We start from the raw sequence: 83877 nt of genomic DNA, 5'->3' as shown, positions 1-83877 counted from the left end.
GTGTTAAGCACGCCGCTAGCGTTCGTCCTGAGCCAGGATCAAACTCTCCGTTGAAGACTCTCAATCGCACCCGAAGGTGTAATTGGAAGAATTAACCAGAGTCCGAAAACCTTGGCAAAATCAAACGCCAGCAAAAGTATTTGCTGACTAAATGTCCGACCCTCACACGGGGGGTGAGGAATCGGAACCAAATAAAATATTTGGCACTGACATTCATCGACACACTATTGAGTTCTCAAAGAACACACGCACAAGCCATCGATCCAAGCGTTGAGCTCGTCCGACTGGCTAGGCAACTTTTCCAGCCTAGTCACAGAACCCCACAGGAGTCAAGGACTGATTTTCATCTAGCTGGAGTGTTCGTGTCCGGCGCTCTCGTCCAACCTCGTTTCCGATCCCGATTTCCAGCCTCTGAGCTGGGCGTTTCGGTCCCGGTCGGTGTCCGTGTCGCTCTGACTTGGACTAAGTTACGCGGCGGATAACGCTGGGTCAAATCCGCTGGTCACCGGGGCGTTTGCGCTGGTTAACGACTTGCGGACCGGCCCGATCGGCGACCTGAGCCACCTGTCTGTGACTCAGGTCATTGCGATCTTGTTTGCCTATCGGGGACCGGACTCAGTTGCCGGCGCGGCGCACGCCGGCGAAGTTCTTCTTGCCGCGACGCAGGACCAGCCAGCGTCCGTGCAGGTAGTCGGCGTCGGACGGGGTCCAGTCCGGGTCGGCGACCTTCTCGTTGTTGACCGCCGCGCCGCCCTCGTTGACCGCGCGACGGGCCGCGCTGCGGCCTTCACACAAACCGGATTCGACCAGCAGATCCACGATGGTCGAGGTAGGCGTGACCTCGGCGACCTTGCCGTCCACCGCGGATTCGGACAGCGCCGCGGCCAGAGTGGACTCGTCGAGTTCGCGCAGATCGCCGCGACCGAACAGCGCCTGGCTGGCCAGCTGCACCGCGCGGGTGTTCTCCTCGCCGTGCACCAGCGTGGTCATCTCCGCGGCCAGGCGCTTCTGCGCTTCGCGGGCGAAGGGCTTCTCGGCGGTGGCCTTCTCCAGCTCGTCGAGCTCCTCGCGGGAGAGGAAGGTGAACCAGCGCAGGTAGCGGACCACGTCGGCGTCGGCGGTGTTCACGAAGTACTGGTACCAGGCGTAGGGGCTGGTCATCTCCGGATCGAGCCAGAGGCTGCCGCCGCCGGTGGACTTGCCGAACTTCTTGCCGTCGGCCGAGGTGACCAGGGGGACGGTGAGCGCGTGCACATGCTCGCCGTCGACGCGGCGGTTGAGCTCGACGCCGGCGATGATGTTGCCCCACTGGTCGGAGCCGCCGACCTGCAGCGTGCAGCCGTACTCGCGGCGCAGCTGCAGGAAGTCGTTGGCCTGCAGCAGCATGTAGCTGAACTCGGTGTAGGACATGCCATCGGACTCGAGGCGTCGCTTGACGGTGTCGCGGGCCAGCATGACGTTGACCGAGAAGTGCTTGCCGATGTCGCGCAGGAACGACACCGTGCTGAGCGGTCCGGTCCAGTCCATGTTGTTGGCGATGACGGCCGCGTTGTCGCCGCCGTCCAGATCCACGAAGCGTTCCAGCTGGGCGCGGATGCGGCCGGCCCATTCGGCGACGGTGTCGGTGGAGTTCATGGTGCGCTCGCCGACGTCGCGGGGATCGCCGATGAGTCCGGTCGCGCCGCCGGCCAGCACGATCGGGCGGTGACCCGCGCGCTGGAAGCGCTTGAGCGCCAGCAGCGGAACCAGGTGTCCGGCGTGCAGGCTGGCCGCGGTCGGGTCGAACCCGGCATAGAGGGTGATCGGGCCCTTGGCCGCGGCCGCGCGCAGGGCGTCCAGATCGGTGGACTGCGCGATCAGTCCGCGCCAGGTCAGTTCGTCAATGATGTCGCCGCTCACCTACTCCATCTTTCCGCACGTGAATATGGCGGTTGCAGAGGGTTGAGCCTCTCGGCGGATCGGTACAAGCCCGGACCGATCCGCTGATCAGCGTGAAGAACCGCCGCGGACGCCCGTAAGCCCGTCGCCGAGGCGACGGGCTGGAGGTCGAGCGTTGATTCGGGTCACTTCACCAGATCGGTGAAGGTGGCGAAGGAGGCGCGGCGCTCGTAGGCGATCCAGGCGAACACGCCGACCAGGACCAGCGGGAAGACGGCCAGGCCGGGGGCCCCGAGGAGGAAGGCCTGGGTAGCGGCGGCGCACACCATGGTGATGGACAGGCCCGCGGCGGCCGGGCCGGAAAGGCGGGCGACCATCAGACCGATACCGCCGGAGACCTCGACCAGGCCGGTGAAGTAGCGGAACCAGTCGCCCCAGCCGATCTCGTTGTAGATGCGGACCGCGTCGGCCTGGCCGACGAACTTCGGCAGGCCGGAGGCGATGACGAAGAAGAGGCCGAGCACGATCTGCAGGGTCCACAGCACGCGGTTGCGGAGCTTGCTCGGGGCGGCGACGGTGAGGGTCTGGGGGGCGGTGATGGTGGCCATGTCGAATGTCCTTCCGGGGCTTGTCGGTTCGGTGCCGAACCGCTTGCTGGATAGGACGGGGGCCGTCGCGGAAACTCATCGCTGCCCCGAAAGTTTTTTCCGACTAGGTGTCGAAGGCGGCTTTGAGGGCGCTGAGGTGGACGCGGCTGGCGGTGGCGGCGGCCTCCGCGTCGCGGGCGCGGATGGCGTCGTAGAGGTGTTCGTGCGCGTCGTGGTCGCTCGACGGGGAGCGCATGGGCCGGATGCGCAGCATGTCGATCATGGCGTGGCGCGAGCGCGGGACGAAGGCATTGAACAGTTCAAGCAGGATGTCGTTGTGGGCGGCGGTCACCACGGTGCGATGGAAGGCGGTGTCGGCGTCGACCAAACCCTCGATCGAATCGCCGCTTTCGGCGCGGGCGGCCAGGGCGCGGAGCATGGCGCGCAGGTCGGCGGGGGTGCGGCGGCGGGCGGCCAGGGCGGCGGCTTCGGCCTCGATGGCGATGCGGGCCTCGATGACGGTGACGATGTCGCTGCGGCGCAGCACCGTGTCCCAGTCCTCGGCGACGTCGAGGGCGGTGACGAAAACGCCCGCGCCCTGGCGGCTTTCGAGGACGCCGCGGCCGGCCAGTTCGCGGATGGCCTCGCGCAGGGTGGAGCGGCCGACGCCGAGTTGGGCGGCGAGGGTGGTCTCGCCGGGCAGTTTGTGGCCCAGCTGCCACTCCCCCGCGCGGATCCGGGTGAGTAACACCTCGGCGGCCTGGGCGGCGAGCGGATGCCTCTGGACCTGCGCCACGTGTCGCCGTCCTCTCTACTTGTCTGAGGAGTTATTCCCCTCTAGTCTAGTCCACATGCTGACAGGTGCCCTGCTTCTCCTTCGCCGCCGCGACGGGGTCTGATCGACCGGCACCCCGTCAGCGGGCTCGCGGTGCTGCGCCGGTCACCTCCTCCGACGCGAAAGCGATTGTCCCGTGCGCACTCATTCCGACCCTGCCCCGAGCTGGAATCGTCAGCAGCCCTCCGTCATGCCGTCGCATCGATATCGCGATGTGTACCAGCGTGTTTCGGTCCCCGTGACCGAACGGCACTGGCCTGCCAATCGGATCACCGCCGCCCCGCTGTGGGTGCCGGTGGATCTGCGCGACGGCAATCAGGCCCTGGCCGAGCCGATGGACCCCGAACGCAAGCGGCGGTTCTTCGAACTGCTGGTGGCCATGGGCTACAAGGAGATCGAGGTCGGCTATCCCAGCGCCTCGCAGACCGACTTCGATTTCGTGCGGCTGATCGGGGCGCAGCGGCTGGCGCCCGCGGACGTCAGCATCGTCGTCTTCACCCCCGCGCGACGGGATCTGATCGAGCGGACCGTGGAATCGGTGCGCGGCATCCCCAACGACGTGGTCATCCACATGTACACGGCCACCGCCCCGACCTGGCGAAACGTGGTGCTGGGCAAGAGCCGTGACGAGCTGGCCGAGCTGATCGCGGCGGGCGGGCGCGATGTGCTGGAGCTGGCCGGGGACATGCCGAATGTCCGGTTCCAGTTCTCGCCCGAGGTGTTCATGCTGACCGAGCCCGATTTCGTGCTGGACGTCTGCGACCGCATGACCACGCTGTGGGACGCCACCCCCGAGCGGCCGGTGACGCTGAACCTGCCCGCGACGGTCGAGGTGGCCACGCCCAACGTGTACGCCGATCAGATCGAGTACATGCACCGGAATCTGGCGCGGCGGGAGAGCGTGATCCTGTCGGTGCATCCGCACAACGACCGCGGCACCGGGATCGCCTGCGCGGAGTTGGCGGTGCTGGCCGGGGCGCAGCGGGTGGAGGGGTGCGTGTTCGGCAATGGCGAGCGCACCGGCAATGTGGATCTGGCGACGCTGGCGTTGAATCTGCACGCGCAGGGCGTGAATCCGATGATCGACTTCTCCGATATCGACGAGGTGCGCCGGACCGTGGAGTACTGCACGCGGCTGCCGGTCCACGAACGGCATCCGTACGCCGGGGATCTGGTGTACACGGCGTATTCGGGCACCCATCAGGACGCCATCAAGAAGGGGTTCGCCGAGCATCGGGAGCGGGCGGCGCGGCTGGAGCAGCCGGAGCGTGAAATCCCTTGGGAGGTACCGTATCTGCCGATCGATCCGGCCGATGTGGGCCGCTCCTACGATGCGGTGATCCGGGTCAATTCGCAGTCGGGCAAGGGCGGGATCGCCTATCTGCTGCAGTCGGAGTACGGCCTGGAGCTGCCGCGGCGGCTGCAGATCGACTTCGCGCGCCACGTCCAGCGCCACACCGATAGGACCGGCACCGAGGTGTCGGCACGGACGCTGTGGGAGCTGTTCTGCGAGGTATACACGGCCGGCGCGAACCTGACCGGCCCGGAGATTCCCGATGACGCGACGGTCGAGGAGGCGATCGATGCGCTGGCGGCGGACGGATTCCCGGTCGAGGTGCTGTCGGTGACCCAGCAGACCGTGGACCGCGCGGGTTCCGCGCTGTCGGCGACCTACCTGGAGTACCGCACCGGCGACGGCGTGGCCTGGGCCTTCGGCACGGGCGAAACCGCTTCTCGCGCAACGATTGCCGCCGTGCGGGCGGTGGCGCGGACCCGCGCCGCGGTGCTGATCTGAACGCGGTCCCGATCTAACCGATGATGTCGCCGTGGACGGGCCCGCCGGGCCCGTCCAGGCGGCGCTCGAGTTCGGCGACCCGCCGCTCCAGTTCGGTGATCCGCTGGCGGAGTTCGGTTTCGGTGGCCCCCGGGCCGGGGGTGGCGGATGCGGCCTGCATGCGGGCACGGACTCGGCTGCGGATCTCGCCGGGCTCGGCGCCCTGGCTGATCAGGACCTGCGAGGCCACTCCGGACCCCTCCGAGACCAGCGCGAGCAGCAGGTGTTCGGGACCGATGTAGCTGTGCTGCAGGCGCATCGCCTCGCGCAGCGAGTTCTCGAGCACCTTCTTGGAGCGGGCCGTGAAGGGGATGTGCCCGGCCGGGGCGTGCGAGTCCTGCACGCCCACCGCCTGATCCACGCGTTCCCGCAGACCCGACAGATCCAGGCCCAGCTCCCCCAGCGTTCGTCCGGCGATCGGGTCCTCGCCGTGCAGGAGACCGAGCAGCAGGTGTTCGGTTCCGATCCAGTCGTGCCCGAGCAGGCGGGCCTCTTCCTGCGCCAGCACGATGGTGCGGCGCGCGGTGTCGGTGAACCGTTCGAACATGAGCTGGCCGCCTAGGGGTGGACTGTCGATTGGTCCACCGTAGTCCTCCGTCCCGCCCGCGGATACGGCCCGTGCCCCGAGATCGCGCGCTACGCGGATCGATCCAGCTTGGGGGCCCGCGGGCTGCGCCGGTAGGCGGACACGGCCGGGGAATCGGTCAGCCACAGTCGCCACGGCCGGTCGGCGGCGAGGCTCACGCCGACCCGGGGTCCGCTGGAAACGGCGGCGGGGTCGGTGATTTCGGGTCCGAGTTCGAGCCGGATGGGCGCGGCGGGATCGAACAGGTGAGTTCCGTAGTCGTCCAGGCCGATTCCGAGGGCACTGCCGACATTGCCGGGGCCGCGAGCGAGGCCGGAATCGGATTTGGCGGCCGGGCGGCGGCTCCGGGCGATGTCGAGGCCCTCGATGACCTCCCCGGCCCGGATGAGCACCGCGCCGGCGATGCCGTCGGGCCCGGTGGTGACGTTCACGCAGGTGTGCATGCCGTAGCTGAAATACACGTAGAGCACGCCGGGCGGTCCGAACATGACCGCGTTGCGCGGCGTGCGGCCGCGCCCCGAGTGCGAGGCCAGGTCGTGCCACGGCCCTTCCGGGTCACCGCCGTACGCCTCGACCTCGACGATGCGCAGTCCCACCGCACCCGACCGCAGCACACCGCCGAGTAGTCGCCGCGCCGCGCGCAACGGTTCGACGGCAAGCTCTTCGGCACTCACGTCGGCCCATTCTTCCGCACGGCCGTCCCGCACGCGGTTCCGGGACGGCCGCCCGGTCAGGACCCGGTAGTCGGGTCAGCGCCCGTGGCTAGAGCCATTCGGCGACGCCGCGATGGCCCGAGCAGGTGCCGCGGCGGTGCTGGCTGAAGCTGTAGGTGCCGTCTTTGCAGCGGGCGGTTGCCCCGTCGGGCGCGGTGGCGCTCTGTTCGGGACGGTGCACGCACGCGCCGTCGCTGTTCTCGTATTCGCTTGCGGCGCAGCCGGCGTGGAGCACCGGCAGGGCGGCGGCGGGTCCGGCGAGCGCGGTGCTCGCACCGATGAAGGCCGCGGCGGCCCAGGGCAGAATGTGTCGCGCCACGCGGCGGGTTGTCAAACCGGTCACTTACGAAATCCCTTGCAAAAGAGCGTTTTCGACTCGGGGGCGGTTGCCCCCGACGAGCGCCGAATAGTACGGGACCGACTCTCGCGCAAACCCGGTTCGCTACTCACCGACCGATTCGGCGGCCGATCCGGCCGCGGCCTGCTGCTGCAAACCGACCATCTTGTCGGGATTGACCTGGAAGCGGATGTTCTCGATGTGGCCGTCGCGGATGTCGTAGGTGAGGGCGCCGACCGGGAAGTCGCCGATCTTGGCGAGCATGCCGAGTTCGCCGTTGATGTAGGCGGATTCGAGGTAGATGCCGGCGCTGATCGGTTTGGCCATGACGCCGAGCAGCCAGCGGGCCACGTGGTCGGGGCCGGACAGTGGGCGGCGGGCGGCGGTGATCTTGCCGCCGCCGTCGTTCCACAGCGTCACTTCGGGGGCGAGCAGTTCCATGAGCGCGTTGACGTCTCCGCCCTGGGCGGCGGCCATGAACTTCTCGGTGATCTCCGAGCGGGTCGCGGGGTCGGCGTCGAAGCGGGGGCGGCGGGCGTGCACGTGGGAGCGGGCGCGGTGGGAGATCTGGCGGATGGTGGCCTCGGGGCGGTCCAGGAAGCCCGCGATCTCGGCGTGCGAGTAGCCGAACACCTCGCGCAGGACGAACACCGCGCGTTCGACCGGGCCGAGGGTTTCCAGGACGACCAGCATCGCGGTCGACACGGTGTCGGCCATCTCGGTCTCCTCGGCGGCGTCGGTGGTGGTGAGCAGGGGTTCGGGCAGCCACGGCCCGACATAGGTCTCGCGGGTGGCGCGGGCCGAGGTGAGGCGGTTGAGCGCCAGGTTGGTGACGGTGCGGACCAGATAGGCCTTGGGGTGGGTGACCGTATCCCGGTCCACCTCATGCCATTTGATCCACGCGTCCTGCAGGACGTCCTCGGCGTCGGTGACCGTGCCGAGCATCTGGTACGCGGTGCCGAACAGCAGCCGGCGGTGGGCGACGAAGGGGTCGATCGGATCGTCCTGCATGGACACATACCTACCTCATGCCAGCGCACGGGTCGCGCGACCGCCGTTGCTGAGCTGCGCCTGCATGGTGACGTGCTTGCTCAGCTTGTAGGTCGGCACCGGGCTGGCGCTGACCATCTCCTTGTAGGCGACCGCGGCGCGGCCCTTCAGGTACCAGCGGCGCGGGGTGTCGTCGGCGTTGGTGAACTGGATGACGGCGTCTTCGCGGCCCAGGCTGACGGGCTGGTGGACGTAGCCGAAACGGAAGGCCCGCACGGTCTTTCCGCGCAGTCGCCGGGCCAGGGCGTCGGCGGCGTAGGCGGCGGTGGGCATGCCGCTCTGGCAGGTGCCGTGCAGGACGCCGAAGGGCATGCGGATCGCGGCGGCGTCGCCGATGGGCAGGATCTCCGGGTGCGAGACCGAACGCAGGGTGGTGTCGGTGATGATCCGGCCCCGCTCGTCCACGGCGATTCCGGCCTGTCCGGCCAGCGGCGACACGGTGACGCCCGCGGTCCACAGCGTCAGGTCCGAGGCGATCAGTTCCCCGGTGGTCAGGCGCACGGCGTCGGGCAGCACCTTGGCGACCTGCGCGCCGGTCCGGCGGACGATGCGCAGGCGGTCCAGGGCGCGCTCGAGGTGGGCGCGGGCCTTGTCGCCCATCATGTTTCCCGGTTCCGCCGCGCCGATCAGGGTGACGGTGAGGCCCGGGTGTGCTTCGGCGATCTCGGTGGCGGCCTCGATGCCGGTCAGACCGCCGCCGACGACGGTGACCGTACCCGCGACCGCGGCGATCTCGGTGAGCCGCTGCGAGAATCGGCGGGCCCGGCGCGGATCGTCGAGGGTCCAGGCGTGGTCGTCGGCGCCGGGGACGATCGTGGTGTCGGCGTGGCTGCCCAGGGCGTAGATCAGGGTGTCGTAGTGCAGTGCGCCGCCGTCGTCGAGGGTGACGACGCGGGCGGCGGCGTCGAGCGCGACCGCGGCGGCCCGGTGGAAGACCACGCCCGATCCGGCCAGCAGGTCGGGGATGCGGTGGTCGGCCAGTTCCTGTCCGGCGGCGACCTGGTGCATGCGCAGCCGTTCGGTGAACCGCTCCGACGGGTTCACCAGGGTGATGCGGACGTTCAGCTTGCGGGTGCGGCGGGCCAGGCGGACCGCGGCCATCATGCCGGTGTAGCCGGCGCCGAGGACGGCGATCTCGTGGGTGTTGGTGGTGGCGTTCATGTCCGGCTCCTCGGGTGTCGTTCCGATGTGGTCGGCTATGGGACAGGACAGCCCGCCCGAACGTGACAGCCCGGGGCTGTGACCTGGATCACGCCGGAACATTCGGGCCCGGTCACCGGTTGGTAGTTGGGTTGGCCGGGCCCCCGGCCTGCGGAAACAGCGTCGGAGTGAGGTGTGATGGCCGTACAGGTCGAGATCTGGACCGATATCAACTGCCCGTTCTGCTACCTGGGCAAGCGTCGTTTCGAGGAGGCCCTGGACGCCTTCCCGCACAAGGACGCCGTCACTGTGGTGCACCGGTCCTTCGAACTGGACCCGACGCTGCCCAAGGACCACAGCGACGCGGTGGTCCCGCACATCGCCGAGAAGTACGGCATCAGCGAGGCGCAGGCCGCCGCCAACGAGCGCGGGCTCGGGGCGCAGGCCGAGGCGGCCGGGCTGACCTATGTCACCTCGGGCCGCGATTTCGGCAACAGCTTCGATATGCACCGGCTGCTGCACTTCGCGCTGGAACAGGGCCGGCAGGAGCAGATGCTGGACGCCTTGTACGCGGCCAATTTCGCCGAGGAGCGGGCGCTGTTCGGTGACACCGAGCGGCTGGTCGAGGTCGCGGTGTCGGCCGGATTCGACGCGGCGGCCGTACGGGCCGTGCTCGCCGATCCCGACGCCTACGCCGACGCGGTGCGCGCCGACGAGGCCGAGGCCGCGCGACTCGGGGCGCGCGGGGTGCCGTTCTTCGTGCTCGACCGCAAGTACGGGGTGTCGGGCGCGCAGCCGGCGGAGGTGTTCACGCAGGCGTTGGAGCAGGCGTGGAGCGATCACGCGCCGCAGCTGGCGATGGTCGCCGATGGCGACGCCTGCGGGCCCGACGGTTGCGCTGTGCCGCAACGGGATTGAGTGCCCGCCCCGCGACGGCGGGTGCGCGTCAGCTGTCGCCGTCGCGGAAGACCCGATGCCCCATCACCATCGGCGACAGGATGTAGGCGCTGCGTTCGCCGGCGCGCACGCGCAGCAGGTCGTCGGCGATGACGAAGCCGTAGGCGACGAGCATCATCAGCAGCAGCTGCCCCCAGGCCACCCAGGCGACGCCCATCGGCGCGGTGGCCAGCACGGCGACCGCGCCGACCAGCCGCAGCCAGGCCCGGGGAATGCCGAGCACCAGCCGGAACAGGGCCTGCCCGACGAAGAACACGGCCACGCCGCCCGAGAGCGCCAGGGCCGCAGCGGTACTCGCGGGCTCGTTGCCGTGCGCGATGGTCATGGAGATGCCCGCGGCGGTCAGGATGATGCCGAGCACCAGGACGAACAGCGCGTAGCCGTAGGCGAAGACGGCCGGGCGGATCCGGGCCGGGCCCGGCAGCGCGGCCAGCGCCTGTTCGCCGCGCTCGTCGTCGAAGCCGAAAAAGGCCCACCACAGCACATATCCGAGGGTGAGGCCGAGCCCGGCGGTCGCGACCAGGCCGACGGTGAGGTCCATGCCGGTCAGGTTCGCGCCGATGGCCACCACGGATTCGCCGAGCGCGATGATCACGACCAGGCCGTGGCGTTCGCAGAAGTGGCTGGGGCGCACCGCGAATCCCTCGGCGCGGATCAGATAGGGCGAGACCACCTGCACCACCACGGCGACGGTCCACAGCACGGCCCGCCACCCGCCGTGGGTGAGGCCGCCCGCGAGCACCAGCAGCGCGGAGGTGGTGTTGAGCGGGGCGAGCCGCCACATCGCCTTGCTGGCCCCCGCACCGCCCGAGGTCGCGAACATGACGCTGTGCACGATGTTCACCACGAGGTATCCGAGTCCGAAGGCCAGTCCGGAGCCGCCGAACGCGCTCGGTATCGCGATGGCGATGACGAAGAAGCCGAACATGCCGAACAGCAGGAAGGTGCGGCGCGCCGAGTTGTTCGGCGCGACCTCGTTGGTGAGGAACACGTACCCGCTGTACATCCACCAGATCAGCGCGAACATCAGCGCCACGTGCCCCAGTTCACCCCAGCCGGGGTGATGGGTGAAGGCGTGGGTGAGCTGGGTGATGGTGAAGACGAACACGAGGTCGAAGAACAGTTCCAGGGTGGAGGCCCGGACCTGGCCGCCTTCGGCCTCGAGTTCGGGTGCTGAACCGGACATTTCGCTGGTCACGTGCAGATCGTAGATCCGGGCGGCGCTCCCCGCCGCATTTGCCGCGGCGCGGGTGACGAAACCATGACATGCGCGCCGAAACTCCCTCGACCAGGTGGTTCCGCGTGGGCCGCGTCCTAGGGTGGAGTCGGGGTGGCAGGTCGATCGGGAGTTGAGGGCGATGCGGATACTGGTGGCGGACGACGATCCCGTGGTGCGCGAGGTGGTGCGGCGGTATCTGGAGCGGGACGGGCTCGAGGTCGTCGAGACCGCGGACGGGGCACAGACCGCGGCGGTGCTGGCGCGCAACGAGATCGACCTGGCCGTGCTGGACGTGATGATGCCGGGGCCGGACGGGATCGAGTTGACGCGGGCGGTGCGGGCGGGACCGCATCCGGACATGCCGATCATCCTGCTGACCGCACTCGGTGAGGAGGACGACCGGGTGATCGGGTTGCAGGCGGGGGCCGACGACTATGTGACCAAACCGTTCAGTCCGCGGGAGTTGGCGTTGCGGGTGGCCTCGGTGCTGCGGCGCACGCATCCCCAGCCGGTGGCCGAGGAAGTGCTGCGCGGGGACGGGGTCGAACTGCATCGGGCCGCGCGAACGGTGGTGGCGGACGGGGCGCCGGTGGAGTTGACGGCCCGCGAGTTCGATCTGCTGGCGTTCCTGCTCGCGCATCAGCGGCGGGTCTTCAGCCGGCAGGAACTGCTCGCGGAGGTGTGGGGCTGGAACTTCGGCGATCTGTCCACGGTGACCGTGCACGTAAAGCGGTTGCGCGCCAAACTGGGCGGCGCGCATCGCATCGAGACGGTGTGGGGTCGCGGATACGCTTGGGGCCGTGCCGATCTCGGCGCCGAGCCGTCGAAGGAAGGCGCCGATGCCGACTGATACCCCCGGCCTGATCGGGTACGCGCTGGCGGGCACGCTGCCGGTGGTGGTGATCGGCGCGCTGCTGCTGCGCTACACCCGCGGTCGCGCCATGACCACCAGCATGGCTGTGCTGGTACTGATTCCGACGCTGGCCACACTGTGCGGCGTGGTCGCGGTGAGCGGGCTTATGTTCGGGGCCGAGTTCGAGCGCACCGCGGTGGTATTGGCGGTGGTCACCGCCGTGACGGTGCCCGCGGCGATTCTGCTGGGGCGCGAGCAGGCCCGCGCCACCGTGTGGGAACGCGAGATGCTGGAACAGGAGCGGGCCGCGGAGCAATCGCGGCGGGAGCTGGTGGCCTGGGTCAGCCATGATCTGCGGACGCCGCTGGCCGGGATCCGCGCCATGGGTGAGGCGCTCACCGACGGCGTGGTGTCGCAGCCCGAGGACGTGCAGCGGTACGCGGATCAGATCGTGCGCGAGACGAATCGGCTCTCCTCGATGGTGGACGACCTGTTCGAGATGTCGAAGATCAATGCGGGGGCGCTGCGACTGCACCTGGAACCGGTGGATCTGCGCGAGGTGATCGACGAGGTGCTGGCGACCAATCGGCCGACCGCCGAGCGCGCCCGGATCACGTTGTCCGCCACCCAGCCCGAGGACAAGATCGTGGTGGCCGGCAGTGAGCGGGCATTGGGCCGGGTGCTGACCAATCTGGTGGCCAATGCCATCGCCCACACCCCGCCCGGCGGACGCATCGACATCTCGGCCGGCACCGACGGCGGGCAGGCGTGGACGCGCGTCGACGACACCGGCCCCGGCATCTCCGACACCGACCTGCCACGCATCTTCGAGGTCGCGTATCGCGGCAGCTCGGCCCGCTCCCCCGGCGCGGCCGAACTCGGCAGCAGCAGCGGCATGGGATTGGCCATCGCCGCGGGGCTGGTGGCCGCGCACCACGGCGACATCACGGCGCGGAACCGTGCGCAGGGGGCTCGATTCGAGATCCGGCTGCCGCTGCTGGAGTCCGCCGGGCGGCGGTGAGCAAGCACGCGGCGGCCACGGCCCACACCGCGGCCAGCGAGATCAGCAGGCCGACGGTGTAATTCCGGTCGAGGATGGTGTGGTTGCCCGGCACCGCGCCCTCGCGGCCGAGCACCGGGACGGCGATCAGGATCAGGGCGAGGCTGACGAACGCGCCCGCGGTGTAGACGGGCCACCAGCGGGCGGGGAGAACGTAATGCCCGAGCACACCGGCGAGGGCGGCGATCGGCCCGAAGATCAGGTTCTCGGCGACGATCGCGCCGATGAACCACAGCGCGACCGATCTCAGGTCCGTTGTGCTCATCTTCAGCAGCAGGTCGACGCCGTAGGCGGCGATGGCGATTCCCGACGCGCCCAGCAGGATTCGCAGGCCCGTCATGACAGTTCCTCGATGGATTTCAGCCATTTGGTCTGCAGCACTCCCGGACGGTTCGGGGCGATGAGGCGGCACGGATAACCGTGGTCGAGGGCCAGGTCCTCGCCGTGCAGGCGCAGCGCGATCAGGGTCGAGGCGTCCACGACGTGGGTGTGCGGCAGCACCGACGAATCGTAGATGCCGGTCGTTTCCAGGGACGTGAAACGCACATCGCCACCGCGGTATTCGCCGACCGCGGCCAGGAGATCACGCAGGCGCACCCCGGACCAGTGGCCTTGGGCGCTCCACCCTTCGACGCACGCGATCGGGAGGGCGCTGTCGTGCTGGGGCATGGCCTCGAGGTCCGCGCGCGAGAAGGCCCGTTCCCGGCCATCGACTTTCACCGTCAACGCGTACAGCGGGGAGCGCGCGGTGTCGGTGACCGCGGCGGCCGCGGCCGTCCGGTTGATCGGAACGCCCTGCGGCCCGTGTCCGCTGCGCGGCGCGAGCAGTGACGCCCAGCGCAGGAACGGAATCGACTGGCCGGCCACCGCGACCCCCGCCACCACCGCTCCCAAACCGGCCGCGACGAGCACCGTCCGCCGCGAGATACCCTGGTGCGGAACAGATTCCGTCGAGGGTCCCGCGGTCGGTGTCGGATCATCGACGGGCCGCGACAAGGCTTGCCGCACCACGGGAAGCTTGACCGCCACATGCACCACCACCGCACCGAAAGCCACGTACGCCATGGCGTGGTGCGTGGTGGTGAAGAAGAACTTCCACGGATAGAACTGCGCGGTGTTGAACAGCCCGGTGACGATCTGGAACAGCACCGCGCCGATCAGCACCGCCACCGACAGCCGCTCGAGCAGCTCCGCGAGCCCGTGCCGCAGCGACGGTTTGATGAAGAACCGCGGGTACACCGACCACAGCTTCACCAGCAGCAACGGGATCATCATGACCCCGACGGTGACGTGCGTGCCCTGGGTGACGCGGTACAGCCACACCGGATGCGCGGGCCACCGGAACCAGTCCGGCGGATGCTGGATCAGGTGGCTGATCAGCCCGGTCGCGAACAGGATGGTGATCCCCACACCCAGCGCCACACCGGTGCGTGCGGCCACGGCGGTCGATCGTGCGGGGCTCAGCCTGCGGGACAGCGATTCCGGCAGTAAAAGTGCGGGTCGTTCGGTTGCGGGGCCGGGCCGCCCGGCGGGACCGGGCGGCTCGATCGGGTGGGGACCGGGGTCCGCGGCTTCGGTGGGCTGACTCGGCTGCACCGCGGGCTCCTTTCAGCTGGTGGATCTCAGAGTGGGACAGGGGTTTTCGTGGTCACCAGGTCGGTGACGGCGCGCGCGAAACGTCCCCGGGACACCGACGCCACCGCGATGGCGTCCGAATACGTGTCCACGTCGGTGAGCGTCGGCAGTGCGTGGACGCGGAAACCGCTGTGCCGCAGGGCGGTCTCGGTGAGCTCACCGGTGCGGGCGGTCGACATGGGGATGTCGGCGAGCAGGTGGGCCGGACGCGGATCGGACAGGCCCAGCGCCCACCAGCCGCCGTCGGCGGCGGGTCCGAGGACGGTGTCGCCGGTGGCCACCAGGCGGGTCGCGGACCGGGCCAGCAGGCCGGGGTCGGCCTGCGGGGTGTCCATCCCGATCTGCAGCACGGGGACGCCCAATTCGGCGGCGTCGACGTGGGCGTTGGCGAGGCGTTCGCCGAAGCTGTCGCCGCGTTGCGGGACGACGGTCACCTCGCGCAGGGCGGCGGCCAGTTCGACCGAGCGTTCCGCACGGTCCAGGTCACCGGTCCAGGCGACGACGCAGTGGCGGATGCCGCTCTCGCGGGCCGCGTCCAGGGTGTCGAGCAGGGCGCAGGCGGCCAGGTAGGCGGCGTCGACGGGTGAGAATTGCGGGGTCAGGCGGGTTTTGGCGAATCCCGCGATGGGTGATTTGGCCACCACGAGCAGAGTGGCGGCGACGGTGTCGTCGTGGTCGAGGGGGCTGTGGTCGATCCCGATGGTCATCGCACGCTCCAGAAGTCTCGGGCGGCACGCACGGTGCCGAGCCAGGAACCGGAGACCTTGGACTCGCCGTGAGTCCGCGGCCGATAGGTGATGTCGCGTTCCAGCACCAGCCAGCCGGCGCGGGCCGCGCCGGTGAGCAGCGCCAGTGGATAGCCGGACCGGGCGTGCAGGTGGCCGAGCGCCTGCAGCCGGTCGCGGCGGGTGACGCGCATGGCGGCGATGTCGTGCACCTTCAGGCCGTAGCGGCGGCGCAGCCGGAAGGCGAAGGCCCAGTTGCCGATTCGCGCGTGCAGGGGTAGCGCGCCGGGAACGGCGCGGCGGCGGCCGACCACCATGTCGACGCCGGGGGCGAATTCGGCCACCAGACGCGGTAGTTCACGGGGGTCGAGGGAGCCGTCGCCGTCGAGGACGGCGACCAGTTCGGTACGGGCGGCATCGACGCCGGCGTGCACGGCGCTGCCGTAACCGGGGGTCGATTCGGTCACCACCGTCGCGCCGGCGGCGCGGGCCACGGCCGCGGTGTCGTCGGTGGAGCCGTTGTCCACCACGATCACCCGGTAGTCCACGGGAATTGCCGACAGTACGCCGGGCAAGGCGTCCGCCTCGTCCCGACAGGGGATCACCACCGTGACCCCGGGTTCGGAGTCCATCTCGGTCATGGCGTCGACCGTAAGCCCAAACGGGGTCTTCCGGCCCCGAGACACGCATGACGAAAGTATGACGGGAGCAGCAAGAATGCCGATCCGAACAGTTCCGGCGGGTTTCGGGGCCTATGGTTTCCGGCATGGCGAACGCATCCGCGACGAGGGTCGCGCGCTACGTCTCCACTCGCGTCGACGCCTACGGCGCACTCGCGGCCTTTCTGCTCGTCCTCGCCGCCTTCCTGCTACCGCGAATCGCGGGCAAACCCTGGCGGGACAAGCTCTATGCCGGGGCCGCACCGATCTTCGGCGGCTGGCTCCCGCATCTGGGCTGGGGCACGGTGCCCGCGGTGGTGATCGCCGCGGCGGTGGTGCGCTTCGGGCCGGAGCTGGCGCGGCGGCTGTCGTGGCCGAGGCTGCTGCTCACCGCGTGGGCGACGGCGGCGGCGTGGGCGTTCGCGTTGGCCATGGTGGACGGCTGGCAGCGCGGCTTCGCGGGGCGCCTCACCTCCGGCGACGAATACCTGCACGAGGTCGGCGGAGTACACGACATCGGGGCGATGGTGCGCGGATTCTCCGGGCGCATCCTGGATTTCCAGCCGGATTCCTGGACCACCCACGTATCCGGGCATCCGCCGGGCGCGCTGCTGGTGTTCGTGGGGCTGGACCGGATCGGGCTCGGCGGCGGGGCGTGGGCGGGACTGCTGTGCCTGCTGGCCGGGACCAGCGCCGCGGCGGCCGTACCGTGCGCGCTGCGGGCGCTGGGGTCCGAGCATCGGGCCCGCGCCGCAGCGCCTTTCCTGGCGCTGATGCCCGCGGCGATCTGGATCGCGGTGTCGGCCGACGGGCTGTTCGCGGGGGTGGCGGCGTGGGCGGTGGCGCTGCTGGCGGTCGCGACGCGGCTGGAGCGGGGCTGGCTGCTCGCCGCGGTCGGGTCGGGCCTGCTGTTCGGATTCACCGTCTTCCTGAGTTACGGCCTTGTGCTGATGGCGGTTCCGGCCGCGGCCGTGCTGCTGGCCCGGTCCTTCCGGCCCGCGCTGCCGGCGCTGGCGGGGGCGCTGGCCGTGGTGGCGGCGTTCGCGGCGGCCGGATTCTGGTGGTTCACCGGCTATCACCTGGTGGTGCAGCGGTACTACCAGGGCATCGCCCATGAGCGGCCGTACCTGTACTGGGTGTGGGGCAATCTCGCGGCGACGGTGTGCGCGGTGGGTCTGGCGACCGCCGCCGCGGGCTGCCGGGTGCTGGTCGAGCTGGAGGTGCTGCCGGTGCGCCCGGCGCGGGACTGGTTGTCCCGCTGGCGATCCCGGGTCGATCCCGCGGCGCTGATGGCGGCGGCCGGGCTGATCGCCATCCTGATCGCCGACATCAGCGGATTGAGCAAGGCCGAGACCGAACGCATCTGGCTGCCGTTCGATGTGTGGGCGCTGGCGGCCACCGCGCTGCTCCCCCGCCACAGCGCCCGGTTCTGGCTGGTGGTGCAGGCGGCGGGGGCGCTCGTTCTCAATCATTTGATCCTGACGAACTGGTGACCGCCGCGGGCGGAATCACCGCCAGGTGGGCGCTCCGGTGCCGGCCGCGGGACGCAGGGGTGCGATGGCGAATTCGGCCAGGCCCGCGGTCGGGGTGACGGCGGCGGCGAAACCCAGTGCGCGACGGGCGCGTTCGGGGCTGGCCACGATGTGGCGGACGTCTCCGGAGCGGTATTCGCCGGTCACCACGGGCTGTTTGCCGCCGCAGGCCGTCGCCAGGATCGCAGCGACATCGCCGATCGCGATCGGCGTGCCGGAGGCGATGTTGAGCGGAGTGAACGCGTCCAGGGGTTGTTCGAGGGCGGCGACATTGGCTGCGGCGATATCGCGGACGTGTACGAAATCGCGGGCCTGCGTGCCGTCTTCGAAGACCCGCGGGGCCTCCCCCGCCTCGAGCGCGGACCGGAAGATGGCCGCGACACCGGAATACGGTGTATCCCTGGGCATTTCCGGGCCGTAGACATTGTGGTAGCGCAGCGCGGTGACGGTGCCGCCGGTGGCGGCGGCCCAGGCGATGGCGTAGTGCTCCTGCGCCACCTTGGAGGCGGCGTAGAGGCTGCGCGGGCGCAGCGGCGCGTCCTCGTCGATGGGCGCCCAGGTGAGCGGTCGGCCGTCGGGACCGCGGTGGTCGAAGCGGCCCTCGCCGAGGTCGGCGCGGGTGCGCGGGGCCGGGTCGACCGGGTCGCCCGCGGAGTCGACGTAGCGGCCCTCGCCGTAGACCACCATGGACGAGGCCAGCACCAGGTGGCGGCAGCGGGCCCGGTCCATGGCCGCCAGCAGCACGGCGGTGCCTAGGTCGTTGTGGCTGGCGTAGGCGGGCGCGTCCTGCGCGCTGACGCCCGCGCCGACCACGGCCGCCTGATGGCAGACCGCGTCGACGCCCCGCAGCAGGCCGGCCAGTGCGTCCGGGTCGCGCACGTCGACCCGGACGATGCCCGGCGGCGGGACGGCGCCGGCGCCGTGGGCGGCGGCGAGCATGAGGTCGGCGGCCACGACCTGGTGTCCGGCGGCCAGGGCCGCGCGGTGGATGTGCGAGCCGATGAATCCGGCTGCGCCGGTCAGGAGTACACGCATGCGGCGATTGTGGTCGCCGGACCGCCGGAATGCGCCCGGACCGGCCGACCTCGCGTGGTTCGTCACCATTTGGTCAGATCGGCGGCGGGCGACACGCACCGGGGTCTTGCCTCCGGGCGGCCGCCGGGCGCACAATTCATCACGTAGTGAATTCAACACTCGATGAATTGAGGGTAACCGTGACGGCACCAGCGACAACCACCGACGCCATCGCCATCGAGCACCTCGAAGTGCGGCGCGGCGGACATCAGGTTCTGCAGGACATCTCCCTGACCGTCCCCCGGGGCAGCATCACCGGACTGCTGGGACCGTCGGGGTGCGGGAAGACGACGCTCATGCGCAGCATCGTCGGCACGCAGATCATCGAATCCGGGACCGTGCGCGTGCTCGGCGACGACGCCGGATCGCGCGCGCTGCGGCGACGGGTCGGGTACGTGACCCAGGCGCCGAGCATCTACGACGACCTCACCGTCGCCGACAATGTCGCCTACTTCGGCGCGCTGTACGGGGCCACCTCCGCCGGGACCGAAACCGCCCTGGCCGCGGTCGGTTTGAGCAGCCACGCCGGGTATCGCGGCAGTGAGCTGTCGGGCGGGCAGCGGACCCGGGTGTCGCTGGCCTGCGCGCTGGTGGCCGATCCGGAGCTGCTGGTGCTGGACGAGCCGACGGTCGGCCTCGACCCCGTTCTGCGCGCGGACCTCTGGGAGCAGTTCGACGCACTCGCGAAACAAGGCCGCACCCTGCTGGTTTCGAGCCACGTCATGGACGAGGCCGAGCACTGCGACCGGCTGCTGCTCATGCGCGAGGGTCGCCTGCTGGCCCAGCTCACCCCGGCCGAATTACGTTCCGACACCGGCGAATCCAGTCTGGAGAACGCCTTCCTGAAGCTGATCCGGATGGGAGAAGAGCTGTGACCGCGACCTTTTCGGTAAAGGATGGAGCGCGCCCGGCGGGCCCGCGCCCGCTGGGCTGCTACACCGCCACCACCGTGCGCATCCTGCGGCAGTTGCGCGCCGACCACCGCACCGTCGCCATGATCGTGGCGGTGCCCGCGCTGCTCATGACGCTGCTGTATTTCGTGTACAAGAACTATCCGATGCTGCCCGGCGCACCCCGGTTGTTCGACCGCATCGGCATCACCATGCTCGGCATCCTGCCGTTCGTGGTGATGTTCCTGATCACCGCCATCGCCATGCAGCGCGAACGGGTTTCGGGCACGCTCGAGCGGCTGATGACCACCCCGCTGTCCAAGCTGGACCTGCTGGCCGGGTACGGCACCGCCTTCTCCATCGCGGCGGCCGCGCAGGCGGGCGTCGCGTGCCTGGTCGCGTTCTGGCTGCTGGGTCTGAACGCGGCGGGCAGTCCGGCGCTGGTGGTGCTGATCGCGGTGATCGACGCCGTACTGGGGGTGGCACTGGGCCTGTTGGCCAGCGCGTTCGCCCGCACCGAGTTCCAGGCCGTGCAGTTCATGCCGGTGATCGTGTTGCCGCAGTTCTTCCTGTGCGGGCTGCTGGTGCCGCGCGGGCAGCTGCCGAGCTGGCTGGAGGCGATCAGCAATGTGCTGCCGCTCAGTTATGCCGTCGACGCGCTCGAGCAGGTGTCGTCGAATACCGGTGCGACCGGCCAGATGTGGCGCGACATCCTGATCGTGGCCGGCTTCGCAGCGGTCGCGCTCAGTCTGGCCGCGGCCACGCTACGCCGGCGCACCCCGTGACCCGAGCCAACGGCGCCCGCAGCGGCCGGCGGCCCGGCAATTCCGGCACCCGGGAGGCGATCCTCGACGCCGCCCGGTTCCGGTTCTCCGAGGTCGGCTTCGACAAGGCGTCCATCCGCTCGATCGCCACCGCGGCGAGTGTGGATCCGGCCCTGGTGCACCACTATTTCGGCACCAAGCACCAATTGTTCGCCGCCGCACTGCAATTGCCCATCGACCCGCAGGAGATCCTGGCCGGTTTCGCCGTCGTGCCGGTGGAGGGCTTGGGCGAGCACATCATTCGCACGGTGGTCGGCATCTGGGACTCCCCGGTCGGCATGCCCGCGGTGGCGGCCTTCCGCAGCATGCTCGCCAGCGACGATCCGACGCTGGCGCGCACCTTCCTGCTGGAGGTCGTGCTGAAAGAGATTCGCCCCCGGGTGGATTCGCCGCCCGGCACCGGCGCGCAACGCGCGGTCCTGGCGGCCTCCCAGCTCGCGGGGCTGCTGGTGACCCGCAAGATCCTGCGCCTGGAACCGATCGCCTCCATGCCGATCGACCAGCTGGCCGCCACCATCGGCCCCACGCTGCAACGCTATTTCACCGGCGATCTGCCGCTGGAGAGTTAGTCCTGGGTGAGGAACAGGGTGTGCTCGTCGTCGGCGACGTCGCGGGCCTCGTCGACGAGCAGCACCGGGATGCCGTTCTCGACCGGGTAGGCGCGGCGCAGGCGGGGGTTGTAGAGCACGGTGTCACCGGTGGCGGTGTGGACCAGCTGCAGCGGGCCCTTGTCCTGCGGGCAGGCGAGCAGGCTCAGCAGGGTGGGGTCCAGGATTTCCTCCGACATGAACGACAACCTACCGGTCGGGGTGCACGGCGGCGGAATCGGCGGGGCGGCGGAAGCTGATGTGGCGGTGGCCGAAGAAGCTGGCCACCGCGACCAGGCCCATGACCACGACGGCGGCCGGTTTGGCGGGCGCGTGCAGCAGAGAGACCGCCAGCTGCAACAGCACCATGTTGAGGACCATGCCGACCGCGTTCACCCCGACGAAGGCGACGAAGTCGCGCAGCACGTGGCCCCGGACCCGGAAAACCAGGGTGCGGTGCAGGGCGAAGGCGATCACCATGCCGACGGCGTAGGCCAGCGCCACCGACAGGGCGGCGGCCACATCCTCGGACACCGAATCGCCCAGGACGGTCAGCCAGAAGATGGTGAGCACCATGCCCATCAGCGTGTTGAAGCCGCCGACCAGCGCGAAGGCGACCTCCTGGCGGCGCACCAGCCGAAGCAGCGGCCCGGCCGGCGCGGTCTCCACGGGCGCGGGACCAGCATGCTGCGACGCGGCGTCGGCGGGCACGTGGCCGGTAACCACGGGTGCGGTGCCGGTCGGCTTGCGCTGCGCGTCGGTCACTTCGCCGTGCCCACCAGTTCGCGGTCCTGATCGTCGTCGAGCTGCTCGGCGGCGGGCGCGTCCACGCCGCGGCGGCGCGAGCGCACGTAGAGCCACTGCAGCAGTCCGACTCCTGTGAGTCCGGCCGCGGCGCCGGCCATTCCGATCTTCCAGCCCGGCGGCCGCCAGCTCAGCTCCAGTTCGGCATTGTCGGTGCCGGCCGGAATATCCACGGCGACGAAGACTTTCGCGACGGTGTGGAACGGGATGGTCTTGCCGTTGAGGGTCACCCGGTAGCCGGGCCAGCCCAGGCGGGCGAAGGTGACGCGGCCGCCGGTCTCCGACGAGACGCGCACGCGGCTGGTGCTGTCGGTCTCCTCGAGCGAGGTGGCGGTGACGTCGTGGGCGTCGCCGACGCGGCCGTTGACCGTGGAGATCGGGCCGTTGTCGCGCTCGAGCACCCAGATGTACTTGTCGTGGCCGGGGACGTCGACGAAGTGCCAGCCCTCGGGGGCGGGCTGGTCACCCACCTCGGGGAGCATGGCCTTCTGCACCACGACCCGGTCGATGAGCATCAGGTCGGCGAGGACGCGGCCGGTGGTCGGCTCGGGGCTGAACAGGCGGTGGTAGGAGTCGGGGCAGACGCTGGAATCCCACCGCATACACAGCATTTCACCGAAGTAGAAGTGCCCGTTGGGCGTATAGCCGTTGACGTAGTCCTTCTCCAGGTCCTTGGCGTAGTTGCCCCACACCAGGGAGCCGTAGGCGCCGTCGAGGCTCTTGTCGGCGGGCTGCAGCAGGCCGCGTTCGGCGAGCTGCAAGGTGGTGCCGGTGTCGAACTTCGGGAACGCGGCCATGGCCTCGTTGCGGTTCGCGGGCAGGTTCCACGACATGGGGGTCGGCTGCACCCACCACACCTGGAACCACGCGATCGGCACCATCGCGGCGATCACCAGGGCGGTCGCACCGGACGCGCCGCGGGTGCGGCCCAGCCACACCGCGCCCACGCCCAGCGCGATCACCACGGCCGCCGAACCCAGGTGCCACAGCACCCGGTGCGGGTCGGCGGAGAAGGTGCGCACCCACAGCGCCAGCACCAGCACCAGCCCGGCGATGATCCGGTTGTTGCGGTCCTTCAGCGTCGCGAAGCGGCCCAGCAGCACGCACACCAGCACCAGCAGTCCGAGCGCCAGCATCGGCAGCACGCGGGCGGGCCAGCGCAGCGGGCCGACGGTGCCGGGCCCGGCGGTCCACATGAGCGCCATCAGCGCGAACAGGGCGATGGCGACGAACTGCTTCCAGTGTTTCTGCGCCGCCTTCCAATCCACGAAGGCCAGCGCCGGAATCAGGAACCAGGCGATGTAGGTCATGGGCAGCGGCTGCACATAACCCCACCACGAGGTGAACGCGGGCATGGTGGTGGGCAGACTCGGGTTCAGCGACTCCGACCACGGCACCGTCAGGAACTGGTCGTTATTGATCTGCGAGTTGCCGCGCCAGCTCACCTGCGCCGACAGCATCGACGGAAGGAAGGTCAGCAGGCCCGCCGCGCCCGCGCAGCCCGCGGCGGCGGCCAGGCGCAGCAGCGGGCCGAACGCGTCGCGCCACTGCGGCCAGGTGCGCGGTCCGCGGCACACCAGGTAGCCCACGGCCACCGCGAGGAGCATGAGCACGGCCTCGACCGAGGGGAACACGTACTGCACCGAGATCGCCAGGTACAGGTACCCGAAAACCGGGATGGGCCCGCCCTGTCCGCGCAGGTAGCGCTCCGAGGACGCCCAGGCGTGGATCATCCAGGCGGTGCCGGCCATCGCGGTGAACCAGCTGGCCGAGTCGAAGAACAGGAAGAATCCGGTGAACGGCATGGCGACGCCGGCGACCGCGGCCCACTGCGGGCGCGAACCGTAGGCCAGGCAGACCCGGTACACGCCGAGGCCGGTGATGATTGCGAAGATCGCCTTCACGATGGTGGCGTAGAGGGCCAGGTTCGGCACCGAGGGCGCGATCAGGTCGATCAGCAGCTGCGGCGGGTTGAACAGTCCCGCTTCCTCATTGGTGTAGTTGCCGGTCATCCACTGCTGCGGCTGCAGCAGCGGGAAGTGGCCGTCACGGAACGCGCGCCCGAAGAACACCCACAGTCCGGTGTACTGGGATTCGGTGTCGTCGGTGAAGAAGTGGCGGGGGTTGGCCAGCACCACGGCGAGATAGCCGAGGATCACACCGAGCACGGTCACGCCGCCCCAGCGATACACCTCGCGCCGGGTCGTGCCCCGCGCCGCGCCTTCGTCCTGCCCGGATTCGGCGGCCCCGACCGCCTGGGAAACTGAGCTGTCCACCACGAGTTCCAGACCCTACAGGGCGGTGCTGTCGATGGCACTGACGCCGTGCTCGTCGCCGGTTCTCACGCCCCGCTCACGGACGGCATTCGACCGGGCGCGGCGATGGCGCACACGCTCGGCGCGGCACCGGTATCGACGCCTGGACCGTCCATGGCGCTTACGCCGGTCCGGTGCGTCCGCCGGTGATGGGCAATGATGGTCCGATGTCGACACTTCGCACCGAATGCCGCGCCGAGCAGCGTGTTAGAGTTCACGGCGGCTCGGGCTCCGGTTTCCGGTGTGGAGTTCCGGCGCACTCCGTCATCGAAAGTACATTCAGCTGATGCCGATTCCGTCCGCCCGCATCTACGCGAGCGACCCCAGCGTGACCTCCGGCGGCGAGCGCCCGGAGCGGGTGCACGCGGTCTCCGTCGTGGTGCCCGTGTACCGCGGTGAGGACACCATCGCCGCTTTGGTGAGCGAGCTGGACAAGCTCGGCGAACCGGTGACCACGCCGCAGGGCGCGAGCTTCCGGGTCGAGGAGATCGTGCTGGTGCACGACCACGGCCCCGACCGCTCCGATGTGGCGCTGCGCGAGCTCGCCGCGACCTACCCGCAGGTGCGGGTGGTGTGGCTGAGCCGTAACTACGGTCAGGACGCCGCCACCATCGCGGGCATGGCCGCCGCGCAGGGCGACTGGACGGTCACCATGGACGAGGACGGCCAGCACGATCCGGCGTTCATCGCCGACTTCCTCGACGCCGCCCTGTCCCAGCGCGCCGACCTGGTCTACTCCAAGCCGGTCAACACCCGCCCGCACGGCTTCCTGCGCAATATCACCTCGCGTGGCGCGAAGCTGGTGCTGGCGACCCTGTTCGCCTTCCCCGACTCGACCCGGTTCGAGAGCTACCGGATGATCCGCGGCGATATCGCGCGGCAGCTGGCGCGGGTGGCGTCCAACGGCGTGTACCTGGATGTGGCGCTCACCTGGGTGGTGGGCGACGTGGCGCAGGTGCCGGTGCAGTTGCGCGCCGAGGGCCGTGAGGAATCCGGCTACAACTATCGGCGGCTGTTCTCGCTGTTCTGGAAGATGGTGCTGTGCAGCGGAACTCGCGGCCTGCGCCTGGTGAGCATGCTGGGTGTGACGCTGGCGCTGGGCGGGCTGGGCATGGCGGGCTGGGTGGTGTACCACGCGCTCACCGACAGCGGCTCGGACCCGGCGGGCTGGGCCTCGCTGATGACGGTGCTGCTGCTGTGCTCGGGCGCGGTGCTGTTCTCGCTGGGCCTGATCGCCGAATACCTGGGTGTGGCACTGCATGTGCTGGTGGGCAAGCCGCTGTATCTGACGGTGGATTCGCCGACGCCGCGGCCCGAGCAGCTGGCGGGCGCCGGAATCGGCTACGACGACAACGCACTTCGTATCGAGGGGGATCCCCGCGCGTGAGCAGTGACCGCATCATCTTCAGCCGCCCGTTCCGCGCCGCGCGCGAGCTGCCGAATGTGGAAGCCGTGCTGACGTCCGATCACAGCCACGGCGACGGTCCCTTCACCGCGGCGGCCACCTCGAAGCTGCGCGACATCACCGGCGCGCCGCACGCGCTACTCACCACCTCGTGCACGCACGCGCTCGAAATGGCCGGGCTGCTGCTGGAACTCGGGCCCGAGGACGAGGTGATCGTCCCGAGCTTCGCGTTCACCTCGACCGCCACCTCGATGGCGTTGCGCGGCTCCACCGTGGTGTTCGCCGACATCGATCTCGCGACCGGCAGCCTGGATCCGGAGTCGGTGGCCGCGGCAGTCACCCCGCGCACCAAGGCCGTCGTGGTGATCCACTACGGCGGTGTGGCCGCCGATATGGAAGGCCTGCAACGGCTGGCCGACACGCACGGGTTCGCGATCATCGAGGACAACGCGCACGGGCTGGGCGGCTCGTATCGCGGGCGTCCGCTGGGCAGCATCGGCACCGTGGGCGCGCTGTCGTTCCACGACACCAAGAACGTGCACTGCGGCGAGGGCGGCGCGGTGCTGCTCACCGACGAGATCCTGATGGCGCGTGCGGAGATCATCCGGGAGAAGGGCACCGACCGGGCCCGCTTCCTGCGCGGCGCGGTGGACAAGTACTCGTGGCAGGACATCGGATCCTCGTATCTGCCCAGCGAATTGAACGCGGCGGTGCTCGATGCCCAGCTGGCGGAGTTCGAGACCATCCAGTCGAACCGGCACCGGGTGTGGGACACCTACGCGGCGGCGCTGCCGGAGTGGGCGGGCCGCAACGACATTCAGCTGATGACGGTGCCCTCGGACCGTGAGCACACCGCGCACCTGTACTACCTGCGTGTCCCCACGGAGGATCGCCGGGACGCCCTCATCTCGCACCTGTCGGGCCTGGGCATCGTGGCGCCGTTCCACTACGTCCCGCTGGACTCCTCCCCCGCCGGTTTGAAGCTGGGCCGCACGCCGAATCCGTGTGTCCGCAGCGCCGAGTTCTCCGCGACGCTGGTCCGGTTGCCGCTGTGGCCGGGTCTGACCGAGGCGCAGTTGACGCGGGTCGTCGAGGGTGTCACCAGCTTCGCCGTCTAGCCCCGAATCTGGTCACATGACCAAACAAATCTGGTCATTTGCCCAGCTCAGGGGCTGAAAAGTTTCTGAGAGAATTTTTGTCGAAATCGCTCACGGGAAGTGTGGAGCGGATACCTTTCACATCCAGTCGGCGCGTGTGGCCGACAGGATCGAGAGGTAGACATATGGGCAACATGCAGCGTGCTGGTTACGGAGCGGGCGCCTTCGGCGCCCTGGCCGCGGTCGCGGTCCTGGCGGCGCCGTCCGCGAGCGCGGTGATCAACAACGTGGTGGTCGCGAGCCAGAACCCGGTGGTCGGGTGCTCGTACCTGGTCACCGCGAACACCTCCCTGCTGGGCAGCGTGTTCACCGTCAAGTTCAGCGACAACGGCCAGGAATTCGGCCAGTCCAGCGTGGTGCTCGCCGCCAACCAGGCCACCATCACCTGGATCCCGAAGACCCCGGGCAAGCACACCATCACCGCCACCCAGGAACTGATCAGCAGCCAGTCGGTCGACGTCAACGTATCGGCCCAGAGCCCGCTGTCGGCCCTGCTCGGCACCGGCAGCGCCTCCTGCACCTCACAGAGCAGCCTGAGCGCCGGCGCGTAATCCCTACCCGCCGTACCGACGCCCCCGGAGACACGTCCCTCCGGGGGCGTCCGCGCGCAACAGATCAGGGTTGACCTTCGACGTCATGTGCGCAGCCGGGCGCGGATATCGGCGGCCAGGGTGGCGGCGGTGTCGCGGAGGGCTTCGAGGAACGGGTGGTCGGGTGGGATGGTTCCGGAGCGGTAGGCCAGGTGGGTGGGGCGGTGGGCCTGCGGGTCGTCGATGCGGATGATGGAGAGTCGGGCGGGCAGGGCGGATACCGCCAGGCCGGGGACGATGGTGACACCCAGACCGGCGGACACCAGGCCCAGTTTGGCGATCCAGTCGCGGGCGGTGTGCGCGATGCGCGGGTGCCAGGACGGACCGGACCAGGCGCCGAGCAGGGTGCTGCCGATGTCGTTGCTGCCGGTGATCCACGGTTCGGCCCGGAGTTCGACGACCGCGACGCTGGCGCGGGTGGCGAGGCGGTGGGCGGGGTGCACAGCCAGGAACAGCGAATCGTCCAGGAGCGGTTCGAAAGTCGTGTCGCCGGGACGGTCCGGATCGCCGGACAGCACGGCCACATCGATGCGGTTCTTGGTGAGGGCGGACAGGAGCGCGGGGGTGGTGCCTTCGCGTAAGTGCACGCGGACGGCGGGATTTCGGGTGGTGACAGCGGCGATGGCGGTGGGAACCAGTGCGGCCGTGGCGGAGGAGAACGCCCCGACGCGAAGGCGGCCGGAGGGCAGCGGGTTTCGCAGTTCGTCCCCCGCTGCCGCGAGTGCGTCCAGCACGGTTTCGGCGTGCCGCAGCACGATCCGGCCGGCGTCGGTGGGCTGGACGCCGCGCGCCCGCCGCTCGAACAGGACCGCGCCCGCGGCCTGCTCCATGAGCGTGACCTGCCGCGACACCGCCGGCTGCGTGTAGCCCAGCCGCTCGGCCGCGCGCGTGAACGACCCCGATCGCGCCGCTTCCCGCACCACACGCAATCCGGTCACCGTGAACTCACCCATGCGAACCAGTCATACCTGGCATGCCGAACTCTCGCTGGTCGCATGGCCGATTCGATCGTAGGTTCGCGGGTATGAGCACTGCGGAGAACACGACCGTCGACAACAAGAACACGATCCGCGCCGTCTTCGACGAGCTGGCGCAGGGCAACGGCCGCGCCCTGACCGACGCCATGTCCGACGACTGCCGCTGGACCTTCCCCGGCGTCTGGTCCTGGGCGGGCACGTGGGAGCCGAAAACCGTTGTGGTGCACGACCTGCTGCGGCCGCTGATGGCGCAATTCCGGGGCGACTACCGAATGGTGGCCGACAGCGTGCTGGCCGACGGCGATCATGTGGTGGTCCAGGCGCGCGGCGTCGGCACCACTCTCGACGGCGAGCCCTACCCCCAAACCTACTGCCTGATCCTGCGCATGGCCGACGGCCGGATCACCGAGGTCGTGGAACACTGCGACACCGCGCTCGTCGAGCGCGCGCTCCGGCCGCTGGCGCGGTAGTCACCGAAAGACGTAGGTGCCCAGCCCGAATCGGGCTGGGCACCTGCGGTTTTCGGGGTCAGGCGAACAGGCGGGCGGCCAGGTCCGGGGTCAGCACCTCGTAGGCGTCGGTGGTCCGGTTGTACCACCAGGTGCGGTCGTCGGGTTCGGCTCGGCCCGCCGCCTGCACCGCGCGGGTGGAGGGGCGGAAGGTGGAGCTGCGTGGGATGTCGTCGACGACGTAGACGATGTCGGGGCGCTGGTCGGGGGCCAGGGCCCGGACCGCTTCGGTGACGTCCTTGGGGGCCAAGGAGAATCCCTCGCGAATGCTGACCGCGGCCACCGCCAGGACGCGGTCGCGCGCGGGGAGCGCGAAGGCGACCTCCATGTCGACGGCGGTGATGTCGTTGAGGACGTCCACGATCGGCTGGGTGTAGACCGGTCCGCGCGGCGTCGGGATCACCGTGTCGGTGCGGTCCATCAGCCAGTAGTCGCCGTCGCTGTCGCGGCGGAACAGGTTCTCGGTCGGCATCCAGGCGTCGCCGGGCGCGAACACGCCGCGCAGACCACCCGCGGACAGATCGACGCTGTCGGACACCGTGCCGATGAGCAGGCCCACCTCGTTGTCGGCGCAGCGGCGGGCGAAACCGCTGTCCTCGGCCAGGATCTCGTCGGTCAGCGGGTCGTAGGCGATGAGTTCGACGCGCGCGGTGCCGGGGACGGGACGCCCCTTGGACCCGATCTTCGCGCCGGACACGTTGGCCAGCACCACGTCTCCCTCGATGGAGGCGTAGAACTCCAGCACCTTGGCCGGGGCGAAGCGCTCCTGGGCGCGCCGCCACAGGCCGGCGGGCATGCCCGAGCCGATGAACAGGCGGATCGGGTGCGGATGCCCGGCGGGGAAGGTGTCGGCGTCGAGGACGTCGCGCAGCATGGTCCAGGTGTAGGTGACCACGGTGACGCCGTAGCGGTGCACCTCCTCGGCGAAGCGCGGCGGCTCCAGCGAGCGAGCCAGGGCGATGCGGCTGCCGCCGGCGACCGCGCCGCCCAGGCTCACCAGCAGTCCGGACGAATGGTGCAACGGCGCCAGGCAGTACACGGTGTCGTGGCGGTCCAGATCCGCGGCCGAGGCGGTGCCGAACGCCGACAGCGCCCACCGATGGTTGGTGACGTACTTGACGTCGAACTTGTCGCCGGTACCGGTGACCAGGATGAAGGCCAGCTCCCGGGCCAGGCCCGGATCCGGCCGGTACCAGGCGGGCAGCTCCACCTTCGCGGGGTCGATCTGCTCCATGTCGACGACATCGGCGCCGAGCGGGATGTCGATGTCGCGGGCGTCGCCACCGCCGAGCACCAGCACCCGATGCCCGGTGGCCGCCGCGCTGGCGAGGTTCTCGGGATCGGCCATGATCAGCTTGGTGCCGGTCAGCTCGGCGACCTTGGACAGCTCACTGCCCGGGGCGAGCAGCACGGCCACCGCGCCGAGCCGCGAGAGCGCGGCGATCGCGGCCAGCGCACTGGGCCGGGTCTCCATCACCACGCCGACCCGGGTGGCCGGGCGCACGCCGACCGAGATCAGCCCGCGCACCACGTTGTCGATGCGCTCGTTCACCGCCTCCTGGGTGTGGACGCGATCCTCGAACAGGAACAGGTCCCGCTGCGGAGCCCGGCGCGCCTGCTCGGACAGCAAGCGGCCCAGCGAGATCCGGGTGTGCGGCTGGATCATGCCCAGGCGGGTCAGCCGGGGCAGCGCGCGGGCGGCCTCGCTGGTGAGTTCGACGGTGCCGCGCAGAGTCTGCCCGGCCACGCCCTCGATGGTCTTGCCGACGCTGGTCCCGGCCTCGGCCAGGGTGCCCAGGGCGTGCACGACCCGGGTGAGCCCGGTGCGCGGTCCGCCGCGCACCACCTCGGTGCTCATTCGGTCCACCTGCACGGGCAGGTCGCCGCGGCCGCTGAGGTGGTTGACCCAGTCGCGGACCACGGGCCAGGTCTGCTTGGTGGCGGTGGACCCCGAGACGAGTCCGAAATGCCCGGCCACGATGCTGGTCTCGTACACCTCGGCGTTGGGGGCGGCGCGCACGATGCCGCGCACGGCGGCGGGCTGGCCGATGTCGTCGACCTCGCCGACGAAGGCCAGGATCGGGCACTTGATCTCGGCCAGCGAGATGAGCTGGTCGCGGATCACGAAGCCGCCCAGCATCATTCGATTGTGCTTGACGAACTGCTGGAGCAGGTCGGTGAGCGCGGGCCCGGGGTAGCCGAGCCAGCCGTCGACCTCCAGGAAGCGACGCTGCCGTTCCTTGGGCAGCAGGGCCTCGCGGTTGTGCAGCTGGCGCAGGAAGTCCAGGCGGGACCGGACCGTTTTGACCGGATCCAGGGCTTGAAAGCCCAGGCGCACCATGGAATCGGTGATCGGCAGCCGGTTCAGCACATGGTCGGTGAGGAAGTCGGCGGCGTCGGCGGCCAGCCCGTGCGGCAGGCCGAAGGGCATGCCGGCGACGGCGTCGACCGGGCTGCCGAAGGTGACGATGGACTCGATGCCCTTGCCGTAGCGGTAGGCCGCGGTCTGGTAGGCGAACATGCCGCCCTGGGAGTACCCCATGAGATGCACGGCGCGCCCGGTGATCTCGGTGACCGTGTCGATGGCGCTGGAGACCGCGAGCACGTGGTCGGCGAGGTCACGGTCCCAGCCGCCCTCCTCGGTGGCGGGCGAGCCGAAATCGACCACCCAGCAATCGATTCCGCCCTGGTGCAGAATGCCGACCGCCCCATCGGCGGCATTCACGTCCCAGATCTCGGCGGTCACCATGATGGGCGGCACCAGCACCACCACGGGGCGCTCGGCGCCGGTGTCGTCGGGGAAGTAGTGCCGCAGGCGGTACATCCGCTTGCGCTCGACCACTTCGTACGGCGACGACTCGATGTCGTGAACCAGCCCCCCGAACCGGATCACCTCGAGCCCGTTCTGCGCGGTCGCGACGAGTCGCTCGATCGGACCCACGACGGACCTCGTATTGAATTTCACGGCTTCTCTCCCAGACATTTCCTGGCCTTGACCAGCGTCACCCGCCCCGACGCGTCCCGATGAGCTTGCCATACCCCCAGCCTACTGCGCCGGAGCTGTGACCAGCACCATGCGAGCTACTCGTGGCTAACCAAACCGGGCGTTCGGGGTTTACGGGATACAGCAACATTCCAGGCATCATGTTTTGCCTTTTCGGTCCGCCGCGACTCCCGGACACCTACCATCGGTATCGCTGGAACGCAGTGTCGCGCTTGTCAATTCACTCACACGACTAACTCCCGCAGGCCCCGTTCGGGTCTGCCGATTCGCCGTGGCTTCCACCGCTGACAACCGCGGTGGCCCTTCGAGGTGAGGACCGCAGCATGACCATCGAATTGCCCGTCGAGCTCCAGAACGGCCAACGCAAATCCCTCAGCACCGCCGCCGCCAGCCAGCTGGCCCACACCACCAAGTCCGAACCGCAAATGCAGGGCATCAGCTCCCGCTGGCTGACCCGTTCCCTGCCGTGGACCCAGGTCAAGGGCGGTGTCTACCGGGTCAACCGCCGCCTCACCCACACCGTCGGCAACGGCGAGGTGGAGTACATCATCAACGGCCCGCACGCCCGGGTCATCCCGCTCGAGCTGACCGAACTGCCGCAGCTGCGCGGCTTCGGCGACGAAGAGGTGCTGGCCACCGTGGCCGGGCGCTTCGAACAGCGGGACCTGCCCGCCGGCACCGTGGTCGCCGAATTCGGCAACCCGATGGACCAGGTGCTGCTCATCGTGCACGGCAAACTCTCCAAGATCGGCACCGGCGAATACGGCGAGACCACCAAGCTCGGCATGCTCGGTGGCGGCGACTACTTCGGCGACGCGACGCTCACCGACGCGGGCGCCATCTGGCCGGTCACCATCAAGACGGTCACCCCCACCACCATGCTGGTGCTGTCTCGTTCCACCGTGGAACAGCTGACCGCGAACATTCCGGCTCTGGCCGAACACCTTTCGGCCGTGGCGCAGGCGCCGGCGCTGCCTCAGAACAAATACGGCGAGGCCGAGATCGTCATCTCCTCCGGCCATTCCGGGGAGCCGCTGCTCGAGGGCACCTACGTCGACTACGACGGCCAGCCCCGCGAATACGAGCTCAGCCTGGGCCAGTCGGTGCTGCGCGTGCACACCCGCGTCGCCGACCTGTTCAACGATCCGATGGATCAGATCGAGCAGCAGTTGCGCCTGACCATCGAGGCCCTCTACGAGCGCCGCGAATACGACCTGGTCAACAACCCGGACTTCGGTCTGCTCAACAACTGTGACCTCAAACAGCGCATCTACAGCGAGTCCGGCGCACCCACCCCGGACGACATGGACGAACTGCTGTCCATGCGGCGCAGCACCAAGCTGTTCCTGGCCCACCCCAAGGCGATCGCCGCGTTCGGCCGCGAATGCACCAAGCGCGGACTGTATCCCGACCCGGTCGAGGTGGACGGCCATCGGGTGCCGGCCTGGCGTGGGGTGCCGATCTTCCCGTGCGGCAAGATCCCGGTCAGCGCGAATCAGACCACCTCGATTCTCGCCATGCGCACCGGCGAGAAGGAGCAGGGCGTGATCGGCTTGCACCAGACCGGAATTCCGGACGAGTACGAGCCCAGCCTGAACGTCCGGTTCAAGGGCATCGACGATCAGTCGATCATCTCCTACCTGGTCAGCTGCTACTACTCGGCCGCCGTCCTGGTCCCCGACGCGCTCGGCATTCTCGACAATGTGCTGGTCGCCCGTCAGTCCGACTGAGCGGGGTGGCCACCCATGTCGGTGCTCTCCCGCGCCGCGGCCCCGCCTGCCACCCACGAGGTGGCGGCGGCCGTCGCCGCTCTGCTGACCAACCTCGACACCACCGCACCCAGGACCCTGCTCGCGGCGGCCGAAGCCGCTGCGGCCCTGGGTGATCGATCTCCCGGCGTCGCCGATCCCGGCGCACCCGAGGCGCTCTCCCCCCGACGGCTGCTCGGCCCCTCCGGCCTCGGGGCCCCGAGTCTCCGCGTGAACCTACCCACCCCCCAGGTGATCACGGAGCTCGCGGGACAGGCATCGCGTCCGCCGTCGCCTGCCGGCGGCGCGGTGCCGACGCCGCGCCCACCCACCTCCCCGGCCCACGCGCGAGGTCCGATCCCCCGCGCCCTGGGATCCGGGCGGGTTCCCGCTCCGCCTGCGGAAACCCGTGCCACGGAACGGATTCCACCGCTTCCACCCGTACCTTCCGGCCCGGCGGCCACCGGTCCGACCGGAGTCCCTCCGGGCAGCGGCGGGCCGATCGCGAGCGGCCCCACCGGCATCGGCACCGCCTCGACCCGGCGGACCCGCGCCGCACAGCGGCTGGTGATCCCGGCCCTCTACTGTCCCCCACCGGTGCGGGACAACCCCGCGCTCGCGGAAGCGGTGAACACCGGGATCATCGCGTGGGCCGAGGAGATCGGGCTCTACGAGGGCCGGCTCGACGATCTCCGCAAGGCCGACTTCGGGCGTTTGATCATGCTCGCCCATCCGGACTGCGATGACTCCGACCGATTGCTGGCCGCCGCGAAATGCGCGGTGTCGGAGTGGTCGGTGGACGACTACTACTGCGAGGAGGACGCCAGCGATATCGCGCCGGACGGCACCGAGTCCAGCGCAGAGGCCGAGTTGGGGCCGCGCCTCGAATTGGCCGCCGCCGCCATGGATCCGGTGCATCTGCCGCCGCGGTATCAGCTCGAAGTGGAGGAGGCGATGCGGAACGATCCGATTCTGCGGGCCTTCCGGACCTCGTTCGAGCATCTGTCGAAGTTCGCCACCCCGGCCCAGGTGGCCCGGTTGCGCACCGAGATCGCGGGCTGGTTCATCGCGCTCGGCGCCGAGGCGGGCTGGCGGACCGCCGGGCGGATGCCGCCGGTCTGGGAGTACCTGCTGAACCGGCAACCGCACAGCTTCCTGCCCTGCATGGCCCCGGTGGACGCGGTCGGCGGGTACGAGCTGCCGGCCGCGGAGTACGCCGATCCGCGGGTGCGACGGGTGGTCACCACCGCCGCGCTGGCCAGCCAGATGGTCAACGACCTCTACTCGATGGCCCGCGAGGACCTGTCGGGCGGACGGGAGTTCAACCTCCCGACCGTGCTGGCCGCCGAGGAGAACTGCTCACGCCGGGAGGCCGTGCAGCGCACCGCCGAGGTCCACGACGAACTGGTGCACCGCTTCGAGGCCGAGGCGGGCGCGCTCGCCGCCACCGGTTCCCCGGAACTGCGCCGCTTCCTGACCGGTCTGTGGGCCTGGATGGGCGGCAACCGGGCCTGGCACGCGGACAGCCGCCGCTACAACGAAACCCCCTGAACCACCATCTCTTCCAGGTAAGAGCTCCATTTCGCGTGCGCAGTACTTCCAGCGTCATATCACCCATTCGAGAGGATGACCTGCCATGACCGCGCTCCACCCCCAGACCGACGCCGTGCTGAAGACCGAATATCAGAAATCGGTCGCGTCGTATTGGAACAACAACCCCAACGACGACCGGGTGAACACCAAACTCGGCGAGGTGGACGGGCTCTACCACCATCACTACGGCATCGGCGAGCCCGATCTGTCCGTGCTCGAGGGTCCGGAGGAGACCCGGCAGGAACGCCTGGTCAAGGAACTGCACCGGCTCGAGACCGCCCAGGCCGACTTACTGCTCGACCAGCTCGGCGACGTCCGCCCCGGCGACGCGCTGATGGACGGCGGCTCCGGGCGCGGCGGCACCAGTTTCATGGCCAATCAGCGCTTCGGCTGCCGAATGGACGGCGTCACCATCTCCGAGTACCAGGTGGGCTTCGCCAACGACCAGGCCCGCGAACGCGGCGTGGCCGACAAGGTGCAGTTCCATTTCAAGAACATGCTCGACACCGGCTTCGAGACCGGGTCCAAGCGCGGCATCTGGACCAACGAGACCACCATGTACGTGGACCTGTTCGAGCTGTTCGCGGAATTCTCCCGGCTGCTCGAACCGGGCGGCCGCTACGTCTGCATCACCGGCTGCTCCAATGACGTCTTCGGCGCCCGCTCGGCCTCGGTGAGCTGGATCGACGCCCACTACGGCTGCAACATCCACCCGCGCAGCGAGTACTTCAAGGCCCTGGCCGCCAACAATCTGGTCCCGGTGGCGGTCACCGACCTCACCCCGGACACCATCCCGTACTGGGAGCTGCGCACCCACTCCGAGCTCGCGACCGGTGTCGAGAAACCGTTCCTGACCTCGTACAAGGAGGGGAGCTTCCAGTACCTGATGATCACCGCCGATAAGGTGGGAAGGTGACCGGCACCCTCGACGCATCCGACGCCACCCCGGTGGCCGACCGTGAAACCCTGCTCGTCGAGCTCGTGGACGAGCAGGGGCGCGCGCACGGATCGTTGTCGGTGGCGGCGGCGCACACCGCGCCCGGACAGCTGCACCGAGCCTTCTCGGTGCTGCTGTTCGACGCCGCCGGCCGGGTGCTGCTGCAGCGGCGGGCCGCGGTGAAGACCCGCTTTCCGATGCTGTGGACCAACACCTGCTGCGGGCATCCCGAGCCCGGGCAGGCCGTCGTCGAGGCCGCGGCCAAGCGGCTGCAGGAGGAACTCGGCGTCGCCGCGGAGCTGTCCGAGGTGGGGGCCTTCACCTACCAGGCCACCGACCCGGGCACCGGCCGCGTCGAGTTCGAATACGACCACGTCGTGATCGGCCGGCTGGACGACGAGGTCCTGCACCCGAATCCGGACGAGGTGGCCGACATCGCCTGGGTGCGGCCGGACACCCTCGCACAGGATGTGGCGAGTGAGCCCGGTCGCTACACCCCGTGGCTGAGCGGCGTGCTCGCGGTCATCGCGGCCCGCGGGTAAACCGCGCGTCAGGCGAGGGCGGGCTGCGGATCCTCGTCCAGCAGCCAGTCATTCGGCGCGAAAAGCTCGAAATGGACTCGGTCCGAAGGGATTCCGGCGGACATGAGCTGGGCGCGGACGTACTGCAGGAAGCCGGTGCCACCACACAGGTAGTAGTCCGCGTTCTCCGGGAGCTCGATCCGGCTCAGATCCAGCAAGCCGTGACCGTCGGCCTGATACCAGGCCCGCGAGTAGACATCGGCCAGGCGGAAGGCGAGGTCGGCGACGGTCTCGCGAAGCGGGTGTGCGGTGGTGGAGCGGTCCGCGTGCAGGATGACCGTTCGGCGCGTGGGGGTTTCGGCGGCCAGGTATTCCAAGATGCCGGCCATCGGGGTGATGCCGATGCCCGCGGAGATCAGCACGACCGGCGTGGTGGCGGCCCGATCGAGGGTGAGATCGCCGAAGGGCAACGTGATCTCGAGGGCCTCGCCCGCGCTGATGGTGTCGTGCAGCCAGTTCGAGACCTCACCGGCGGGCGTGCCGTTCTCGGCGAGAACCTTGCGCACGGTGAACGCGAGCCGACCGTCGCCACCGCGGTTGACCAGGCTGTACTGGCGCAGCTGGCGGGCGCCGTCGGGCAGTCGCGCGCCGACCGAGATGTACTGTCCCGGCTCGAATCCCGGCAGCGGGCGGGCCGGATCGGCGGACTCGACCACGAAAGTGGCCACGCCCGAGGGGTCGTCGATGCGGCGCACCACGCGGGTCTCGCGGAACACCTCGCCGGGCTCGACTCCGGCCGCGTCGTAGAGTTCCCGCTCGAAATCGATGAGGGTCGTTGCCATCAGCCAGTACACGCGATCCCAGGCCGCTGCGATCTGCGGGGACACCACATCCGCGCCGAGCACCTCGACGATGGCGGCGAACAGATGCTCGTGCACGATCCGGTATTCGGGCTCCGTGACACCGAGCGAGGCGTGCTTGTGGCCGATGCGGGCCAGCAGTTCGCGCGGATGCGGCAGGCTCGGATCGACGAGGTGGGTGGCGAAGGTGGCGATGGAGGCGGCGAGGGCCTTCTGCTGTGCGCCGTCGTGCTGGTTACCGCGGTTGAAGCGGTCGCGCAGCAGCTCTGGGTGAGCGGCGAACATCTTGGTGTAGAACAGCGAGGTGATCTGATCGATGTGCGCGGCCACCAAGGGCAGCGTCGCGCGAATCACTTCGGCATGCTCGGGTTCCAGGTCGACGGCGTTGTGCAGTGTGGAATCCGGCGCGAGCCTCATGAGGTCTCCTAGGTATCGATGAGTGCGGCTGCCGGGAATACCGGCATATGCAGCAGATCCACGGTGCGCTGATCCACCAGATCGGCGATGACGTACCGATCGAGCTCGGCGTAGAAGGCGTTCTGCGCCTTGGCGAGAACACCCCGCAAACGGCAGACACTCGCGATTGGGCATGGATTATCACCAGCGCAATCGATGACCTCGTTATCACATTCGAGCTGTCGGACAATAGTGCCGATAGTGGTTTTTCTTCCCGCATCGGTCAGGAAGATTCCGCCTGTGCGCCCGCGCTGGGACTCGACATAACCGAGTTCGGCGAGTTTGGAGACGGCCTTGGCAACGTAGTTCTCGGATGCGTTCACCTGTCGCGCAATGAGTTTGACGGTGACACGCTCCTCGGCCCCACTACTGACCGCCAGCCGCATGAGCGACCGCAAGCCGAGATCAGTGAACCGGGAGAGCTGCATGGGATCCACCCTACTTAATTCCGATTGGGAAAAGCAGAATATATTTGTGTGCGCTTTAATACGCGAATCCGTGCCGATTATGTAACCCGGAACACATTGTCGCACTCGTGTTTATCACCGACACAGCAAATCCCTGGCAGCGGCCGGCACCGCTACCAGGGATTACGCTGACGGCGCTGCCGGTCAGGCGGCGGCCATCAGCTTGGTGCGCGTGGCCAGCCCGTAGTAGATGACCAGCGCCAGCCCGCAGCCGATGAACCAGCTGTACTGGGCGGCGGTGTGCATGCCGTACACGTCCTTGGCCAGCACCGGGAACACCGCCGCGAGCGCGCCGATCACGGTGGCGATCACCGCGACCGGGTTGAATCCGTTCCGGTACCAGTACTTCCCGGTCTCGGCCATGGTGAACAGCTCGTCGACCACGATGGTCCGCTTGCGCACCAGGTAGTAGTCGGCGATCAGCACCCCGAACAGCGGGCCGATGAACGCGCCCAGCACCTCGAGCGTGTAGTGGATGACGTCGGGGTTGCTGTAGAGGTTCCACGGCGTGATCAGCACCGACCCGACCGCCGCGATCATTCCGCCCATCCGCCAGCTGATCTTCTGCGGGCTCACATGCGAGAAATCGAACGCCGGGGAGATGAAGTTGGCGACGATATTGATGCCGACCGTGGCGATGGTGAAGGTCAACGCGCCCAGCACGATCGCGAAGGTGGAGTCGATGCGCGAGACGGTCTCGACCGGATCGGTGATGAGCTCGCCGTACACCGGCAGGGTCAGCGACGCGGTGATCACCACGAGCAGCGAGAAGGCCAGGAAGTTGACCGGCAGCCCGAGCAGGTTGCCGCGCTTCACCGCCGCCATCGACTTGCTGTAGCGGGAGAAGTCGCCGAAGTTCAGCATGGGACCGCAGAAGTAGGACACCACCAAGGCGATCGCGCCCAGCACCACCGGCAGCGCGTCCCAGCCGTGGTACTTCACCGCGCCCAATTGCAGATCGATCGAACCCCAGCCCGCCTTGTAGATCAGGTAGCCGCACAGGAAGAACATCACGACATACACGGCGGGACCACAGAAGTCGATGAACTTGCGGATGGACTCCATGCCCTGCCAGAACACGGCGGCCTGCACCACCCACAGCACCAGGTAGGCGGCCCAGCCCAGCAGCGACAGGCCCAGGAAGCCGTAGTCACCGGATTTGGCGTAGGGCGCCAGGCTCGGGAACAGCTTGACCGCCACCACGATCAGCGCCGCCGAGGCCAGGTAGGTCTGGATGCCGTACCAGGCCACCGCGATCAGGCCTCGGATGATGGCGGGGATATTGGCGCCCTTCACGCCGAAGGCGCTGCGGCACATGACCGGGTACGGCACGCCCGCGCGCTGGCTGGGCGCGGCCACCAGATTGCACAGGAAATATACGATCGTGATGCCGATGAGCAGCGCCGCGAGCACCTGCCAGCCGGCCAGGCCGAGCGCGAAAAGACTACCGGCCGTGACGTATCCGCCGACGCTGTGCACATCCGACATCCAGAAGGCGAAGATGTGGTACGAGCCCCAGGTCTGTTTCTTCAGTGGGGCCAGATCGTCATTGGTGAGCCGGGGGTCGTAGTCTGGAGCCGGCGGCGCCGCTGCTGATTCCGCGCCCGCCGCTGCGGGGGTGACGATGTCGGTCATGGGGTTGTATCCGATCCGAAAGCCGATGAGTGTGCTCAAGGTAGGAACGGGCCGTTCCCCGTGGATTGCTTTTCGGTTTCCGGATCATTGCGTGACCCATATATCTTTTCTGACCAGCGCGTTCTCCCGGACCGGCCGCAGACCGCCCAGCATCGTCGACGGGTGCGCCGCGCCGCCCGGCGAGTGAGGTGAATTCCTGGCAACATGACGCCCATGGAGCTCATGGCGCGGATCGAAGCCGCGGCGACCCTGCTCGAACCGGTGATCCGGCGCACGCCCGTGGTCGGCTCGCGGGTGCTTTCGGAGCGGGTCGGGCATCCGGTCTGGCTGAAGTGCGAGAACCTCCAGCGCACCGGCTCGTTCAAGCCGCGCGGGGCCTACAACCGGATCGCGAATCTGGCTCCGGCCGAGCGGGCGCGCGGCGTGGTGGCGGCCAGCGCGGGCAATCACGCGCAGGGGGTGGCGTGGTCGGCGACCTCGCTGGGCATCGACTCCACGGTGTTCATGCCGGTCGGCGCGGCGCTGCCGAAACTGGTGGCCACCAGGGCCTATGGCGCGACCGTGTACCAGGTGGGCGACACCGTCGACCAGTGTCTGTCCGCCGCGAAGGAATTCGCCGAGCGGACCGGGGCGACCTTGGTGCACCCGTTCGATCATCTCGACATCGTGGCCGGGCAGGCGACGGTCGGGCTCGAAATCCTCGACCAGCTCCCCGATGTCGGCACGGTGCTGGTGCCGACGGGCGGCGGTGGCCTGCTGGCCGGGGTGGCGGCGGTGCTGCAGCGGTTGCGGCCGGAGGTCCGGGTGATCGGCGTGCAGGCCGCCGAGGCCGCGGCCTGGCCCGCCTCGCTCGCCGCGGGGAAGCCGATCGCGTTGGAGCAGATGTCCACCATGGCCGACGGTATCGCGGTCGGTCTGCCGGGCGAGGTGCCCTTCGAGCACGTCGTGAAGTGCGCACCCACCATCGTCACCGTCGACGAGGACGCCCTGTCCAGGGCGCTGCTGCTGTGCATGGAGCGGGCCAAGCTGATCGTCGAACCGGCGGGCGCGGCCGGTGTCGCGGCGCTGATGTCCTGTGCCGCAGAGGAACTCGCACTGGACGGCCCGGTGTGCGCCATCCTCTCGGGCGGCAATATCGACCCCCTGCTGCTGACCCGCGTCATCGGCCACGGTCTCAGCGCGGCCGGCCGCTACCTGGCGGCCCGCATCACCATCTCCGATCGCCCCGGCAGCCTGTCGCGGCTGCTGTCGGAGCTGAGCCGCACCGGCGCCAGCGTCCTCGACGTGGCCCACTCCCGCACCTTCCCCTGGCTGGCCATCGACGAGGTGGAGGTCCTGCTCACCCTGGAAACCCGTGGCCCCGCCCACCGCGAGGAAGTCCTCACCGCCCTCGCCGACGCGGGATACCTGGTCCGCGTCCAGGACTGACGCCCCGCCCCGCGAACCTCAGTGCGCCCCACCGAGTTCCAGCGCCAACACCCCCGCGATCACCAACACGATCCCCCCGATCTGCACCGCCGTGATCCGCTCGTCCAGAAACAGCGCCCCGATGGTGGCCACCGCCACCACCCCCACCGCCGACCAGATCCCATACGCCACCCCGATCGCCATCCCCCGCTTCAACGCCTGCGACAGAAAATAGAACGCCGCCCCGTACCCGATCACCACGATGATCGAGGGCACCAGCTTGCTGAACCCCTCGGAAATCTTCAACGACACCGTCGCGGTCACCTCACACGCGATGGCCAACGCCAGCAACAACAAGGTCATAGCCGAAGGATAACTGTCTGAACGACGCTCGGACCGACCGCGAGGAACGCCGCGGCGCACGGCCGGTTTGCTGGTCGGAGGGCCGAATCATATAGTCCTGCGGTCGGATTGCACGACGGGTTTGTACTGAATGGGGGTAGGGGATGACTACCGAGCGATCGGCGGCCGACGCGGCCGAGACGGCGACCACGCCGGAGACCGTGACGGTGGTGGCAGGCCGGCGGCGATGGTGGCCCTGGGCCATCCTGCTGGTGGTGGTCGCGCTGGCGGTAGCCGCCGTCACGACGTGGCTGGTGACCAAGCCGCACACCAAGTCCCCCGAAGCGGCCGCCCGCGACGATCTGAAGTCCGCACAGCTGGCCCTGATCAACGCGCCCGGCGTGCACTACACCGGCAGCCTCATCGGGAAGGACGCCAAGAGTGCGCGTTTGGACCTGCGGATAACGAACGACGGTGTCGTCTCGGGGACTTTCGACTATGGCTTCGGGAAGACGCTGACCTACCTGGTGGTCGACGGGAAAGCCTTCCTGCAGGGCGGTCGCGACGCTTGGATCGCGCACGGCTTCATTCCGGAGAGCGCGGACTGGTACCAGAACGAGCAGGTGCTACGGACAACGGACTTCCTGGACGTGGACGTGCCCGCGCAGCTGAAGCCCGAACGGCTCGGGCGGCGTCTGGGCCCCGGCCCGGACAAGGCGGATCCGGTGACCCTCGGTGCGAGCACCCTCATCGATGGTCGGTCCGCCGACGGCGTCACCAGCGGTGGCGTCACCACCTATCTGGTCTCCGGCCACGCCCGGCGCATCACCGATCCGAATTTCGATGTCCTGGTGAACCCGATGAACGCCGACGAGGTCGCGCAGTTCTACCGTGATCTGCGACCCACGGTGACCGCGCTCGACCGCGCCGACAACACCGAGACCCGGGTCAGCGCCGAGACCTCCTGGAGTACCCCCTGCGGCCCGGCCTGTTCCGCCCTCGCCGTACTGACCAGCACTCCGCAACCGTTCGTGTCCATCACCCTCCCGGGCGTCACACCGCACGTCGACGACATTTTCGTGTCGTATCAGATGTCCCTCACGATCGGCGGCGTCGAGACCCCGCGCCCCGACTGCTCCGGCGTCCTGCAAATGCCCGGCAATGGGACCGCCCCGCTGTCCTGCGGATTCACCGCCGGCCCGGGTCAGACCGTGAGTTCCACTCTGACAGCCCGCCCGATTCTGGGCCGCGCCCGCGCCGACGCCCTGGTCGCCGCGTTCGACACCGCCGCGAAGCGGAGCGGGGAGCGCGCGAAATGCACGATCACCTCCTTGTCGGAGTCGGCGACGCCGCACTGCTGACCCGTCGCCGCACGAGGCGATCGGCGGTGCGTCGAAACCGCCTGCTGACCGCCGGTATCCGCGGCCGGGACGCGGTCGGCGTGGCCGGTACGGGCGGGGTCGGTGTCGCGCTCCGTGGTGGTTTCCGTGGTCGCCACGGATGTGGGTGAGGGGGCTCGGAAGCGAAGCTGGATGCACACCGGGTTCAGCGGAACGCAATCCACACAGGATCGCCGGCTACCCCCTTTCAGCAGGAGAAATCATGACCACGCTGGGCATCAAGACCGTGCTGCACCCCGTCGCCGACCTTGCCGCGGCCAAGACCGTGTATGCCGCGCTGCTGGGCCTCGAGCCCGAGATCGACTCCCCGTACTACGTGGCTTTCGAGTCCGAGGGCCAGCACATCGGCCTGGTGCCCGCGGGCAGCCCGCAGAGCCCGGCCACGCCCGTCTCCTACTGGCACGTCGGCGATATCGAGGCCAAGATCGCCGAGCTCACCGCTGCCGGGGCGACCGTCCAGCAGCCGGCGCACGACGTGGGTGGGGGCCGTCTGGTCGCCACCGTCACCGATGTCGACGGCAACGTGCTGGGCCTCGTTCAGGACCGCTGACCCGCTCCTCGCGCCGAGCCCTCCCCCACTCGCGACACGTCTCCCACTCTCCCGCAAAGGAATCCAGCCATGGCTACCAAGACCTCCCAGCAGAAGACCACCGTCGGTTTCAGCGCCGACGAGCGCGCCGCCATGAAAGCCCATGCCGCGGAACTGAAGACCGCTGCCCGTCGCGGCAATTCCCGCTCCGCCAAGGCCGACAGCGAGCAGGACGTGCTGGCCAAGATCGCCGAGATGGACGACGCCGACCGCGCGATCGCCGAGCGCCTGCACGCCCTGGTCAAGTCCATCGCCCCCGAGCTCGGCGCGAAGACCTGGTACGGCATGCCCTCCTACACCCGCGACGGCAAGATCGTGCTCTTCTTCCAGCCCGCCGCCAAGTTCAAGTACCGCTACGCCATCCTGGGCTTCAACGATGCCGCCAACCTGGACGACGGCGAGATGTGGCCGGTCAACTTTGCGCTGAAGAGCATGACGCCCGCCACCGAGGCCCGCGTCACCGAACTCGTGCGGCAGGCCCTGAGCTAGCGCGCACCGCGTCGAAGTACACCCGGGCGCACTTTCCCCGGCCGGATTCGAATCCTTTTCCGGCCGGGGACGCTCTTATGGTGGTGACACTACGAATCGACACGAAGGACCACGACGTGGCACGCGGCTGGGCCGGTGAGCAGCTGGTGGCGGCGGCCCAGCACGGCGACCGCGAGGCGATCGCCGCGGTCGTGTACGGCGCGCACCCGCATGTGCGCCGCTTCGCGCAGCACCTGTGCGCCTCCGACAGCGACGCCGAGGACGCCACGCAGGAAGCGCTGATCATCCTGTACCGCAAGATCGGAACCCTGCGGGCGACCACGGCGCTCGCCTCCTGGATGTTCCGTATCGTCCGCAACGAGTGCCTGCGCCGGGCCCGGCGGCTGCTGGACACGGCGCCGGGTGTCAAATCGGCCGGCCTCGAAGTCGTCGGCTCCGCGGAGGACGAGGTGCTGCGGCGCCTGGAGGCCGACGAGCTGGCACAGGCGATCTCGGCGTTGCCGGAGGTGCAGCGCCGGGTGCTGATCATGCGCGATGTCCTGGGCTATCCCGGCCGCGCGACCGCCGACGCGCTCGGATTGAGCACGGCGGCAATGAAATCGCAATTGCATCGCGCCCGGACCGCCGTCCGCGAGGGCCTCGGCCACCACCGGTGACGCCCGGCCCCCATCGCTCGCCCCCCGCCTCCAGCCCTCCGAAGGGACGCTCCGCCATGCTCACCATCGAATCCGCCGCGCCGAACCTGGAACTCGTCGACACCACCGGGCAGTCCTGGCGACTGTCGGACGACCGCGACGTCCGCGGCACCCTGCTGTATTTCATGCGCTCGACCGCCTGCCCGGTCTGCAACCTGCACGTCCGTGACCTGGTCGCACGCCGCGCCGAATTCGACGACGCGAACATCCGGGTCGTCATCGTGGTGCCCGAGGACCGCACCGCGGGTCACGCCTGGAAGACCGACCGCGGGATCCCGTTCCCCGTCCTGACCGCCGCGGCCGGCAGCGCGCACGAGTCGGTCGGCCTGACCCGCCGCGTCTTCGGCACCATGCAGCAGTCCGGCACCGTGCTCGTCGACAGCGACGGCATCGTGCGCCACGCCCACGGCTCCACCCTGCCCACCGCCGGCTACGACAAGAAGGGCATCGCCGCCGCCGTCCACGCCCTGCGTGACATCCGAAATTAAATGAGATGCGGCGAGTGCGGGCCTGTGGTTACAGTGCTCGGCATGTGGCTGTGCCTTTTCTCCTGAGCGCGATTCGCGTCTGACGCCCGGCGGTCGATCATCCCGACCGCCCGTGGCCTTCCCGATTCCGACCGGCCCCCGATCCGGTGAGTCGGTCACGCATATTCCTAGGAGGACCTGTGCCCGAGCACTTCTCGCTGCCCGAAATCCCCGCATCACCGGAGTTCACCGTCGACGCTCCCGCCGACCGTCCACTGTCCCGCCGGGAACGGCGCGGCAAAGGTGAACGCAAACAACACAACCGCGACGGCAAGGTGCACGACGCCGGTCGCGCGTCCGTGCCCGCGGCGAAGCACATGAATTATCGTCGCGGATGACCAACGGCCCGTTGGGGTTTCGTCTCGGAACCCCAACGGCCCGGCAAGAAATGCTTGTCCCTCGCCGCGACACCACGCTATGGTGACGCCGTGATCTTCTTCGATGGAAAGGGCGCCGTGCGCCCCTGCCGGTGATCCCCGGCCAGTGGCCGGTCTCCGATGCGGACAACCGGACCACTCTTCTCGCTCACGCTCTCAGCCTGACCGCGCTGCACGGCTCCGTACCCTGGCCCGGCGGCGGCAGCCCCTTACCGGACACGCCCGACGGGCCGCGCGAATTCCTGAATTCGATTGTGCTGGACGGCATTCGCACGCATCACTGCGCCGCGACCTCGGAATCACCACCCGCGACCACGCTGATCAGCGCTGTCACCGAGGCCGTAGCGGCGGACGACCCGGCGGTCACCGCGGCACTGCACGATCGGCTGGCCGAGTGCCGTGCCCTCGATGTGGCCGATGACCTGGTCCGCGAGTTACGCGAGCTCGACCTGCCCGCCGAATCCCTGCGGACGCTGGCGCGCGACCTCACCGAACACGGCACCCGCCGCGACGCGGTGGCGCTCGGCATCGTCATGCTCGGCGTAGCCGGCGACGCCCGCGATCGCGACTTGCTGCTGCTCCTGGGTGGTTTGGAGGACCTGACCCTCTATTGCGCGGTAGCCCTGGCCAATACCCAGCCCGACCGCGATCAGGCACTGCACGAGCTGGCGCAGCGCGTCGACGGCTGGGGCCGCATCCACGTCGTGGAACGGCTGAAGGGAACCCAGGATCCCGCGATCAAGGCGTGGCTGCTGCGCGGCGGCTTCCGCAACGGCGTGCTGAACGAGTACCTCGCGCATCTGGCCGCCACCACCGGTGGGCTCCACGACGCCCTGCTCGCGCCGGACGTCGACGCCGAACTCCTCGACGGCGCCGCCGACATCCTGATCGCGTTGGCCTGCACGGGTGGACCGGCAGCGGATATCACCGACTACCCGGATGCCCTGCCGGTGATCGCTCGATTCGGCGAGCTGCTCGCCGACGCTGCCCCGACCCTCACTCTCATCAGTGCCGCCCGGAGCCTGCAGCGACTGCTGACCGAACCCCCGTCCGAGCCGGACTGGCCCGCAGCCGATATCTCACGACTGCTCCACCGGTATTCGGCGCTACTCGAACGCCCCGACTGGTCCGACCATGTCCGATCCGTATTGAACAGTCCTGCAGGCGAATTCACGTTCAACCATGCCCTGAGCTGCTCCACAGCGGTCGGCATAGACGCCTACCCATTGGCCATGGAACGGATTCGGCAGCTTCCACCGTCCCCGTATGTCTGGTCGTGGGTGGCCGGGCGCGCACCCGATCCCGACATCGCCGACCTCGCGCGCCTGGCGGGCCGACTCCTGCCCGTGGACGAGATGGCTTCCGGCCCTGACCCCGATCATCCGCTACCGGGAAACACCGACGACCACATTCTCGAGATCGTGCTGAACCGCCTGGGTACCGGCCAACTCGAGGCGGCCCGGCCACTGATCCGTATCGCGCTGGGTGGACGCCCCGTGCGCCTGCGCCGAATGGGTATGCGGGCGGTGGGCGCGGTGTTCGGCGAGCATCCGCCCGCCGAGATCCTGGACTGGGTGGCTGCGTCCGCCGCCGTCGAACCCGACGACGAACTGCGCCGGGAACTCACCGAACTACTCGAACGGGCGCGCTCCACCGACGCGTCATGATTCCCGCCGACGCCTGAATCATCGACGCGGACAACGAAAGGCCCGGTGCGGTTCCCTACCGGAACCGTACCGGGCCGTTGTCGTTACCGCGGGTCAGCTCAGCCAGGCGCGCTGGGTGGCGGCCGAGCCGCGCACCTCTTCGAGCTGCTTGGCGACCTGGGTGCCCGCGGTGCCGCCGCGCGCGTTGCGGGAGGCGATCGAGCCCTGCACCGTCAGCACCTCGCGCACGCCGGGGGTCAGGGCCGGGTCGACCGCGGCGAATTCGGCGTCGGTCAGCTCGTCCAGTCCGACGCCGCGGCCCTCGGCCACCCGGACGCAGCCGCCCGCGGCCTCGTGCGCGACGCGGAACGGAACACCCTGGCGGACCAGCCATTCGGCGATATCGGTGGCGAGGGTGAAGCCCGCGGGCGCCAGTTCGGCCATGCGGTCGGTGTGGAAGGTCAGGGTGGAGACCAGGCCCGCGATGGCGGGCAGCAGCAGTTCGAGCTGGGCCACCGAATCGAAGACCGGTTCCTTGTCTTCCTGCAGGTCCCGGTTGTAGGCCAGCGGCTGCGCCTTGAGCGTGGCGAGCAAACCGGTGAGGTTGCCGATGAGGCGTCCGGCCTTGCCGCGGGTCAGCTCCGAGACGTCCGGGTTCTTCTTCTGCGGCATGATCGAGGAGCCGGTGGACCAGGCGTCGGCCAGGGTGATGTAGCCGAATTCCGGTGTGCTCCAGATGATCACCTCTTCGGCCATGCGGCTCAGGTCGACGGCGATCATGGCCAGCACGAAGGCGGCCTCGGCGGCGAAGTCACGCGAAGAGGTGGCGTCGATGGAGTTCGCGGCGGCGGCGTCGAAGTCCAGGTCGGCGGCGATGGCCTCGGGATCGAGGCCGAGCGAGGAGCCCGCGAGCGCGCCGGACCCGTACGGGGACACCGCGGCCCGCTTGTCGAAGTCGCGCAGCCGGTCGATGTCACGCAGCAGCGGGTGCGCGTGCGCGAGCAGGTGATGGGCCAGCAGCACCGGCTGGGCGGCCTGCAGGTGGGTCTTGCCGGGCATGACCGCGTCGGGGTGCGCGGCGGCCTGCGCGACGATGGCGTCCACCACGTCCAGCACGCCGGCGGCGATGTGGCGCACCGCATCCCGCAGCCACATCCGGAACAGGGTGGCGACCTGGTCGTTGCGGGAGCGACCCGCGCGCAGCCGGCCGCCGAGTTCGGTGCCGACCCGGTCGATGAGTCCGCGTTCCAGGGTGCCGTGCACGTCCTCGTCGGAGTCCTGCGGCGCGAACGCACCCGAGGCGACGTCGGCGGCGAGCCGGTCGAGTCCGGCCAGCATGTCGGTGAGGTCGCTCGCCGAGAGCAGCCCGGCCTTGTGCAGCACGCGCGCGTGCGCCTTGGAGGCGCGGATGTCGTACGGTGCGAGCGCCCAGTCGAAGTGGGTCGACTTGCTCAGCGCCGCCATCGCCGCGGCGGGCCCGGACGCGAAGCGTCCACCCCACAGCGCGCCTTCATTGGTGCTGCCGCCCTGGCTCATAGCGTGTGGTCTCCTCGGGGTCGGAGTGCGGTCATCAGAATGTGGTGGCCCATACCGGCCTTGGCCGTCTCGGGGACGGTACGGCCGCGGTCCTCGAGCACGGCGACCGGGTCGCCCTCGGTGACCAGCCACTGGTGCATGGCGAACCAGGTGCGGGGGTCCTTGCGGTCCTCCCACGGGTAGAACAGGTTTTCCAGGTCGATCTTGACGCCCGCGTCGGCCATGACCTTCGCCCGCCGTTCCCGGAACTGATCGGCCATGTCCTTGTCGGTGCCGAGGTTCAACGCGATCCGGCTGCCGGGCGCGCTGAGTTCGGCCACCTGCTCGAGCAGCTTGTCCTGGGCGTGGCCGGGCAGATACCGCAGCAGCCCCTCCGCCAGCCAGGCGGTCGGCTCCCCCGGTTCGAAACCCTTGTCCAGCAAGGCTTTCGGCCAGTCCTGCCGCAGGTCGACGGCGACCTCGCGGCGGTCGGCGCCAGGCTCGTCGTCGGCCAGCGCACGGGCCTTGAAGGCCAGCACCTTGGGCTGATCGAGCTCGAAGATCCGCGTGCTCGAAGGCCATTCGAGCCGGTAGGCGCGGGCGTCGAGCCCGGCGGCCAGGATCACGATCTGCCGGATCCCGGCGCGCACGGCGGCGGCGAAGTACTCGTCGAAGTAGATCGTGCGGGCGATCAGGACACTGCCCATCGACCACCCGCGCAGATCGGTGTCGTCGCCGCCCTGCTCGCTGTCGCCGAGGTTGCGCATCCCGGACATCAGGTTGTTCCAGCCGTCGGAGCCGACGGCGCTCACCAGTTTCGCGGCGTACGGGTCCTGGAAGAGCGCGTCCTCCTGCCCGCTTTCGTAGGCGCGGATGGCGGCGACGCCGAGGGCGGTCGCGCCCACGCTCTCCGTGATGTCCCAACTGTCGTCATCGGTTCGCATGGGCGCGTCTCCTTCGGCCGGGTGCTGGTGCACGAACTGCCCGGCTCGACGCTACTACTTGCTGTTGAGGTCCCGTCGCGCCGCGACCTTGGAGGACAGGCCGTGGATCTGGACGAAGCCCTTGGCCAGCGACTGGTCGAAGGTGTCGCCGGCGTCGTAGGTGGCCAGGTTGAAGTCGTAGAGCGACTCGTCGGAGCGACGGCCGTTGACGACCACGTTGCCGCCGTGCAGCACCATGCGGATGTCGCCGGAGACGTGCTGCTGGGTGTCGAGCATGAAGGCGTCCAGCGCGCGCTTGAGCGGGGAGAACCACAGGCCGTCGTAGACCAGCTCGCCCCAGCGCTGCTCGACCTGACGCTTGTAGCGGCCCAGCTCGCGCTCGACGGTGACGGCTTCCATCTCCTGGTGGGCCGCGATCAGCGCGATGGCGCCGGGGGCCTCGTAGATCTCACGGCTCTTGATGCCGACGAGACGGTCCTCGACCATGTCCAGCCGGCCCACGCCCTGACGGCCGGCGCGCTGGTTCAGCTCGGTGATGGCCTCGAGCATGGTGACCGGGCGGCCGTCGATGGCGACCGGGACACCCTTGTCGAAGGTGATGATGAGCTCGTCGGGCGCCTCGAAGTTGACGGTCGGGTCCACGGTGTAGTCGTAGACGTCCTTGGTCGGGGCGTTCCACAGGTCCTCGAGGAAGCCGGTCTCGACCGCGCGGCCCCACAGGTTCTGGTCGATGGAGAACGGCGACTTCTTGCTCACGTTGATCGGGAGCTTGTTCTCGCCGGCGAATTCGATGGCCTTCTCACGGGTCCAGGCGTAGTCGCGGACCGGGGCGATGACCTTCAGGTCGGGCGCGAGCGCGCCGATGCCGACCTCGAAGCGGACCTGGTCGTTGCCCTTGCCGGTGCAGCCGTGCGAAACGGTGTCGGCGCCGTGGTACTCGGCGGCCTCGACCAGGTGCTTGACGATCAGCGGCCGGGAGATGGCCGAGACCAGCGGGTAGCGGCCCATGTAGAGAGCGTTGGCCTGGACGGTGGGCAGGCAGTACTCGTTGGCGAACTCGTCGCGGGCGTCCACGACGATGGACTCGACCGCGCCGCAGTCCAGCGCGCGCTGGCGCACGTCGTCCATGTTCTCGCCGCCCTGGCCGAGATCGATGGCGACGGCGACGACCTCGGCGCCGGTCTCCTTCGCGATCCAGCTGATGGCGACCGATGTGTCCAGTCCGCCGGAGTAGGCGAGTACGACGCGCTTGGTCATAGTCCGTGTGCTCCTCAATAGTCCGTAGTGCAAGTCCGTGTAGCCCTCGACCGGTGCGCTGCCCGCGGTTCCGTCCCGGTCCCGTGGTGCGCTCCGTCGTCCTGCAAATGATTATGCATGATGATGCAATCCCATTCATAACCGGGGTCCCCGGCTGCAGGAATCCCTTCCGGGAACCTTGCCCGGCAGGCCCGACAGGAATACAGTACGTACGTACGGTTTGGGAAATTCGACGATGCGGAGGAACCCATGTGGGACCCGGAGACCTACCTCGCCTTCGACGATCTGCGCGCGCGACCGTTCTTCGATCTGGTCAACCGGGTGCGAGCCGACCGGCCCCGACGCGTGGCCGACCTCGGCTGCGGCCCTGGAAATCTCACCGCGACCCTGGCCAAACGCTGGCCCGACGCCACTCTCGAAGCCTTCGACTCCTCCCCCGAAATGGTCGCCGCCGCACGCGAACACGGCATCGACGCGACCGTCGCCGACGTCCACGACTGGCGCCCCGCCCCGGACACCGACGTGATCGTCACCAACGCGGTACTCCAGTGGGTTCCCGATCACCTTGCCCTGCTGCCGAATTGGGTCTCGGCACTCCCCGACGGCGCCTGGCTGGCACTGCAGGTCCCCGGAAACTTCGACGCGCCTTCCCATGTCGCGATCCGCGAGGTCGCCGCCTCGCCCCGCTGGCGCGAGCGGCTCTCGGCGGCAGGCATTCTCGACCGCCAGGCGGTCCCCGACCCCGCCGGATACGCCGCGGTCCTGACCGCCGCCGGCTGCCGCGTGGACGCCTGGGAAACCACCTACCTCCAGCCCCTGACCGGCGAAGACCCCGTCCTGCACTGGGTTACGGGCACCGCCCTGCGCCCGGTCCGCGACACCCTCGACGATGACGAGTGGCAGGACTTCCGCGCCGACCTCGCCCCGATCCTGCGCGCCGCCTACCCGCGCAACCCGGACGGCACCACGTGGCTGCCGTTCCGCCGTGTCTTCACGGTGGCACACAAACCGGAGTGAACGAAGACGGTGTGAACGAGGGCTGAGTGAACGAAGGCGGTGTGAGCCGGGTTCAGGCCAGCAGTTCGATCTTGGCAGCGAGTTCCGCGCCGGTCATCGGCTCACGGGCGATGACCGCGATGGTGTCGTCGCCGGCGATGGTGCCGACGACCTCCGGCAGCGCGGCGCGGTCGAGGGCGCTGGCCAGGAAGTGGGCCGCGCCGGGCGGAGTGCGCAGCACGGCGATATTGCCGCTGGCGTCGGTCGAGACCAGCAGATCTCCAAGGAGTTTGGACAGGCGTTCGGTGCCGCCGGTGACGCCGCGGACGGGGCTGCCGTCCTCGGGGACCACGTAGACGCCCGCGCCGCCGTCGGCGGCGCGCAGCTTCACCGCGCCGAGTTCGTCGAGGTCACGCGACAGCGTGGCCTGGGTGGTGTCGATGCCCTCACCCGAGAGCAGGGCGGCCAGTTCGGACTGGCTGCGGACCTCGTGCTGGGACAGGATGGCGACGATGCGGGCCTGGCGGCCCGCGCGCGTACGGGCGATGGCCGCACCCGTCTTACCGGAAGCGGGTGCGGCCGTGCGTCGTTCGCCGCTGCTCACCTCTCGCCTCGCGCGAATCGCTCCAGCAGCCACACCAGCAGCGCCTTCTGGGCGTGCAGGCGGTTCTCGGCCTCGTCCCAGACCGCGCTGTGCGAGCCGTCGAGCACCTCGTCGGTGATCTCCTCGCCGCGGTGCGCCGGAAGGCAGTGCAGCACGGTCACATCCGCGGCCGCGCGGGCCAGCAGGGCGGCGTTGACCTGGAAGGGGCGGAAGGGGGCGACCCGGTCGCGGCCGTCGTTCTCCTGGCCCATGGAGGTCCAGGTGTCGGTGACCAGCGCGTCCGCACCGTCCACGGCGGCGTGCGCGTCGTGGGTGATGGTGATGGTGGCGCCGGTCTCGGCGGCCCGCTTCTGGGCGGCGTCGAGGATCCAGCCGAACGGCTCGAAACCCTCGGGCGCGCCGATAGTGACGTTCATGCCGGCGGTCACGCCACCCAGCATCAGCGAGTGCGCCATATTGTTCGCGCCGTCACCGAGGAAGGTGAGGTTGCGGCCGCGCAGGTCGTCGCCCTTGCGTTCGCGCAGCGTCTGCAGGTCGGCCAGCACCTGGCACGGGTGGAACTCGTTGGACAGCGCGTTGACGACGGGAACCGTTGCCGCGCCTGCCATCTCGTCCAGGCGCGCCTGCTCGAAGGTGCGCCACACGATGGCGTCCACGTAGCGCGACAGCACCCGGCCGGTGTCGGCGAGGGTCTCCTCGCGGCCCAGCTGGGTGTCGCGGCCGTCGACCACGACCGCGTGCCCGCCGAGCTGGGCGATGCCCATCTCGAAGGAGAATCGCGTGCGGGTGGAGTTCTTCTCGAACATGACCGCGACGCCGCGCGGACCCTCGAGCGGCTTGCGTGACAGCGGGGCGGCCTTCAGTTCCGCTGCCAGCGCGAGGATCTCGGCCTGCTCGGCGGGGGTGACGTCGTCGTCGCGGAGGAAATGCCGGATGGTCACTGGGACTCCTTCTGGGCCTGAGCGGCATCGAGGATGCCGGGCAGGTCGGACAGGAAGTTCTGGGCCTGGGTCTCGGTGAGGACCAGGGGCGGAGCGAGGCGGATCACGTCGGGCTTGGCGGGATTGAGCAGGTATCCGGCCTCGCGGGCCGCGATGTCCACCTCGGCGGAGACCGCGGCGGTCAGCTGGATGCCGATGAGCAGGCCCGCGCCGCGCACGTGATCCACGAGCGGGTGCCCGAGGTTCTCGATCCCGTCGACGAGGATCTTGCCGACGGTCTCCACGTGAGCGAGCAAACCCTCTTCGTCGATGGTCCGCAACACGGCCAGCGCCGCCGCCGCGCACACCGGATTGCCGCCGAAGGTGGTGCCGTGCATGCCCGGCTGCAGCAGGTCCGCGGCCGGCCCCTGGGCCAGTACCGCGCCGATCGGCAGACCGCCGCCGAGGCCCTTGGCCAGGGTGATGACGTCGGGCACGATGCCGGCGGCCTGGTGGGCGTAGAACGCGCCGGTGCGGCCGATACCGGTCTGCACCTCGTCCAGGATCAGCAGCGCGCCTTGCTCTTTGGTGATGGCGCGGGCCTTGGCCAGATAGTCGGCCGGGGGCACCACGACGCCGCTCTCCCCCATGATGGGTTCGATGAACACCGCGGCGGTGTCCTTGTCGACGGCCGCGGCCAGCGCGACGGCGTCACCGTAGGGCACGTGCACGACGCCGGCCGGCATCGGCTCGAACGGCTGTCGCTTGGACGGCTGCCCGGTGAGCGCGAGCGCACCCATGGTGCGGCCGTGGAAGGCCTCCTCGCAGGCGACGATCTTGGTGCGTCCGGTCAGCCGCGCCATCTTGAACGCGGCCTCGTTGGCCTCGGTGCCGGAGTTGCAGAAGAACGCCTTGCCGTGGCCGTCACCGAAGTGCGCGAGCAGCCGCTCGGCGAGTTCGATGACCGGTTCGGAGGCATACAGATTCGACACGTGGCCGAGGGTGCCCAGCTGCTGGGTGACGGCCTCCAGGATGGCCGGGTGCGCGTGGCCGAGGCTGTTGACCGCGATGCCGCCCAGGAAATCGAGGTAGCGCTTGCCGTCCGCGTCGTAGACCACCGCGCCCGCGCCGCGCACCAGCGCGACCTTCGGGGTGCCGTAGTTGTTCATCAGGGCGGTCTGCCACCGCTGCTGAATGTCGGCTGTACTCATGAGATCTCCTGTGCGGGGGTGACCATCGTGCCGATGCCCTCCCCGGTGAACAGTTCCAGCAGGACCGAGTGGGCGACGCGGCCGTCGATCACGTGCGCGGTCGGGACGCCGCCCTGCACGGCGCGCAGGCAGGCTTCCATCTTGGGCACCATGCCCTCGTCCAGCGACGGCAGCAACTTGGCCAGTTCGTCGGTGTCGATATGACTGGTCAGCGAGGACCGGTCGGGCCAATTCGTGTACAGGCCTTCGACATCGGTGAGGACGACCAGCTTCTCCGCGCCGATGCCCTCGGCCAGCGCGGCCGCGGCGGTGTCGGCGTTGATGTTGTGCACCACGCCGTCGGCGTCCGGGGCGATGGTGGACACCACCGGAATCCGGCCCGCCGCGATCAGATCCAGCACGGCCGACGGCTCCACCGAGGTGACGTCGCCGACCAGGCCGATATCGGTGGCCTCGCCGTCGACCTGCACGGTGCGGCGGGTGGCGGTGAACAGGTGCGCGTCCTCACCGGAGATGCCGACCGCGTAGGGGCCGTGGGCGTTGATGAGCCCCACCAGTTCCCGGCCCACCTGTCCGAACAGCACCATCCGCACCACGTCCATGACCTCGGGCGTGGTGACCCGGAAACCGCCGCGGAATTCTCCGGCCATGCCGAGCTTCTTCAGCATGGCGCTGATCTGCGGGCCGCCGCCGTGCACCACCACCGGGTGCACGCCGACCGTGCGCAGGAACGCCATGTCGGCGGCGAAGGCGCGCTTGAGTTCGTCGTCGATCATGGCGTTGCCGCCGTACTTCACGACCACGATCTTGTCGCGGAACTTCTGCAGCCACGGCAGCGCGTCGGCGAGGACGTGCGCCTTGTCGAGGGCCGAAAGCTGTTTCACCACATCGCTCATGAGCTGTAGGCCGAGTTCTCTTCGACGTACCCGTGCGAGAGGTCGGTGGTGCGCACGGTGGCCGTGCCGTCGCCCAGACCCAGCTCGACGAGCACCTGGATGTCAGGGCCGGACAGGTCCACCTCGCGGGCGCCGGGCGCGCCCGCGCCGTCGACGCACACCGGGAATCCGTTGAACGACACCGACACCCGGTTCGGGTCCAGCTCGATGGGCGCGATGCCGATCGAGGCCAGCACCCGGCCCCAGTTCGGGTCGGAGCCGAAGAAGGCGGTCTTGACCAGGCTGTCGCGGGCCAGCGCCCGCGCCCCGATCAGCGCTTCCTCCTCGCTGACCGCGCCCTGCACGGTGATGTGCACCCGCTTGGTGACGCCCTCGGCGTCGCCCATCAGCTGCTCGGCCAGGTCGTCGCAGACCGCGAGCACGGCCGCGTTCAGATCCTGCTGGCTGGGGGTCACACCGGACGCGCCGTTGGCCAGCAGCAGCACGGTGTCGTTGGTGGAGCAGGAACCGTCCACGTCGAGACGGTCGAAGGTGTACTTGGTGGCGTTGCGCAGCGCCTCGTCCAGCTGGGCCGGGGTGGCGACCACATCGGTGGTGAGCACGACCAGCATGGTGGCCAGCGACGGGGCGAGCATGCCCGCACCCTTGGCCATGCCGCCCACGTTCCACTTGTCCCGGTGGTGGAAGGCGGTCTCCTTCGGCACCGTGTCGGTGGTCATGATGGCGCGCGCGGCCTCCGCGCCGCCGGACAGGCCGCCGCCCATCTCGTGCACGATCTCGGTGACGGCCGGGATCAGCTTGTCCATGGGCAGCCGGTCACCGATCAGGCCGGTGGAGCAGACGGCGATCTCGCCGGCGCCGGTCTCGGTTCCCCAGTTGCTCAACGCCTTCGCGAGTTCCTCGGCGGTGGCGTGGGTGTCCTGAAAGCCACCCGGGCCGGTGCAGGCGTTGGCGCCGCCGGAGTTCAGGATGACCGCGCGCAGCCGGCCGCCGGTCAGCACCTGCTGCGACCACAGCACCGGCGCGGCCTTGACCTTGTTGCGGGTGAACACGCCCGCGGCGGCGTATTCGGGGCCCTCGTTGAACACCAGGGCCAGGTCCGGCTTGCCGCTCTTCTTGATGCCCGCCGCGATACCGGCCGCCCGGAAGCCCAGCGGCGCGGTGACGCCCTGGGACCGCACCAGCTTGCCGTTGCCGCTCGTCACGCTGCTGTCGTTGCTCACGGTGCCACTCCTACGGTGGAAAGTCCTGCGGTCTCGTCGATTCCGAGAGCCAGATTCATCGATTGCACCGCGGCGCCCGCGGTGCCCTTGGTCAGGTTGTCGATCGCGCCGATGACCACCAGCAGCCCGGCGTCGGTGTCCACGGTGACCTGGAGGGTGACGGCGTTGGAGCCGAGCACCGAACCGGTCTGCGGCAGTACGCCTTCGGGCAGCAGGTGCACGAAAGGCTCGTCGGCGTAGGCCTTCTCGTAGACGGCGCGCGCCTGCGCGGCGTCGACCGTGGTCGGGGCCGTGCAGGTGGCGAGGATGCCGCGCGGCAGCGGGGCCAGCACGGGGGTGAACGACACGCTCACGTCGGCGGCGGCACCGCCACCGAACTGCTGGGCGGCCTTCAGGTTCTGCGCGATCTCGGGGGTGTGCCGGTGTGCGCCCGCGATGCTGTAGGCCCGCATCGAGCCCATCACCTCGGAGCCGAGCAGGCCGACGTCGAGTTTGCGGCCGGCGCCCGAAGTGCCGCTGACGGCAACCACATTCACGCGCGGCTCGATGATGCCGGCGGCGATCGCCGGGGCCAGCGCCAGGCTCGACACGGTCGGGTAGCAGCCGGGGACGGCGATCCGGGTGGCGCCGCGCAGCTTGTCGCGGCCGCCGGGGAGTTCGGGCAGCCCGTAGGGCCAGTGGCCGGCGTGCGGGGTGCCGTAGTACTTCTCCCAGGCCGTGCCGTCGGTGAGCCGGAAGTCGGCGCCGCAGTCGATGATGATCGTGGATTGCGGCAATGCCGTGGCGATCGCGGCGGACTGGCCGTGCGGGAGTCCGAGGAAGACCACGTCGTGGCCGGACAGTTCCTCGACGGTGGTGGGCGCGAGCACCCGGTCGGCCAGCGGCAGCAGATGCGGCTGCAGCTCACCGAGGGTGGACCCGGCATTGGACCCGGCGGTCAGCGCCCCGATCTCGAGGCGCCCGCTTCGGTAGGCCGGATGGGAGAGGAGCAGGCGCAGCACTTCACCCCCCGCGTACCCGCTCGCACCAGCTACCGCGACCCGCAGGGGCCCGTTCGAGGTATCCACCATGTGATGATTATGCACGACTGTGCAAGCTCATTCACAACCGGGCGGAAATCTGACAGGACGCGCCGCTTGCGGCACACTCGACAGCGCCATGTACGACGACGCCACCCAACCGCTGCCGGTTGTCGGCCCCCAGCCGGGCCGTACCCGGGCACCGGAAACGCCGACCCCCGCTCCCCGCCGCTCGCGGCGCGCCCAGGGCGACTCCACTCCCCCGCGCGCGAGCCGTCGTCGTACCGAGGATCGTCGCGGACGCACCCCGGACCGTAAAGAACGCACCGCCGCCGAACGCGAGCGCGACAAGCGCCTGCGGCTGGCCGGACGCGGCATCATGGCGGTGGTCGCGGCCGGCGTGATGGGCATCACCGGCATCGTCTGGTACGGCGAGACCAGCCTGGACCAGGGCTTCACCCGATCCGGCGCGATCTCCCCCGAGGACGTGAACCTCGACGGCGACATCAACATGCTGCTGATCGGCCTGGACACCCGAAAAGACCTGAACGGCAACGATCTCCCCAAGGACATCCTCGATCAGCTGCACGCCGGCGACGGCACCGAGGGCGGCTACAACGCCAATTCGCTGATCCTGGTGCACATTCCGAAGGACCTCAAGCACATCGTCGCGTTCTCCATCCCGCGCGACGACTACGTGGCCGTCCAGGGCATCCCCGGCTACGACCACGCCAAGATCAAGGAGTCCTACGGCCTCAAGAAGTACACGGTCGAGGAGAAGCTCAAGGCGAAGGGCATGGCCGAGGGTCCCGAACTGGAGCGCCAGGGCCGGGAAGCCGGGCGCGCCAGCATCGTTCAGACTGTGAAAGCGCTCACAGGCGTGCCGATCAACCGGTTCGCCGAGGTCTCCCTGGCGGGCTTCTACGATCTGGCGACCGCGCTCGGCGGCGTGGACGTATGCCTCAACCACGCCGTGGACGACAGCTACTACTCCGGCGCGCAGTTCCCCGCCGGACCCCAGCACCTCGACGGCTCCGACGCGCTCGCCTTCGTGCGGCAGCGGCACGGCCTCGAGAACGGCGACCTCGACCGCACTCACCGGCAGCAGGCGTTCCTCACCTCGGTCGCGAACTCGATGAAAAGCTCGGGCACGCTGACCAATCCGGGACGACTCAAGGCGCTCATCGACGTGGCGCACAAGGACGTGGTGCTCTCCGACGGCTGGAGCCTCACCGATTTCGCCACCACGCTGGGCCGTGCGGACTCACCGTCGGTGGAGTTCCGCACGCTGCCGGTGCTGCGCTACGACAATGTCGACGGCCAGGACGTCAACGTCATCGATCCGGTGGCGATCAAGAAGACGGTCCGCGAGGCGTTCGGCGTCTCCACTCCGGCCGCGCCCAGCGCCCCGATCGTCACCCCCACCTCGACGCTGGACGTGGTCAACGCCAGCGGCACCCCCGGCCAGGCGGCCAAGGTGTCGAAGCTGTTGACCGCCAAGGGATTCCCCGCCGGCGAGGTCGCCAACGCCTCCTACGCCGACGGCACCAGCTCCACGGTCTACTACGGCGCCGGCGCGGACACCGACGCCAAGCAGGTCTCGGAGATGTTCGGCGGCCTGCCGGTCAGCCCGTCGACCTCGGTCTCGGCCGGGCACGTGAAGCTGGTCGTCGGCAGCGACCTCGACATCCCCGCCACCCTGGACCCGACGGCGACCTCCACCACCCCGACCACCACCGCCAACGGCTCCAGCACCAGCCTGACCGCGACCACGGACACCACCACCTCGGACGCCCCCGACTCCGGCAAGCCGGTGACCACCACCATCGGCTCGAAGATCCCCTGCGTGAACTGACGCTGACTGAACCGACGCTCGTGAAGTGACCGCTCGTGAAGTGACGCCGCCCTGCCCGACCGCGTGACCCACCGCCGAAATACGGAGTGCGCCATGACGAAGACCGAGCTTTTCCGCAGTCTGCACCACGGTGATCGCCCGCTGGTCCTGCCCAACGCGTGGGACTTCGGGTCCGCGGCCATGCTCGCCGAGGCGGGCTTCCCGGCGCTGGGCACCACCAGCCTGGGCGTCGCCGCCGCTGCCGGGCTGCCCGACGGCACCGCCGCCACCCGCGCCGAAACCCTCGCCCTGGCCCAGCGGCTCGGTCGGCTGACGATCCCGGTCACCGTGGACATCGAGGGCGGATTCAGCACCGACGCCGCCGAAGTCGCGGAGTTCTGCGCGGAACTCGTGCGAGCGGGTATCGCGGGAATCAACCTGGAGGACAGCCGATCCAACACGGAGCTGGCCGATCCTCGCGAGCACGGTGAGCTGATCGCCGCGGTGAAGGCCCGCGTGCCCGAGCTCTTCATCAATGCGCGCACCGACACCCACTGGCTCGGCATCGACACGGACTCCACCCTGGAACGCGTCCTGCACTACGAGAAGTGCGGCGCGGACGGCATCTTCGTGCCCGGGATTACGGAACCCGAAGGAATTCGCACCCTCACCGCGGCACTGACCGCGCCCCTGAACGTCCTCTTCTCCCCCGCCGGCCCCACCGTGGCCGAGCTGGGCGCGCTGGGCGTCAGGCGCATCAGCACAGGTTCACTGCTGTATCGCGCAGCGTTGGCCGCAGCGGTGCACACGGCCGAATCGGTCGCGCACGGCCATCCCTTGGTCGCCGAAATCCCCAGTTACGCAACAATTCAGCGCGTTCTGGAGCCGTAGCCGCGCTGGGTCACCGACCGAGCACCCGGACCTGTTCGGCGGTTCGCAACTTGTCCGGGTTGCGGATCGCATACAGCCCGGTGATCCGGTCACCACTGGTTTCGATCAGCTGAACGGTGTCGAGCAGTCCATCAGCGGTGCGCAACAGGACGGCGGGCCGCGCATTGAAGGTGCCGAACTCGACGAGCATGCCCGCCACACCATTCCGGGCCAGCCGCACCAGATAGCTCGCGACCCGCGCCGCGCCGACGACCGGTTTCCCCGCCACGGTGACCTTGCCGCCGCCATCGGATATCTGCACCACGTCCGGCGCGAGCACATCCATCAGCGTCTGCATATCGCCGGTCTGAGTGGCGATCAGGAATCGTTCGATCACTGCCCGGCTGGTCTCGGCGTCGGGTTCGAACCGCTTGCGGCGCTCCCGCACATGCGCCCGAGCCCGATGCGCGATCTGCCGGACCGTGGCATCGGATTTGCCTACCATCCCGGCGATTTCGACGAGACTGTGCCCGAACACCTCCGACAGCACGAACACCGCACGTTCGGTCGGCCCGAGCGTTTCCAGCACCAGCAACATGGCCATCGACACCGATTCGGCCAGCAGCACATCCCGACCCGCATCGTCGTCCGTCCGGATCGGTTCCGGCAGCCAGCTACCCACATACTCCTCGCGTCGCCGCCGCACGGTTCGCAGGTGATTGAGCGCCTGCCGCGTCACGATGGCGGTCAGGTACGCCCGCGGATTCTCGACCCGCGCCCGGTCTGTCTCGCGCCATCGCAGATAACTGTCCTGCACCACGTCTTCGGCGTCGGCCGCGCTCCCGAGCAGCTGATACGCGACCGTGAACAGCAGCGGCCGCAGCCCGTCGAATTCCTCGACCCTATCAACCGCGGCCCCGATCCCCATCCCCGAAGCCTAGCCACAAGCCCCCACGTTAACTCACTGGACGCCATGTACAGTGAGCCCGACTGCCCGGCGACCCGAGGGGAATTCCCATGTCCAGCACCGATCCGACCCCGCTGACCCTGGCCGGCCGCTTCAACTACTACTCCAGTACCTACCTCGGTGCTGTGTCCCGCTTCTACGCGCGCGTGCACCGCCGTCTTTACAACCGCTTCGGCGGTACCCGCTTTGCCACTCTCTTCGGCGACCCGGTCTTCGAACTGACGGTTCCCGGCCGGAAGTCCGGTGAGCCGCGGCCCGTCATGCTGATGCTTGTCCGGTCCGGCGACGATCTTCTGGTGTGCGGTTCCAACGGCGGTAACCATGGCGTTCCCAATTGGTGGAAGAACCTTCTCGCGACTGACAAAGCTCGAGTCCGGATCGGTCGCGACACCTTTGCCGTGACTCATCGGGTAGTCACAGACGCTGCCGAATACGAAGCGCACTGGCGCACTCTCTCGGCTACGTATCCCCATTTCGACACGTACCGGGCTCTGAGTCCTCGCACCTTCCCCATCGCTGTGCTGACTCGCGCCTGACGAACAAAAACAAAAAAGACCAAAAGAAAAAAGACGCCTGGAGAAGGGAGAGGGGCTGGCTGGGTTGGGGAGGCTCGCTCACCTTCCAGCCTCATTACGGCTCGGCCGTGGATCGGCCCGGTGTCGGGGTACAAACACTCTGAAGTTGTCGAGGAACAAGCACCGTGAAGGTGCGCGGAGAGAAGGCTGAGGTCGTCTCGAGTCTTTGTTCTTGGGTCTTTGTCGGTCTTTGGGTCTTTGTCCCGAGAAGGTGATCCGTGCAGTCCGTGGGCCGGGATCGGCGGCTGACGGCACCCAACTCGGCGTCAGCCCAAGTGCGGTAGGGCAGACGAGGCAACCACACTCTATGTAGTTTTGCGAACGCCAGCAGGACACGAGCAGCACTGGATTCACGCAGCCCGTGAACGCCACTTTCGACAACTCGAATCGATCGCAGCCGCAATCGACTGCCCCACGTGATGACGATCGTTCACCCGGGGAGTGCCGGTGGGATCAACACTCTTCGGAGCAATCCACCCCGTTCGCCCTCGATGAGGTGAGTCCTTGCCCATGACAACGGTTTTCCACCCATCAGGCCCATCGTTGACGAGCGCGTGGCAGTGATCGCACGCCAAGGTCAGGTTGTTGATATCGGTGGGTCCGCCTTTGGCCCAATCATTCACGTGGTGGGCGGCGCACATACTGGCTGGTTGTTCACACCCGGGGCGGGTGCAGCCTTTGTCGCGGGCGATGAGCGCGAGGCGTTGGGCTCGGTTGGCGGTGCGGCGGGAACGTTGCAGGTACAGCGGCATCCCGTCCCCGTCGAGGACCGCGATCACCGGGTGGGTTCCCTCAGCCATCTTCAGCGCTTCGTTGATCGAGACCTGGGTGCCGGTGTTGGTGGTGGCCACCCCGGTCCCGTTCGCCAAGTCGGTGAGGCTTATCGTGAGAACGACCTCGACCGGCAGCCCACGGTGCATGCCAAGTGCGCGGATGTTCACGCCCGGCTGTACCAGCGCCATCAGCGCGTCGTGGGTGCGCTGCCCGGCATCACGACGATCCCGACGCGCAGCGGCATCAAGAACACTGTCGGCGATGAACCCACCACTGGCAGATGGGCTTTCCAAATCTTCGGCGTTGCACATGCCCGGGCGCGCGAGCTTGGCAAACACAGCATCCAAGCACGCCCGCAGTTCGGGGGTGATCCACCCTTCGATCCGCGACATCCCATCAACACCCGGACGACACAAGGTGATGCCCCGTCGACGGCGACGGTCGGCATCGGAGACGACCTTCCCGTCGGGATCCAGCCGGGCGAGGATGTCGCGGCCGATCTTCGGCAGGTCATCGGGCCAGCCCTCACGCGAGTACGAGACGAGAATCTGTTCGGCTTCGGCGCGTGCTTCGATGGGGATGTCAGCGGGCAGATGGTCCATCACGTCCATGATGTTGCGCACGTGATCCCGTGAAATCTCCCCGGCAGCAAAGGCTTCCGCCATCACCGGCAAGGTTGCCGGGCGCAGGTGACCTGAGGGTTCGAAGAATTCTCCGCAGTGGTGGGTCACCTTCACCCGCAGCGCCGCGTCGTGCCGGGACAATCCGAGGGTGTGCCGCAGGAACGGCACCATTTTCCCCGCCCCGGAACGCGCATGCAGTGAACGCTCCCCAGCTTCGATGATCAGCCGCGTATCCAATGCAGCCAGTTGCCTTTTGCAGGCTTCCAGCTGCTGCATCAACAACACGACATCCTCATCAGAGAACTGAGTCATCGCCGAGTTCTGGATGGATTCGGTCAGGGTCGCCACCGCGGCCGCCAGTTCAGCGATACCGCAGTCGTCGAGTGTCACCCCATTCGAATCCATGTGCTAATTCTACGCCGATCCAACCGCGATCGATATCCGAATTACATTGTGATACAAGCCTTTTCAGAACCTCACCAAGCAGAACCAACCAATCGCTTGCCACCTTCCATGCCGGTTGGTACCGTTCTCGCGACCGTGACATCACGAAGGAGGTGAGACCCATGAACGCTGATTCCATGTGGGTGCTCCCCATCGTGGTCACGGTCGGGCGTACAAAGTAACTGTCGCCGGGAGCGCTTGTGTAGCAAGGCATTCCCGAGAGGCAGAACATCATGCATTTCATTGCGCAGGCATCGGAGAACGATGTCATCGAACGTGAATTCCGACTGGGCGAGATCACCGGCGTGTTGTGGTCCCCCGAATCCCATTCCGAGGGTGCGCCGTTGATCCTGCTGGGTCACAGCGGCGGCATGCACAAGAAGGCGCCGAATCTCGTGACGACGGCACGTCATCTGGTGGCGCAGAGCGGCTACCGGGTGGCCGCGATCGATGCCCCGGGGCACGGTGATCGGCCGCGCAGCGACGAGGATCAGCGGTGGGCCGATGCGCTGCACGCGGCGCGGGCGGCCGGGGAACCGATGGATTCGTTTATCGCCGACTACAACACCTCGCTGGCCGAGCGGGCCGTGCCCGAATGGCAGACCACCTTGGACACGCTCCAGGCGCTGCCGGAGATCGGCCCGGACGCACCGGTCGGGTATGGCGGCGTCACCTTGGGCACCGTCATCGGGATGTGGCTGACCGCGGTCGAGCCCCGCATCCAGGCCGCGACCTTCAACAGCGTCTTCGTCTTCGACGCGCTGTTCGATATCGCACGGAAGATCACCGTCCCGCTCACGCTCCAAGTGGCTTGGAACGATGAGGAAATCGATCGCCGGCCCAGCTTCGACCTGTTCGAGGCCTTCGCATCCGAGAACAAGACGCTGTTGGCCACGCCGGGCCGGCACAACCAAATGTCCAAGACACAGCCTGATTTCGCGGCCGCGTTCCTGCGGCATCACTTGGGCCGGTGAGCAAAAGAATCCGTCGGGCAACCGCGGAGAAGTGAATGGGGAGGTGGGTCGAACCGCTTCCCTCTTCAACATATATCGCAGACCGGGGCTTGCGGCAAGACCCCGGCCGTGCTGCAGAATCGCTGCCCGAAGCTGATATCCACGGGAAACGGGGTAGTGCGAGTGCGTAGAACCGATGCTGACGTGATCATCGTGGGTGCGGGACCGACGGGCCTGATGCTGGCCGCCGAACTGCGGCTGGCGGGGGTGCGGCCGGTGGTTCTGGAGCGGCAGCCGCGGTTGCGGACGGTTCCGAAGGCCAACGGACTCGGCGGGCAGATCCTCCGGTTGCTGGATTATCGGGGGCTTACCGGACGGCTCGGCGAGATCGGCGTGGATGCCGGAACCACGGCGGCGATTCCGTTCGGCGGATTGCACGTGGATCTCAGTCCGCTGGCCGATTCGCCGTTGCAGGCCATGCACCTGCCGCAGCCGAAACTCGAACAGCTGCTCGATGATTGGTCCACCGAGCTCGGCGCGGAGGTGCGCCGGGGCCACGAGGTGACCGCGCTCGAACAGGACGACGCCACGGTCACCGTGGACGTGCACGGCCCGAACGGCGAATACCGGCTCACCGCACACTATGTGGTGGCCTGCGACGGTGCGCGCAGCCGCGTCCGCGGCATGGCCGGCGTCGACTTTCCCGGCACCACCTATCCGGAGGTCAACCGGTTGGGTCAGGTCAGCGTGCCGGACTCGGTGACGCAGCTCGACAACGGCGACCTGGAAGTTCCCGGGCACGGCACCGTCGCGGCCGGTTTCACCCGCACCGAGCACGGCGTGTTCGCGATGGGATCGCTCGCTCCCGGCACCATGATGATCCAGACCACCGAGGACACCACCGCCGACACCGACGACAACGAGCCGATGACTCTGGCCGAGTTGCAGGACAGCATCCGCCGAATCCTCGGTGTCGAGCTTCCCCTCGGCGACCCGATTCGTCTGTCCCGCTACCAGTTCCAGGCCCGCCAGGCCGAACGGTACCGGGCCGGAAGGGTTTTCATCGCCGGTGACGCCGCGCACGCCTTCCCCGCGACCGGTGTCGGCCTCAACGCGGGCATGCTCGACGCGATCAACCTCGCCTGGAAATTGGCCACCGACCTGCGGGGCGGGGCGCCGGCGGGACTGTTGGACAGCTATCACGAAGAACGTCACTTCGCAGGCGCCCGCATCATGATGCAGACTCAGGCGCAGGTGGCGTTGCGGCGCGGCGACGATCCGGCGGCGCTGGCCCTGCGTGCGCTGTTCCAGGAACTCGTCACCGACGAGCCCGCCCTGCGCCGGGTGGGCGCCCTCATCGCGGGCACCGACCTGCGCTACCCACTGCCGAACCCCAACGGCCACCCCCTGACCGGCACCGTCGTGCCCGACCTGCCATTGCGTATCGGCAAGGCGGACGCGCGCGTCGCGGATCTCCTGCCCACCGCCCGCCCCGTCCTGCTCATGCTCGCCGACCGCCCGGACCTGCACGAGATCGCCGCGGACTGGGCGGGCCGCGTCGGCATCCACACCGCCACCACCGACGACCGGCCGGCCGACGCCCTGCTGATCCGCCCCGACGCCCACATCGCCTGGGCCGCAACGGTGGACGAGGAACCTGACTCCGCGGCGGCCGCGCTGCGGGATGCGCTCACGCACTGGTTCGGAGCCGCAGAGGTGAGGGCCGAAGCCGCTGTCAGCTGAGCGGATGAGCGGGTGCGCGACTGGGTGGGGCGCCGCAGTGCGTGGCTGCGCGGCAGTATCGGGACGAACCGCAGCGTCCCAGCACGTGGCGCCGTCCCAGCACGTGGCGCCGTCCCAGCACGCGGCGCCGTCCCAGCACGCGGCCCCGTCCCAGCACGCGGCCCCGTCCTAGCGCGTGGCCAAGTGGGGGGCGATGCCGGCAGCCGCCGGGACCACCACCGGGTCCTTCCCGCGCCGGGCCACCCCGCTTCTGGCGCGCCGGACCTGCCTGACACCGGGCGATTCGAGGCGCGGCTGCCGCACCCCAGTCGCCTCAGTCAGCCACTGACTGGATCGGCCACAGCACTGATCCCCTCTGCCCGCGCTCTCGGCCGAACTCGGCTTCCAGCGTTCAATTCCCCTATGCCGCTCAACGCGGCACCGGAGCGAAATCGCTTGGAAGGACCGGGAAATGACCGAGTATGTAGCGCTCGAGCACGGGCGGATCGCGTGTGACGTGACCGGTGACGGCCCCTTGGTGGTGCTGTCCCACGGCATGGGGACCTGGCGGCGAGACTTCCGTCATCTGGTCGCCCCGCTGGCCGCCGCCGGGTACCGGGTGGTGAACGTCGACATGCGCGGCCACGGCGAATCCAGTCCGGATTGGCCGTCCGTGACCGGTAAAGCCGCCATCAGCCGCACCGACGTGGCCCTCGACTTGCTCGGAGTCATCCGGCATTTCGGGGGCCGGGCGGTCATCGTGGGGCATTCGCTGTCCGGCGGTTCGGCCACCATCGCGGCGGCCGAGGCCCCGGAACTGGTGTCGGCGATCATCGAGATCAACCCGTTCACGCTGAACCAGAGCATCGACCTCGGAGCGATGTGGAGGGACCGCCGCCATCGCCGTGGCATGTTCGAACTGGTCGGCACTCAGCTGTTGAAGTCGCCCCGCCTGTGGTTCCGCTACCTCGACGGCGTGGCCTACCCGACCCAGCCCGCCGATCATTCCGACTACCTCACCGAACTCCGGGCCCTGCTGGAACGACCGGGTCGCTGGGCGGAATTCATGAAGACCGGGAAGACCACCCCGGCCGACGCCGCGGCCCGGTTGCCCGAAGTCCAGTGTCCCGCACTGGTGATCATGGGTGCGCAGGATCCCGACTACCCGCGCCCCGAGGACGAAGGCCGGGCGATCGTGGCGGGGCTGCCCGCCGGTCTCGGCCAGTACGCCCTGATCGATCAGGGTGGCCACTACCCGCACGCCCAGTTCCCCGACCGGATGGCCGAGCTGATGATCCCGTTCCTACACCGCCACACCACAGGCAAGCGGGCCGGATCGGTCAGCAACTGACCGTGACAGCCGTCCCCGGCGACTGCGATGATCGCGGGGTGCCCGCGACCCGCACCGTTGTCTTCGTCGTCTTCCAAGGCATGCAGATCTCCGAACTGGCGGGTCCGCTCGATGTGTTCGCGCTCCTCAACGACATCGTCGCGACACCGCCGGAGAGGCTGCCGCCGGAATTGAGGGCGCCGGCGAGCGCAGTCGACCGGGATGCGGTCGACTCCCCGCCGCCGTATCGGCTGCTGACAGCGTCGCCCGGCGGGCTGCCCATCGAAGCCGATGGCGGGCTGACCCTCTCGGTCGCACATTCGCTCGACGAGATCGCCGCCGGTGACGACTTCGACACCCTGATCGTCGTCGGCGGCGATGTCTCCGGGCCCGGGGCGGCCGCGGTGGTCCCCGCCTTGCCCGCCCTGGCCCGCAAGGCTCGCCGGGTGACGTCGGTGTGCGCGGGCGCGCTGCTGCTGGCCGCAGCGGGACTGCTGGACGGCTACCGGGCGACCACCCACTGGGGTGCAACCGCCCTACTGGCCCAACGCTATCCGCGGGTGACAGTCGAACCTGATCGCATCTACGTCCGCGACCGCAACCGCTGGACCTCGGCGGGCATGTCCGCGGGCGTCGATCTCGCCCTGGCCCTGGTAGAGGACGACCACGGCCGGGAGACAGCCGCCATGATCGCGCGGGTGTACGTGGTGTTCACCCGCCGGCCGGGCGGACAAGCCCAGTTCAGTGCCCAGTTACGCAGCCAGCCCGCCCGAACGCCCGCCATCCGGGCCGTGCAGCAGTGGCTGCCCGATCACCTCGGCGCGGAGCTCACGGTGAGCGAACTGGCCGCCCGCGCAGGCATGAGCGAACGCCATTTCGCCCGCGCCTTCCGCGCCGAAACCGGTTGCACCCCTGCGGCATTCGTGGAGGACCTGCGCGTGGAGGCGGCCCGCCGTCTGCTGGAGTCCACCGAACTGACCATCGGCGCGATCGCCCGTCAGGTCGGCTACCGCCACGGCGAGACCCTGCACCGCGTATTCACCCGCCGCCTCGCCACCACACCCGAACGCTACCGCCAGCATTTCGCCATGAGCCCGGCGCAGGTGGCGGGGACCAGCGAGTAGATCCACCAAGGCCGTTGCGGCAGTTCGAATTTGAAGGACTGGATGTGAAAGACAGGACCGCGGCGCGGCGGTGGAGCCCGAAGCTCGGGTCCACCGGCCGCGGCCGGCCTCGGCCGCACGGAAGTCCCTCAAGCGACCGCGATGTGCTGGTGATCGGTGCGGATGCGGCCGTCCTCGTCGAGCGCGAGCACATCCATGCCGCCGCCGACCACACTGCCGTCGGCGGTCACCATGGACCAGGTGAAGGCGATGACGTGGTTCAGCAGCGCGGTCGCCTCGCCGCGCTGCACGAAGCGGTGACCGGTGCCGATGAACATGTCGTAGGCGCGCTCGACGCGGCGTTCGAGGGCGTGGTGGCCGCGGACCTCTAGGGCCGGGATCGGGAAGTTCAGGTTGGCGGCCGCCTCGCGCATGTCCTCGGGCGGATCGACGAGGATCTGGGCGCCGTCCTCGGCCCACAGGTCGCGGATGAGCTTGCGGCGCGCCTCCGGGTCGGACTCGTTCCACTGGGCGAGGTAGCGGCCGGCGAAGTCGTTGATGTCGATGTCGGTGTTCGTCATGACCATGAGTCTGCGAGGAATCGATGCGGTGCGCGATTCCCTCCAGGGAATGACAAGCACAGCCCTGCAGGGAATGACGAACGCGGCCCTGCAGGGCATGACGAGCACAGCCGTCGAGGGAATGACGGACGTTCTCGTCCAGGGAATAATGCAGGGCCGCACGCGATTCCAGCGTGCGGCCCTGCGTCGAGTCTCGGGTGTCAGTTCCCGGCGAGCACCGCCAGCACCGGCTCCGACAGGAAGAACGGCTCCAGCCGCTCGCGAATCAGCTTGGCCAGCACGCCGTTCCGCTTCGCGGCCTCCACCACGGCCGGGCCGTAGCGCAGGATCTCCTCGGCCACGACCGCCTCGGACAGGCCCAGCTCAGGCAGCATGGCGGCCAGGGTGTGGTCGCCGTACTTCTCGAAGAACACCTCGACGCCCTGGTCCACCAGCACGCCGACGTATTCCTTGTTGCGGGTGGTCAGCGCGATTCGATAAACGATCTGCGCCAGGTCCTTCAGGTCCTGCTGGGACAGGTACTCGCGCAATCCGGCGACCGGTTCCCCGGCGTGCAGGTCCCAGAACTCCATGGCTGCGTCGTGCACGGGCGCGTCGCGCAGCATCTCGCGGATGGCGTTGTTGGTGCGCTTGAGCGCGAATTGCGCTCCCTTACCGGCCATTTCGCCGATGAAGGTGCCGCCGGCCTTCTCCGCCGCCTTGCGCGCGGTCTTGGCGGCGTTGGTGCCCATCGAGACCAGCGATCCGACGCCGGGAATCTTCGAGGCGAGCTGCTTGTTGGTCTCCATGAGATCGTCGACCAGCTTGTCCACGAACTTGGCGGCCACGGTCGCGATCAGGGGGCTCTCGGTCAGCCGTTCCAGGATGCGTTCCTGGGCCTGGTGCATGCCGAAAAGCTTCTCGAGCAGCTGCTCGACGGGCTCGCGGTCGACCACGTCACCGAGGGTGTAATCGTGGTTGCCGGCGATGTCGTCGTAGAGCGTGTCGGCGAGCACGGGGACCATATCGCCCAGCACGGGGCTGCCGCCGATCAGTTCGATGACGTTGGCGACGGTCTGCTTGGCCTGATCGATCTCGACCACGTCGCGGAAGATGATGGTGTCGGCGACGCCGATCACCGCTTCCACGTCGCGGGCGATCACTTCGGCGAAGCGGTCGCCGGAGACCTCGGCGACAATGAAGTCGACCTGCAGATCCAGCAGCTTCTCGGCGATTTCACGAGGCTCGGTCAAAGTTCCACCCAATCTAAGAGGGAACGCCGGACCTACTCGGAATCGTTGCCGTGCATCGATTTTCGAATTTGATCCAGACGTTCCCGCGCGGCCTTGGCGCGCGCATCCCACTGTTCCTCTACGCTACGGCCCACGGGTGTCTGCCGATCGAGCTCGCCCATCCCCTGCGATGTCCCGTAGCGCTGCTCGACCTTATCGCGAACTGACTCGAAAGTAGGGACGCCCGCGGAGGTATACCCGCCCGCCGCCGGCCCGGTGGGGATACCCGCAGGCGGTACCGGTATCCCGGTCGCCACCGGACCCGCTCCCACCTGCCCGGATACCCCGACCGTCTCAGACTGTGAATAGCTTTCCACCGGCAGGGTGTCAGGAGTCACATCGATGACATCCGGCGCATGACCGAGGGTGTCCGTCAAGGACTGCGCCACCGCGTGCAGGGCGGCCAGACCGGCCCGGCCGTCGGAGGCGGCCGCGACCACGGCCGCGAGTTCGGCGTCCGGCAGCTGCGCCAACAACGCCACGATTTCCTGGGCATCGCTCATGGGTTCCAGGCTACGCATTGACCGCGCCCCGCGGGGTGACGTACCGTGAGGGCGTCGCAATCCAGTGGATGCAGGTCGACGCATAGTCCCTCCCACGCGATTTCCTTCTTCACCGAGCAGGTCCCGCACATGCGGCGATCACTCGACATTCATCTGCGGTCCACAGACCGCCCTCGGCCGTATGCGGCCATCCCAAGGAGAAACATCATGACAACCACCAAAATCCGGCCCCCGGTCGTATCCAGTGATCCGACCCCGGCCCTCGACCACATCGAAACACTCACTCCCGCAACGGGAATCCTGGATATCAACGGCCAGAACGGCGTACTGCGCCTGAAGGGCTACTTGCCCGACTCGCACGACATCCATGTCCCGGCCCGCCTGATCCGTTCCCACGGACTGCGCCGCGGCGATCTCGTCGCCGGACTCGCGCAGCCGAATCCCAAGGGCGGCAAGCAAGCTCCGCTCGTCCGCGTCGACACCGTCAACGGCCGACCGGCTGCCGAGCACGGGGCACGCCCGCACTTCCGGGACCTGACCCCCATCCATCCCGATGAGCGGCTACGGCTGGAAACCCAGCCCGGCAAGCTCACCACCCGCGTCACCGACCTCATCATGCCGATCGGCAAGGGCCAGCGAGCGCTGATCGTCGCACCGCCGAAGGCGGGCAAAACCTCTGTGCTGCAGTCGATCGCGCACGGCATCGCGGTCAACCATCCGGAGGTGCACCTCATGATGGTGCTCGTCGGCGAACGCCCCGAGGAGGTCACCGAGCTGTCGCGCGGAGTTCCCGCCGAGGTCGTCGCCGCCACCTTCGACCACTCCCCCGCCGAGCAGACCGCGCTCGCCGAGTTGGCCATCGAACGGGCACAGCGCCTGGTCGAGGAGGGCCGCGACGTCGTGGTCCTGCTCGACTCGCTCACCCGGCTGGCCCGCGCCTACAACACCTCCGGACCGGCCTCGGGCCGAATCCTCTCCGGCGGTGTCGACTCCACCGCCCTGCTGCCGCCCAAGCGTTTCCTGGGCGCGGCCCGCAATATCGAGAACGGCGGATCGCTGACCATCGTGGCCAGCGCGCTCGTCGAAACCGGTTCGCTCGCCGACACCGTCATCTTCGAGGAGTACAAGGGCACCGGCAACGCCGAACTCAAACTCGACCGCACCCTGGCGGGCCGCCACATCTTCCCCGCCGTGGACATCGCCAAATCCAGCACCCGCCGCGACGAACTACTCCTCCACCCGGCCGAACGCGAGGCCGTCGACACCCTGCGTCGCACCCTGGCCGACGTCGACGATCACCGCGCCCTCGAACTACTCCTCGACGGCTTGCGCAAGACTGGCAGCAATGCCGAGTTCCTGGCCAACATCATCCGGAAGTGAGCCGCTTGGGCGGCAGCACGCCGGCCACCCAGCCCGAGACCCGCTCCGCCCAGCCGGGGAACCCGATCAGATCGTTGTGCATGCCACCCGGATAGATCACCAGCTCCTTGGGCTCCGGTGCGGCGGCGAACAATTCACGCCCCATCCGCACAGGCAGCAGTTCATCGGCGTCACCGTGCATGATCAGCACCGGACAGCTCAGCTTCTTGATCCGCTTCAGACTCGGATAGGCATTGGGCACGAATACCTTCGGCAGGAACGGATAGACCGCCGTGGCAGCGTCCCGCATGCTCGTGAACGTCGACATCAGCAGCAGGGCGGCCGGCGGAAACGCATTCGCCAACTCCAGCATCACTCCTCCGCCGAGCGACTTCCCCAGATACACCACCCGCCCGGCATCGACGCCGGTCTGCCCCAGCAACGCCTCCCGCGCCACCCGAACATCCCGATAGGTCCCGTCTTCACCCGGCCGCCCGGTACTACGCCCGTACCCCCGGTAATCGAAAACCATCACATCGAACCCGGCCGCCGCGAGCATCGCCAACATCGGCGACCGGTCCCCGATGTTCCCGCCATTCCCGTGCGCGAACAGTATGTGCCCCAGCGGCTCCCCCGCTGCCCGCACAAACCACGCATTGACGGTCTCGCCGTCCGAGGTCCGCAGATACAGATCCTCGTAGGCGAATCCGTACATATCGGGAGTCGCCACAATGCCGCGCTCGCCCGGTTGATAGCTGAGCGCATTGAGGACAGGCGTCGCCGGATGCCACATGGCTCCTTCTTACCGCACTGTCGCCACGACCGGACACTCCGGCCAGTATGGAACGGTCGCAATTCTGAAATGCCTTGCATAACAATGGAATTCGACTATCGATCATGGTTGGGGCGGGGTAGAATTAGCACATGGATTCGAATGGGGTGACACTCGACGACTGCGGTATCGCTGAACTGGCGGCCGCGGTCTCGACCCTTTCGAACTCCGTTCAGAACTCCACGATGGCTCAGTTCTCCGACGACGATGTCGTCACCTTGATGCGGGAGCTGGAAGCCTGCAAGCGGCAATTGGCGGCCTTGGATACGCGCCTGATCATCGAAGCCGGGGAGCGGTCGCTGCATGCGCGTTCGGGTGCGGGGAAGATGGTGCCGTTCCTGCGGCATACCCGGGGGTTGTCGCGGTATGACGCGGCGTTGCGGGTGAAGGTCACCCACCATTGCGGGGAATTCTTCGAACCGAGCGGACACCTGCGGCCAGCGACTCTGCCGGTGATGGCGGAAGCGTTTGCGGCCGGGGAGATTTCCCGTGATCACGTCCGCAACATCATGGACGTGATGGAGCACCTCCCGACCGACATCCCCACCGAAGCGCGTACGGAAGCCGAAGAGATCCTCGTCGGCTACTCGCGTGAAGGGTGGCCTGACGACCTGCCCAAGATCGGCCGCGACATCCTCGCCCGGCTGGATCCGGACGGGAAGGTTGTCTCCGATGCCGACCGTCGGCGTCGGCGTGGGATCACCCTGTGCCGCCCCGGTGTCGATGGCATGTCCCGCATCGAAGGATGGATCACCCCCGAACTGCGGGCATGCTTGGATGCGGTGTTCGCCAAGCTCGCGCGCCCTGGCATGTGCAACGCCGAAGATTCGGAAAGCCCCATCGCCAGTGGCGGGTTCATCGCCGACAGCGTTCTTGATGCCGCTGCGCGTCGGGATCGTCGTGATGCCGGGCAGCGCACCCACGACGCGCTGATGGCGCTCGTGCAGCCGGGCGTGAACATGCGCGCACTCGGCATGCACCGGGGCCTGCCGGTCGAGGTCGTGCTCACCATGAGCCTGTCCGACCTGGAGAACGGGACCGGGGTCGCGACCACCAACACCGGCACCCAGGTCTCGATCAACGAGGCGCTGAAGATGGCCGAGGGAACCCACCCGGTGATCGCGGTCCTCGATGGCGACGGGATGCCGCTGTACCTGCAGCGGTCGCGCCGCACCGCGAACCGGGCCCAACGCCTCGCACTGATCGCACGAGACAAGGGATGTACCCGCCCGGGTTGTGAACAACCCGCCTCGATGTGCGCCGCACACCACGTCAATGATTGGGCCAAGGGCGGACCCACCGACATCAACAACCTGACCTTGGCATGCGATCACTGCCACGCGCTCGTCAACGATGGGCCCGATGGGTGGAAAACCGTTGTCATGGGCAAAGATTCACCGCATCGAGGCCGCACCGGGTGGATTGCTCCGAAGAGTGTTGACCCCACCGGAACTCCGCGCGTGAACGATCGCCATCACGTCGGGCAGTCGATCGCCGCTGCGATCGATTCGAGTTGCCGAAAGTGGCGCTCACGGGCCGCGTGAAACCAGTGCTGCTCGTGTCCTGCCGGCGTGCGCAAAACTACATAGAGTGTGGTCGCCTCGCCTGCCCTACCGGACCTGGGCTGACGCCAAGTTGGGAGCCGTAACCCGCCGATCCCGGCCCACGGACTGCACGCATCACCTTCTCGAGACAAAAACCCAAAGACCAAAGACCCAAAGACTCAAGGCTCGAGGACTCGAGACGACCCCCCAACCCTTCCCTCCCAGCACACCTCACGGTGCGTGTACCTCGACAACTCCAGAGTGCTTGTACCCCCACACCGGGCCGATCCACGGCCGAGCCGTAATGAGGCTGGTAAGTGAGTGAGCCTCCCAACCGGGCCAGCCCCTCTCCCTTCTCCAGGCGTCTTTTATCTTTTGGTCCTTTGTTTTTGGTCTTAGCTCTTGCTCTCCATCATTGCCTTCTCCAAACACCGCGGGCCCCAGTCCATTGGACTGAGGCCCGCGATCACACATCCAAAATCACCCGCGCAGAACAGCTCCCACGGAATCAGCAGCCCGAGCAACAGCAGCATCCCGCGCCGCACTCGCCTCATCCTCGGTGAGCGTCCGATCGGTAGCCCGGAAACGCAGAGCGTAGGTCAAAGACTTGCGCCCCTCACCCGCCTGCGCACCCTCGTAAACATCGAACAAAGAGATGTCCTCGAGAAGCTCACCGGCACCAGCGCGAAGAGCAGTCTCCACGGTCACCGAGGGAACCGCCTTGTCGACACTGACCGACACGTCCTGCAGCACCGCGGGGAACGCGGAAACCACCGGAGTAGGCCGGATTTCGCGCAGCGGCAGAGCGTCGAGATCGAGCTGGAAAGCGCAGGTCCGCGGCGGCAGGCCGGAGCGCTCCAGGACCGCGGGGTGCAGTTCGCCCGCATGCCCGACGACTACGCCGTCCACGAGCAGTTCGGCGCAGCGGCCGGGATGCCACGGAAGGAACTGAGTGGCACGGCGTTCGATGGTGAGGCCGGAAGCCTCGGCGATCGCGTCGACCAGAGCGAAGGCGTCCGACGCCTCGACCTGGCGGCCGGGACCCCACGGTCCGCGGGGCTCGCGGCGGCCGGTGAGGACTGCGCCGACGCGGGTCGGCTGCTTGGGCAGCGAGTCCAGCAGGACCTGGATCTCGGCGTCGGTGGGGCGACGGTCCACCGGGAGCGGGCCGACGGGGGCGGTCTGCTCGGTCGGCAGGGTGACCTGGCCGATCGCGTAGATCGCGAGATCACGCTGGCCGCGGGAGATGTTGCGGGCGGCGATCTCCAGCAGGCCGGGCAGCAGGGTCGTCGACAGCTCGGCGCGCTCGACGTCGAGGGGATTGAGCACGCGCAGGGTGTTGCGGCGAGGGTCGTCCGCGTCCAGACCCCAGGTGTCGAAGACGCCGGCGGCCATGAAGACGGGGGCGGGGACCTCCACGCAGCCCTCGAAGGCGAGGGCCTTGCTCACCGCGCGGCGGCGCAGCTGGGCGGCGGTCAGGCCGCGGCCGGCGGGGGCGGTGGGCAGCACCGACGGGATCTGGTCCAGACCTTCGAGGCGCAGCACCTCCTCCACCAGGTCGGCCGGCTGGGTGAGGTCAGGACGCCAGGTCGGCGGGGTCACGATGAGCTGCGGGTGACCGGCGTCGCTGACACCGACCTCGATGGCGCAGCCGACCTGCTGCAGGCGGCGGGTCGACGCGCCGGGCGCGTAGTGCACGCCCGCGATGCGGTCGGCCAGGTCGATGTCCATGGTGATCGGCTGCGGGGCCGGAACCGGCACCCGCACGTCGGTCAGCACGGATTCGACGGTGCCGCCGGCGATCTCGGCCAGCAGGGTGGCGGCGCGATCGAGGGCGGCGAGGTTGACCTCGGGGTCCACGATGCGTTCGAAGCGGCGGCTCGCCTCGGAGCCCAGCTTGTGGCGGCGCGCGGTGCGGGCCACGGCCACCGGGTTCCAGGTGGCGGCCTCGAGCAGGATGTCGGTCGAAGAGTCCGACACCTCGGTGCTCGCGCCGCCCATGATGCCGGCCAGCGAGATGACGCCGGACTCGTCGGCGATCACCACGTCCTCGGCGTCGAGGGTGCGCTCCGCTTCGTCGAGGGTGCGCAGGGTTTCGCCGGTGTTGGCGCGGCGCACCACGAATCCGCCCTGCACCTTGTCGGCGTCGAAGGCGTGCAGCGGCTGCCCCAGTTCGAGCATCACGTAGTTGGTGACGTCGACGGCCGGGGAGATCGGGCGCACGCCCGACAGCAGCAGGCGGCGCTGCAGCCACCACGGGCTGACGGCCTTCGGGTCGATACCGGTGACGCGGCGCACCGCGAAACGCGTGCACTGCGACTCGGATTCGATCTTCACCGGCCAGGCCTCGACCTCGGAGTCCGGCAGCAGGCGCACGGCCGGGTCGCCGTACTCCAGGTCGAAGCCGCAGGCCAGTTCCCGGGCCAGGCCGCGCGCGGAGAACGCGTAACCGCGGTCGGGGGTGATGGCCAGCTCGATGATGGTGTCACCCAGGCCGAGCAGCTCGTTGGCGTCCGCGCCGGGCTCGGCGGTGCCGGGCTCGAGCACCAGGATGCCGCTGTGATCCTTGCCGATGCCGAGTTCGGCGACCGAGCAGATCATGCCGTTGCTGGTGTGGCCGTAGGTCTTCCGCGAGGCGATCTTGAATCCGCCGGGCAGCTCACCACCGGGCAGCACCACCACGACCAGGTCGCCGACGGCGAAGTTCCGTGCGCCGCAGACGATCTCCTGCAGCTCGGTGTTGCCGACGTCCACCTTGCAGAAACGGATCGGCTTCTTGAACTCGGTCAGCTCGGTGATCTCGGCGACTCGGCCGACCACCAGCGGCTTGTCGACGTCACCGCCGATGGGCGCCAGATGGTCCACCTCTTCGACCTCGAGACCGACCCGGACGAACCCCGCGTCGAGTTCCTCGGCCGTCACCGACCACCCGGGGGTGGTCCGCTGCAGGATGTCCGTCAGCCAGGACTGCGCTACTCGCACTTGACGTTTCGCTTCCTCGTATCGGGGTCAGGTCAGGACTGGATGCCGAAGGGCAGCGTGAAACGCACGTCGCCCTCGACGATGTCGCGCATGTCGGGCAGGCCGTTGCGGAACTGCAGAGTCCGCTCCAGGCCCATGCCGAACGCGAACCCGCTGTACACCTCGGGGTCGATGCCGCTGGCGATGAGCACCTTCGGGTTCACCATGCCGCAGCCGCCCCACTCGACCCAGCCGGGACCGCCCTTCTTGTCCTCGAACCACACGTCCACCTCGGCGGACGGTTCGGTGAAGGGGAAGAAGCTGGGCCGCATCCGGGTGGTCGTGCTGGGGCCGAACAGCGCCCGCGCGAACCCGTCCAGGGTGCCCTTGAGGTGGGCCATGGTCAGGCCCTTGTCGATGGCCAGGCCCTCGATCTGCGAGAACACCGGGGTGTGGGTGGCGTCCAGCTCGTCGGTGCGGAACGTGCGACCCGGGCACACCACGTAGATCGGCAGCTCACGAGACAGCATGGTGCGCACCTGAACCGGCGAGGTGTGGGTGCGCAGCACCTGCCGCGACCCCTCCGGCGCGATGTGGAAGGTGTCCTGCATGGTGCGGGCCGGGTGGTCGGGCAGGAAGTTCAGGGCGTCGAAATTGAAGTGCTCGGTCTCGACCTCGGGGCCTTCGGCGACCTCCCAGCCCATGGCCACGAACACGTCCGCGACCCGCTCGGACAGCACCGAGATGGGGTGGCGGGCGCCCGCGGCGCGCCGGTCGGCGGGCAGGGTCACGTCGATGGTCTCCGCCACCAGGACCGCCGCGTCGCGCTCGGCGAGCAGCTCGGCCTGGCGGGACTCGTAGGCCTGCGACACCCGGCCGCGCGCCACGTTCACCCGCTTGCCGGCGTCGGCCTTCTCTTCTTTGGGCAGCGCGCCCAGGGACCGCTGCGCCAGCGAGATCGGCGACTTGCCACCCATGTATTCGGTCTTGGCGGTGGCCAGCTCGTCCAGGGTCGAGGCCGAGGCGAACGCCTTCTCCGCGGCTTCCGCGGCGGCGGAGAGCGACTCCTCGCTCAACGCAGCGGTCTGCTCGGCACTGTTGTCATCGGCCACGATGGTTCGTCACTCCCCAGGCTGGTTACGGGTCGGGCGGAAAGTACTTGTCAGCAATGGTTACTGCCCACCCATTCTTGCTGGTCGCATCGTAAACCGGTTAATCAGCCCACCTCACCTGAATTTCCCCAGCTCGGGCCCACCCTTCGGCGCGGCCGCGACCGCCGCGGTGGTACCAATGAAGTCGTGAAGTCCCGGCCCGTGACCCTGATCGACGACACCGACCACCTCATCGAGTACTCGGCGGCGATGGACCGCATGCAGGAGATGTGGGAGGAACGTGTCGCCGACCAGCGGCCCGACACCCTGTGGCTGCTGAGCCACGAACAGACCTTCACGATCGGCCGCCGCACCCCCGACGCGCACCTGCCCGCCCCCGACACCGACATCCCGGTCTTCACCACCAACCGGGGCGGCCAGCTCACCTACCACGCCCCCGGCCAGCTGGTGGGCTATCTCATCGTGAAGCTGCAGCCCGGCGAGGGCGTCGTCGACTTGATCCGCGATGTCGAGAACCGCATCGTGGCGGCCCTGGCTGAACTCGGCATCGCGGCCGAGCGTCGCGTCACCCCGCCCGGCGCCGAACTGCTCACCGGGGTCTGGACCCGCGACACCGGCCGCAAGATCACCTCGATCGGTATGCGGGTGGGCCGCAATGTCTCCACCCACGGCTTCGCCATCAATGTCACCGGTGACCTGTCGCCGTGGAAGCTGGCCGTCGCCTGCGGGCTGCCCGACGTCGACATGACCTCGGTGGAACGGGAACTGGACGGCGAAAAAGCCCCGACGATGGAGCGAGTTGTCGCAACCATCGCCGGGGCCTTCGAAGCGTGCGCTACCCCGACTCCCCTGCCCTGACCGGAACCCGCCGGACCGCTTGCGCGATCGGCGCGGTTCCCAGGGCGGCGAACAGGGCCACGGCGATGTAGACCAGCTGCTCGGGGATCCGGAACCACAACGGTGTGGCGGGCTGACCGCCGAAGGAGATGTTGTCCACTGCCGCATGGATATTCGCGGGCAGCAGCAGGACGAACATCAGGGCCAGAGCCCGACCCGCCGCGCGGCGGGTCGGGACCAGCACCAGGCCGAGCGCCCCCAGGTACTCCAGGACGCCGGTCACGTAGACGGTCAGATCGGGGAAGGGCACGAAGGACGGGACCATGGCGACCAGGTCGCTGTGATGCGGCATCACCGTCACCGAGTCGGGGACGAAATGCGCGGTGCCGGTCATGACGAGCATGAACGCCAGGCCGTGCGCGGCAGCGGACTGCCAGGTCGCGAAGCGGGTCACCCCGAGCGCTCCGAGTAGACGCAAGGACAGGGTGGGGATCGTCAGCAGCAGGAGGGTCTCGAACATGATGCGTCTCCCTTCGAATCGATCCGGATCAGTGCGCGAGAACTGCTGCGCTGGACTCGGATTCGACCGGTGTGCGACGACCGGGCAGCAGCAGCGCGACGAAGGCGCCGATCGCGACGATGACGGAGCCGACCTGCACCGCGGGGATCAGGCCGTCCACGTAGTCCTGCGGGCTCATGTAGGAGCCGTGCGAAGCGAAGACCGAGGCCAGCACCGCGACACCCATGGCCACACCGACCTCACGGATGGTGTTGTTCGCGCCGGAGGCCATGCCCTGATCCGCCGGTGACGCATTGGCCATGACGACGGTGGCGGTGGGCGCGAAGGTCAGGCCCATACCGACGCCGCCGAGGATGAACGGCAGCACGAAGTGGCTGTAGGACACGTCGACGGTGGCCGTGAAAGCCATCCACAGCAGCGCGCTCGACAGCAGCACCTGGCCGATCGACACCAGCACGCGCGCGCCGACCCGGTCCACGATCAGCCCGGCCAGCGGAGCGACCACCATCGGGGCCATGGTCCAGGGCAGGGTGCGAATGCCCGAGGCCAGCGGCGAATACCCCTGCACCACCTGGAAGTACTGGGCCAGCAGGAAGATCGAGCCGAAGGTGCCGAGCGAGAAGGTGAACGAGACCGCGTTGATGACGTAGCCGCGCTTGCGGAACAGCCGCAGCGGCAACATCGGGTCGGCGGTCCGGCTCTCCCAGATCACGAAAGCCGCCAGCGCGGTCGCGCCACCGATCAGGCCGGCGAGCACCTTGGCCGAGGTCCAGCCGTCGTCCGCACCGTGAATGACGCCCCACACCACCGCGAGCACGCCACCCGCCGACAGCAGCAGACCGAGGATGTCCAAACGCCGTGCGCCACCGAAGGATTCGTTCAGAACGCGGGCCGCCACCGGCACTGCGACGAGGCCGATCGGCACGTTCAGCCAGAAGATCCACTGCCAGTTCAAGCCTTCGACGACCGCACCACCGACCACCGGGCCCAGCGCCACGCCGAGGCCGGAGATGCCGCCCCAGATGCCGATGGCCGCGCTGCGCATCTTCTCCGGTACCGCCGCCGAGAGCAGCGTCAGTGACAGCGGCATGACCGCGGCGCCACCGAAGCCCTGGGCCGCACGGGCGGCGATGAGCATCCACGGTTCGGTGGCCAGCGCGCACGCGGCCGAACCGAGCGTGAACAGGGCGATGCCGCCCAGGTAGACGCGCCGGCGGCCGAGCCGGTCACCGAGCGCGGACGCGGTCAGCAGCAGTGAGGCGAAGGCCAGCGTGTAGGCGTTCACGAACCACTGCAGGTCGGAGAGTGAAGCGTGCAATTCGGTGCGAATGACCGGCAGCGCGTTGGTGACCACCAGGTTGTCGAGCGTGACCATGAACATCGGGATGCCCACGGCGGCGAGTACCGCGGCCAGCGGGCGTTGCCGGGCCTGTTCGGCCACCTTGCCCGCGAGTGAGGAAGTTTCGAGTATCTCAGTCATGTCCGATCCCCTTGTTGTAATCGACTGATAACTAGAGAGTATGCATCGACTGATAACATGTCAATGGCAGGATGGATTCCCCACGACGAGGAGGCTCGGCAGCCATGACCAGGACCCGGATGACAGCGACCGAACGCAGCGCGGAAGTGCTCGCCGCGGCTACTGCCGCGTTCGCCGAATCCGGTTACGCCGCAACGAAAACCGATGACATCGCACGCCGCGCCGGGGTCTCGCAGCCCTACGTGATCCGGCTGTTCGGCACCAAGCAACAGCTGTTCCTGGCCGTACTCGACCAGGTCTGCGGACGCATCGAGGAGATCTTCCGCACCGGGGCCACCCTGGCCGAACCGGACGCCTCCCCCAAGGACCGCCTCGACACCCTGGGCGGCCACTTCGGCGAGCACTTCCTCACCGAACGCGATCTGCCCCGGGTCTTCCTGCAGGGCATCGCGGCGGCGGCCGATCCGGCCATCGGCGCCAATATCCGCGACCACTTCGGCCGGCTCTACAACCTCGCCAAGGAACTCACCGGCGCGACGGCCTCCGAGGTCCGCCGCTTCTTCGGCACCGGCATGCTGCTCATCGACCTGACCGCGCTGGGCGTCACCGAACTCGAGGCCGACAACCCGCCGTGGGCCACCGAGATCCTGGAGAACCTCGGCGAGGACGGCATCTGACCGGCGGGCCGGAACCCGCCGCCGGGGTCACTTCGCGTTCTGCACCCGAGCACTCGAGTAGAGGCAGATAGCCGCCGCGGCAGCCAGATTCAGGCTTTCCGCGCGACCGTGAATGGGAATCCGCACCCGGTGGGTGGCGCGGGCGGCGATGGCCTTGTCCAGGCCGTGCGCCTCGTTGCCGAACAGCCAGGCGACCGGGCCGCTGAGGATCTCGTCGGCGTCGTCGAGGTCGACTTCACCCTTGGCGGTGGTGGCGAGGATCGCGATGCCGGCCGCTTCCAGTGCGTCGAGCGTCGCGTCGATGTCGCGGGAGCGGGCCACCGGGACGTGGAAAAGGCTTCCGGCACAAGCGCGTACACATTTGCCGTTGTGCGGGTCCACGGAATCACCGGCGAGCACAACGCCGTCCGCACCGACGGCGTCGGCCACGCGGATAAGGGTGCCCGCGTTACCGGGATCGGCGATCTCGACGGGCACGGCCAGCATGCGCGGCGACGCGTCGAGGACCTCGCGCAGCGGCACGTCCACCTGACGGCACACCGCGACCAGCCCGGGCGGAGTCACGGTCTCCCCCAGCATCTCCGCGGCACGATCGGTCACCAGCGTGGTTCGCACCCCCTGGGCGGCGGCCCCGGCGACGAGCGTGTGCTCACGTCCGGCGGCCTTCTCCGAGAAGAACAGTTCCTCGACCCGGCCCGTGTCCAGCGCCGCCTCGACCGAATTCGCGCCCTCGGCCAGGAACAGGCCGGTCTTGCGCCGGACCGGGCTGCGGTGCAGCTTGACCGCCGACACGATTCGGGAGTTACGCCAGTCGATGGAATCAGCGCTCATGGCCACCTGCCGCTCGGAGATACGAAACCCGGACACACCCGGGGATACGACAAGAAACGACCCGCGGGTTGTGCTCGAAGAGCACGTCCGCGGGTCGTTCCGAGTATTGCTTTGTCACGCAGGCCGAATCAGGCGGCCGGGGCGTTGACGTCGGCGGGCAGCGC

The 83877-nt window shown here is 68.8% G+C and carries 80 protein-coding genes (1 of these 80 only partly in view); 36 read left to right on the top strand and 44 right to left on the bottom strand.

Translation table 11 applies throughout. The annotated features are described in order from the left end of the window. Positions 1 to 615: 615 nt before the first annotated feature. The 3 genes from tyrS to ACYVKL_RS05150 all read right to left on the bottom strand — a co-directional run bounded on the left by tyrS (position 616) and on the right by ACYVKL_RS05150 (position 3261). The gene (gene tyrS / locus ACYVKL_RS05160) at positions 616 to 1899 is read right to left on the bottom strand and encodes a tyrosine--tRNA ligase (RefSeq protein WP_379170682.1); all 1284 of its coding nucleotides are present in this window, start codon (positions 1897 to 1899) and stop codon (positions 616 to 618) included. A gap of 164 nt (positions 1900 to 2063) precedes the next feature. Further along, positions 2064 to 2486 (bottom strand): DoxX family protein, encoded by a 423-nt coding sequence (locus ACYVKL_RS05155; protein ID WP_379170684.1) that lies wholly within the window; start codon positions 2484 to 2486, stop codon positions 2064 to 2066. Between the two features lie 103 nt (positions 2487 to 2589). After that, positions 2590 to 3261, bottom strand: a complete 672-nt coding sequence (locus ACYVKL_RS05150; protein ID WP_213554698.1) for a FadR/GntR family transcriptional regulator — start codon at positions 3259 to 3261, stop codon at positions 2590 to 2592. A gap of 229 nt (positions 3262 to 3490) precedes the next feature. Here ACYVKL_RS05150 and ACYVKL_RS05145 point away from each other — a divergent pair, with 229 nt between their 5' ends. After that, complete coding sequence (locus ACYVKL_RS05145) at positions 3491 to 5095, top strand: 2-isopropylmalate synthase (RefSeq protein ID WP_379170686.1); 1605 nt, start codon at positions 3491 to 3493, stop codon at positions 5093 to 5095. Between the two features lie 13 nt (positions 5096 to 5108). Here the strand turns inward: ACYVKL_RS05145 and ACYVKL_RS05140 are convergent, their stop codons facing one another. The 5 genes from ACYVKL_RS05140 to ACYVKL_RS05120 all read right to left on the bottom strand — a co-directional run bounded on the left by ACYVKL_RS05140 (position 5109) and on the right by ACYVKL_RS05120 (position 8981). Continuing rightward, a complete protein-coding gene (locus tag ACYVKL_RS05140) occupies positions 5109 to 5681 on the bottom strand; it encodes a Clp protease N-terminal domain-containing protein (RefSeq protein ID WP_379170688.1) in 573 nt (190 codons plus the stop codon). A gap of 89 nt (positions 5682 to 5770) precedes the next feature. Next, the gene (locus tag ACYVKL_RS05135; RefSeq protein ID WP_379170690.1) at positions 5771 to 6394 is read right to left on the bottom strand and encodes a DNA-3-methyladenine glycosylase; all 624 of its coding nucleotides are present in this window, start codon (positions 6392 to 6394) and stop codon (positions 5771 to 5773) included. 88 nt (positions 6395 to 6482) lie between these two features. Then, positions 6483 to 6776, bottom strand: coding sequence for a DUF3761 domain-containing protein (locus ACYVKL_RS05130; protein WP_379170692.1), 294 nt, complete (start codon positions 6774 to 6776; stop codon positions 6483 to 6485). 99 nt (positions 6777 to 6875) lie between these two features. Next, a complete protein-coding gene (locus tag ACYVKL_RS05125) occupies positions 6876 to 7781 on the bottom strand; it encodes an RNA polymerase sigma-70 factor (RefSeq protein ID WP_379170694.1) in 906 nt (301 codons plus the stop codon). A 15-nt stretch (positions 7782 to 7796) separates the two neighbouring features. Then, entirely contained in the window at positions 7797 to 8981 is a 1185-nt protein-coding gene (locus ACYVKL_RS05120) for an NAD(P)/FAD-dependent oxidoreductase (RefSeq protein WP_379170697.1), read from the bottom strand. A 177-nt stretch (positions 8982 to 9158) separates the two neighbouring features. Between ACYVKL_RS05120 and ACYVKL_RS05115 the strand changes: the two genes are divergently transcribed. Then, positions 9159 to 9878, top strand: a complete 720-nt coding sequence (locus ACYVKL_RS05115) for a DsbA family oxidoreductase (protein ID WP_379170699.1) — start codon at positions 9159 to 9161, stop codon at positions 9876 to 9878. A gap of 28 nt (positions 9879 to 9906) precedes the next feature. Here the strand turns inward: ACYVKL_RS05115 and ACYVKL_RS05110 are convergent, their stop codons facing one another. Continuing rightward, a complete protein-coding gene (locus ACYVKL_RS05110; protein WP_379170702.1) occupies positions 9907 to 11115 on the bottom strand; it encodes a low temperature requirement protein A in 1209 nt (402 codons plus the stop codon). 160 nt (positions 11116 to 11275) lie between these two features. On the opposite strand from ACYVKL_RS05110, the gene ACYVKL_RS05105 reads away from it, so the two are divergent. After that, positions 11276 to 11986 (top strand): response regulator transcription factor, encoded by a 711-nt coding sequence (locus ACYVKL_RS05105; RefSeq protein WP_379170704.1) that lies wholly within the window; start codon positions 11276 to 11278, stop codon positions 11984 to 11986. Next, positions 11976 to 13010: a sensor histidine kinase gene (locus ACYVKL_RS05100; RefSeq protein ID WP_357202826.1), complete on the top strand. Its 1035-nt coding sequence runs from the start codon at positions 11976 to 11978 to the stop codon at positions 13008 to 13010. The genes ACYVKL_RS05105 and ACYVKL_RS05100 overlap by 11 nt, the downstream gene beginning before the upstream one ends. Here the strand turns inward: ACYVKL_RS05100 and ACYVKL_RS05095 are convergent. Genes ACYVKL_RS05095 through ACYVKL_RS05080 form a run of 4 tightly spaced genes read right to left on the bottom strand, consistent with a single transcriptional unit; the run spans position 12934 to position 16041 of the window. After that, the gene (locus ACYVKL_RS05095; RefSeq protein ID WP_379170706.1) at positions 12934 to 13389 is read right to left on the bottom strand and encodes a hypothetical protein; all 456 of its coding nucleotides are present in this window, start codon (positions 13387 to 13389) and stop codon (positions 12934 to 12936) included. The genes ACYVKL_RS05100 and ACYVKL_RS05095 overlap by 77 nt on opposite strands. After that, the gene (locus tag ACYVKL_RS05090) at positions 13386 to 14645 is read right to left on the bottom strand and encodes a molybdopterin-dependent oxidoreductase (protein ID WP_379170708.1); all 1260 of its coding nucleotides are present in this window, start codon (positions 14643 to 14645) and stop codon (positions 13386 to 13388) included. Before ACYVKL_RS05090 ends, ACYVKL_RS05095 begins: the two co-directional genes overlap by 4 nt. Before the next feature lie 26 nt (positions 14646 to 14671). Next, entirely contained in the window at positions 14672 to 15391 is a 720-nt protein-coding gene (locus tag ACYVKL_RS05085) for a TIGR04282 family arsenosugar biosynthesis glycosyltransferase (RefSeq protein ID WP_379170710.1), read from the bottom strand. After that, positions 15388 to 16041, bottom strand: coding sequence for a glycosyltransferase family 2 protein (locus ACYVKL_RS05080; RefSeq protein WP_379171436.1), 654 nt, complete (start codon positions 16039 to 16041; stop codon positions 15388 to 15390). Before ACYVKL_RS05080 ends, ACYVKL_RS05085 begins: the two co-directional genes overlap by 4 nt. A gap of 134 nt (positions 16042 to 16175) precedes the next feature. Between ACYVKL_RS05080 and ACYVKL_RS05075 the strand changes: the two genes are divergently transcribed. Next, positions 16176 to 17561 (top strand): hypothetical protein, encoded by a 1386-nt coding sequence (locus tag ACYVKL_RS05075; RefSeq protein WP_379170712.1) that lies wholly within the window; start codon positions 16176 to 16178, stop codon positions 17559 to 17561. A gap of 15 nt (positions 17562 to 17576) precedes the next feature. Here the strand turns inward: ACYVKL_RS05075 and ACYVKL_RS05070 are convergent, their stop codons facing one another. Then, positions 17577 to 18635, bottom strand: a complete 1059-nt coding sequence (locus tag ACYVKL_RS05070; protein WP_379170714.1) for an NAD-dependent epimerase/dehydratase family protein — start codon at positions 18633 to 18635, stop codon at positions 17577 to 17579. A gap of 179 nt (positions 18636 to 18814) precedes the next feature. On the opposite strand from ACYVKL_RS05070, the gene ACYVKL_RS05065 reads away from it, so the two are divergent. Genes ACYVKL_RS05065 through ACYVKL_RS05055 form a run of 3 tightly spaced genes read left to right on the top strand, consistent with a single transcriptional unit; the run spans position 18815 to position 20957 of the window. Beyond that, entirely contained in the window at positions 18815 to 19549 is a 735-nt protein-coding gene (locus tag ACYVKL_RS05065) for an ABC transporter ATP-binding protein (RefSeq protein WP_379170716.1), read from the top strand. A gap of 50 nt (positions 19550 to 19599) precedes the next feature. Then, positions 19600 to 20349 (top strand): ABC transporter permease, encoded by a 750-nt coding sequence (locus ACYVKL_RS05060; RefSeq protein ID WP_379171438.1) that lies wholly within the window; start codon positions 19600 to 19602, stop codon positions 20347 to 20349. Next, entirely contained in the window at positions 20346 to 20957 is a 612-nt protein-coding gene (locus ACYVKL_RS05055) for a TetR/AcrR family transcriptional regulator (protein ID WP_379170719.1), read from the top strand. The genes ACYVKL_RS05060 and ACYVKL_RS05055 overlap by 4 nt, the downstream gene beginning before the upstream one ends. Here the strand turns inward: ACYVKL_RS05055 and ACYVKL_RS05050 are convergent. Genes ACYVKL_RS05050 through ACYVKL_RS05040 form a run of 3 tightly spaced genes read right to left on the bottom strand, consistent with a single transcriptional unit; the run spans position 20954 to position 23971 of the window. Next, positions 20954 to 21175, bottom strand: coding sequence for a Trm112 family protein (locus ACYVKL_RS05050; protein WP_379170721.1), 222 nt, complete (start codon positions 21173 to 21175; stop codon positions 20954 to 20956). The genes ACYVKL_RS05055 and ACYVKL_RS05050 overlap by 4 nt on opposite strands. A gap of 10 nt (positions 21176 to 21185) precedes the next feature. Continuing rightward, positions 21186 to 21740, bottom strand: coding sequence for a GtrA family protein (locus ACYVKL_RS05045; protein WP_379170724.1), 555 nt, complete (start codon positions 21738 to 21740; stop codon positions 21186 to 21188). Beyond that, positions 21737 to 23971: a hypothetical protein gene (locus tag ACYVKL_RS05040; RefSeq protein ID WP_379171440.1), complete on the bottom strand. Its 2235-nt coding sequence runs from the start codon at positions 23969 to 23971 to the stop codon at positions 21737 to 21739. Before ACYVKL_RS05040 ends, ACYVKL_RS05045 begins: the two co-directional genes overlap by 4 nt. Before the next feature lie 481 nt (positions 23972 to 24452). On the opposite strand from ACYVKL_RS05040, the gene ACYVKL_RS05035 reads away from it, so the two are divergent. From ACYVKL_RS05035 to ACYVKL_RS05025, 3 genes are all read left to right on the top strand, one after another. Beyond that, positions 24453 to 25481, top strand: coding sequence for a glycosyltransferase (locus tag ACYVKL_RS05035; protein WP_379171442.1), 1029 nt, complete (start codon positions 24453 to 24455; stop codon positions 25479 to 25481). Continuing rightward, on the top strand, positions 25478 to 26617 hold the full coding sequence (gene rffA / locus ACYVKL_RS05030; RefSeq protein WP_379170726.1) for a dTDP-4-amino-4,6-dideoxygalactose transaminase: 1140 nt from the start codon (positions 25478 to 25480) through the stop codon (positions 26615 to 26617). The genes ACYVKL_RS05035 and rffA overlap by 4 nt, the downstream gene beginning before the upstream one ends. A gap of 164 nt (positions 26618 to 26781) precedes the next feature. Then, positions 26782 to 27207, top strand: a complete 426-nt coding sequence (locus ACYVKL_RS05025; RefSeq protein ID WP_379170729.1) for a hypothetical protein — start codon at positions 26782 to 26784, stop codon at positions 27205 to 27207. Between the two features lie 83 nt (positions 27208 to 27290). Here the strand turns inward: ACYVKL_RS05025 and ACYVKL_RS05020 are convergent, their stop codons facing one another. Continuing rightward, the gene (locus tag ACYVKL_RS05020; protein ID WP_379170731.1) at positions 27291 to 28199 is read right to left on the bottom strand and encodes a LysR family transcriptional regulator; all 909 of its coding nucleotides are present in this window, start codon (positions 28197 to 28199) and stop codon (positions 27291 to 27293) included. 71 nt (positions 28200 to 28270) lie between these two features. On the opposite strand from ACYVKL_RS05020, the gene ACYVKL_RS05015 reads away from it, so the two are divergent. Next, positions 28271 to 28693, top strand: a complete 423-nt coding sequence (locus ACYVKL_RS05015; RefSeq protein WP_379170733.1) for a nuclear transport factor 2 family protein — start codon at positions 28271 to 28273, stop codon at positions 28691 to 28693. A 58-nt stretch (positions 28694 to 28751) separates the two neighbouring features. Here ACYVKL_RS05015 and ACYVKL_RS05010 read toward each other — a convergent pair whose 3' ends face one another. After that, positions 28752 to 31715, bottom strand: coding sequence for an AMP-binding protein (locus ACYVKL_RS05010; protein ID WP_379170735.1), 2964 nt, complete (start codon positions 31713 to 31715; stop codon positions 28752 to 28754). Between the two features lie 344 nt (positions 31716 to 32059). Here ACYVKL_RS05010 and ACYVKL_RS05005 point away from each other — a divergent pair, with 344 nt between their 5' ends. The 4 genes from ACYVKL_RS05005 to idi all read left to right on the top strand — a co-directional run bounded on the left by ACYVKL_RS05005 (position 32060) and on the right by idi (position 36556). Then, complete coding sequence (locus ACYVKL_RS05005) at positions 32060 to 33466, top strand: family 2B encapsulin nanocompartment shell protein (RefSeq protein WP_379170737.1); 1407 nt, start codon at positions 32060 to 32062, stop codon at positions 33464 to 33466. A 15-nt stretch (positions 33467 to 33481) separates the two neighbouring features. After that, positions 33482 to 35035 carry a family 2 encapsulin nanocompartment cargo protein terpene cyclase gene (locus tag ACYVKL_RS05000; RefSeq protein WP_379170739.1) on the top strand — a complete coding sequence of 518 codons (1554 nt, stop codon included), beginning with the start codon at positions 33482 to 33484 and terminating at the stop codon, positions 35033 to 35035. A gap of 85 nt (positions 35036 to 35120) precedes the next feature. After that, complete coding sequence (locus ACYVKL_RS04995) at positions 35121 to 35993, top strand: geranyl diphosphate 2-C-methyltransferase (RefSeq protein ID WP_357202782.1); 873 nt, start codon at positions 35121 to 35123, stop codon at positions 35991 to 35993. Then, entirely contained in the window at positions 35990 to 36556 is a 567-nt protein-coding gene (gene idi / locus ACYVKL_RS04990; RefSeq protein WP_379170742.1) for an isopentenyl-diphosphate Delta-isomerase, read from the top strand. The genes ACYVKL_RS04995 and idi overlap by 4 nt, the downstream gene beginning before the upstream one ends. Before the next feature lie 8 nt (positions 36557 to 36564). Here idi and ACYVKL_RS04985 read toward each other — a convergent pair whose 3' ends face one another. From ACYVKL_RS04985 to ACYVKL_RS04975, 3 genes are all read right to left on the bottom strand, one after another. Further along, positions 36565 to 37812: a globin domain-containing protein gene (locus tag ACYVKL_RS04985; protein WP_379170744.1), complete on the bottom strand. Its 1248-nt coding sequence runs from the start codon at positions 37810 to 37812 to the stop codon at positions 36565 to 36567. 8 nt (positions 37813 to 37820) lie between these two features. Then, positions 37821 to 38279: an RrF2 family transcriptional regulator gene (locus tag ACYVKL_RS04980; protein ID WP_357202774.1), complete on the bottom strand. Its 459-nt coding sequence runs from the start codon at positions 38277 to 38279 to the stop codon at positions 37821 to 37823. 183 nt (positions 38280 to 38462) lie between these two features. Further along, positions 38463 to 39953: an NCS1 family nucleobase:cation symporter-1 gene (locus tag ACYVKL_RS04975; RefSeq protein WP_379170746.1), complete on the bottom strand. Its 1491-nt coding sequence runs from the start codon at positions 39951 to 39953 to the stop codon at positions 38463 to 38465. A gap of 204 nt (positions 39954 to 40157) precedes the next feature. Here ACYVKL_RS04975 and ilvA point away from each other — a divergent pair, with 204 nt between their 5' ends. Next, positions 40158 to 41381: a threonine ammonia-lyase gene (gene ilvA, locus ACYVKL_RS04970; protein WP_379170748.1), complete on the top strand. Its 1224-nt coding sequence runs from the start codon at positions 40158 to 40160 to the stop codon at positions 41379 to 41381. A gap of 18 nt (positions 41382 to 41399) precedes the next feature. On the opposite strand, the gene ACYVKL_RS04965 is transcribed toward ilvA, so the two are convergent. Further along, positions 41400 to 41723, bottom strand: coding sequence for a DMT family transporter (locus ACYVKL_RS04965; protein WP_213554672.1), 324 nt, complete (start codon positions 41721 to 41723; stop codon positions 41400 to 41402). A 143-nt stretch (positions 41724 to 41866) separates the two neighbouring features. Between ACYVKL_RS04965 and ACYVKL_RS04960 the strand changes: the two genes are divergently transcribed. The 7 genes from ACYVKL_RS04960 (at position 41867) to ACYVKL_RS04930 (ending at position 47446) form a co-directional block, all read left to right on the top strand. After that, positions 41867 to 43063, top strand: a complete 1197-nt coding sequence (locus ACYVKL_RS04960) for a hypothetical protein (protein WP_379170750.1) — start codon at positions 41867 to 41869, stop codon at positions 43061 to 43063. Between the two features lie 241 nt (positions 43064 to 43304). Then, positions 43305 to 43652, top strand: coding sequence for a VOC family protein (locus ACYVKL_RS04955; protein WP_379170752.1), 348 nt, complete (start codon positions 43305 to 43307; stop codon positions 43650 to 43652). 69 nt (positions 43653 to 43721) lie between these two features. After that, positions 43722 to 44180: an iron chaperone gene (locus ACYVKL_RS04950; protein ID WP_379170754.1), complete on the top strand. Its 459-nt coding sequence runs from the start codon at positions 43722 to 43724 to the stop codon at positions 44178 to 44180. A gap of 116 nt (positions 44181 to 44296) precedes the next feature. Beyond that, positions 44297 to 44836 (top strand): RNA polymerase sigma factor, encoded by a 540-nt coding sequence (locus tag ACYVKL_RS04945; RefSeq protein ID WP_379170756.1) that lies wholly within the window; start codon positions 44297 to 44299, stop codon positions 44834 to 44836. Between the two features lie 56 nt (positions 44837 to 44892). Beyond that, the gene (locus ACYVKL_RS04940; RefSeq protein WP_379170758.1) at positions 44893 to 45363 is read left to right on the top strand and encodes a peroxiredoxin family protein; all 471 of its coding nucleotides are present in this window, start codon (positions 44893 to 44895) and stop codon (positions 45361 to 45363) included. Between the two features lie 179 nt (positions 45364 to 45542). After that, on the top strand, positions 45543 to 45740 hold the full coding sequence (locus ACYVKL_RS04935) for a hypothetical protein (RefSeq protein ID WP_379170760.1): 198 nt from the start codon (positions 45543 to 45545) through the stop codon (positions 45738 to 45740). Between the two features lie 131 nt (positions 45741 to 45871). Next, on the top strand, positions 45872 to 47446 hold the full coding sequence (locus tag ACYVKL_RS04930; protein ID WP_379170762.1) for a hypothetical protein: 1575 nt from the start codon (positions 45872 to 45874) through the stop codon (positions 47444 to 47446). A gap of 93 nt (positions 47447 to 47539) precedes the next feature. On the opposite strand, the gene argH is transcribed toward ACYVKL_RS04930, so the two are convergent. The 3 genes from argH to ACYVKL_RS04915 are packed head-to-tail and all read right to left on the bottom strand — an operon-like array spanning position 47540 to position 51141. After that, complete coding sequence (argH, locus tag ACYVKL_RS04925) at positions 47540 to 48961, bottom strand: argininosuccinate lyase (protein ID WP_379170764.1); 1422 nt, start codon at positions 48959 to 48961, stop codon at positions 47540 to 47542. Then, positions 48958 to 49884 carry an SAM-dependent methyltransferase gene (locus ACYVKL_RS04920; protein WP_379170766.1) on the bottom strand — a complete coding sequence of 309 codons (927 nt, stop codon included), beginning with the start codon at positions 49882 to 49884 and terminating at the stop codon, positions 48958 to 48960. The genes argH and ACYVKL_RS04920 overlap by 4 nt, the downstream gene beginning before the upstream one ends. A 54-nt stretch (positions 49885 to 49938) precedes the next feature. Continuing rightward, a complete protein-coding gene (locus ACYVKL_RS04915) occupies positions 49939 to 51141 on the bottom strand; it encodes an argininosuccinate synthase (RefSeq protein WP_213554663.1) in 1203 nt (400 codons plus the stop codon). Between the two features lie 249 nt (positions 51142 to 51390). Here ACYVKL_RS04915 and ACYVKL_RS04910 point away from each other — a divergent pair, with 249 nt between their 5' ends. Next, positions 51391 to 52158 (top strand): trans-aconitate 2-methyltransferase, encoded by a 768-nt coding sequence (locus ACYVKL_RS04910; RefSeq protein WP_379170768.1) that lies wholly within the window; start codon positions 51391 to 51393, stop codon positions 52156 to 52158. Between the two features lie 52 nt (positions 52159 to 52210). Here ACYVKL_RS04910 and ACYVKL_RS04905 read toward each other — a convergent pair whose 3' ends face one another. The 6 genes from ACYVKL_RS04905 to argC are packed head-to-tail and all read right to left on the bottom strand — an operon-like array spanning position 52211 to position 58061. Next, positions 52211 to 52741 (bottom strand): arginine repressor, encoded by a 531-nt coding sequence (locus ACYVKL_RS04905; protein WP_379170770.1) that lies wholly within the window; start codon positions 52739 to 52741, stop codon positions 52211 to 52213. Continuing rightward, positions 52738 to 53682: an ornithine carbamoyltransferase gene (gene argF / locus ACYVKL_RS04900; RefSeq protein ID WP_213554661.1), complete on the bottom strand. Its 945-nt coding sequence runs from the start codon at positions 53680 to 53682 to the stop codon at positions 52738 to 52740. Before argF ends, ACYVKL_RS04905 begins: the two co-directional genes overlap by 4 nt. Further along, on the bottom strand, positions 53679 to 54872 hold the full coding sequence (locus tag ACYVKL_RS04895; protein ID WP_379170773.1) for an acetylornithine transaminase: 1194 nt from the start codon (positions 54870 to 54872) through the stop codon (positions 53679 to 53681). Before ACYVKL_RS04895 ends, argF begins: the two co-directional genes overlap by 4 nt. Beyond that, the gene (argB, locus tag ACYVKL_RS04890) at positions 54869 to 55768 is read right to left on the bottom strand and encodes an acetylglutamate kinase (RefSeq protein ID WP_213554660.1); all 900 of its coding nucleotides are present in this window, start codon (positions 55766 to 55768) and stop codon (positions 54869 to 54871) included. Before argB ends, ACYVKL_RS04895 begins: the two co-directional genes overlap by 4 nt. Continuing rightward, a complete protein-coding gene (argJ, locus tag ACYVKL_RS04885) occupies positions 55765 to 56973 on the bottom strand; it encodes a bifunctional glutamate N-acetyltransferase/amino-acid acetyltransferase ArgJ (protein ID WP_379171445.1) in 1209 nt (402 codons plus the stop codon). Before argJ ends, argB begins: the two co-directional genes overlap by 4 nt. Positions 56974 to 56987: 14 nt before the next feature. After that, positions 56988 to 58061, bottom strand: coding sequence for an N-acetyl-gamma-glutamyl-phosphate reductase (gene argC / locus ACYVKL_RS04880; protein ID WP_379170775.1), 1074 nt, complete (start codon positions 58059 to 58061; stop codon positions 56988 to 56990). 88 nt (positions 58062 to 58149) lie between these two features. On the opposite strand from argC, the gene ACYVKL_RS04875 reads away from it, so the two are divergent. Both ACYVKL_RS04875 and ACYVKL_RS04870 read left to right on the top strand, forming a co-directional pair. Next, positions 58150 to 59865 (top strand): LCP family protein, encoded by a 1716-nt coding sequence (locus tag ACYVKL_RS04875; RefSeq protein ID WP_379170777.1) that lies wholly within the window; start codon positions 58150 to 58152, stop codon positions 59863 to 59865. A gap of 93 nt (positions 59866 to 59958) precedes the next feature. Continuing rightward, positions 59959 to 60735: an isocitrate lyase/PEP mutase family protein gene (locus ACYVKL_RS04870; RefSeq protein WP_379170779.1), complete on the top strand. Its 777-nt coding sequence runs from the start codon at positions 59959 to 59961 to the stop codon at positions 60733 to 60735. Positions 60736 to 60745: 10 nt separating this feature from the next. Here ACYVKL_RS04870 and ACYVKL_RS04865 read toward each other — a convergent pair whose 3' ends face one another. Continuing rightward, positions 60746 to 61642, bottom strand: a complete 897-nt coding sequence (locus ACYVKL_RS04865) for an RNA polymerase sigma-70 factor (RefSeq protein ID WP_379170781.1) — start codon at positions 61640 to 61642, stop codon at positions 60746 to 60748. An 89-nt stretch (positions 61643 to 61731) separates the two neighbouring features. On the opposite strand from ACYVKL_RS04865, the gene ACYVKL_RS04860 reads away from it, so the two are divergent. Then, positions 61732 to 62217: a nitroreductase/quinone reductase family protein gene (locus ACYVKL_RS04860; RefSeq protein WP_379170783.1), complete on the top strand. Its 486-nt coding sequence runs from the start codon at positions 61732 to 61734 to the stop codon at positions 62215 to 62217. 389 nt (positions 62218 to 62606) lie between these two features. Here the strand turns inward: ACYVKL_RS04860 and ACYVKL_RS04855 are convergent, their stop codons facing one another. Then, the gene (locus ACYVKL_RS04855; protein WP_379170785.1) at positions 62607 to 64058 is read right to left on the bottom strand and encodes an HNH endonuclease signature motif containing protein; all 1452 of its coding nucleotides are present in this window, start codon (positions 64056 to 64058) and stop codon (positions 62607 to 62609) included. 272 nt (positions 64059 to 64330) lie between these two features. On the opposite strand from ACYVKL_RS04855, the gene ACYVKL_RS04850 reads away from it, so the two are divergent. The 4 genes from ACYVKL_RS04850 (at position 64331) to ACYVKL_RS04835 (ending at position 69226) form a co-directional block, all read left to right on the top strand. Beyond that, positions 64331 to 65071: an alpha/beta hydrolase family protein gene (locus tag ACYVKL_RS04850; RefSeq protein WP_379170787.1), complete on the top strand. Its 741-nt coding sequence runs from the start codon at positions 64331 to 64333 to the stop codon at positions 65069 to 65071. A gap of 162 nt (positions 65072 to 65233) precedes the next feature. Then, on the top strand, positions 65234 to 66793 hold the full coding sequence (locus tag ACYVKL_RS04845) for an FAD-dependent monooxygenase (protein WP_379170789.1): 1560 nt from the start codon (positions 65234 to 65236) through the stop codon (positions 66791 to 66793). Positions 66794 to 67244: 451 nt separating this feature from the next. Next, positions 67245 to 68123 (top strand): alpha/beta fold hydrolase, encoded by an 879-nt coding sequence (locus ACYVKL_RS04840; protein WP_379170791.1) that lies wholly within the window; start codon positions 67245 to 67247, stop codon positions 68121 to 68123. Between the two features lie 2 nt (positions 68124 to 68125). Then, on the top strand, positions 68126 to 69226 hold the full coding sequence (locus ACYVKL_RS04835; protein ID WP_379170793.1) for a GlxA family transcriptional regulator: 1101 nt from the start codon (positions 68126 to 68128) through the stop codon (positions 69224 to 69226). A 128-nt stretch (positions 69227 to 69354) separates the two neighbouring features. On the opposite strand, the gene ACYVKL_RS04830 is transcribed toward ACYVKL_RS04835, so the two are convergent. The 3 genes from ACYVKL_RS04830 to ACYVKL_RS04820 all read right to left on the bottom strand — a co-directional run bounded on the left by ACYVKL_RS04830 (position 69355) and on the right by ACYVKL_RS04820 (position 71560). Continuing rightward, positions 69355 to 69786 (bottom strand): hypothetical protein, encoded by a 432-nt coding sequence (locus ACYVKL_RS04830; protein WP_357202698.1) that lies wholly within the window; start codon positions 69784 to 69786, stop codon positions 69355 to 69357. Between the two features lie 200 nt (positions 69787 to 69986). After that, positions 69987 to 71018: a hypothetical protein gene (locus tag ACYVKL_RS04825; protein WP_379170795.1), complete on the bottom strand. Its 1032-nt coding sequence runs from the start codon at positions 71016 to 71018 to the stop codon at positions 69987 to 69989. A 32-nt stretch (positions 71019 to 71050) separates the two neighbouring features. Further along, on the bottom strand, positions 71051 to 71560 hold the full coding sequence (locus ACYVKL_RS04820) for a PspA/IM30 family protein (protein ID WP_379170797.1): 510 nt from the start codon (positions 71558 to 71560) through the stop codon (positions 71051 to 71053). 207 nt (positions 71561 to 71767) lie between these two features. On the opposite strand from ACYVKL_RS04820, the gene rho reads away from it, so the two are divergent. After that, a complete protein-coding gene (gene rho, locus ACYVKL_RS04815; protein ID WP_379170799.1) occupies positions 71768 to 72940 on the top strand; it encodes a transcription termination factor Rho in 1173 nt (390 codons plus the stop codon). Here the strand turns inward: rho and ACYVKL_RS04810 are convergent. After that, a complete protein-coding gene (locus ACYVKL_RS04810; protein WP_379170801.1) occupies positions 72927 to 73712 on the bottom strand; it encodes an alpha/beta hydrolase in 786 nt (261 codons plus the stop codon). The two genes, rho and ACYVKL_RS04810, sit on opposite strands and share 14 nt — an antisense overlap. 131 nt (positions 73713 to 73843) lie before the next feature. Here ACYVKL_RS04810 and ACYVKL_RS04805 point away from each other — a divergent pair, with 131 nt between their 5' ends. Beyond that, positions 73844 to 75295: an HNH endonuclease signature motif containing protein gene (locus ACYVKL_RS04805; RefSeq protein ID WP_379170803.1), complete on the top strand. Its 1452-nt coding sequence runs from the start codon at positions 73844 to 73846 to the stop codon at positions 75293 to 75295. 480 nt (positions 75296 to 75775) lie between these two features. Here ACYVKL_RS04805 and pheT read toward each other — a convergent pair whose 3' ends face one another. Beyond that, positions 75776 to 78277, bottom strand: a complete 2502-nt coding sequence (pheT, locus tag ACYVKL_RS04800) for a phenylalanine--tRNA ligase subunit beta (RefSeq protein ID WP_379170806.1) — start codon at positions 78275 to 78277, stop codon at positions 75776 to 75778. Positions 78278 to 78309: 32 nt separating this feature from the next. Further along, the gene (gene pheS / locus ACYVKL_RS04795; RefSeq protein WP_379170808.1) at positions 78310 to 79368 is read right to left on the bottom strand and encodes a phenylalanine--tRNA ligase subunit alpha; all 1059 of its coding nucleotides are present in this window, start codon (positions 79366 to 79368) and stop codon (positions 78310 to 78312) included. A gap of 186 nt (positions 79369 to 79554) precedes the next feature. On the opposite strand from pheS, the gene lipB reads away from it, so the two are divergent. Then, on the top strand, positions 79555 to 80226 hold the full coding sequence (lipB, locus tag ACYVKL_RS04790; protein WP_379170811.1) for a lipoyl(octanoyl) transferase LipB: 672 nt from the start codon (positions 79555 to 79557) through the stop codon (positions 80224 to 80226). On the opposite strand, the gene ACYVKL_RS04785 is transcribed toward lipB, so the two are convergent. Together ACYVKL_RS04785 and ACYVKL_RS04780 are read right to left on the bottom strand one after the other, a co-directional pair. Continuing rightward, positions 80204 to 80725 (bottom strand): DoxX family protein, encoded by a 522-nt coding sequence (locus tag ACYVKL_RS04785; RefSeq protein WP_379170813.1) that lies wholly within the window; start codon positions 80723 to 80725, stop codon positions 80204 to 80206. The two genes, lipB and ACYVKL_RS04785, sit on opposite strands and share 23 nt — an antisense overlap. Before the next feature lie 28 nt (positions 80726 to 80753). Beyond that, the gene (locus tag ACYVKL_RS04780) at positions 80754 to 82205 is read right to left on the bottom strand and encodes an MFS transporter (RefSeq protein WP_379170815.1); all 1452 of its coding nucleotides are present in this window, start codon (positions 82203 to 82205) and stop codon (positions 80754 to 80756) included. A 104-nt stretch (positions 82206 to 82309) separates the two neighbouring features. Between ACYVKL_RS04780 and ACYVKL_RS04775 the strand changes: the two genes are divergently transcribed. Continuing rightward, positions 82310 to 82882 (top strand): TetR/AcrR family transcriptional regulator, encoded by a 573-nt coding sequence (locus ACYVKL_RS04775; RefSeq protein WP_379170817.1) that lies wholly within the window; start codon positions 82310 to 82312, stop codon positions 82880 to 82882. A 27-nt stretch (positions 82883 to 82909) separates the two neighbouring features. On the opposite strand, the gene ACYVKL_RS04770 is transcribed toward ACYVKL_RS04775, so the two are convergent. After that, positions 82910 to 83713, bottom strand: a complete 804-nt coding sequence (locus ACYVKL_RS04770) for a TrmH family RNA methyltransferase (RefSeq protein WP_379171447.1) — start codon at positions 83711 to 83713, stop codon at positions 82910 to 82912. Between the two features lie 128 nt (positions 83714 to 83841). Next, positions 83842 to 83877, bottom strand: the end of a protein-coding gene (gene rplT, locus ACYVKL_RS04765) for a 50S ribosomal protein L20 (RefSeq protein WP_040807291.1). 345 nt of this gene lie beyond the right edge of the window; 36 of the gene's 381 nt are visible here — the last part of the coding sequence; the start codon falls outside the window, past its right edge; the stop codon is at positions 83842 to 83844.

Source organism: Nocardia tengchongensis (assembly GCF_054781395.1).
This window is presented reverse-complemented; position numbering and strand designations above follow the sequence as displayed.

Coding starts and splice junctions, on each gene's coding strand:
- ACYVKL_RS05155 (WP_379170684.1), bottom strand. CDS start 2,486: ATGGCCACCATCACCGCCCCCCAGACCCTCACCGTCGCCGCCCCGAGC.
- ACYVKL_RS05145 (WP_379170686.1), top strand. CDS start 3,491: ATGCCGTCGCATCGATATCGCGATGTGTACCAGCGTGTTTCGGTCCCC.
- ACYVKL_RS05140 (WP_379170688.1), bottom strand. CDS start 5,681: ATGTTCGAACGGTTCACCGACACCGCGCGCCGCACCATCGTGCTGGCG.
- ACYVKL_RS05125 (WP_379170694.1), bottom strand. CDS start 7,781: ATGCAGGACGATCCGATCGACCCCTTCGTCGCCCACCGCCGGCTGCTG.
- ACYVKL_RS05120 (WP_379170697.1), bottom strand. CDS start 8,981: ATGAACGCCACCACCAACACCCACGAGATCGCCGTCCTCGGCGCCGGC.
- ACYVKL_RS05115 (WP_379170699.1), top strand. CDS start 9,159: ATGGCCGTACAGGTCGAGATCTGGACCGATATCAACTGCCCGTTCTGC.
- ACYVKL_RS05105 (WP_379170704.1), top strand. CDS start 11,276: ATGCGGATACTGGTGGCGGACGACGATCCCGTGGTGCGCGAGGTGGTG.
- ACYVKL_RS05100 (WP_357202826.1), top strand. CDS start 11,976: ATGCCGACTGATACCCCCGGCCTGATCGGGTACGCGCTGGCGGGCACG.
- ACYVKL_RS05095 (WP_379170706.1), bottom strand. CDS start 13,389: ATGACGGGCCTGCGAATCCTGCTGGGCGCGTCGGGAATCGCCATCGCC.
- ACYVKL_RS05085 (WP_379170710.1), bottom strand. CDS start 15,391: ATGACCATCGGGATCGACCACAGCCCCCTCGACCACGACGACACCGTC.
- ACYVKL_RS05080 (WP_379171436.1), bottom strand. CDS start 16,041: ATGGACTCCGAACCCGGGGTCACGGTGGTGATCCCCTGTCGGGACGAG.
- ACYVKL_RS05075 (WP_379170712.1), top strand. CDS start 16,176: ATGGCGAACGCATCCGCGACGAGGGTCGCGCGCTACGTCTCCACTCGC.
- ACYVKL_RS05070 (WP_379170714.1), bottom strand. CDS start 18,635: ATGCGTGTACTCCTGACCGGCGCAGCCGGATTCATCGGCTCGCACATC.
- ACYVKL_RS05050 (WP_379170721.1), bottom strand. CDS start 21,175: ATGTCGGAGGAAATCCTGGACCCCACCCTGCTGAGCCTGCTCGCCTGC.
- ACYVKL_RS05025 (WP_379170729.1), top strand. CDS start 26,782: ATGGGCAACATGCAGCGTGCTGGTTACGGAGCGGGCGCCTTCGGCGCC.
- ACYVKL_RS05020 (WP_379170731.1), bottom strand. CDS start 28,199: ATGGGTGAGTTCACGGTGACCGGATTGCGTGTGGTGCGGGAAGCGGCG.
- ACYVKL_RS05015 (WP_379170733.1), top strand. CDS start 28,271: ATGAGCACTGCGGAGAACACGACCGTCGACAACAAGAACACGATCCGC.
- ACYVKL_RS05010 (WP_379170735.1), bottom strand. CDS start 31,715: ATGTCTGGGAGAGAAGCCGTGAAATTCAATACGAGGTCCGTCGTGGGT.
- ACYVKL_RS05005 (WP_379170737.1), top strand. CDS start 32,060: ATGACCATCGAATTGCCCGTCGAGCTCCAGAACGGCCAACGCAAATCC.
- ACYVKL_RS05000 (WP_379170739.1), top strand. CDS start 33,482: ATGTCGGTGCTCTCCCGCGCCGCGGCCCCGCCTGCCACCCACGAGGTG.
- ACYVKL_RS04995 (WP_357202782.1), top strand. CDS start 35,121: ATGACCGCGCTCCACCCCCAGACCGACGCCGTGCTGAAGACCGAATAT.
- ACYVKL_RS04985 (WP_379170744.1), bottom strand. CDS start 37,812: ATGAGGCTCGCGCCGGATTCCACACTGCACAACGCCGTCGACCTGGAA.
- ACYVKL_RS04980 (WP_357202774.1), bottom strand. CDS start 38,279: ATGCAGCTCTCCCGGTTCACTGATCTCGGCTTGCGGTCGCTCATGCGG.
- ACYVKL_RS04975 (WP_379170746.1), bottom strand. CDS start 39,953: ATGACCGACATCGTCACCCCCGCAGCGGCGGGCGCGGAATCAGCAGCG.
- ilvA (WP_379170748.1), top strand. CDS start 40,158: ATGACGCCCATGGAGCTCATGGCGCGGATCGAAGCCGCGGCGACCCTG.
- ACYVKL_RS04965 (WP_213554672.1), bottom strand. CDS start 41,723: ATGACCTTGTTGTTGCTGGCGTTGGCCATCGCGTGTGAGGTGACCGCG.
- ACYVKL_RS04960 (WP_379170750.1), top strand. CDS start 41,867: ATGACTACCGAGCGATCGGCGGCCGACGCGGCCGAGACGGCGACCACG.
- ACYVKL_RS04955 (WP_379170752.1), top strand. CDS start 43,305: ATGACCACGCTGGGCATCAAGACCGTGCTGCACCCCGTCGCCGACCTT.
- ACYVKL_RS04950 (WP_379170754.1), top strand. CDS start 43,722: ATGGCTACCAAGACCTCCCAGCAGAAGACCACCGTCGGTTTCAGCGCC.
- ACYVKL_RS04940 (WP_379170758.1), top strand. CDS start 44,893: ATGCTCACCATCGAATCCGCCGCGCCGAACCTGGAACTCGTCGACACC.
- argH (WP_379170764.1), bottom strand. CDS start 48,961: ATGAGCCAGGGCGGCAGCACCAATGAAGGCGCGCTGTGGGGTGGACGC.
- ACYVKL_RS04920 (WP_379170766.1), bottom strand. CDS start 49,884: ATGCGAACCGATGACGACAGTTGGGACATCACGGAGAGCGTGGGCGCG.
- ACYVKL_RS04915 (WP_213554663.1), bottom strand. CDS start 51,141: ATGACCAAGCGCGTCGTACTCGCCTACTCCGGCGGACTGGACACATCG.
- ACYVKL_RS04910 (WP_379170768.1), top strand. CDS start 51,391: ATGTGGGACCCGGAGACCTACCTCGCCTTCGACGATCTGCGCGCGCGA.
- ACYVKL_RS04895 (WP_379170773.1), bottom strand. CDS start 54,872: ATGAGTACAGCCGACATTCAGCAGCGGTGGCAGACCGCCCTGATGAAC.
- argB (WP_213554660.1), bottom strand. CDS start 55,768: ATGAGCGATGTGGTGAAACAGCTTTCGGCCCTCGACAAGGCGCACGTC.
- argC (WP_379170775.1), bottom strand. CDS start 58,061: ATGGTGGATACCTCGAACGGGCCCCTGCGGGTCGCGGTAGCTGGTGCG.
- ACYVKL_RS04875 (WP_379170777.1), top strand. CDS start 58,150: ATGTACGACGACGCCACCCAACCGCTGCCGGTTGTCGGCCCCCAGCCG.
- ACYVKL_RS04870 (WP_379170779.1), top strand. CDS start 59,959: ATGACGAAGACCGAGCTTTTCCGCAGTCTGCACCACGGTGATCGCCCG.
- ACYVKL_RS04865 (WP_379170781.1), bottom strand. CDS start 61,642: ATGGGGATCGGGGCCGCGGTTGATAGGGTCGAGGAATTCGACGGGCTG.
- ACYVKL_RS04860 (WP_379170783.1), top strand. CDS start 61,732: ATGTCCAGCACCGATCCGACCCCGCTGACCCTGGCCGGCCGCTTCAAC.
- ACYVKL_RS04855 (WP_379170785.1), bottom strand. CDS start 64,058: ATGGATTCGAATGGGGTGACACTCGACGACTGCGGTATCGCTGAACTG.
- ACYVKL_RS04850 (WP_379170787.1), top strand. CDS start 64,331: ATGCATTTCATTGCGCAGGCATCGGAGAACGATGTCATCGAACGTGAA.
- ACYVKL_RS04840 (WP_379170791.1), top strand. CDS start 67,245: ATGACCGAGTATGTAGCGCTCGAGCACGGGCGGATCGCGTGTGACGTG.
- ACYVKL_RS04830 (WP_357202698.1), bottom strand. CDS start 69,786: ATGACGAACACCGACATCGACATCAACGACTTCGCCGGCCGCTACCTC.
- ACYVKL_RS04820 (WP_379170797.1), bottom strand. CDS start 71,560: ATGAGCGATGCCCAGGAAATCGTGGCGTTGTTGGCGCAGCTGCCGGAC.
- rho (WP_379170799.1), top strand. CDS start 71,768: ATGACAACCACCAAAATCCGGCCCCCGGTCGTATCCAGTGATCCGACC.
- ACYVKL_RS04810 (WP_379170801.1), bottom strand. CDS start 73,712: ATGTGGCATCCGGCGACGCCTGTCCTCAATGCGCTCAGCTATCAACCG.
- ACYVKL_RS04805 (WP_379170803.1), top strand. CDS start 73,844: ATGGATTCGAATGGGGTGACACTCGACGACTGCGGTATCGCTGAACTG.
- ACYVKL_RS04785 (WP_379170813.1), bottom strand. CDS start 80,725: ATGTTCGAGACCCTCCTGCTGCTGACGATCCCCACCCTGTCCTTGCGT.
- ACYVKL_RS04780 (WP_379170815.1), bottom strand. CDS start 82,205: ATGACTGAGATACTCGAAACTTCCTCACTCGCGGGCAAGGTGGCCGAA.
- ACYVKL_RS04775 (WP_379170817.1), top strand. CDS start 82,310: ATGACCAGGACCCGGATGACAGCGACCGAACGCAGCGCGGAAGTGCTC.
- ACYVKL_RS04770 (WP_379171447.1), bottom strand. CDS start 83,713: ATGAGCGCTGATTCCATCGACTGGCGTAACTCCCGAATCGTGTCGGCG.